This window comes from Vibrio sp. YT-17 (genome assembly GCF_033337375.1).
Classification (GTDB): domain Bacteria; phylum Pseudomonadota; class Gammaproteobacteria; order Enterobacterales; family Vibrionaceae; genus Vibrio; species Vibrio alginolyticus.
In genome coordinates this window covers 288,358-403,700 of the sequence record NZ_JAWOQP010000001.1, presented here as the reverse complement: position 1 = coordinate 403,700, position 115,343 = coordinate 288,358, and the positions used below count along the sequence as shown (strand labels likewise).

Here is a 115,343-nt window from a genome sequence, read left to right as displayed (position 1 = left end):
CCACGAAGATATTCGTGGCCTTTCTATTGCTAGAATTTTGTGCTCTAAATTTTACCGATAGGGCGCTTAATCTTTGCGTTGTAAAATCTCATTCCAAGGTAAATCCGCATCACCAAGAACAATAAAGTTCGGGTTTTCTAGTGTTTCCCGCTCGTTATATGACAGCGGTTCTAATTGCGTGCTGAGAATACGTCCGCCAGCTTCTTCAACAATGCATTGTGTCGCAGCGGTGTCCCACTCACCTGTTGGACCTAGTCGGAGATAGCAATCTACCGCCCCTTCCGCGACGAGGCATGCTTTCAATGCTGCAGAACCGAGCGGTATTAAGTCGTAATTCCAGGCGCTGCTCATACGGTTAGTAATACGATTGATGTCTTGGCGACGACTAATAGCAATTGCGATGCTTTGCTCTGGCTGTTCGTGTTTGTGTGTATGGATTTTGACGCTGTCCGACATGTCGGGAATTTTCCAGGCGCCTTTGCCATTATAAGCGTAGTAAGTCACGCCAGATACAGGGCCGTAAACGACGCCCATGGTTGGTCGATTGTTGTCGACCAACGCAATAATAGTGGCAAAGTCACCACTGCGAGCGATGAATTCTTGAGTACCATCAAGAGGGTCGACTAACCAATAACGTTCCCACTGAGCGCGTTGCTCTAAGCTTATGTCTGCGTCTTCTTCTGACAACACGGGAATGTCAGGCGTCAGATCACTCAAGCGTTCAGTGATGAACTTGTGAGCTGCAATATCTGCACTTGTTACGGGAGTTTCGTCACTTTTGGTGTAGGCCTCGTATTGCTTCTTTTCATATATTTCGAGGATCATTTGCCCAGCACTGCGGGCAATCTCGATGACTTGAGGAAGTAGGTGAGATAGATCTTTTGTCATTGGCATAAGTGATAGTCCTTACTCACAGTGTTATTCGGTTCTAATGACCGTTATTGGTTATGCTTGTGAGTGGTGTTTGGTAAGTGTTTCAGTGCCAACATTAGCGCTGTGATGCTTCGTGCTTCACAGAAATCCATGTGAGTTAATAACTCTTCGGCTTGCGCAAGTGGCCAACGCACAATTTCCAGTGGTTCAGGCTCATCGCCTTCTTGCTTCTCTGGATAAAGCGCCTGTCCTAAAAATAGAGTCATTTTGCTCGAAAAGTAAGATGGCGCGAGGATAACTTGTTTCAACGGGGTTAACTGATTACAGCCAAAGCCGATTTCTTCTTTTAACTCACGATCCGCAGCTTGGTGTGGTGTTTCTCCTGGGTCAATCAGCCCTTTTGGGAAACCTAGCTCGTAACGTTCAGTTCCAGCGGCGTATTCACGCACCAGTAATAAATCGCCTTGTTCTGTTACAGGAACCACCATTACAGCATCTCGTCCACTTGGCTTCATACGCTCATAAGTACGATGCTCACCATTGGAAAAACGAAGGTCGAGCGCTTCCACAGCAAACAGTTTGGATTTTGCAACCGTCTGGCATGAGAGTATCTCTGGTGGGGTTCGTTTCGGCATGACGCTGGCTCCTTGGTGTCGTTGGCGTTTACGAGATGCGTAAGATTCTTAATATATGAGAACTCCGCCTGAGTTTCTAGCGGATTTTACGAGTCGAGCTAAGCATCTCAGCATCACCTCAGTATCGATACAAAAATGGGAGACCGAAGCCTCCCATTTTCTGACAGTGTTTACTCTTAGTAGTAAGAGTGATCACCACGGTCATGTTCTGTAGCATCACGAACTGCGGTTAGTTCACCAATGAACTGGTTTAGCAGCTCTTTCTCGATGCCTTCTTTTAGTGTTACGTCAACCATAGAACAGCCATTACAACCGCCACCAAATGCAACAATCGCAACACCGTCTTCAGTGATCTCAACCAAGTTTACGTGACCACCGTGGCCAGCAAGTTGTGGGTTCACTTGAGTTTGGATAACGTACTCAACGCGCTCAACCAGTGGTGCGTCGTCCGCAACTTTACGCATTTTAGCGTTAGGTGCTTTTAGCGTTAACTGAGAGCCCATTTTATCGGTAACAAAATCGATTTCAGCGTCTTCAAGGAATGGCAGGCTTAGCTCATCCACGTAAGCTGAAAAACCGCTGTAAGAGAGTTCAGTGTCGGTCGATTCTACTGCTTCTGGTGGGCAGTAAGACACGCCACACTCAGCGTTTTGTGTACCTGGGTTCACAACGAAAATACGAATGTTAGTGCCTTCAGGTTGTTGACCTAAAAGGTTAGCGAAATGCGTTTGCGCAGTTTCTGTAATAGTAATATTTGACACGACGAATACCCGAGTAAATTTGTAGGTTACTGCTGCTATTCTACTCTTGTTGACGTATGGGTCTAGTCTTTTTGATGCTAAGGCATGGCGAAGCGATCTAGAGAGAACGAGGAGCAGGTGTTCTGCAGATGCAGTAAATATCGATGCTTTCTACGCCAACTTCAAGTAGTAAATGACATAATTGTCGGACGGTACTGCCTGTGGTGACTACATCATCGACGATGGCAACATGGGAAGAGTGAGGGCGCTTATTGAGAATAAACGCGCCTTTTAAGTTTTGTTCACGGCTTGTTTTGGTATTACCACGCTGTGATTGGGCGAGCTTTACTCGACGAAAGACCTTCGCATCAAAATTAGTCTGCAATTGCTTGGCGAGGTGTCGGGCTAAAACATCACTTTGATTAAAACCCCGGCGCAGGTAACGCTGCCAGTGCAATGGTACACTGGTAATGATTGGAGCTGGCGTGGTGATGCGCTGTGCCAGTTGCTCGGTTAATGCTTTTACATGCCAAGACTCTCCGTGATCTTTAAAGCGTTGTACTTCCCGTGAAAGGGGAAAGTCGTAATCGCCTAACGTGTATAGCCTTTGCCATGGCAGTGGCTTTGACAGACATTCACCACAAATACTATCCGTACTCATTTCTTCTTTCTGTAATGATAAACCGCAGCGTTGACATCGTTTTACCGGAGTTAGGTATTTTAAACAGTGCTCGCACCAGCGCAGAGTATTTGTGTGGCTTGGTGTTTGAATAGGGAACCGACACAGGCCGCATTGACTGCTCAATACGCGATGCATGATGTTTTGCCAGTGATGAGATAACATAGCGTTTATTCATGGTGATATTTTACTCAGCCTAACGTTTGGCTGAAGCCGTAGGGAATAAAATAAGTGGGAGAGATTGAGAGCATGAGCACGAAATTACACTGGCAGTCATTTGGTCAGGGACCAGATTTGGTGTTACTTCATGGTTGGGGCATGAATGGTGCGGTATGGCAGCAGACAGTCGAGTCTCTTCAACCTTATTTCCGAGTTCATGTGGTTGACCTTCCGGGGTACGGACATAGCGCCGAATCTCATGCTGAAGATTTAGACCATATTGCTAACTTGGTGGTGCAAGGTGCGCCAGAGAAAGCGATTTGGCTTGGTTGGTCCCTCGGAGGTTTAGTGGCGACGCATGTGGCATTAAATATGCCCGAGCGCGTGGCTAAGTTGATTACGGTTGCCAGCTCACCTAAATTTGCCGCAGAAAAACCGTGGCGTGGCATTCAACCGAATGTACTGAGTGCGTTCACCTCTCAGTTGCTAGAAGATTTCTCACTGACCATTGAGCGCTTTATGGCGTTGCAAGCGATGGGCAGCCCATCAGCGCGTAAAGACGTTAAACAGCTCAAGCAAGCGGTACTATCGCGCCCTCAGCCAAACCCTGAATTGCTGTTGGTTGGGCTAAACATCCTTGCTGATGTGGATCTGCGCGATGCGTTGACGTCTCTTTCTGTTCCAATGTTGCGTCTTTATGGCCGTTTAGATGGGTTGGTGCCAATTAAAGTAGCTAACGATTTAAGTGAACAGTTGCCTCATACCCAGCAGTTTGTTTTTAATCAGTCCTCTCATGCGCCTTTTATCACCGAACATGACGAATTTTGTGTTCAAATCCGAGAGTTTGCTCACGATTGAGCAAGTACGAGCGGAAATACCTCAAGTTGTTTAAAAAGTGGTCGATATAAAGGGTGGTGAGGTTTTATTAGCCAATAAAGCTAAGCCATATTGACGAGTTGGGCGACTCTGAGGAGGGTTCGCAATGATTGTGTCACCGACCAACGTAAGTGTGCCACTGATCGCCCCATCCGTGAATGTGCAGACGGAACAAGCAGCTCGCGACAATAAAGTCCGAGAGCCTGTAACGCCAACGGTCGCATTGGCCAAAACCAATGCAGAGCGAAAAGTAAAAGGTGACGACAAGCGCCGACGTCAGTCTTCTTGGGATCCTTCAGAGCATCCTGATTATGATATGGAAACGGAAGTCGACACGCGTTATCAAGAAGAGCCGGAAGATACACTAGAACGGCTTTTTAGTTTGCTTGCGCTCAAATCGTATAGTGAAGACCAGGGGAAAGGCTACGCGATCCGCTTTCGCTTACCAAAGCGCATTTTGGATGCTGCGATCAATGAAGGATTAATGGAAAAGCGCAGGAAGGTGATCAAGTTTCATTATGGTCATGCAGTCGCTCCCCATACCCCGTCAGAAGTGATAGCAGTATTATGACGACTCAATATCCTACTCAAACAAAAACGCTCCAAGCAGGTTGACTGATTGGAGCGTTTTCTTTTTAGTTATGAAAGCTCGTTAGCGGTGAAGCCTAGGTAAGATTACTTTTTCGCTTTAGCAAACGCTGCAGCAAATGCACCGCCCATCGCGCTGTTCGATGACGAATCATCACGGCGAGGCTGACGACGCTGCGGTTGGTCATTACGACGCGGCGCTGCTGATGAGCGTTGGCTACGGTTGTCTTGACCCGGTTCGTCGTTCATACGCATCGATAGACCAATACGCTTACGCTGCACGTCAACTTCCATCACTTTCACTTTGACGATGTCGCCCGCTTTCACCACTTCACGTGGGTCAGACACATAACGATCTGTCAGTGCAGAAATATGCACAAGACCATCTTGGTGAACGCCGATATCAACGAAGGCACCGAAGTTGGCTACGTTAGACACCACGCCTTCTAGAATCATGCCCGGTTCCAAGTCAGATACCGAGTTTACACCTTCTGCAAACGTCGCCGTTTTGAATTCTGGACGTGGGTCACGACCCGGCTTGTCTAACTCTTTGATGATGTCTGTAATGGTTGGAACGCCGAAGTTATCGTCGGTGTAATCGACGGCATGCAGACCTTTAAGGAAGCTTGAATCACCAATCAGTGCTTTGATATCTTTGTTGTTCTTCTCAGAAATCGCTTTGACCACTGGGTACGCTTCTGGGTGAACTGCAGACGCATCAAGAGGGTTCTTACCATCCATAATACGCAGGAAGCCCGCACACTGCTCGAACGCCTTAGGACCTAAACGAGGTACTTTCTTCAAGGTTGTACGTGCTTCGAAACGGCCGTTCTCATCGCGGAAGTCGACAATGTTCTGCGCGATGGTACTTGATAAGCCTGCTACGCGCGTCAGTAGCGCCGCAGAAGCGGTGTTCACATCAACACCAACCGCGTTTACACAGTCTTCCACAATCGCATCTAGGCGTTTTGCCAACATAGATTGGCTTACATCGTGCTGGTATTGACCCACACCAATAGATTTCGGATCAATTTTCACGAGTTCAGCCAATGGATCTTGCAAACGACGTGCAATCGACACTGCACCACGCAGTGATACGTCCATATTCGGGAACTCTTTTGCTGCAAGCTCAGACGCTGAGTAAACCGATGCACCCGCTTCACTTACGATGATCTTCTGAACTTTCAGGTTGCCACGTTTGATGACGTCTGCGACAAAGCTGTCGGTTTCACGTGAAGCCGTACCGTTACCAATCGCAATCAAATCCACGTTGTACTTACGCACCAACTGATCAACGATTTGTGCTGACTTGTCGTATTGTTTTTGTGGTGGGTGAGGGTAGATGGTTTCGGTTGCAAGCACTTTACCTGTTGAGTCGACAACCGCGATTTTTGAACCTGTACGCAGACCCGGATCTAGACCAAGTGTTGCACGAGGGCCAGCCGGTGCTGCCATCAACAAGTCTTTTAGGTTAGTGGCGAATACTTCAATCGCTTCGATTTCAGCGCGCTCTTTCATTGCGCCCATTAGCTCGGTTTCCATGTGCATCGATACTTTGATGCGCCATGCCCAGCTGATCACTTGCTTACGCCAGGTATCCGCCGGTGCGCTGCTTAGCGTCACGCCATAATGGTCGGCGATAATCGTTTCGCAGTAAGACTGACGAGCACCTTCTTCCTGTTCTGGATCGGCATTCATTGCCAATGTCAGGAAGCCTTCGTTACGGCCACGCAACATCGCCAGTGCGCGGTGCGATGGCACTTTGCTTAGGGGCTCGTTGTGGTTGAAGTAATCTTTAAACTTCTCGCCTTCTTGCTCTTTGCCTTCAACGACTCGTGAGACCAGTTCCGCATTGCGATTTAAGTGGTTGCGAATTTTTTCCAGTAAGTTTGCGTCTTCTGCGATGCGCTCCATGATGATCGCGCGAGCGCCATCCAATGCAGCTTTGGTGTCTGCGATGCCTTTGTCTGCATCAAGGTATTTGCTTGCTTCGCTTTCTGGCTCGGTTTGTGGATTATTCCAAAGTTGATCTGCGAGTGGCTCAAGACCAGCCTCAATCGCGATCTGACCTTTCGTACGACGCTTGGGTTTGTAAGGTAGGTATAAGTCTTCAAGACGAGTTTTGCTGTCTGCCTGCGCGATCTCTTGTTCTAGCTCTGGCGTCAGTTTGCCTTGCTCTTGGATTGATTTGAGGATGGTTTGACGGCGATCATCCATTTCACGAAGGTAAGACAGACGGCTGTCCAAAGTACGCAGCTGGGTATCATCAAGGCCCCCCGTTACCTCTTTGCGGTAACGTGCAATAAAAGGGACGGTGTTGCCATCATCAATTAGGGTGACAGCGGCGTTGACTTGCTCTGGGCGAACATTCAGTTCTTGAGCAATCATGCGACAGATAGCTTGGCTCATCCGTGTTTTCTCTTTTAATTCGGTTTTGGTTGTATAGAACATTGGGGTCGTTCGAAGAATTTGCAATGTTTTAAATTAACGAGGCAAAAATTTACCGGGCGCTGGTGGACATCAGTCAGATTTATGTCAAAACTGTAATTAAATTGAGAACTTATATCCGCAGTTATCGACTAACCTAATTCCACGGTTGTTGATATCACTAAATGTACCTCGGCTTATACGGATAATCATGATGAAAAAAATGTCTTTGGCGTTAGCGCTTACGAGTGCCTTACTTGCCGCCCCGCTTAGTTGGGCGCAATCTATCTCAGGAACCACACAAGCTCCCGTTTATCAGCTCGATAACAAATTGGTACTAGGGCGTGTGGAGAGCGTCTACTACAGTGACATTCCGGAACTAAAAGCGGTGCCATTTATTGGCAAGATTGATACTGGTGCAGATACGACATCGATGCATGCGGAGAATATCCATGTCAGTAGCTCACACCCAGATTACCAAGATTTGAAAGATAACGAGTTACTTTGGGCAATTGTCGATGACTTAGGTGGTACGAAGGCAAAGTGGGACGCCGACAGCTTTAAGCAATATCAAGTAAAGGTTAGCTTTACGGTTCCTCACCCTTATACAGGGAAGGAAATACAGATTACCGATGATCTGGAAAGAGTGAGCGCGATTCGCAGTCGAACAAGCAAAAAGCCCATCCTACGCCCGACAATAAAAATGCCGATGACAATCGCTGGTCACACCGTTGATACGGAAGTGAACCTGACCAAGCGTACGCAATTCTCTTCTCCTATCTTGATTGGTAAAACTTATCTCGATGATAACGCATGGGTCTTCGCTGGTTATGATTATCTTCAAGAACAGCCAAGCGCAAAAATGATTGGCAAAAAAGAGACGGTTGAAGTCGAAGGTGTGCCATATAAGATCAGCATCTCAACTTCTAGCCGTTATACCAACGTCCATGCACTGGACATCAAGGTAGACAAAAAGCATAACGAAGTATCTTTTATGTTAGAGGGCGAGAATGGCAAGCGTCATCCAATGACATTACCCTTGGTACGAATGCTGAAAACGACCAAAAGCGAGCGCCCTTTAGTCTATTTACCCGTCAAAGTCGGCGAAAATGAAACTCAACGTTGGTTGGTGTATCTGCGTGATCGCAGTAAGTTCAGTTCGCAAATTCGCTTAGGTCGGGACGTTGCGAGTCAGCACTTTGTTATTGATACGGACAAAGAAAATCTATTGGGTGGCGTAGAAAAAACGTTCAAAAGCGCACTCAAATCAAAACCTCTTGTCGTTTCACCAGAAGAACAGGTCACCATTGATGGTTATACCGTCCCTGCTTACCCCACTTTTACTGTGAAAACGCCATTACTGCGTGTAAATGGGTTTGAAGTAACAGAAAAAGGTAAGGATGAGTCCGTCACGTTTTATTTAATGAACGATGAGGGGAAAGAAGAAAAAATCACCAAACCAGTGTTGAAAAAGCTCAAGGTTGGCAGCGCGGTTCGCCCTGTTGTCGAAGGAGACTTTCTTCTCGGTAGAAAAGACACATCAATGAAGTTTGCGCTCGATGTGCTTGATGAGGGTGACACTCAACCCTTTTTCGTGTTTGGTCATGACATAGCCAAGGGTGGTGTGTTGCTGAACACTCGCGCAGACCATCTACTAGATGCAAGGCCACTTTTCAAAGCTGGCCATATCGAAGTGGCTGAAGTTGAGGGGATGTCTTTCCCTGTGAAGTTAGACACGGGTGCAGATGTAAGCTCAATCAATGCTAAGAACATCAAGCAGTTTAAGAAAGACGGCAAAGACATGGTGAGCTTTACCTATGAGAACGATCTTGGCATGAAACAGGCGTTTACCAAGCCTGTTGTTGATGTCATGCGTATTAAAGCTAAGAAAGGCGAGAAAGCGAACGTACGCCCTGTGGTTGAAATGCATGTTAAGCTTGGCGAATTAGAGAAGAAGATCCGAGTCAACTTACAGGACCGAGGTCGCTTCCATTACAGCATGATTTTAGGTAAAAACTTCCTAAAACATGGCGCGGTTGTTTCGAGTGATACGAATTACATCGTGACGCAAAAACCGGATTACGAAAAGTAACACTCTGGCCGCCTTATCACCTTGATACCCAAAGCCTGAACAACATTGGATCTTTGGGTATATCATCTCCTTAATGCTGCCAAAGAGCAGCATTTTTTAGTTGAGATAGGAGTTAATTTGAAAACTAAGCTGATTACACGAGAAGGTTACAACAAACTCAAACAAGAGCATGATTACCTTTGGAATGAAAAGCGCCCGGAAATCACCAAGATCGTCACTTGGGCGGCGAGCCTGGGCGATCGCTCAGAAAATGCGGATTACACCTTCAATAAACGTTTACTCCGTCAGATCGACCGTCGTGTCCGCTTCCTTCGTAAATTCCTGCCAGAAGTCACGATCGTTGACTATTCTCCGCAACAAGAAGGCAAAGTCTTTTTTGGTGCATGGGTGGAAATAGAAAATGAGGCAGGAGAAGTGAAAAAGTTTCGTATTGTCGGGCCTGAAGAGATTTATGGCGATGCGAAAGACTACATCTCTATCGATTCACCTATGGCGCGAGCGATGTTGAAAAAACAAGTGGATGAAGAGTTCACGGTACGCACCCCAGAAGGTGAAAAAGAGTGGTTCATCAACTCAATTGAATATATTCAACCGGCCTCGGAAGACTGAGGCTTTATCACCGATTCAAGTCTCATGAAGTTCACTAGGAGTGACTTGGGTCTCAACGTCAGAATATTTGGTATAAAGGCATGGTGCCTTTCTCGGAGAAGTAAAATGAACAAAGCAGTCATGTGTAGTGCTGCACTAACAATAGGTTTCTCACTTTCAGTTTTTGCTCAAGATGAAGTGAAAGGCTGTGACGCTAAAGAGTTAGCGGTAGAGCAGCAGCTCGAGTATGCAAAAGCGCAAGGTAATGAGCATCGCATTAAAGGCTTGGAGCAAGCACTTTCCGCTATCCAGAATGAATGCTCGGAAGGTGAGCTGCGCCAAGAGCTGCAAGCAGAAGTGGAAGAAAAGACTAAAGAAGTTGAGGAGCGAGAGGAAGAATTAGTCGAAGCTCAGCATTCAGGGAAAGCAGACAAAATTGAGAAAAAACGTCACAAGCTGGCTGAGGCACAGCAAGAGCTGCTTGAGGCCAAACGTGAACTGGAATGGAATTATGGTCAATAGTAGGTGCTGAAAATATCTGCTAGAGAGAGAATAAAGCGCTTAAGATAAAAAGAGTAACAATTTGCTTGAGCACGTTAGGAAAAACAGTGATACATTTTCGACAATAGACGCTTCTGAAAGGATGTTTCAATGCAAGAAAATCATAAAATTTTAGTGGTTGATGACGATGCTCGTTTACGTGCTCTATTGGAGCGTTACCTTTCTGAGCAAGGTTTTCAGGTACGAAGTGTCGCCAATGGCGAACAGATGGATCGCCTACTAACGCGCGAAAACTTTCACTTAATGGTGCTAGACCTAATGTTGCCAGGTGAAGACGGTTTGTCAATTTGTCGTCGTCTACGCCACGCGAACAATATGTTGCCAATCTTAATGCTCACCGCGAAAGGTGATGAAGTGGACCGCATCGTAGGTCTTGAGGTAGGGGCGGATGATTATTTGCCAAAACCGTTTAACCCACGCGAATTATTGGCTCGCATCAAGGCCGTATTACGCCGCCAAACCGTAGAGTTGCCGGGTGCACCAAGCACGGAAGAAAAAGTGGTGGAGTTCGGGGAGTTCCGACTCAATCTAGGCACTCGCGAGATGTTCCGCGGTGACGAGGCAATGCCACTCACCTCTGGAGAGTTTGCTGTTCTAAAGGCGCTCGTGATGAATGCACGTGAGCCAATGTCACGAGACAAATTGATGAACATGGCGCGTGGCCGTGAATATTCTGCAATGGAACGTTCTATTGACGTACAAATCTCACGTTTACGTCGCATGTTAGAAGACGATCCGAGCAAGCCGCGCTACATTCAAACCGTATGGGGCCTAGGTTATGTTTTCGTCCCAGACGGCAAAGAGGTGTAACCTCTTCACTCCATAGCCAGCACTTGGCTATAGCAACTTCAGCCTTCATTACCTTCCCTTTGAAGGCTGAAATTTCGCGATTAGGACCACTAGGAACGTTCCATGCGCATCCGAAGTTCACTGACACAATCTATTCTGCTGTTCATCTCTTTGCTTCTCGCGAGCCAAGTTTTCTCTTACTACGCCGTTTTTAACTACGCGTTGATGCCGAGTTTGCAGCAGTTCAATAAAATTCTCGCCCATGAGCTCAATTTGGTGCTTGATGATGAAGGACCTTTAAAGTCTGATGCACCGTTAAGGCGTCAATTATTAGAAAGATTAGGGGTGACGGTTCACAGCCTTGACAGCGATAAGGCGATTGAATTTCATCACGCAATGTCGATTGATTTGATGTCTGAAGAAATGAGCCAAGAGCTGGGTTCGCCTACAGAAGTACGCTTATTGCTTGGCGATGAAAGTTACATTTTGTGGATGCACATCGAAAAGTTGCCGAACTCCATCATTCGTATTCCGTTATCTGAGCTGCAAGAAGAAGATTTTGCACCGCTGTTTCGTAACAGTTTGATTATGGCGCTGCTGATCATTGCTGGTGGTTGGTTGTTTATTCGTTTGCAAAACCGTCCACTTTTGGCTTTAGAGAGAGCCGCGAAAGACGTCGGTCGAGGTGAGATCCCGCCCCCCTTAGCAGAGAAAGGCGCATCGGAGATTCGCTCTGTAACTCGAGCCTTTAATCAAATGTCGAAAGGTATTCAAGAGCTAGAAGAGGACCGAGCCTTATTAATGGCGGGGATTAGCCATGACTTACGAACACCTCTGACGCGTATTCGCCTAGCGACAGAAATGATGTCTCCTGAGGACAGCTATCTTGCGGAGGGGATCATTAGCGATACGGAAGAATGTAATGAGATCATCAGTCAGTTTATGGATTATCTCAAACCGTTGAACCAAGAATCGTTTGAAGCGGTTGATATCAGTACGATTGCCAGTGACGTTGCCAGTTCTGAAGGTGGCTATGAGGTTGAAATTGAAACAGATCTTAATCTTAACTTGCCACCAGCCAAAGGAAGCGCGATTGCGATTAAGCGGGCGATCAGTAATTTAGTTGTGAATGCGCTACGTTATGGTAATGGCTGGGTCAAAGTCAGCACTGGTGTGACAGCAGATAAGCAGCTAGTGTGGATTTCAGTAGAGGACAACGGACCGGGTATCGAGCATTCTCAAATCGCGAGGTTATTTGAACCCTTTACGCGTGGTGACACCGCTCGCGGTAGTGAAGGCACTGGGCTAGGGTTGGCGATTGTGAAGCGTATAATCAGCCAGCATTCAGGCTCTGTGGTGATACGTAATCGCAGTGAAGGCGGTTTAATCGCTCAAATCAGTTTTCCTACCAAGTAAGTCGATGGCCTGCACCCTTTAAAACAAAAAGCCCAACCTAAATAGGTTGGGCTTTTCTTATTCTCAATAATCTTAAGACTCTTTCGCTTCCTGAGGAAGTTCATCTTCGTCTTCCAGTTTCTCTGGCAGAAGTAGATTTAAAATGATCGCTGTGATGCCACCTGCTGCAACACCAGTTGAGAAAATACTCTTAATAAATTCTGGCATAAATTGCAGGATCTCTGGTTTTTGTGCGATACCAAGTCCCATTGAGAAGGATAAGGCCATGATCAGAATTGCGCGGCGATCGAGCTCAACACGAGAGATAATACGCACACCAGCGGCAGCAATCGTACCAAACATGACAATCGTTGCGCCGCCAAGTACTGGCTCAGGAATCAGCTGAACAAAGCTAGCGACGCCAGGAAACAAGCCAAGAATCACTAACATGCCAGAAATAAAGTAACCCACGTAGCGGCTCGCGACTCCTGTTAGCATGATGATGCCGTTATTCTGGCTAAACGTTGAGTTCGGGAAGCTGTTGAAAACGGCTGCGATTGCAGAGTTTAAGCCGTCTGCTAACACACCGCCCTTAATGCGTTTCATGTACACTGGGCCTTTTACTGGCTCACCAGACACTTCAGATGTTGCGGTAATATCACCGATGGCTTCTAGTGCGGTAATAAAGAAAATCAGTACCAGCGGAATGAACAGAGACCAGTCAAACGATAAGCCATATTGCATTGGTACGGGCAGTGCTACGATCTCGGTTGCGCCTAGCTGAGAAGTATCTACCATCCCCATAAAATACGCCATGATGTAGCCCACTAGCATCGCAATCACGATTGAAGCCACACGGATGTATGGGTTTTTCGAGCGGTTTAAAATCACAATTAATCCAAGTACCGTCCCAGCCAGAGCAAGTTTGTCTAAGCTGCCGAAGGTTCCTTCATTTAATGCTGCGTAGCCACCGCCCATTGATACTAAGCCGACTTGAATCAGTGTGAGACCGATAAGAGTGACGACGATGCCTGAAACAAGCGGAGTGATGATTCGGCGGGCATGCTCCAACACGCGAGATAGAAAAATTTCTGCAAATGATGCGACTAAAATCGTACCAAAAATGGCAGCCATCATGGTACTGATGTCTGCTCCACCGGCTTTCAGCGATAGGCCTGCACCAATAATAGGACCTAAAAAGTTAAAGCTGGTGCCTTGAACAGAGAGCAAACCAGAGCCAATTGGGCCAACGGTGCGAATTTGAATAAACGAAGACACGCCTGACGCAAACAAAGACATGCTGATGATGGTATTCGTTTGGTCTGCTGGTACACCCAAAGACTGACAGATGATCAGTGACGGAGTGATAACCGCGACGAACATAGCCAATAAGTGCTGAAGTGCGGCAAAAATGGTTTGAGGCAAAGGTGGTCGATCGTTGAGTTGATAGACCAGTTCCGAAGATCGGTTTGAAGTTGTCATTGTTTGTCTCGCTAGTCGCAATATTTCCCTAGTTCTCGCTGAATGGGAGAGCAGGGTGGAGTTGACGTCGTTACCTGTGATTGCTGTTAATCAGAGTCAACTCAGGTTGGTGGAGTGTGATCTAACACACTTAAAAATTTGTGCGCGATTATAGAGAGATTTACTCAAAAAGCAAACGTTTGCTTTGTTTTTGGCGTATTAAAAAACGAGCCATTTGGCTCGCTTCCAATCATTACGCTTTGGAGTAAATATCCCGCTCACCCAACCAGCGATCGATAATCGCTGTTGCGTTAGTCGGGTAATTGTCATGAATATGACGCGCAATACGCTGAACTTCGGGAATCAGGCGTTGATCTCGAACTAAGTCTGCGATTTTGAAATCAGCAATACCTGTCTGCTTTGTACCCAATAGTTCTCCAGGGCCACGAATTTCTAGGTCTTTCTGCGCAATGACGAAGCCATCGTTACTTTCACGTAGTACTCCGAGACGTTTTTGCGCGGTTTTTGACAGCGGAGAGTGGTACAGCAGCACACAATGGCTAGCAACGGAACCTCGGCCCACGCGACCTCTTAACTGGTGTAATTGTGCCAAACCAAGACGTTCAGGGTTTTCTATGATCATCAAGCTAGAGTTTGGCACATCCACACCAACTTCAATCACTGTCGTTGCGACCAGCAAATGCAGTTTATTGTCTTTGAAATCTTGCATCACCGCTTGTTTCTCTGCCGGCTTCATTCGTCCGTGTACTAGACCAATTTTTACGTCCGGTAGCTTACGTTGAAGCTCTTCTGCGGTATCTGCTGCGGCTTGCGCTTCTAATACTTCCGACTCATCAATCAGGGTACACACCCAATATGCCTGCTTGCCTTCGTTTAAGCAGGCATTTCGGACACGCTCGACGATGTCGTCACGTTTTGTATCTGGAATGGCAACGGTTTGAATCGGCGTTCGACCCGGTGGCAGTTCGTCAATCACGGAAGTTTCCAGATCGGCGTAAGCGGTCATCGCTAAGGTCCGAGGAATAGGCGTCGCCGTCATGATCAACTGATGTGGGTAGGCGCCTTGTTTTGCGCCTTTTTCACGCAATTCTAATCGCTGATGGACACCGAAGCGGTGCTGTTCATCAATGATGACCAAAGCAAGGTGATGAAATTCAACGTGCTCTTGAAATAGCGCGTGAGTACCCACTACCATTTTTGCTTCACCACTGGCAATACGAGCCAACTCGGCTTCCTTTGCCTTACCTTTGAGTTTGCCCGCTAACCAACCGACTTGAATGCCCATTGTTTCAAACCAGTTTGCGAAGTTGATAGCGTGTTGCTCGGCCAATAGTTCGGTTGGCGCCATGAGTGCCACCTGATGGCCATGCTCAATGGCTCTAACAGCGGCCAAAGCGGCAACCAACGTTTTCCCCGAACCAACATCGCCTTGCACTAATCGCATCATTGGGTGCGGTTTTTCTAGATCGGCTTCAATCTCTTGTACTACTCGGGTTTGAGCGTTTGTAGGAGAGAAAGGCAGTTGGGCTAAAAGCTGCGTTTTTAGTTTATTACAAGGACCGAGAGGTAGCGCTGAATCCTTCTGACCTTTGCTACGCACCGCTAGCATCGATAAGTTTTGTGCGAGCAATTCTTCCATGATCAAGCGGATTTGGGCAGGATGTTTGCCTTCGTCAAACTCATCTAAATTAATGGTTGGTGGTGGGCGATGAATGGTGTGCAGCGCTTGCGACATCGTGATTTGATGGTCATACAACCCCGCTGGAAGTAATTCCTGCACTGCGGTTTTATCAAGCAGGGCTAAAGCTTGTTCGGTAAGGTTGCGCAATGTGATTTGGCGTAAACCATCGGTGGTGGGATAAACAGGGGTTAAGCTCTGTTCTACATCGGGCTTTTGCTCGCTAACGTAAAACTTGTAGTCAGGATGAACAATTTCCAAACCCATGCCACCGCGCTTAATTTCACCGTAAGCATGTACTAACTTACCTTGCGTGAAATTGTTCTTCATGGCTGCGGTAAAGTTGAAAAAGCGCAGCGTGATAGTGCCATTACCGTCGCTGATTTTTACCGTTAGCATTTTGCGCTTACCGAAGATGGTGTCGACTGCCATGACCTTACCTTGCACGGCCGCCCAAAGGCCAGCATGCAGTTTGGCAATAGGGTAAATACGAGTACGATCTTCGTAGCGTAACGGAAGGTGAAACAGCAAATCTTGAACGCTATGTAAGCCAACTTTGGCGAGTTTTTCTGCGACTTTCGCGCCAACTCCAGAAAGGGAGGTTAATGGGACGCCAGATAACATTTGGGCGGACATAGAGGGCTCAAGAAAATGGTTAACATAGCAGTATGTTAACCATGGAGCTGTGTTTTTGTACAGGAAAAAATAGTCATGCTTTAGTTAGTGTCATGATTTGACTGATAACCTATCATTCCGAGGAGCTTTAGCGACATCACGATTCTATTTCCAACAAGTATGTCGCTGAAGTTAACACTATCAGCATCTGTATATTTGAGAATTAGATCCTGAACCACGCTCCTTCGCCGCCGTTCAGGATGACGAAAGTCTGTTACTTGCTTTGCATCTCTTGCCACCACGCGTCATCGGCGATGATTTGACCTTCTTCATCGAGTGGTGGGTAAACGAGCCCTTTTCGTTTCGCGACCTTTGCCAGCACTGGGTGACCACGTTCAAAGAGAATACGGTTGATTGTCTCTTTAGGCAGAGCGCTTTCTTCTCGGTCGTACATGCCTGCGGCTTCACGTTGACGTTGCGCTTCATACAAAATTACGGCACTGGCAACCGATACGTTTAGTGACTGCACCATGCCCACCATTGGGATAATAATGTCTTGATCGGCAAGCTGTTTGGCTTGCTCCGAAGCGCCAACTTTTTCACTGCCTAAAATGATTGCCGTTGGTCTGGTGTAGTCGATCTCGCGAAAATCGACGGCGGTGTCCGAAAGATTGGTCACCAAAACCTGCATACCTTGCGCTTTGAGTTCGGTAATCGCAGTTTCAATCGAATCGTGAGTATCCACTTCAACCCAGTTACGCGCGCCAGCTGAGGTATGGCTCAGCGTACGCATTTTGTCTGGCCAAATTGCGTGAACTTTGTGTAAGCCTGTCGCGTCAGCGGTGCGGATCACAGCAGAGACGTTGTTTGGCTTATGTACTTCTTCGAGACAAAGTGTCAGATCAGTTTGGCGAGTTTTTAGGACTTGGTGAATACGGTTGTAACGTTCTAGGTTCATATTTATTGAGGTATAAAAAATCGCCACCTAACAGAGTAGGTGGCGATAGAGGTTAGTTCTTTCTGCGTCTGACTCGGGTTGCTTGAGGCATTGCCTTAATCTTACGCATGATACCAGCAAGGTGGACACGATCTTTCGTCGTCAACAGCACAGTCACAGTGTATAGACGACCATCACGTTCTTCCGTTGAAAGGCCATGAATGTTTGATCCTGTTTTCGAGATCACGTTGGTAAGTTCTGCAAGAGCACCTTGGTTGTTAAGCATGTCGACTTTAAGTTCAGCAATGAACTCTTTATCGTAGTCTTCAGACCAAGCGACAGCCATATAACGGTCTGGCTCTTTCTGATAACCACGAACGTTCGGACATGTTTCTCGGTGAACAACCAAACCACGACCAGGCGATACGTGAGCAATAATGTGATCATCTGGGATAGGATGACAACAATTTGCAAACGTCAGCAATAAGCCTTCTGCGCCACGAATCGGAAGCTTCTTCTTCGAGTCCGTTGGGATTGAACTTGTTGTCGTGAGCTCTTCGGTGTCACCAAGGAGACGACGTGCGATCACAATGCTCATCAACTCACCCAATCCAATAGCAGCCAATAAATCATCGATGCTTTCTAGGCGAAGATCATTCAAGACTTCTTGGATATTTTCTGGATAAATTGAATCAATCGAGTGACGGCCAAGTGCGTGATTAAGTAGGCGACGACCTAAAGTAATCGACTCTTCACGACGCATCGTTTTCAGTACTTGTCGAATCTTAGTGCGGGCACGAGAAGTCACGACATAGTTCAGCCATGCCGCATTCGGACGCGCACCAGGGGCACTGATAATTTCCACTGTCTGACCGTTTTTCAATGCCTTACTCAATGGGTAAGGGTTACGATCAACACGAGCACCAACACAAGAGTTGCCTACATCGGTATGTACGGCATAGGCAAAGTCGACAGCCGTTGCGCCTAAAGGTAGTTCAACGATACGACCTTTTGGTGTGAAGACGTAAATCTCATCTGGGAAAAGATCGGATTTTACGTTTTCAATGAATTCGAATGAGTTACCCGCGCTTTGTTGTAGCTCTAACAGGCTTTGCATCCAACGCTGAGCTTTCACTTGCGCAGTGGTACCAGACTTGTCGCCTTTGTCTTTGTAAGACCAGTGTGCCGCGACACCTTTGTCCGCCATTTGATCCATATCTTCAGTGCGGATCTGAACTTCAACAGGTACGCCGTGTGGGCCAACCATGGAAGTGTGTAGCGATTGATAGCCGTTCGCCTTTGGTACCGCGATGTAATCTTTCATGCGACCAGGACGTGGCTTATACAAGCTGTGTACTTGGCCTAAAACGCGATAACAAGTATCAGCGGTATCAACAACGACTCGGAACGCATAGATATCCATGATGGTGTGAAAGCGCTGTTCTTTGGTTTTCATCTTGTTGTAGATAGAGAACAGGTTTTTCTCACGACCAACGACGCGAGCATTCAAGCCAAAATCTTGCAGACGGCCTTCTATTTCGCTGTGAATGCGTTGGATCATCTCTTTACGATTACCACGTGCGGCTTTAACCACTTCTTTTAGTACGCGGTAGCGGTTGGGATATAGCGCCTCAAAGCCCAACTCTTCGAGTTCGGTTTTGATATTGTGAATACCAAGACGATGAGCGAGGGGCGCGTAAATTTCTAACGTTTCACGAGCAATACGACGCTTTTTATCTGGTCGAAGCGCGCCAAGCGTACGCATGTTGTGCGTGCGGTCAGCCAGTTTGATCAGAATGACGCGGATATCTTGCACCATGGCCAGAACCATCTTACGAAAGTTTTCAGCCTGAGCCTCTTTCCTATCGCGGAATTTGAGTTTGTCCAGTTTAGATACACCATCAACCAATTCTGCGACAGTGTTGCCGAATTTCTCTTCGAGATCTTCTTTAGTTACATCACAGTCTTCAATGACGTCATGCAGCAAAGCAGCTTGGAGGGTTTCGATATCAAGGCGCATTTCGGCCAAGATACGAGCCACAGCGACAGGGTGGATGATGTATGGTTCACCGCTAGAGCGGGTTTGCCCTTCATGGGCATCTCTCGCTACCACATAAGATTGACGCAGAGCCTCAATCTGAGGCTCTGTTAGGTATTCTTGGGCAACGTCTTTGAGGCTATCGAATAGATACAAATTATAGGCCCGGGAGGTTGTTGAATTCTAAAGTCAGAATTAACGGTTGTGAGCGATGCTGCTTACTGCCGCTAGCTCTGCCGCTTCTTGCTCTTGCTGTTCTTGACGTTCACGAGCGTCTAGAACTTCTTTAGTAATTAAACCTTCTTCGATTTCGCGTAGAGCGATAACCGTTGGCTTATCGTTCTCTTCTGGCACTAGTGCATCTTTACCGCCAGTTTGCATTTGACGAGCGCGGCGAGCCGCAATCAGTACTAGGTCGAAACGGTTGCCAACTTTTTCAACAGCGTCTTGAACAGTTACGCGTGCCATGAGGACTCCAAATAGTTAACTAAAATTTTAGAATGACGAGAAAGTATACAACCTAACTACTTTATTTACTAGCAATTAGACAAGCCACCGTTTGTGGACTTTCTCAGGTAGTTTATTGTGTTTTTCGCACTGGGCAAAAAACGGGAAATTCTTTATGTTTTACAGCGTGACTTTTTTGAAGTTACTCTGCTAACAACGCGTCAAGCATACCTTTATATTTAGCAGCTTGCTTTTCTTCCTTCAATCTTTCAGCACGCAAGATAGCTTTAAAATCCATCAACGCGGTATCAAAATCGTCGTTTACGATCACGTAGTCGTACTCGTTGTAATGAGAGATTTCCGACTTGGCTTCAGCCATACGCTTTGCGATCACTTCATCGCTATCTTGACCACGAGTGTTCAAGCGACGCTCTAACTCACCGTTTGATGGTGGCAGGATGAAGATGCTTTTGGCTTCTGGCATTTGTTCACGGATTTGGCGTGCGCCTTGCCAGTCGATATCTAGAAAAACGTCGATACCTTTATTTAGTGTTTCTTCAATCCATACACGAGATGTGCCGTAATAATTACCAAACACTTCTGCGTATTCTAGGAAGTCACCTTTAGCGATCAGGGCTTCAAACTCATCTTTCGCTACAAAATGGTAGTGGACACCATTTTCTTCACCAGGTCGCATGTTGCGCGTGGTGTGAGACACAGACACTTTCATTGCGTAGGTTGGGTTGCGTTCCAACATCGCTGAGATCAAGCTAGATTTACCTGCGCCGCTAGGTGCAGATACGATATAGAGAGTACCTTTGCCCATTGTACTGTTCCACTTTTGATTGGATTGATTGAGTGCCGAAGGAAAGTTCGACATTCTTATAACGATAGCACTGGCATTGAGAAATCAACCACCAAAGGGGTGGATATTGGTGATAATCCCGCCAGAAAAATGGAGGCGAAGAGTATCATGATCTCTATTTTGTTACCAGTTGATCTTTCTGTCTGTGATCGTCCCAGATGAAATAGTTACTTACGCCAGAGTGTTCCTAAACAGCGAAGAAGGAGCGTGGTACAGGACTTACCATCCGCGCACTCTGTTATTAAAACCATTTCTACAACCGTTTAGTGTGCTGATTTTAGGTTTAGAGTCCCGATTTGGCTTGCGTGAGTGACTCTGGTTAAAAATAGGGGTTAATAAAGATAAAACGGAAAAAAGGGGAAGCTTTCACTTCCCCAGGCGTGCGACTGACTCACACTTAATCTTCGAATTATCCTTGAGACTCTAGGAAATTTATCCAAGGGCTAACGGTTGACCTGAATTTTGGCGATTGAGCAGCGCCTTTCATCGCCTGCAAGGCCTTTTGTGGTTGCTTAAGCTCGAAATAGGCCATCCCGCGAATGTATTCAAGTTCTGCCTTTTGCTCTTTAGAGGCACTGGATGCCGCGCTTTCTACAAAACGAGTTGCTTCAGAATACTGCTTGTCTTGTATCATTAAGCGAGCAATCTGAATTTGCGTTTTAGCAGAAGGAGCGAGGTTATATGACTTTTTATAAGCGAGAATTGATTTATCTAGCTCTTTAGCTTGCTGCCAGAAACTGGCTAGGCGGTCATAGTTTTCCTTCGTCTTTTCAATGTTTCCAGCTGCCATTTCCTTTTCAAGAGTTTTGGCTGCTTTATATGGAATACCTTGATAAGCCAAGAAGTTTACAAAGCGTAAATATTCCTTCTCTCCTTCTAGTTTCCCCATTTTGTAAACCATTTCTAGGGTGGCTAGAGAGTTGCGTTCTTGACCTAGCTCCATGTAGACACCAGAAAGTTGCATCCAGTAACGCTTTTTCTGAGGGTACTTTGAAGTCAGAGTTTTGAGTACACTGGCAACGCTTTTCAGCTGGCCTAACTCGTAGTGAGATGCAACGAGAATTAAGTACCAAGACTCACTTGGGCTCTTGCTCATCGCGATGGCTTTTTTGGTTGGCGGGATTGCATTTTTGTAATCTTCCAACTGAACATAAGCGCTCGCTAACGTGATATAAGCATGAGCTTGAGGCTTCTCTTTGGTTGTTTCTGCAACCTTGAACCATTCCTTCATCGTTTTTACAGACAACGTATACTTTTCTTCAGCTAGGTAAAGCTGAGCCAAGCTGTAGCGAACTTGTTGAGCAACAGGAACGGGAAGTGCGTCGAGCTGTAATGCTTCGGCAAAGTATTTTGCTGCTTGCACATAATTGTCTTGTAGCGAATACAAAAAGCCAGTCTGCTGAAGTAAAACTGCTCGGTCGTATTTTTTCGAACTTGTGCTTTCTAAAGCGCTTGCTAGTTTTTCTTTTGCTGCTGAATATTTTTCAGTTGCGATCAACTCTTGCACTTTGTTAACGGTTCGAAATGTCCGATCTGATAACTGAGGAGCTTCTTTTGCCATCGTAGGAGCGGCCATTGCCACTCCTGCGAAGAGAATTAAAGAAGCCACTTTGCTTTTCCATAAACTTTTCATCGTGACTCCTTAATTGGTTGAGAACTCTATTTCTTGCGATAGGCGCGAGCTAACAGGTTTCCCGTCAACCAATTTTGGTTTAAATGTCCATTTAGAGACTGTTTTTCTTGCCGCTCGACCGAGACCTAAGCGTCGTGGTTGCTCTTTAAGAACTTTGATGTCCTCTACGGCACCACGTGCGTTTACAGTAAACTCTAATAAGACGACCCCTTTTTCTATTCCTGCTTTCGCAGCCTTCCTAGGCATTTGAGGTTGGAATGTCGCTAGAGGTGTTGGACCTCCGCTACCCGCGAGTTGCGCACCTCCACCCTGGCTATAATGTCCAAGCACCGAACCACCTGTAACATTTACGGGTAGGTCAAGCTTTGGCATATCCATTGGGGTCTGCTCCATCACCGGTTTTACTGTCGCTGTCACTTTCATTTCTGGCGGCGGCGGCGGACGCTTAGGCGGTGGTGGCTTTGGAAGTTCGCGTTTTTTCTCCTGTATTTTTTCGTCTGGTTTAATGCGAATAAACTCGACCATACGCAGGTCATCATTCGACACTAACTCGTGGCGCTCTTTGTTTACTAGCTTGTCCATCCCCCAGAACAACCCGAGGGAGACAATGAGCGCCAGTGCAATTGAGGCCAGATACCGCATAAGCTTAATCCTTATTGGTTGCGGCAATGGAGATGCTTTCTACACCTGCCATTTTGATCTGGTCCATAACCTTCACGACTACGCCAGCATTTGCTTCTGTGTCGGCTTGGATAACAACTGCGCCATCAGGGCTTTCTGCACGAAGACGTTCAATATTCGCGCGAACCGCGTCCACTTCGATGCGGCGTTTATCAACCCAAACATCACCCGCCGCACCAACTGCGACCATGATGTTACCTTTTTTCACGGTTTGCGCAGAGCTTGCTGTCGGGCGGTTTACTTCTAGACCAGCTTCTTTTACGAACGATGTTGTTACGATAAAGAAGATCAACATGATGAATACGATGTCGAGCATCGGTGTCATATCGATAGCGGTTTCATCACTGCTATCACTGCTATAGCGTCTTTTCATGACCTATACCTCTAATTCCATTTACTCAGGCAATATGCTTTAGCTTATCTTCCAGCTTTTGCGTTGTGACTTTGGCTAAATGATCAAGACGTGAACTAAAGAACAGTCCTGATAGAGAAGCCACCATCCCGGCTAAAGTTGGGATTGTTGCCTTTGAGATCCCCGAGGCCATTGCTCGAGGGCTTCCTGTTCCTGTTACCGCTAAGATGTCGAATACTTGGATCATGCCAACAACGGTGCCGAGCAAACCCAGTAAGGGACAAAGCGCAATCAACACTTTCACGATTGGCAGGCCCTTTTTATTCTCAATGTCCTGACGAGAAACAATTTCTTGTCGGATCATCTTAGCGTTCCAGCTCTGGTGCTCTGATCGCCCCTGCCATGAGCCAACGGCTTTTTTCATGGCTTTTGGAGCGACGGCAGCAAAATAGAACCAACGTTCTAACAATACTGCCCACAGCATAAAGCTGAGGATGAAGATGGCGACGAGTACATCGCCACCCATTCCCAAGAAGCGCCTAATTGATTCAAGTTCTCCAACTAACCACCACATAACGCCTCCTTAGCTTTCGGCTTTATGTAGTTTTTCCTGATAGCGAGCGATGAAGCCTGCACTCTGTTCTTCAAGAGTTTGAACCAAACGACGACCTTTACTGTGTACGATGGTGTAAAGGAACAGTAATGGAATTGCGACAACCAGACCTAACATGGTTGTAACAAGAGCTTCAGAAATACCGCCAGCCATCAGTTTAGGATCGCCGGTACCGAACAGAGTAATGGCTTGGAATGTGCCGATCATGCCCATTACCGTACCCAGTAGACCAAGTAGAGGTGCTACAGAAGCGAACAGTTTGATTGAGCTGATAAAGCGTTCAATGCTCGGTGCGTTACGTAGGATGATTTCGTCCAGTTTCGCTTCCAGATCTTCAAGGTTGTCACCTTTGTGCTCTTGGTAAGCCTGGATAACTTCACCCAGAGGGTTACCAGGAATCACGGTTTCTGATTTCGCTTGCTTACGCATTTTACCGCCAATCACTTGAAGGCGTAGGAAGCAAACTAGAGCAATGATAGCGCCAACTGCACCCATACCAAGGATGACGTAACCTACAATGCCACCTTGATCAATACGTTCTTGAACGGTAGGGCTTTGTACAAGTAGAGACAGAATTACACCACGGGATGGGTCAATAAACAGTGGCTCATAGCTGTTTGACGCTGACTCAAAGCCCGCAACATGACGTGTAATATTGGTGCGAGGCTGTCGAGAGAGTTCTTCGAACTTACCTGTTTGAGGTACATAAGTAACGTACTTACCATCGGCAATCGCGTTAAATTCACCGACAAGAGTAACATCGCGAACCGCTTCTTTACCTTCGCCATAAACAACCGTTGCTTGGGTTGTTGCTGTCTTGCCTGAGGCAACCACTTGTTGAAGAATGGTATGCCAGAATGCTTCTAGCTCTTGTGTTGATGGCAGTTCTTTACTTTCAGCCAGTTTCGTTAATAGAGCGTCACGCTCTGGGAACTGAACTGCGTTTTGAGAGGCTGCAAATAAGCCTTTAAACTCGCCCGCATATTGGCGGACCACACCAAACATTTCGCCCAAAGTACCAGAGCGAACACGTAAGGTTTCTGTTAGTTCAGTCAGCTGCTTATCGTTTTCATCAAATGTCGCTTTAAGTTGATCGCCCAGTGCTTGCTGTGAAGCTAGCTCTTCACGAGCCTGTTGCAATAATGCTGCTTGCTTATCTCGGTTGTTCTTGAACTCAGCTTCACGGGCTTTGTTCTCTTTTGACTCAACGATGCTTTCTGATTTTACGTTTTTGAGTAGTTCAGATAGGTTTTTAGGCGTTTCTGCTTGTACGCCTGAAGCCATAAATAAGCTCGCTAGTAGACCAGCGGCTAGAGTTTTGAATCCTTTCATCTCTTATTCCTCCCCAGCATATACAGGCAATTTGATTAGCGCTGGTGGCGCTTGCTTCTTCGCGATTCGAAGGCCTTGCTGTACCGCTATGCGGTAGCTTTCCGGTAATGTTTCCCATTGACGTGTTTGTTGGTTCCACATACCTGTCTCACCACCGTCTGGAGATTGGAATAAAAGCGCCGTGCGACCAATACGTAGGAAATCGTAAGTCACGGTTTCCCCATTTCTATCTAGGCTAGCTTTGTAAGATTCAATTGAGCGAGAGAAGCCTTCTTCAATTTGGTAGGCTTCCATCACTTTACGGAATTTCTCAGAAGTCGTTACGTCGGCGCGATCCATGAGACGACGCAGTTCTTGGACACGTTTATTACGTTCTTTTTTCTGGAAAGGCAGATCGAGAGTCACAAACTCATCGAGTGCATCGATCATTTTAAGTGTTAGTGGCACTACTTCTGTTGCCGTTTGATCGATCTGAGCAATTTGGTTATTTAATGAGTCCAATTCACCTTGCTGTGATTGAACCATACGATTAATTTGCTCGTTGTAGACTTTCATGCTGTCGATTTGACGTAGTAAGCCTTTGTATTCTGCCAACATGCCTTCAGTACTTTCGGCATAATTGTCGATTTTTTGTTGCGAAGCTTCTGAAGATTGATTTGCTTTTGCTTGTGTGGAAACGACAGCACCAGAGTTGGCCGCTATAGAGCTACTACTGATAGTAAGCAATGCTGCAGCTATGGCACTGAGACCAAATTCCTTGAATTTCATGGTTGCATCCTTGTCAGTGTTTTAGTCAGTCGAAAAGGGCGCGGAAAACCCGCGCCAAATATTTTTTAGAAGTCGTATGATGCCTCGACGTATAGCTGACGTCCGATTGGATCGTCATACCCAGTTGCATAGAATGGAGAGGTATCGCTTAGAGGATCTGCAGGCGGTACTTTGTCAAACATGTTGATAGCACCAAGAGTTACACGACCACTCTCGTTGAATTGGTAAGAAGCCGTTAGGTTCCACGTTGTCATACTAGCGATTTCTGCTTTGTAACCCGCTTTTTTAGCAGAATCACAGTCATCAAAGTAGTAACGGTTTGCGTAGCTTGAACACATACGGTCGCGGTATTTACCAAATAGGTTGATAGCGACATCTTCATATGCCCAGCCAAGATTTAACGTTGCGGTGTATTCAGGCATGAAATCTCTTTCATCCGTTACAGGCTCGCTGTCGTTTTCTTGATATTCAGCAATCAAGATCTTCGTTACAGCAACACGCGTGTTAAATGAACCGAACTCATTAGTGTCGTATGCGTATTTGATCGCTAGGTCAATACCAGAACGCTCTTCATACGACTGGTTCACTGGACCATAGGATACCGACTTGATGGTGCCATCTGGGTTACGAACGACTTCAGTACCTGGGTATTTACCTGGATCGTTAATTACGTCTTGGTAAGTTGGTGCTGTTACGACGTCTTCCATCTTGATGTGGTACCAGTCAACGGTTACACCAAGATCATCCACAGGCTCCCACGCTAGGCCCAAGTTAATGTTTGTACTTGTTTCTTCTTTCAGCTCTGAGTTAGGTCCATTAAGCGTATCGAAGTACTGAGTATCACACTCTGGGTACTTGTCTTTATCTTGTGGGCCGCTACCACCAGCGTTGGCACAAAGCACAGGGTCAAAACCAGAACCAAAGCCTCGAGTTTGATCACCAAATAGTCGCTTCAAGTCTGGAGCTCGGAAGCCTAGACCGTAGCTACCACGTAGCAATAGGGTGTCAGTAGGACGGTATGCTAGGGCTACTTTAGGAGTGAATGCGCCGCCAGTTGCCGAGTCGTCGAAGTAGTGGTCGTAACGACCAGCGACAGTCATTTCTAAATCTTCAATGATAGGAATAAGAGCTTCAACACCAAGACCAATCTGATCACGGTCACCGCCGCCTGATGTTCCACCTAGGCCAGAGAAACCACCAGCTGCTGTTGTAGCATCAATCGTCTCATTGTAGTCAGTACGGTTCCATTCACCATAAACAGCAAAGCCAGACATACCTGCAGGAAGTTCAACCAAATCACCAGCCAGTGAGCCGTTAACAGAGTAAAGCTTTGAGTAGGCTTCTTTGCTTGAAGTGCCGCTGTATTTGTCTACAACGTCTTGAGAGATAGGCCCTAGAAGATCGACATCACCATTTTGTACAGCTTGGTCGAGAGTTAGGAAGATTGCTGGGTTGCTTGTTTCAACGCTTTGCTCAGAGTAACCAGCGGATAGGTCCCAATCATACGTATCAGCAAGCAGGCCGTTCAAGCCTAAGGTTAAGCCAAAAGAATCGGCTTCAGTGTTACTTTCGCGTGGTCCAAATTCGACCATACGGCGAGTGTATTCGCCTTCGCCGCGGAAGTGAGTGGCATCAACTTCAACGCTGTAAGGGTTAGGTTCGAATTCAGATTCTGTAGACTTGTAGCCAAAACGGGCTTCTGCCATGGCAGTGACATTGTCGTTAATGTCCATTTCACCACGTAAAAGTAGGTCTACTTGTTTGTTTTCTGGTTTTAATGTTCGGTATGCAGAGCGGTTAACACCACACTTTCCATCCGCTCGTTCAATCGCGGCATCACCAACGACTTCTTTACATGAAGAACCAGCATCAGCTGGTGTTAGAAGTGTTCCGTTGGCGCCTTCAAAGTTTGCACCGTAGCTAGAGTAGCCACTTAGCTGAGAACGGCTAGAACCGTCATCGCCAGCCCAATCATCTCGGTCAGATTGCTTTAGCATTTCGTTGCCCGCAAATTGGCCAACGAAGAGAATACGTTTGTCGTCAAAGTTTTTGCCAGCTACAACGTCTAAACGACCATTTTGGTAACCACCATCCGTCGCGTCACCCGCGCGTACTTTTACAGAAACGCCATCAAAGTCTTTCTTTAAAATGAAGTTTACGACACCACCGATTGCGTCGGAGCCGTAGATAGCAGAACCTGAGTCGGTCATTACTTCAACACGCTCAATAGCGGCGACAGGGATTTGGCCGATATCTTGGAAGTTAGATGTACCATCTTGTGCTAGCGGGTATTGAGGAAGACGACGGCCATCAATAAGAATCAATGTGCGTGACGCGCCAAGGCCACGTAAGTTGACTGACTGCGCTGCTGGTGTAAACGAGAAAGAGTCTGTTTGAGCCATTACACCACCTGTGTTTTGGGTCAAACTGTTCAATACGTCTTGCGCGCTGTTAAAGCCTTTAGACTCAATGTCTTTACTATTAATAACAGTAACTGGTGATGGACCTTCCATATCCGTCGTGGAGATACGCGAACCAGTAACTTTCATCTTTTGAAGTTTTTCAACTTGCTGCTCTTCTGCCAGTGCTGTTGCTGGGGCTGCAACTGCTGCTGTCCCCAAAGCAAGGCTTATCGCAACAGATAAAGCGGTTGTGTTTTTATACATCCTTGTTGCTCCGATTATTATTATTTCCTATGTCTGGCCGCATAGCGGCCAAATGTGACGTTAATATTTCGTTAACGTTCGGCCAATGTATAACCGAGATGAAAAAAGGAAGTCAAACCAGTGGTAAACGGGGATGCTTAAATGTAAAAAAGATGTAAATAACCAGGCTTTGTTTAAAAGGCGGAATAAAAAACCGAATAAGGTTTATGCATCGAGATTAAATTTCAATAAAACACCGTATTTTGTGTTTCTTATAAACTTTAATGACTTATCTTGCCTATGGTTTTTTAGTGGGTAATTGAATCTGGAAAAAGATATTTTTCCAGTGAATTGTTCTGAGATGAGTTTTATATCGAATCCATACTTTGTTAGCTCGAACTTATTAGGTGGTATCAAAATATGATACCCATTGCTGTTAAAGGGCTCACTCGTATTTTTAGGTCAAATATAACCTTGGATTATGTGTCTATTTATGTGTGTAGGGTGCATTTTTATGTAGGGTTTTGGCTCTAAACAGCCTAGATTGATATTCTGTATGAATTATTTTTGTGGTTTTTTATAATTTTTTACAAAAACATTTCTGTTTTTCGACATCGAAGGAAGTTTGTCATGTTTTGGTTTCAAACACTTGAAGCTGATGTGGATTCAAGATAAATATGACGCTGAAATTATTGCAGTAGTAGAAAAGTCTAGCTCTTGAGGCGCAGGGAGTGTGCTTCAACAGTTTTAGTTACTACGAGATAAATATGCACCATTTTGGGCGGAAAATATCCTCTTTCACTCCGTTTGAACTGGACAGTAGACAAGGAGCAAGTTGTATATGCTGTCGTACTTTTTACGCCGTTTGGCGTTGGTTATCCCAACGTTTCTCGGGATAACTATTCTCATCTTTGCTATCACTCGTTTCGTGCCTGGCGGACCTGTTGAACGCATGTTGTCACAAATGCAGTCTCAGGGAGATGGCGCCGCATCAATGACGTCTGCGGGTGGTAATACGGCCCTTTCTGACGATCAAATCGCGGAGCTGAATGCGTTTTATGGCCTGGATAAACCTGTAACGGAAGCGTACGTCGAGTGGTTAAGTCGTTTGGTAATGCTAGATCTTGGCGAGTCGACGCGTTACTACGAGCCTGTCTCGGATATGATCGCAGAGCGTTTGCCAGTGTCGTTGTTTTATGGCGGCATGACCTTCTTTATTAGTTATTTTATCTCGATTCCTCTTGGTTACTATAAGGCGCTCAAGCACGGTTCTGTGTTTGATTCCGCCTCTTCAGTACTCATTTTCGTAGGCTACGCGCTACCAGGTTATGTGGTGGGTGTATTGCTGATCACGTTATTTAGTTATCACTTGGAATGGTTTCCGATGGGAGGCTTTGTCGGCGATGACTTCGACGATTACGAAACCTTCTTTGAACGCGCTAAAGACATTATGTGGCATGCGGTGTTGCCTTTGATCTGTTACCTCATTGGTGATTTTGCCACGCTGACGATGACAATGAAAAATAACCTGATGGAAAACCTTTCCTCAGATTACATCCGCACCGCAATTGCGAAAGGATTACCTTTCAAAAAAGCAGTTCGTAAGCACGCGTTGCGTAACAGCTTAATTCCGATCGCGAGTCACTTTGGTAACTCTTTGTTGTTCTTCATGACCGGTGCCTTCCTGATTGAAGTTATCTTCAATATTGATGGCATTGGCTTATTGGGTTACGAATCAATCATGGAGCGTGATTACCCTGTTGTTATGGGTATTGTCGCCATTAATGCGTTGTTACTGCTCATTGGTAACATCATTTCAGATATTTGTGTTGCTTTAGTCGACCCACGTGTGAAGTTTGGAGCGTAACATGATTAAAGTTAGTCCATTAACTCAAAAGAAAATTCGTCACTTTAAAGAGATCAAACGAGGCTATTGGTCGTTTGTTGCTCTTTCTATCATGTTGATCCTTTCTCTATTCGCCGAACTTTTGATCAACAGTAAAGCGCTAGTCGTCAAGTACGATGGTAGCTACTATTTTCCTGTTGTCAGTGACGTACGTTTAGGTAGCGAATTCGGCCAAGAGTCATCCAGTGAAGCCGATTATCGTGTACTGCAAAAAGCGTTTGAGGCTGAAGGGGGCGACAACTTTGTTATTTTGCCGCTTGTGCCGTGGAACCCATACGAACAAGATTTTAGTGGTGATTTCCCGCCAACAGCGCCTAGTGCCGAAAATAAGCATTATTTAGGTACAGATGTGATAGGTCGCGATATTTTGGCGCGACTCGTCTACGGATTCAGAACGGCGATGGGATTTGCGTTGCTTACGATGGCCATTTCCTACGCGATCGGTACTGCAGTCGGTTGTGCTATGGGTTTTTGGGGCGGTAAATTTGACTTGTTTGTACAGCGACTTATCGAAATCTGGTCAATGGTCCCGTTTTTGTACGTCATTATGATTCTTGTCTCAATCGTTCAGCCGACGTTCGCTCTCTTTGTCGCTATTAACGTGCTTTTCACTTGGATGGGGATGACATGGTACATGCGGACCATGACCTATAAAGAAGCGGCACGAGAATATGTAATGGCGGCTCGTGCTTTAGGGGCATCGACCGGACGTATCTTGTTTAATCACATCTTGCCAAATACGATGGTGATGATTGTAACCCTAGCGCCTTTCACTATTGCAGCTAACATCACAGCACTGACTGCTCTCGATTACCTAGGATTAGGCTTGATGCCACCAACGCCAAGTTGGGGTGAACTACTGCAACAAGGTAAGTCAAACTTAGATTCGCCATGGATTGTTGCGTCAGTAGTGACTTCTATTGTTCTGGTTCTGGTAATGGTGACCTTTATTGGTGAAGCCATTCGAGCGGCTTTCGACCCGAAAAAATTCACACGCTATGTTTAAGCGAGCATTGTGAGCAAAACATAAAAAGGGAAGTTTTATGAAGAAATTATTTTTAGCGTCCACGCTGAGCGCCCTGAGTTTTGGTGCAATGTCAGCAACGCTTCCGACTGACTTAAACTGGCAAACAAACTGGGATGAGCCTCAATATGGTTCGCCAGAAGCGAAACGTGGAGGGACTTATCGCACCTTTATGTCAAGTTTCCCGCAGACGTTACGTAGTGTTGGCCCAGACGCTAATGCAGGGCTACGTTCTTTTATCTTAGATGAAACACCAGGCTTGGTGGTCCGCCACCCAGATACTTTAGAGTTTATCCCTGAGCTTGCTAACGAGTGGGCGTTAGCAGGTGACAACAAAACGGTCTATTTCAAACTCAACCCTGAAGCCAAATGGTCGGACGGCAAACCTGTGACTGCCGACGATTTCGTGTTCATGCTGAAGTTTTATCGTTCCAAGGACATCTTGGAGCCTTGGTACAACGATTACTACAACAAAACGATTGCGGATGTTATCAAGTACGACACTCACACGTTTGCTGTTAAGGCGGCGAAAGAGTTTAATCCGGAAGAGTTGCTGTTACGAATGGGGGCCCTGCGCCCACGTCCCGCACATTTTTATGCTAACCCTTCAAAAGATGAAAATGGTGACGGTATACATGACAACTTTGTCCGCTACTACAATTTTAAAAGTGAACCAACGACCAGTGCATACTACCTAGATGACATTAAAAAAGGTAAAAGTGTTACCTTCAAACATGTCGGTGAAGACTGGTGGGGTTACAGCAATAAGTATTATCAACATCGTTATAATGTCGACAAAATCCGCATCACAGTGATTCGCGACAGTGATATCGCGATGAAGCACTTTGAGAAAGGGAAGCTGGACGCATTTGGTCTTGTTTTACCAAGCTTATGGCATGATAAATCGAATACGGAACCTTACCAAAAGGGATACATTCAAAAGTTCTGGGGTTACAACCAATTCCCAGTTGGGGCTGGTGGTGTATGGATGAACACCGCGATGCCTTTGCTGGATGATTTAAACATTCGCAAGGGCATTACTTACGCGATTGACTTTGATGGCATGATAGAGAATGTCATGCGTGGCGACTACTCCCGTAAACCGAACCCGACCGGTTATGGTCATGGTAAATACACCCTACCAGATGCTAAGGCACCGAAGTTCGATCCCGCAAAAGCGGCCGAGGCATTCGAAGCCGCAGGCTTTAACAAAATTGGTTCTGATGGTATTCGTGTTAATGATAAAGGTGAGCGCTTAAGCTTCGAGCTGACCTACGGAACACCTGTTCATACTCCTCGTATTGCATTTTTGCGTGAGCAAGCCAAGCTAGCAGGGCTGGATATTGAGCTCAAGTTAGTTGATGGCTCATCCATGTTCAAATACGTACGTGAGAAAAAGCACGATTTGGCTTTCTTAGATATGGGTACGTCTGAGATCCCAACGTATTGGGAGTACTTCCATTCAGTCAATGCGAACAAGCCGCAAACTAACTCTTTCACAAACTACAGCACGCCTGAACTGGATGAAAAGATCATCGAGTATCGTTTTGGCATGGATATGGATAAAAAGATCCAGCTAGGTCATGAGATTCAGCGTGACATCATTGATGCTCACGTTATCGTCCCAGGCTACATGGTTCCTTATGTCCGCTATGGTCACTGGCGCTGGTTAAAGTTTCCAGATAAGCCAATGAATCGCATGACAGAGGCGCTGTTCAGTGGTGCAATCATAGGCGATGGCACTTACTGGATTGATAGTGATATCAAAAAAGAAACGAAACAAGCGATGAAGTCAGGCAAAGCTTTTGAACCTGTTGTTGTCGTAGATGACACTTATAAGCTGTAAGGATTGGTTATGGAAAACGATGTAATCCTAAGTGTTAAAGATCTCGAAGTTGAATTTACCACCGATGATGGGCCAGTGAAGGTTCTGCATGGTGTGAACTTTGATGTGAGAGCCGGACGTACACTCGGTCTGGTAGGAGAGTCAGGTAGTGGTAAGAGCGTAACCTCAATGTCGATCATGGGGCTATTACCTAAGCCATATGGCAACATTATCAAAGGTGAAGTGAATTATCGCGGCACCAACCTAGTTGATTTGCCTGCGGAAGAGATGTACGCCATGCGTGGCGATCGCATTTCGATCATCTTCCAAGACCCGATGACGGCGCTCAACCCAGTGCACACCATTGGTCGTCAAATATGTGAAGTGCTTGAGCTCCATCGACCTGAGCTCGACAAAAAGGAGCGGGAGGCGTACTCGATTGAAATGCTGGCAAAAGTAAAAATTCCAATGCCAGAGAAGCGATTGAATGAGTATCCCCATAACCTATCTGGTGGTATGCGCCAGCGTGTCATGATCGCGATGGCATTGGCCTGTAAGCCGGATATTCTGATTTGTGATGAACCGACTACAGCGTTGGATGTTACGGTTCAGGCGTCTATCCTTGAACTGATGAACGAGCTTCAGGAAGAAACGGGCATGGCGATGATCTTCATCACTCACGATCTCGGGGTTGTGGCAGAAGTGTGTGATGATGTTGCCGTGATGTATGGCGGACGTATTGTCGAAAAAGCAGAAATTTTTGAGTTGTTTGATAACCCGCAGCACCCATACACAGAGCGTTTAATGGGATTGATGCCGAGCTTAGATAATGAGCCGAAGCAGATGATCGATATCAAGCCTATTGATGCCAGTATGTTTGCCAGTTAACTGGGCAAAGTGAACCAGTCATAAAAGAGGATGTTATGGCAAAAGAAGTATTAAGAATTGAAAATCTTAAGCAGCACTTTGTTTCTGGTAAAGGGCTGTTCAAGAAAGGCTACACCATCAAAGCGGTAGACGGGGTTTCACTGTCTGTTTCTGAAGGTGAAACACTGGGGCTAGTTGGTGAGTCAGGTTGTGGTAAAAGCACCCTTGGTCGCACGATCTTAAAGTTATACGAGCCAACAGAAGGTAAGATTTTCTTTGAAGGTAAAGACATCACTAAATTGTCTGTGAAAGAGATGCGATCGCTGCGTAAAGACATGCAAATCGTCTTTCAAGACCCAATGGAGTCACTCAATCAGCGTCATACCATCGGTATGATTCTGGAAGAACCGTTTGTTATTCATAAAATTGGCACGCCAACAGAGCGTAAACAATGGGTAAAAGAGCTTTTAATCAAAGTGGGATTACCAGAAACGGCAGTAAACCGTTATCCACATGAATTTTCAGGCGGGCAACGGCAGCGTATCGGTATCGCTCGCGCGATTGCATTGAAGCCTAAACTGCTGATTTGTGATGAATCGGTATCTGCGTTAGATGTGTCGGTACAGGCGCAAATCTTGAACCTATTGCTACAACTGCAACAAGAAATGAACTTGGCGATCATATTTATCTCTCACGATCTCTCGGTGGTGAAACATGTTTCTGACAAAGTTGCCGTGATGTATTTTGGTAAAGTGGTAGAAGCAGGCAGTGCTAAAGAAATTTATGCAAACCCGCAAAACGAATACACCAAAAAACTCCTATCTGCGATTCCGATCACTCACCCTAAATATCGGAAGAAAAAGCGCGTAGCTGAAAAAAAGCAGCAAGTGGCGTAAGTGATGCCACAGGTCCTATAACACAAAAGCGCTCCGCCAAATAAGCGGAGCGTTTTTATAAGCAAATGCCAGGACTTGGAGTCGATTTGCACTGATGTTTATTCTGATTGATTGAAGATCGTTGCATGCTAAACTCAAGGCCTATTTTCTTTGTTTGGATAATGGACCATGCCGTCGAATTTACCGAAATCCTTTAGTCGACCTTTCCTGAAAATCTTCCATATTTTGGAGGCGGTGTTATTAGTCTCTATTACCTTGGCGACGTTGTACGCCATGATGCAAGAGTTTGTGCACGTATTTGTAGAGAAGCGTGTCTTACTCACGGATATTCTGTTGATGTTTATCTATCTGGAAGTGCTCGCTATGGTGCAGCAGTTCGTGATGAACGGTAAAATTCCGGTACGCTATCCTATCTACATCGCGATGATGGCCATCGCCCGCTACATCACACTCGGAATGAAAGAGCTGGATGCAGTTTTGGTTGTGTGGTTATCTCTGGCTGCGTTTATTTTGGCTGCGGCTACTTTGCTGATCAGAATTGGGCACCATTATTGGCCCTACGTTGATAACAGTACCTTGGAAAAAGACGAATAAAAGAAAACCCCGTATTAGCGGGGCTTTTTTGTTTCAATACTCGATGACTTTTAGATCATTCAATGTTTTGGATCTGCTCACGCATCTGTTCAATTAGAACTTTCAGTTCAACGCCCGATGCGGTGATGTCGGTGCTGATGGATTTCGACGCTAGCGTGTTCGATTCACGGTTGAACTCTTGCATCATGAAATCTAGACGACGACCCACTGCGCCGCCTTTTTTCAGAATGTTCGTGGTTTCTTTTACGTGAGAATCAAGACGGTCTAGCTCTTCTGCTACGTCTGATTTCTGTGCCAGAAGGATAAGCTCTTGCTCAACGCGAGATGGGTCTAGCTCTACTTTTGCATCTTCAAATTTAGAGAACAGACGCTCACGTTGCCACTCTAGTATTTCTGGCATGCGTGCGCGCACTTTCACAACTTCTGATGTGATCGCTTCGAGGCGTTGCTCAATCAGCGCCTTCATGTTCTCGCCTTCACGAGCGCGCGCTTCAATAAATTCATCCATTGCGCCATCAAACGCTTCTAGTAGCACTTTATTTACCGCATCCATGTCTTGCTCTGGCGTTTCCATTACCCCCGGCCATTGCATAACTTGAAATGGATTGATTCGGCTCAGTTCACCAGTCATGTGCATGACTTGTTCAGCGGCTTTAATTACCTGGCTAGCAAGCGCTTCATTGATGCTAAGCTCACCTTTTGCGGCAGGGTTTGCTTCAAAACGTAGATTACATTCTACTTTGCCTCGCGCTAAGCGCTTACGAAAACGCTCACGTAAAACGGGCTCTAACCCGCGAAATTGCTCTGGCATGCGGAAGTATGTTTCTAAATAACGCTGGTTCACGCTGCGGATTTCCCATACCGCAGAACCCCAATCGCCTTTTACTTCTTTGCGTGCATACGCTGTCATACTGTAAATCATCGAATTTTCCTGTCTTCATTTTTTGAAAATTACTTCAAGAGTGTATCACGCTGCGTCGATAGGTGCGCGGGATGTATGGATTGTTTATGTTGTGCCAGATGCGTAACCTATGAATCCGGAATCGATTCCGTTATAATCTTCGCCCAACCAAATCGTCTTCTCCTCATATTTAAGGTAGATGCCCATGCGTCCAAACGATCGCAAGGCGGATCAAGTTCGCCCTATCAAAATTACTCGTAACTACACAGCTTACGCTGAAGGGTCAGTGCTAGTTGAGTTCGGTAACACCAAAGTGTTGTGTAATGCGACCGTCGAAGAATCTGTGCCACGTTGGCTAAAAGGTCAAGGTAAAGGCTGGGTTACAGCTGAATACGGCATGCTACCTCGAGCAACACATTCGCGTACTCGTCGTGAAGCGGCAAGTGGAAAGCAAGGCGGCCGTACGATGGAAATTCAGCGTCTTATCGCGCGAAGCCTACGTGCAGTTGTCGATCTAAAAGCCATGGGTGAGTTCATGATCACCGTTGACTGTGACGTTATCCAAGCTGACGGTGGTACGCGTACTGCATCCATCAGCGGCGCAAGTGTTGCAATGGCCGATGCATTCCAACACCTAGTAGATAGCGGCAAGCTAAAAGCAAACCCAATGAAAGGCCACGTAGCGGCAGTTTCAGTTGGTTTGCTAGGTGATGATGTTCTGTGTGACCTTGAGTACGTTGAAGATTCAGCGGCAGACACAGACATGAACGTGGTAATGACAGAAGAAGGCAAGATGATTGAAATTCAGGGCACCGCAGAAGGTGAACCGTTCAGTCACGAGCAGCTGATGGCTCTGCTCGAGTCGGCGAAAGTCGGCATTACGGAAATTGTCGCAGCGCAGAAGGCGGCGTTAGCCAATTGATTTAAATAGCTCCCATTATGGGGGCTATTTTTTTATCTCGACAATAGAGAAATGAATGATTGTCGAGAAGAGACACAAGAAACCAAGGACATAGAGAGAAAATAATGAAAGCATACCAGCGTGAATTTATTGAGTTTGCACTTGAGAAAGAAGTTCTTAAGTTTGGTGAGTTTACTTTGAAATCTGGCCGTAAAAGCCCGTACTTCTTTAACGCTGGTCTTTTCAATACTGGTCGTGACCTAGCGCGTCTTGGTCGTTTTTACGCAGCAGCGCTTGCTGATTCTGGCATTGAGTTTGATGTGCTGTTTGGCCCGGCGTACAAAGGTATCCCAATCGCGACGACAACAGCAGTCGCGCTGGCGGATCATCATGACGTCGACACGCCTTACTGCTTCAACCGTAAAGAAGCGAAAGATCACGGCGAAGGCGGTAACCTTGTAGGCTCTGCGCTTGAAGGTCGTATCATGCTAGTGGATGACGTAATCACAGCAGGTACTGCGATTCGTGAATCGATGGAAATCATTCAAGCAAATGGCGCAGACCTTGCTGGTGTGTTGGTTGCGATTGACCGCCAAGAAAAAGGCAAAGGTGAGTTGTCTGCGATTCAAGAAGTGGAGCGTGACTTTGGTTGTGCAATCATCTCGATCGTTAGCTTGACTGACCTTGTGACTTTCCTTGAAGAGAAAGGCACAGACAAAGAGCATCTAGAAGCAGTCAAAGCATACCGCGCAGAATACGGCATTTAATTGGTTACTTTTTCTGAAAAAGTAAAAAGGGCAGATGGATATTCATCTGCCCTTTTTTGTTTTTGGATTCATCGCCTTGACCACTTACTTATAGCGAATGCCTTTCTCGACATGCTCATCTTGCATGGTTTTATAGCGTTTATGGAGCCACATCCATTGCTCTGGAGCGCGTAGAATGACTTCTTCCACATACTTGTTCATATAAGCGGCAGCGGCGACTTCGTCTTTTTGTGGATAGTCGGCTTCAATGCACTTATCGGCGATGATGTCGTATTTTCCTTCGTCATTGCGAAACCCTGAGCCTGGGATGATCGCACATTTTGAGGTATACGCCAGAATGCTCGTGCCTGTTGTTGTACACGCATCGTCTACGGCAAAGAAGGGCACAAATACTGATTTTTTGCGACCGTAATCGTGATCCGGTAAATAGAACAGACGCTCACCGCTGCGTAAAACACGAATCATCTTTTTTACATCTTTACGATCAATCAGTTTATTGCCGTTATGTGTCCGTCCCCAATACTGGATAAAGTTATAAGCAGGATTATTATGCGGACGAAACGCGCCGTACCCGGCCACGCCTAACACGGCGAAAGCACGCGCAGTGATCTCTAGATTAAGAGCATGGACACAACAAAGTAGGACGCCTTTACCTTCTTTGGCTTTTTCACGCAGTGCGCCGAGATCTTTCTCGACGATCAGGTTTTTAAAGCGCCAAGTCGGCCAGAACCAAGTGATTCCGGTTTCTATCAGTGCCATACCGGTATTTTTGAAGTTCTCTTCAACAATATGTTGAATCTCTTCAGGTATTTTGTCTGGAAAGGCCAATTCTAAGTTACGCTGAGCAACGTGGACACGCTTTTTACCGTAGCGCATGCCAAGTTTGCCGAGTGAACGACCTAATGAAAGCAGCAGCCGATAAGGAAGAATATTGACGAGGATGGCCAACAGACCAAAACCAAGCCATACGCCCCAGTTACGAGGGTGAAGAAGTGAAAGAGAAAACTCGGGCTGCGTGTATTTGTCTTTACTCATAGTCTTTTACTTTATTTGTGCACTCAAAAGCGCCCAGTACTCGTCAAAGTTTGCAGTCGGCTGGTATTTAAAGTCGCTACGCACAAAGCGGTTTAGGCTCCCCTCAACTTGTCCCAGAATTTGCGCGGCTAGGATGCGCTCTTCGACAGGGAAAGACTTCCCTTCACGAATCTTACGTTCACGCAGGATTTGGCGCAATTGTGTTTCTATACGCTCAAAGAGTTGATTGATGCGTTCACGTAGACGTTCATTTTCAAACATTAGAGCATGACCCGACAAAATGCGTGTTAGACCTGGGTTACGTTCAGAGAACGCCAAAATAAGGTGCATCACCATACGAATACGCTCTAGTGTATCTTTTTCGTCGTCTAGAATACGGTTGATACGTGTCATCAAGGCTTCTTCAATGAACTCAATCAACCCTTCGAACATGCGCGCTTTACTTGGGAAATGACGATACAGCGCGGCTTCTGAAACGCCGACTTGCTTGGCCAGTTTTGCCGTAGTAATGCGTGAAGCGCCATCTGTTGATTCAAGCATTTCTGCCAATGCTTGTAAGATTTCTTCACGACGGTTGGATTTTTTACTGCCGGCCATTAGTTACTTCCTTTCAAAATACAAAGTTGAGCGGAGGGGATTATAAGACGCTATTTCGCCTCAAACTAGACCACTAAGGGTGGAATGGGAGATTTAACACCCTTAGTTGTCATTTTTGTACCAAATTTATGCCAGCTTTTGTAAAAAATTGGCAGGGTTTTCAAACGTTAGTTACATCAATTGATGCATTTTTTCGAGAATTTTAACGCTCAATGCTTCTTTTGATTCCAAAGCGAGCGCAAGTTCACCTTCAGGCCAGTAAAGGGTAATTGCGTTGTCGTTGCTGTTAAATCCTTGCCCTGCAACCGAAACGTCGTTTGCACAGATCATATCGAGGTTTTTCTTTGTTAACTTGCCTCGAGCATAGGTCTCTACATCATTGGTTTCAGCCGCAAAACCGACGGTAAACGGACGCTTCTCCGTCATTGCTGCCACAGATGCAACAATATCAGGATTTTTAACCATATTAATGACCATTTCGTCGTTGTCTTCTGTCTTTTTCAACTTTTGAGCCGCGATCGTTTGTGGGCGGTAGTCGGCAACGGCAGCGCAGCTAATAAAGGCATCATGCTGGTTTGCATGTGTCATAACGGCTTCGTGCATCTCTTGGGCACTGGAAACATTTATGCGCTCAACACCTACGGGCGTATTTAAACTGACAGGACCGCTCACGAGGGTGACTTTTGCTCCCATCTGCGCTGCGGCGCTCGCCAATGCATAGCCCATTTTCCCGGAGCTATGGTTCGTAATGTAACGCACTGGATCAATCGCTTCGCGAGTTGGTCCGGCGGTAATGAGTATCGACCTACCTTCTAGCAATTTTGGTTGAAAGAACTGTTCACATAGCTGTACTAGCTGCATTGGTTCCAGCATTCGACCTGGTCCTACATCACCACAGGCTTGCTCTCCTGCCGCAGGGCCCCAGATGTGCATACCACGACGCGCTAACGTAGCGATGTTCTCTTGGGTTGCGATATTGCGATACATCTGTTGATTCATCGCCGGAGAAACAGCAACAGGGGAATCCGTCGCGAGCACGAGCGTAGTAAGTAAATCGTTCCCCATGCCTGCGGACATGCGCGCGATTAAGTCCGCGGTCGCGGGCGCTAATAGCACTAAATCTGCCCATTTGGCCAATTCAATATGGCCCATAGAGGCTTCCGCTGCTGGGTCTAGTAAACTGTCCGAGACAGGACGGCCCGAAACGGCTTGCATGGTTAAAGGGGTAATGAACTCTTTTGCGGCTTTCGTCATTACAACTTGAACTTGCGCTCCTCTCTCTATGAGGCGACGGGTTAGCTCCGCACATTTATACGCGGCAATACCGCCACTGATGCCGAGTAGAATTTTCTTTCCTGCTAGTGTTTGCATGTGAGATCTCCAATTTGATGACCGGATTTTAACACAATTCAAAGTCTGACCGCCCGAGCATATATAACGAGAAGATAATTCACATCAAACTCCAGAGTATTAATCTGACCGAGGAAGGGAAAATTCTCGCCTACCTCACAGACAAGTTGCGCGGAGTTTGCAAGTCTGAAAAGAAAAAGAGGTAGTGGAAACCATGGTGTTGAAAAGTCGAAACAAATTGCTGCTGATAACCCTAATTCCGCTGCTGTTGATCACTACGTTGATCTCAGTGGTGTATTACATCAACAGCAGTAAAAGTTTGGAAGCGGAGTTAGCAAGAGACAGGCAAGAGCTCATCGAAACGAAAAAGAAAGAGTTACAAGCCTATATGATGATGGGCGTGACGGCGATAAAACCGTTATACGACGCGGATGTAAATGGAAGTAATAAAGAGGCAGCAAAAGAAATTCTGAAAGCCATGCGCTTTGAAAGCGATGGTTACTTTTTTGCCTACGACTCTCAAGGTGTGAATACGTTGCACGCCATCAAACCTGCATTAGAGGGTAAAAACCTTTACGACTTAAAAGATGAAAATGGGGTCGCAGTTATTGCGGGCTTGATTGACGCTTCTCAAAAAGGGGATGGGTTCCTCTATTTCTCGTGGCACAAACCGACCATTGACGCACAAGCGCCTAAGTTGGGCTATGCAGAATATCTATCGAAATGGGACTGGGTTTTAGGTACTGGCGTTTATATTGATGACATCGACCAGCAAGTTGCGATGCACAGAGAGTTAAAGACTCAAGAGCTAAAAGAGCATACGTTATCTGCCGTGTTGATTTCCGCTATTGGATTGATCATTACCAGTGTTCTCACCAGTATCGTGGTGTCTAAAGGTATTCAGCCATTACAACATGTCGCGGCTTCATTAAAAGATGTTGCCGCAGGCGGCGGTGACTTAACGGCTCGTTTAAAAGTCGAAAGTCAGGATGAAGTCGGTGAAGTGGCGGCCGCGTTTAATGATTTTATGGATAAGCTGCACCCACTGATGCAGGACATTCATCGCTCTGCGACGACAGTACAGACCGTTTCCCAAAGCCTGAACACTCAGACCAGCCAAGCGAGCGGTCAAATGCAGGATCACTGTTTAGAGACGGACAAAGTCGTGACGGCAGTGACGCAAATGAGCATGACTGCCAAAGAAGTAGCCAGCAATACTAATGCGACCGCGCAGGCAATTGACGATGCCAACAGTCAAGTCACCGCTGCTCAGCATGAGGTCGAGCAAGCAATAGAAGGCATTACCGAACTCGTGACGGAGATAGACAGCACGTCAGATGCAATTTCTGAGTTGAGTTTACAGACTGAAAAAATAACCAAAGTGCTGGATGTGATTGGCGAGATAGCCGAGCAAACGAATTTGTTGGCCCTAAATGCGGCGATTGAAGCGGCTAGAGCCGGTGAGCAAGGTCGAGGGTTTGCCGTCGTTGCGGATGAAGTGCGCTCGTTAGCCAGTCGTACACAAAATAGTACTCATGAAATTGGTGACATGCTTAAGCAGCTACAAAATGGTGTATCAAGAGCGGTCAGTACGATGTCGGTGAGCCAAAAAAGAGGTGTCAAAACGGCGGAAGAATCGGCGCTCATTCAGCAATCTCTTTCTGGTGTTCATAATTCTATCGGTACGATTCGAGATATGGGGATTCAAACCGCGTCTGCCGCCGAAGAACAAAGTGCGGTTGCAGAAGACATCAACCAAAACTTAGTGGCTATTCAACAGATCGTGAACAAAATTAATGAGACGTTGCAGCATGCCGAGTCAATCAGCACGCAGCTATCACAGTCTGGAACGGAAATTCACGGCTTGGTTGGCAACTTTAAACTCTGATGAACTGTTAAGTTGCATGGAAAGCACTGATGGTACGAAGAAAGCGAAAGTCATACTCGACTTTCGCTTTTTGTTTTGTGGAATAGGGACACTTTCCATATAAAGAGACATCAGATGATACTGAAAGCTTTGCCAAATGAGTCCATGCCCAGAGAGAAGCTACTGCAACGAGGGCCGCAAGCTTTGACCGATGCTGAGCTACTGGCCATCTTCTTGCGCACAGGCACCCGCGGAATGAACGTGATTGAGCTTGCAGATTTCCTTATTCAAGACTTTGGTTCGCTAAGACAACTATTTTCAGCATCAGAAGAAGAGTTTTGTCGTCACAAAGGATTGGGGCAAGCCAAGTATGTTCAATTGCAAGCGGTACTAGAAATGACACAACGTTACTTGGCGGAGACGCTAAAGCGTGGTGATGCCTTAACCAGTCCCGACCAAACTAAGTTATATCTGTCTTCTATTTTAAGGGATCGGCAAAGAGAGGCTTTTTATATTCTTTTTCTCGATAACCAGCACCGAGTGATAAAAGATGAAATTTTATTTGAAGGAACGTTGGATGCAGCGTCGGTGTATCCGAGAGAAGTCGTCAAGCGTGCTCTGCATCATAACGCGGCGGCTTTGATTTTGGCGCACAATCATCCTTCAGGCGTCGCTGAGCCGAGCCAAGCTGACAGAAGGATTACAAGGCGTCTCATCGACGCATTAGCATTGGTGGATATTCGTATTTTGGACCATTTCGTCATCGGAGATGGGGAAAGTGTCTCTTTTGCTGAAAGAGGCTGGATATAACTGTGCGTTTTTTAGGTTGTTAGTTGCTAAAAATCTGCTATCATCCACGCCACTAAATTTTTAACTGAATTCAGCTTGGACTGCTAAAAAAATCTGCTGTCTAAAAAAAGATCACGAAAACCTGTAAAAAGGATCTGTTCGGGTCTTGAGCAATGCATATCAAGTTAGTATAATGCGCGACCTTTGATAGCCTTGTATGGATTTTCCATAGCGGTTCTTAACCTCTAACTTCTTTTCGAGAGATAGAGAGGTTCGGCCACCAAGGTTGATATCGAGCTGAAACGATTTTGGAGAAGACATTCATGTCACGAGTATGCCAAGTAACTGGTAAGCGTCCAGTAACGGGTAACAACCGTTCACACGCACGAAATGCTACTAAGCGTCGTTTTCTGCCGAACCTACAAACTCATCGTTTCTGGGTAGAGAGCGAAAAACGTTTTGTTAAACTACGTCTATCTGCTAAAGGTATGCGCATCATCGACAAGAAAGGTATTGATACTGTTCTTGCAGACATGCGTGCACGTGGCGAAAACGTTTAAGAGGAAATAAGCAATGGCAAAGAAAGGCGTTCGTGAGAAAATCCGTCTAGTATCTTCTGCAGGTACAGGCCACTTCTACACAACTGATAAGAACAAGCGTAACATGCCAGGCAAATTTGAGATCAAAAAGTTTGATCCAGTAGTTCGCCAGCACGTTATGTACAAAGAAGCAAAAATCAAATAATTGGTTTCAGTCTCTTTGATGAATTGAAAAACCCAACTTTCGAGTTGGGTTTTTTATTACCTGAATAAAAGTGCTGAAGATAAAGTGTTCAGTACGTCATCGGATTATAAAGTACTGCTGAAGTTATTTTACTGGTCCGACTCTATACTCGAATTTTTGATTGATCGCTCTCTGCCGCTTCGTTACCACTTCCCTACACACTTGCACACCGTTGTTCTAGTCAAGCTCAATACTCTTTGGTAGTTTACTCATAACGATAAGAGAGTAGAGATGGTTATGCGTGTGAGTCCGGCTCGTCGCCGCCGATGGAACAATATTCTTATTCTGGGCATTATCGCGTTTATAGTGATCTTAAATGCGCCGATGTGGATCAAAACTTACCTATTAACAGACCAAGCAGACCCTTACCCAAATGTACTTCGCTCCGACTATACGGTGGAGTCTTTGTACTATAGTGGCTGGGAGTTTGAACTGCATGATGGACGATGGCAATCCAACATCAAAGTTGATGCACCGATCAGTGAACTTGTATCACGCTGGCAATCATTGGAAGGGACCGAGCTCACCTCAGAACAGTACGATCATTTAAAACCTAACCTGACGGTACCTGAAACGGTAGAAGTTTGGTATCAGGATCTCGAAGAGCCGCAGCGGGTGACTTTCTTTCGTTTACCTGATTTTTGGCTATTTAAAACCTGGCAAGACAAATGGGTCGCTATCTCCGTCGATGAAAACTACCTTATGCCAGAGTAGAGCCTTTTTGCGCCTATACCCCTAATAAGCTTCCCTATTTATCGTTTTTCTTTTCGATTATGCTAGCAGCGAGAACTATTAGCCGGTGAATTGGAGAATCTAATGCCTGAGTTGCCAGAAGTTGAAGTCAGCCGTATGGGGATTAGCCCCCACATGGTTGGACAAACGATCCAGTCGTTTACTTTTCGAACGCCTAAATTGCGCTGGGATATTCCTACAGAGCTTAAAAAATTGGAAGGGCAGGTGATCCATGCGATTAGCCGTCGTGCGAAATACTTACTGATCGAGACAAACACAGGTACAGCCATTGTTCACTTGGGCATGTCTGGGTCTTTACGTGTCCTAGATGCTGACTTTCCGCCAGCAAAGCACGATCATGTGGATCTCAAACTAAGCAGTGGAAAAATACTGCGTTATAACGATCCGCGTCGTTTTGGGGCATGGCTGTGGTGTGCTCCTGGCGAGTCACATGCTGTGCTAGCAAACATGGGGCCTGAGCCTTTAACTGAAGAGTTCAATGCGGAATATGTAGCGGAGAAAGCTAAAAATAAGCGTGTCGCCGTCAAGCAGTTCATCATGGACAACAAAGTCGTGGTTGGTGTCGGAAATATCTACGCGAATGAGTCGTTGTTTAAATCTCGAATTCACCCTTCAAGGCCCGCAGGTAAGTTGACTTCTCAAGAGTGGGGGTTACTTGTTGAAAATATCAAAATGACACTTGAGATTGCCATTACGCAAGGTGGGACTACGCTGAAAGATTTTGCGCAAGCCGATGGAAAGCCGGGTTACTTTGCACAAGAGTTATTGGTTTACGGAAAAGCCGGAGAGCCATGCCCAGAGTGCGGCGAACGACTTCAAGAGCTAAAGATTGGCCAACGTAATACCTTCTTTTGTAGTGAGTGTCAGAAGTAAGTCGAGCTATTATCGAGCTTAAGTTGTTGTAATCTTGCGTTCGAGCCTCAATAATTCAATCAGTTTCGAATAACTTAGTAAATTATATGAAAGTCATTTATCCGGGCACTTTTGATCCAGTGACTAATGGTCACCTCAATCTAATAGAACGTACTCACGAAATGTTTGATGAGGTTGTGATTGGCGTAGCCGCAAGCCCATCGAAGAACACTATGTTTTCATTGGAAGAGCGCGTTGCACTGATGCAGGACGTTGTAGCGCATTTACCTGGTGTGACGGTAAAGGGGTTCTCCGGGTTATTAGTGGATTTCGCGAGAAATGAGAAAGCTAAGGTTCTTATTCGTGGTTTACGAACAACGGTAGACTTTGAATACGAGTTTGGACTGACCAACATGTACCGAAAGCTATTACCAGGAATCGAGAGCGTATTTTTAACTCCTGAAGAAGAGTTTGCGTTTTTATCGTCGACTATCGTGAGAGAAGTAGCGATTCATGGCGGAAGTATCGAACAATTCGTTCCCAAGCCAGTAGCCATCGCGATTGGGGAAAAACTGAATGAAAGACAGTAAGTTCCCTTATTATTTCTCAAACGCTCTCTCGATACTTATCCCTCGCTTTGTATATCGAGCACAAGCCAAGCGTTTACTTTCGAATCTGACCGAGGCAGAGCTGCAACGCTGTCTTGAGCGGGTGAACTATTACAATAAGTGTGAAACGCCGTTTTCAGTCGATAGCCGAGAACAAAGTTACTCGACCATCGATACATTCAAAAAAACGAAAGGCTGGACGTATTTTTTCGATCTTCGCCAAGTTGTACGCTATTTCCCTTCCAGTTTTGCGTTTAACTACATCAACGGCGATGTTACACACATCCCCAATGTACCGAGCTTTATAAAAAGCCGCCCTATTTTTGGTAACAACCAAAATTCAGTGGTGTTGAAACTTAATCAAGTTCGTCATTTTAAATTTATTGACGATCCTGTTCGCTATCAAGATAAAAAGGACATGGTAGCGTGGCGCGGCGTGGGTTTTCAGCCGCATCGTAAAAAGGTGATTCATGCGTTTTACAACCATCCGCAATGCAATATTGGCCAGACCCGCCCGGTAGAAGGGAAACCATGGGAAAAGGGCTTTATGAGTATTGAAGAGCAACTGCAGTATAAGTTTTTGCTCTGTATAGAAGGCAATGATGTGGCCACCAACCTTAAGTGGGCTATGTCGTCTAACTCCTTGGTTATTATGTCAAAGCCAAAATATGAGACTTGGTTTATGGAAGGTAAGTTAGAGGCAGGCGTCCACTATGTTGAAGTGAAGGATGACTATTCGGATTTGCCCGAAAAGATGGATTATTACCTAGCGAATGAGCAAGAAGCATTAGCGATCATTGAAAATGCGCACCAGTGGGTTGAGCAGTTCAAAGATAAACGTAAAGAGCGTTTGATCTCATTGATGGTTGCCGATAAGTACTTCGCTTTATCTCAGCAACAATAAAAAAGGGGCGAAACGCCCCTTTTTTATAATCTTAAGCTTCTAGAAATTGATCAACACCATTCTCACAGCGTTTAAGCTTGTTTTTAATGGTGTTTTCTAAAATCTCGTCATTTTGTCCGAGTGACGCGCGAGAGTTTTCTACGTGGTACAAGTGGTAGCCTACACCTGCGAATTTTAGGTAAAGACGTGACTTACCCGCATTCAACATGCGATGAACAAACTCGCTGTCTTCGCGTCCCCATCCAACAAAATCTTGGTTGAAGCCATTCACCTCGATGACATCTTGTCGCCAAAACGCCATGTTGCAACCGCGAGTGGCTTTATCGTTATTGCGCTCGTAAGAGAACCATTTCGATAGCAAAGCGTTGGTGATGCAGTTTTTACGATTGCGAATGCCTTTGCTGAAGGTAGAAGGCACTAAGCCGTTTTCCATGATGGCCTTGCTGCAGCTTTCATCCGTTAACACACGTCCGCCCTGCACAAACCAATTTGGTTTTGCGACTTGCTTATGTGATTCAATAAACGTTTGGGACAGCACCATGTCGCCATCAATCATGATGAGGTAGTCACCTGATGCTTTGGCGATCGCGCGGTTGCGGCTCATTGAAAGTTGAAAGCCATTATCTTCGTGCCAGCTATGAATAAGTGGTACTGGAAAGCCGTCACGCAGTTGGTCAACCATTGCTTTGGTGTCTTCTCGAGAGCCATCATCTGCAACAATTACTTCGTCAGGCAAAACGGTTTGACGTTTCACGCTTTCTAACACCGCTTTTAATGCTTCTTTCCAGTTGTAAGTGGTGATAATTAAAGTCGTTTTCATGATTTTTTTGCCTGTTCACGTAAGTAGAGATCGATATATTTTACAAAAGTAGAGTGCATGCTTAGCCAAGCTAGAATGAAGCCATGCTTGCCATCAAGGAAGCCTCGTTTGAGAACATACATCTTCAAAAAGCTAGCAAGAGCGTGAACGATAGCGGTCGTTAAACCCGCTTTCTTTTTACCTTCACGTTCATCCGTCCAGGCCTTGAGGTAGCCAGTGGTTTTATTGATGTAATGATGAAGGTGCTCGTAAGTGTAGTGATGCAGTCGACCATCCAGTTTTTCAGTTTGATAGTTTTTCTCATCAACTTTTTCATGAACGAGCGAATCATTATATTGTGTATATTCGGTGCGATATAAGCGCACAATCCAGTCTGGAGACCAACCAGAATGGTAGATGAACTTACCAAACGCTGAGCTTAGTCGATTAAGTTTGTATAAAACGTTCGGCTTATTGGCTGATACCGCGTGTAAGATACTTTCTTTTAGCTCTGGAGTGACTTGTTCGTCCGCATCAAGCCACAAAACGTAGTCTGCCGTAACGTATTGCTGCGCCAGTTGGCGCTGTTTACCGAATCCTGGCCAATCTAGGTTGGTGTAAAACTTATCTGTGTATTGTCGGGCGATTTCTTCAGTGCGATCAGTGCTGCCCGAGTCTAGAAGGACAATCTCATCGACCCAATCTTTTACTGTGTCTAGACAAGCTTGTAAGTGCTTCTCTTCATTTTTTACAATTAAGGCAACGGCTAAGGTTGGTTTGGACAAGGTCATTTCCTTCTTAACAAATCAAGACAGTAAGTTTACTGGTATTGAGGATACAAATCTTCTAAGACTTGATCGAACATGCTCATTACTTGAGTGCTGGTAATGCGGTTCATTGCCGTTTCATCTTTAGCGCGAGTTCGCCAGCTTAACTCGTGACTGTTTTTACCTGTTTCCGCAAAGATCGTTTCTTCATACACTGAGACAACGTATTTTAGATAACGGTAAGGTCCCACTCGCAGCGGATTATGGTGTGCATAGAGCCCGATGATTGGTGTTTTCATTGCATTCGCCATGTGTGCTGGTCCGGTATCGGGGGCGATGACCATTTCAACCTTATCTATTAACGCAAGCATTTGCAGAATTGAACTTTGTCCAACTAAATTTAGACACGGTTCTTCCAAGCGAGATTGAATGGCCTCTGCCAGATCCAATTCTACCTGAGCAGGGCTGCCTGCCAGAATCACGTTCCAGCCTTTTGCTCTGGCGTGATGAATCACATCCACATAACCTTCCGCGTTCCAGTTTTTATAAGCTTTGCTCGCACCAGGCACAATCAGCAGGTTAGGTTTACTACGAGAAATATGAGACTCTGCCCAAGCTTGATCGTGGTCTGAATAAGAAAGTACCCAGTCTAGTCCTGCCTTTGGTACCCCAATTTGATGGGCAAAGGCCATTAAGCCATCTGCGACATGCAGAGATTGCGGGGAAGGCACTTTGACATTGGTAAATAGTGTTTGAAAGTCCTGGCTTCTATCAGAAGAGAAACCAAGTTTGTATTTTGCTTTAATGCCCAACGTTGCGACACTCGCTCGAATCGCGTACTGCATATGCAATAGCGCATCAAACTCTCTGCCTTTCAGCTGTCGCCAAAGTGATTTGTAGCCATCAAGTCCCGCTTTTTTATCAAAAACAATCACTTCTACACCATCGATGGCGGCTAATAACTGGGCTTCAAGTTTACCCGTTATCCAAGTAATCTGGGTCGAAGGCCAGTGTTTCTGAATAGCTTGAATGCTGGCGATAGTATTGCAAACGTCTCCGATAGCGGACAAACGCAAGACGCATAGTGACGATGGGGCAGAAGTGAACATAATTATTGTCTGATTCGATGAATAGAGGCAGGTAAATTATGCAGACATCCCCAATAAATGTAAAATACACGGCTCGAATATAGCTAAGTACTGATAAGTGTTCTGCAATGTCAAAGACAACACCACATCAATCGCAAGAATCTGGCAAGCCGGGTAACACCGGGCTAAAGCGTATCGTTAAAGCGACGGGTTATTCGATCCAAGGATTAAAAGCGGCTTTTAAGCATGAAGCTGCAATTCGACAAGAGTTGGCTCTTTTGAGTATTGCTGTGATTTTGGCTTGGCTAGTGGATGTCGGCATGGTTGAGCGTATCTTAATGATCGGGGTCGTGGTATTAGTCTTGATTGTAGAGCTTGTAAACTCAGCGATTGAGGCGGTAGTGGATCGTATCGGTATTGAACGGCATGAACTCAGTGGTCGAGCTAAAGATATAGGCTCTGCTGCCGTTATGGTTGCTTTGGCGTTTGCTGCATTTACTTGGTTGTATATATTAGCCAGCCGGTATTTAGGCTAGAGGGTGAGCGTATGACTCAACAGTATAAAAACAACAACCAAGTGATCTGGTTTGATGACGAGACCATTACAGACCCTAGCCAACCGATATTTGATGCGGAATACTGGCAGTCCTCCGACAAGGTGGTTGGCAGTGCGACGGGGCGAGGCACGACATGGTTTATCCAACTAGAGAACATGCAAGCGGCACTACGTCATTACCGTCGTGGCGGTTTGTTTGGGAAGTTAATTAACGATCATTATTGGTTCTCTGGCTGGGATAACACCCGTTGTGCGCAAGAGTTTCAGCTTTTGTTGGCGCTAATTGAGGCTGGGGTGCACGTTCCTCGTCCTATTGCAGCAAGAGCCGTAAAGTCAGGACTCTTCTATCAAGCTGATTTATTAAGTGAGCGAATCCCAAACGCCAGAGATCTGGTTAGTATCTTGCAAGAACAGTCTTTATCGGTAGAAATGTATCAGAAAATAGGGCAAGAAATTGCCAAGATGCATCAGGTTGGCGTTAACCATACTGATTTGAATATCCACAATATCTTGATCGACGACAAAGATAAGGTATGGATTATCGATTTTGATAAGTGTCGTTTTGAAACTTCTGGTGACTGGAAGCATCAAAATCTAAATAGACTTCTGCGTTCATTTAATAAAGAGCGTTTAAAGCGACAGATTATTTGGCAAGAATCCGATTTTGAACATTTTCAGGACGGTTATGCTTCTCAATCTTAATTGAGTTTTTTATCATTTTATGTTGATTGCTCTAAGTAAGCCTTCTTGAGTCTAACGATGCTCGAGTGAGTCTATAAACTACAATAATCATAAAGTATTCATGTGTATCTGATGGCACAAAAATTAACGTAGGTAACATTTGTAATGAAAATATTAGTAACCGGTGGAGCAGGCTTTATTGGGTCAGCTGTTGTCCGACATATCATTCGTGACACCCAAGATACCGTCATCAATTTAGATAAACTGACCTACGCAGGGAATCTAGAATCACTGGTTGATGTCTCAGAGAGTGAACGTTACTACTTTGAGCAAGTAGATATCTGTGACCGAGCTGAACTAGATCGCGTGTTTTCAGAGCATCAACCCGATAGGGTGATGCATTTGGCGGCTGAGTCTCATGTCGATCGCTCTATTGATGGTCCTGCTGCTTTTATTGAGACCAACGTGATGGGCACTTACCATTTGCTTGAAGCGGCTCGTCAATATTGGTCGGGCTTAGATGAAGCGCGCCAATCGGCATTCCGTTTTCATCATATTTCTACGGATGAAGTGTATGGTGATTTAGAGGGAACGGATGATTTGTTCACCGAAACCACTTCATACGCGCCGAGCAGCCCATATTCTGCATCTAAAGCTTCGAGCGATCACCTGGTTCGCGCTTGGCAACGTACTTATGGCTTACCAACACTTATCACTAATTGCTCCAACAACTATGGCCCGTACCACTTCCCAGAGAAGTTGATCCCTCTGATGATTTTAAATGCCCTCGATGGCAAGCCGTTGCCTGTGTATGGTGATGGTATGCAGATCCGAGATTGGCTGTTTGTGGAAGACCATGCTCGCGCGCTGTACAAAGTGGTCAACGAAGGTGAAGTCGGTGAAACCTACAACATTGGTGGCCATAACGAAAAAGCCAACATCGAAGTGGTGAAAACCATTTGTGCTTTGCTTGAAGAGCTGCAACCAAACAAACCTGCAGGTGTTGAGTCTTATGAATCTTTGATCACGTATGTGAAAGATCGCCCCGGTCATGATGTGCGTTACGCAATTGATGCCACCAAGATTGCTCAAGAGCTTAACTGGACGCCAGAAGAAACGTTTGAAAGCGGTATTCGCAAAACCGTGGAATGGTACCTCAATAATCCGCAATGGTGGCAACGCGTGCTTGATGGTTCATACAGTTTAGAGCGATTAGGAGCGGGCGAATAATGAAAGGCATTATTTTAGCAGGTGGCTCGGGCACTCGCCTTTACCCTATTACACGCGGTGTTTCTAAGCAGTTACTGCCGGTTTATGACAAACCAATGATTTACTACCCGTTGTCAGTACTCATGCTTGCGGGCATTCGTGAAATCTTGATCATCACCACGCCAGAGGACCAGGAGGGTTTTCAGCGTCTATTAGGTGATGGCTCAGAGTTTGGCATTGAGTTGCAATACGCGATTCAACCAAGCCCAGACGGCTTAGCTCAAGCGTTCATCATTGGCGAAGAATTCATTGGCGATGATTCAGTATGTTTAGTGCTGGGTGACAACATCTTTTATGGACAAGGGTTCACTCCGAAGTTGCAGCAAGCTGCTGCTTTGACGGAAGGTGCGACGGTCTTTGGCTATAAAGTGAAAGATCCTGAGCGCTTTGGTGTGGTGGAATTTGATGAAGAGATGAGAGCGCTATCGATTGAAGAGAAGCCATTCAAGCCAAAATCCAATTACGCCGTTACCGGACTGTATTTCTACGATAACCGCGTCGTGGACATTGCCAAAACTATTCAACCGTCTCATCGTGGCGAGTTAGAAATTACGAGTATTAACCAAGCTTACTTAGAGCAAGGGAAATTGACGGTTGACGTGCTAGGGCGCGGCTTTGCGTGGTTAGACACGGGGACACATGGCAGCTTGCTTGAAGCTGCTCACTTTGTCGAAACGATCGAGAAACGACAAGGTTATAAAGTGGCTTGCTTAGAAGAGATTGCTTATCGCCGAGGGTGGTTAACACGAGATCATATTCAAGCTGCAGGAAAAGCCTTATCTAAAAACGATTATGGCCGCTATCTTCTAGAGTTATTGGAAGAATAAATGTCAAATATACCGCTAATATCTTTTCAGAAAATGGGTGATGAGCGAGGTTCACTAATCTCGTTAGAGCAACACAAAAACATTCCGTTTGATATCAAACGTATTTACTACATTTTTGATACACAAAGCGGTTTAGCTAGGGGCTTTCATGCACACTACGACTTAGAGCAAGTCGCTATCTGTATGAAAGGTAGCGTGACTTTCGTCATTGATGATGGCACCACGAAAGAGAAAGTGACGCTTTCATCTCCCGATGTAGGACTGCATATCAAAGGCTTAAAATGGCGTGAGATGCACGACTTTTCTGAAGATTGTGTGCTAATGGTTGTCGCTAGTGAATTGTATGATGAAGCCGATTACATACGCGATTATGCTGAATTTTTGAATGTGGTAAACAAACATGCTGAAAAGTAAGACAATACAACTTCGCCTTGTTCAAGAAGATGATGCAGAGTTTATAACTCAGCTTCGAGGTGATGAAAAATACAATACACACTTGTCCAAATGCGATACGAGTGTTGAAGCACAAAGATTATGGATAAGAGCGTATAAAGAGGACGAGCAACAAAAGAAGCAGTTTTACTTCATTATAGAGAGGCTAGATGGAACCAAATGCGGAACAGTTAGACTTTACGACTTTAAAGGTGTTTCTTTTTGTTGGGGAAGTTGGATCCTGAATCATGAAAAAACACGTTACGCTGCCCTCGAAAGTGCTCTTTTAGTTTATCAATTTGGCTTTGATGTGTTGGGTTTTAAAAAATGCCACTTCGATGTTCGCAAAGATAACCATGCGGTAAACAAATTCCATGAAAAGTTCGGTGCTCGACTCGTTGGCGATACAGACTTGGATTATCTTTATGAAATATACCCGTCAGATATTGAGCCAATGAAATTGAAGTGTGAAAAAATCCTAGGTAGATAATGAACGTTAATTTTTTAGAGCTAAAGCGCTTAAATGCCGAGTACGAAGACGAATTGAAACAAGCCTGTGCACGCGTGATTGAATCTGGCTGGTATATCCTTGGCAAGGAAACGGAACAGTTTGAACAAGCATTTGCTGACTACTGTGGTGTTAAACACTGTATAGGCGTTGCGAATGGCTTAGATGCTTTAACACTGACGTTAAAGGCTTGGCGAGAGCTAGGAAAAATCAACAAAGGTGATGAAGTTATCGTACCGGGTAATACCTATATCGCATCGGTATTGGCGGTCACCGAAGCGGACTTGGTTCCGGTGTTTGTGGAGCCGGATGAGCAGACGCACAATATCAGTCCTGAAGCGATTGAAGCGGCGATTACAGAAAAGACGAAAGTCATTTTGCCGGTGCACCTGTACGGCCAGTTGGCCGATATGCCAGCGATTATGGCGTTGGCAACAAAACACAATCTTCTCGTGTTGGAAGACAGCGCCCAGTCTCATGGTGCGACACTTGATGGTAAGAAGTCTGGAGCATGGGGTGACGCCTCAGGCTTTAGCTTCTATCCGGGTAAAAACCTAGGTGCATTGGGTGATGGTGGCGCTATTACGACCAACGATGAAGAGCTTGCCGAAACCTTGCGTGCCCTTCGAAACTACGGTTCACATGTTAAATACCAGAATCTTTATCAAGGATTGAACAGTCGTTTGGATGAAATTCAGTCGGCGATGTTGTCAGTGAAACTGAACTACCTTCCAGCGCAGACGAAAGCGCGTCAGGAGCTGGCGGCATTTTACTTACGCGAAATCAACAACCCGAATATTATCTTGCCGGAAGTGACAGAGCCTGAGGCACATGTATGGCATTTGTTTGTGGTGCGAACTTCACACCGAGATGCATTGGTTAAGCATTTATCAGAGCATGGTATTCAAACACAAGTACATTACCCGATAGCGCCGCATAAACAGCAGGCTTATAAAGAGTTTGGTCATCTGTCATTAGCGTTGACTGAGCAGTTACAAAATGAGGTGCTTTCATTGCCAATGTCGTCCTACTTGAGTGAAGACGAGAGTCAAGAAGTAGTCGATGCAATCAACTCTTTTAAGGTTGAGTAATGACACAAGAGCATGTGCAAGTATTAGAAGACGTGGTTTATGTCTTCTTTTGTTATAAACAATCTCGTTATCTTGAGAAAACATTGCCAGCGGCATTGAACCAGACCGTGTGGCCAAGCCAATTATTGATCTTGGATGACTGTTCACCTGATGATAGTCATAAAATAATTCTATCGCTTTTAGAGTTTGCGCCTAAAGGATTAAATATTGAATATCGCCACAATAAGCAAAATGTTGGTTTAGTTAGCCAAATCAACTCCTTGCGGGGGCAATACCAAAATAAGCTTATTATTGTACAAGCTGGCGATGATATAGCGATGCCGAGCCGAGTTGAGGAAACTTATGAAGCCTGGTTGAAAAATGGCAAACCAAGCTTAATTATTGGTGGTTACGACAAAATTTCTGAGCAAGGCGATGTTATTGAGTCATTTGAATCGATTAAGCAAAATAAAAAGCCGTACACACTCGAAAATATTATTAATAGAAAGTGTGCAGTAGATGGTTGTTGCGCCGCTTTTACCTCTGATGTACTGAACGAGTTTGCTCCTTACAACAAAGACATCATCAATGAAGATCGCATCAATGTCCTTCGAGCCTTTTTGTTAAATGGTATTCATCATGAAAACAAAAAATGGATCCAATATCGATTGGGTGGCATATCAACGTTCGCAAAAGAAACACGTGAAGAAAGGTATGACAACACAGTAATTAATGCTCAGCGTGAACTGCAAGATCTTAAAATGAACTTGCGAGATGCAGAGAGTAAAAACGCCACTAAAGTTGTGAGTGCGATTAAAAAGCGTATGTGTACCGCTGAGTTTATGGCATCACTTTCACAATCAAAGTCTGCTTTGTACAGCGAAGCGATTTGTTATTTTGTTAAAACGCTGGATTATCGAACGGTTTTAAAAGTTTTGCGTAGGTTAAGATGAATAAAATTAAAAATATAAAGCAATCGATAAGTATGAAGAGGCATTTTTCTTCAACTTTCCGTTCATTCAAAAAGCGAAGCGATAAAAGCACTGATTCACCTAAAGACTTTTATCGTACACATGAGAAATGTACGGTTTTAGGTAATGGACCATCCTTAAAGTCAGATATTAATAGTATTGGTACAGATAGTGATGTGATTGCTGTTAATCATTTCTCAGAGTCTGAGCATTTTACGGCGTTGAAACCTAATAAATATATTTTAATTGATAGCTATTTCTGGGATGAAACCACCCATAGCTCTCTGGTGGAAAAAAGAGATAAATTGTTTAAAGATCTAAATGAACTTGTGTCTTGGGAAATGCAATTGATTATTCCTGACTTTGCTGACAGAGAGTTCATTCAAGGCAATATCAAAAACAGCAACATAGCGATAAAAGTGCTGCGAGCAATTCCTAGTAATGTAACTAATATTAAATATGGCCCAATGGCACTATCTTCTGGTATAGTCGCACCTCCAGCTGTCAATGTGCTTATCTTTGCTGTGTATGTAGCAATTCTATGTGAATATGATTCAGTGGAAATATTTGGAGCGGATATGAGCTTCCATAATGATGTCCATGTTGATCAAGAGAGCAACCAGCTTTATATGGTCTACAAGCATTTCTATGGAAAAGAAGAGAAGTTGCCGCTCCTAGAAAATCCTCAAAAGGTCAAACCTTTTAATATGACGGACTTGATGCGATTAACTTTCTTGACGTTTTATGCACATCAACTGTTAAATAAATGGGCCGATCTCAAAGGGGTAAAAATCGTGAATAGGTCTAGTTTCTCTATGATCGATGCTTATCCTAGACGATGAAATGACAGGTAAATAGACGCTACAATTGTAATGTCTATTTACCGATGATCATATATTTTTCTGTAACCACATAGATTCAGCGAAAGTAAAGTCCTCTGGCCAATCTATATCAATTGAGCTCTCTGCATCCTGTATGTACATCGAAGGCTTTAGTCCAATTCGATCATTTAGCTTTTTGTAGTTTTCTACACTATTTAAAAAGACTGAGCTATCGATTTCATAAAGAGGTTCAATTGTCTGAGTTCTAGGCCATTTTTCTATATTACGATCGTAGCTAATTGGCTTATCTTTATTCCAAATAAACCCACGTAGTTCTTTGACCGTCATTAATGAATCATAACCTTCCGTGAGTGCTTGATTATACTGTTTGATAATAGCGCTATAACCTGACTCGTCTAAGAATGGTGAGGTTACATGAGTCCAAAGTACGTGACCCGTAGTAATAATCGAAGGAACATATCTAATAAGATCATCAGTGCTTGTTGAACTTGCCCCTAGGTGCTCTGGGCGTTCATCTATTCGTATGCGAGAATCTTTATATGTTGAAGCAAAATCCAGTACAAAGTCATCGTTTGAAGATACGACTATCGAATCTAGGTCAGTTATATTGATTAACTGATCCAGTTTGATTTTTAGTAACCCACCTTTTACACCTGCAAAGTCTTTGGTATTTTTGTTTGGGATACGTTCACTGCCTTTCCGGCATGGTAGAAAAACATGGACACTCATGCTTACCAACTCCTTAGAATATTGAAACCTTCACTTTTTGATAAGCTTTCAAGCTCTTCTTTTACATTTGAAAAAGGAAGATAGCCAAGAAAATCAATATTATTCTCTTTGGCTGCGTGAAAGTCTGATAATGCGTCACCGATCATTAGAGCCGCGCCTGAAGACTCCTTTAGGATGGTTGCAACGTTATCTGCTTTCGCGGTAGGTGATCCTAGAATTAACGTAAAATATTGCGCCAGCTCTCTTTTAACAAATACTTCTCGTAATTCGTCTTGAGCAGATCCACTCGCTACATAGAGTTTGGCTGGGCAATCTGTAATTGCTGCAATAAAATTAGGCGTCAGTTGAGCTTCCATGTATAGCTCTTCACACTGCTTTGAGTAGCAGTTTAGTATACGTTCGTACAATGCTTCATCTGCATTTGTGATGAAATGTTCAACAAAGTAACTCACATGATGAAAACGCGATTTGCCAAAATTAGCTTTAAAATAAGTGCAACACTTATCTATTTCGAGCTCTGATACTTGAGCCATGCGTAAAGCATTACGCATGGCATCAATTTTGAGGTTATTTGAGTCTAGGATCACGCCATCGCAGTCAAAAATAACAGTATCATAGCCATTAAATAGCGGGTGCATAAATAGACCCTGCTTTTACTGGATAAGTGGTTGGGGTTAACGCTTGAATTGATGTACTTCCAAACTGCTGACTAACCATGCTAAAGATCTCATTCATTTCCATTTGGCGTCGGTCAGTCACATCATAACCATCAAAACCAACGAGAGATATCTTCTGCGCTTGACCTATAAAAGCGATACATAACGCATATGCAGCGGTATTATCATACGGTAGTGTACAGTAATTTTTATGGGCGGTGAGAGTATCCTTCTCTATGGTGCTACTGTAATCAATCATAGAAATATTACTAAATTTACTTAGCTCGTCTTCGTCAAAGCGGTTCTTTGGCAAAAATACGGGTTTGGCTACCTCTGAGTAATGGCTGCTTTCTGACAAGTATTTAGAGTTATGAGATACAGCAAAGTAATCGAAAAGCTCAGTGTCAATCTCATGCTTTGTATTGATGCCAATTACGATAGGCTTTCGAGTTTTAATGTATGTTTCGATCGCGACTCTATGTGTTGCCGTATTGGGCGTATTAGTGACCAGTAAGACTTCTTTTCCTGAAAAGATACCTGATAGATCTGATTGGCTTTCAGTCGGTTGGCTTATTTTCCCTACAGTAAGCGCTTCTTCTAAGACATCACCATTATAGCTTGTTGTACCTTCTAGCTTTTTTAAATGCTCGATAGCACCAACAATTTCTTCTGTTCCGTAATTAGGATTTGAAAGCATATTCTGGATGTAAGTTGGGTGAATATCGTTTTTGGCCCCCAAGTAATATAGAAGGCTTGAGCCCCAACCGTATCTTCTTTGCATTGGCTCAAAATGGCGAATAACTAGTTCATATATTGCTGTTGGCAAGTATTTATCTAGTCCATCAAGTTCGGCGAGCAGGTTTTCGGTCTGGGCATTCCCAGCGCCTCGTCCCATTCCGGTAACGGTCACATCCAACCATGTAACACCATTCGAACGAGCAGTCATCGTATTGGACATTGCTTGACCCATGTTGTTATGGGTGTGGATACCAATGTCGCCATCCCAGTTTTGCTTTACAATTTCGGCAATGCGAGTGACTTCTGCACCATCCATATTTCCGAGAGAGTCAGCAAAATAGATAACATCAGGGGTTGCTTTTGCTACCGCCTGTACCTTTTCCGCAATAACTTGGGATGGTTTTCCGCCCGCTTGCATCAGATTTAGGCCAACGATATACCCCATTTCTTTGAAAGCTTTAATCATGCTTTCACACTGCTCTGCTTCATTGAAATGTGCCGCGATACGAACGAGATCAACTTTACTTTCTTGTGCTGGTACAAAAAGATCATTGATGGCAGCTTCAACAGGCTTACCCGCATCTAGCAAAGTTTTTGCATCAACCATTACGCCATATGTCGGACCTTTCGGTAGGTGTAGCGTGTTTAGAAACTCTTCAGTCGTATAAGCAAATGGACCACTGTAAACAGATTTAGGATAATTACGAAGCCCTAATTCAACATAATCAATTTTAGCTTTTGCAACTGCAGTGAGGTAAGCGTCAACGACTTCTGGTGAAAAGTCCCAGTGATTATAGTAGCCACCATCGCGAAGAGTACAGTCTAAAATTTTTTGCATAATGGATATTCTTTTTAAGTTAAACAGGTAATGTGCTTAGTACAGTAAAACATACAAGCTTAATAGTAAAAGTGAGGTATTTATCAAACTAATTATTAAGTTATTACTTATCACTTTGTGGGAGTAAGCTCATTGTTCGGTTTAGAGCGCCTTGATTGGATGAGGCCCATTTATTAGCATGCAAAGCTCGGAGTAAATATTTATCTTGTTGAGAAATGATCTCTGTAGTCCTTAGGGCAAGGGTCGTTGAGTCTGGCACAATTAAGATACCATCCACAGCTAGTAAGTTTTCAACAATCTCCTTAAAGTTGAAATAGCTAGGGCCAGTGATTATGACTTTTTCTAACATGGCAGGCTCTAGCACATTGTGCCCACCAACCTTATCTCCAATTAGGCTACCGCCCATAAAGCAGATATCCGCTGCACCCATCAACGTTAGCATCTCACCCATAGTATCGCCGAGATATACTTGAGTATTCGTCTCTACTGCATGAGTTGAAGTGCGACGCACAGTGTTAAAGCCTTGCTGTTGGCAAAGCGCAAACACATCATCAAATCGTTCCGGATGGCGAGGAACCAAAATAAGTAATGCATTTGGATGAGATTTTAAAACTTGTCTATGTGCATCTAATACCTGTTCGTCCTCGCCTTTGTGGGTGCTAGCTGCAATCCAAATCGGACGATCGTTTCCAAGTTGGGCTCGAAGCTGCTGTCCTTGCTGTTTCACTTGCTCTGATATTTGAATATCGAACTTAATCGAGCCAGTAACGGATAGTTTCTTTTTCTCAACGCCTAAGCGTTCGAAGCGCTCTGCATCTGAATCCGTTTGGCAGAGTACTTGAGTTAGGCATGGATGAAGCTGGTTAAAAAGCCGCTGTATTTTGGCGTAGTTCTGACACGATTTTTCAGATAGGCGCGCATTTACGACAGTTATAGGGACACCCGCTTTGTGAACATTGTGAAGCGTGTTTGGCCACAGCTCAGTCTCAATGATCAACATCTGTTTTGGTTGCACTGCTTTAAGAAAACCTTTGATAGCAAACCCAAAGTCAATTGGCATATAGCGGTGTTCAATTAAATCACCCAACTTAGCAATCTGTTCAGCTCCGGTACGTGTTGTTGTTGTAACTAGAATAGATTGTTCGGGGTTTTGTTCCTTAAGGGCTTTGATTAAAGGTGTTGCTGCTATGCTTTCACCAACAGATACGGCATGTATCCAAATAGGTTTGTCGTTGCTTTTTAGCTTGGGGGTTATGCCAAAGTGCTCTTTCCAGCGAGAGCCGAACTTAGGCTTATTTGGTTTGCTCTTGTACAAACCAAATAAAAGCAGCGGTGACGCTAGGGCGAGTAGTAAGGTATAAACAATACGAACTAACATGAGCTTATCGTAATGGCGTCAAGTTTTTGGATGCTATCTAGCACTTGCTTAGGCGAAAGTTCTGTCAAGCACTTAAGGTGTTTGTATTGACATTCACGCTGGAAACAAGGGCGACAATCAATATCGGTATGAACAATCTCCACTTTTTCTGCGAGTGGGGGGGTGTACTTCGGTGAAGTTGAGCCATACACGGCAACAACATTACAACCAACCGCAGCTGCCACATGCATTAAGCCTGAGTCATTCGCGACAACAGTCTTACATGCAGCAAGGAGATCGACTGCTTCAATTAAGCTGGTTTGGCCTGCCAGAACATGAATGTGCTCATGGAATTGCGTCGGAACAAGTGCGCGAATATTGTTACAAGTCTCTAAGTCCTTTTGAGAACCAAACAACCAGATTTGGTGCCCAGAACGAGCCATTTGCGTCGCAACTTCAGCGTAGTGTGTTTCGGGCCACTTTTTGGCAGGACCAAACTCTGCTCCCGGGCACAGTCCAATAATTGGTTGGTCTTGCGTTAAGTTGAACTTTTTGAGCGTGGCTTGTTGCTCTGCCGCGTTGATTGCAAGGCGTGGGCGAGGCAAGGTTTTAAGCCCGCCGAGAGAGTTAGAATCCACCATTTCTGCTTTTGGATAAGCTAACGCTACATAGCGCTCTACCATGTACTGAAAAGACTTCATGTTAGGGCGTAAGTCGTTCAATAAACCATAGCGCATTTCTCCCTTCCAGCCAGTACGAAGGGGAATGTTGGCAAACCATGGGATCAGTGCTGATTTCGCTGACTTAGGCAAGATATAGGCGTGGTCATATTGCTTTTCACGTAATGATTTGCCAATTTCCCTGCGGCCTAATAAGTTAAACTCACCATGACCGATAGGCATTTCAATCGCTTGATGGATTTCTGGCATACGCTCAAGAATCGGTTTACACCATCCTGGAGCGATAACGTCAATTTGGCTATCTGGATGGCGTTGCTTTAATACGATATATAACGATTGCGACATTACCATATCGCCGACCCATGCAGGGCCAATGACTAAAATCTTCATGCTTTGTTTTTCCAGTATAGGAATTTCAAAATTGACTCATAAGTTCTAAAAAGTTCAGCGTATATTTTATTCGCAAGAGTCATTTTGGATTTATCTTTTCTTTTACCACCAATCGTCGAAGCAATCTCTGCTCTAGTAAAGAGATCTGGAGACACGCTGTAGACTTGAACACCATGTCTCCATGGTTTTTCCATGTAGTCATCGACTGGTTCAATAAACTCTTGAGCATGCATAACAAACTTTGAGGCTGCTTTAGGTGTAACGATATAAGCGGTGGTACCACAAGTGCCTGCTGAGTATCCCCCTAGCATATGATTATCATCAATCGGTACGATTGGGGTGAATACACGCTTCTGAGTGGCAGACAACTTGATGTAGTCATAATTAGAAGTCAATGGAAGGGTATGTTCGAGTACTTGCTTCAGCCCTTCTACGGGGTCGACGTTGTCTTCTAAGATGACGATCGGTTCATCAAGCTCAACACAGCGAACCCACAACTCGTAATGGCTTGCAAAACAGGCGACTTCACTGGTTTTTAATTGATACCCTTTGCGGCGTAGAGTAATGGTAGGACGACTTTTTTCTGAATGAAGAAAACGGTCAACAGAGCCATCTACTGCATCAAAAAATTCAAACGTAATGTCTTGTTGTTTTAACTTTTCTTCAATACGTTCTCGGCGATCTAGCGATCGAGCCAAGCTTACGACAAATACTTTCACTGCACTTTCCAGTCGCTGTTATATCTTGGTTTAAACAAATTGTAATAGTTATTGCCGTCTTCTTGAGAGTGCAGCAACTGTAGTACCCACATATATTGTTCGGGTTTATCACCGACAAAATATTCAATGGCTTCATTACAGGTACGAGCGTCTTGCTCTTCGCCTTTATCCAGCTCAAACGCTGGTAAAATCTCAATATCAAACGTACCATCTTCAGTGTTCATCGACGCAAATAGAGGCAGTACTTTTGAGCGTGATAGTTTCGCAATTTTGCCTAAACCAGGTAGCGTTGCTTTACGTGTTGCAAAAAAATCCACAAACACACTATGCTCTGGGCCGTGATCTTGATCAGGTAGATAATACCCTACATAGCCATCTCGAATGGATTTCAGAAAAGGCTTAATGCCACCTGAGCGTTCATAAACACGACCACCGTATTGGACCCTTTGCTTGTGCATCAGCCAGTCAGCAACATCATTCTTTTGCTTCTTCGCCATTGCAGAAACTGGCATTCCCATTGAAGCGAGCAAGATAGCAGGCACATCAATAGCCCAAGAGTGGGGAACCATTAAAATTACATTTTCGTTGCTATCAATGTGCTGTCGTAAAATGTCTAGGCCGCGAATTTGGCAACGGTTCTGAAGCCATTTTGGTGAGCGTAAACTTAGTAACCCGAAGCGAAAAAAGAACATGGCCGCTGTGTAGAGTGTTTTTTCTATCAAAGCTTCACGTTCTTGGAACGATTTTTCCGGAAAACACAGCTCAAAGTTAACCCTCGCTCGATGAGCTGGACCTTTGTGGGATTTAGACAGTTTTTTGGCTATGGTTTTCGCCAACCACTTTTGTAAACCCAGTGGCATTAATGATAACGGTAAAAATAAGATAACACCTAACCACGTGCCCCAGTACTTAGGCGACAGAAAGTGGCGCTTAAACTCAGGGTTATATGCTTTGGGGTCGAAGTCATCACGTTTTATTGTCATGGCGTGTCTAGTTACCTATTCGTGTACGGGCGAAGTGGTTTAAATGAGAAAAAGATAGTTAGGAATGATACAGGCTATTGCACTTGAGTAAAGGTGGCAGGTTATGGTTCTACCACCTTGTGGTGCTTAACTGTTTTGGATAGTTAAGTATTCGGCAACGCCTTCTGCAACTGTCTTGAATTCAACATCACAACCTGCGGTGCGCAGTTTGGTCAGATCCGCTTGTGTGAATTCTTGGTAAGCGCCTTTTAGGTGCTCAGGGAATGGGATGGTTTCAATTTGGCCTTTGCCATGATGCTTGATAACTGCTTTTGCTACCTCTTCAAAAGATTCAGCACGGCCAGTACCACAGTTAAAAATGCCTGATACGCCGTTTTCTAAGAACCACAGGTTTACTTTACATACATCACCAACGTAAACGAAGTCGCGTTTGAATGATTCGCTGCCCGCGAACAATTTAGGATTTTCACCTGCGTTAAGTTGGTTGTTTAGGTGGAACGCAACTGATGCCATGCTACCTTTGTGGTCTTCACGTGGGCCATATACGTTGAAGTAGCGGAAGCCGGTGATTTGAGAAAGGGTCTCACCATGTTCTTCAGCGTCTTGCCATAGGCGACGAACGTAGTTATCAAACTGCTGTTTCGAGTAACCGTATACATTCAGTGCGCCTTCGTATTCGCGTTCTTCAACGAAAGTATCTGTATCGCCGTAAGTGGCTGCTGAAGAAGCGTATAGGAATGGAATCTCGCGATCTAAACAGTAATGAAGCAGCTCTTTAGAGTACTCATAGTTGTTTAGCATCATGTACTTGCCGTCCCACTCAGTCGTTGCAGAACAAGCACCTTCATGGAAAATTGCCTCAATCGGACCAAAATCATCGCCCGCCATAATTTGGGTCAGAAAGTCGTCACGATCCATGTAATCTGTGATGTCCAGATCAACTAAGTTCTTAAACTTTTTGCCATTTTTTAGGTTGTCGACAACCAGGATATCGTTAATACCAGCTTCGTTTAGTGCTTTAACAATGTTGCTGCCGATCATGCCAGCGCCACCAGTTACGATGATCATAGAACTTCCACCATAGATTAAAATTTTCTCAGGAATTCTAGCAAGAAACGAAAAGTAGCGCTATTGGAAGCAGGAAGATAGGTTTTAGTCTTCTATGACTCAGTATCTGGATATGAAAAGGGAGCCGCAGCTCCCTTGATTACTTTATTATTCCACATCCGAACGGTTAGGTCTTTGGTACCAAGGATTTCGTTCGTCGGTTAACTCAATTAAGCTGTATTTGCGGCCGAGCTTCTGCCCTCCGTCACGAGTAAGAGGCTGCCAACTAAAGTTCGCACGATTGTTACTTGGCTTAACGGTCATGATGTCAAACGGAATCGACAAGTAGAAACCTTTAGTAAAGCTACCTTCACCAAATTCGTCCGCAGACAAGTCTGTAAATGAGGCAAAGGCACCAGCAATTACGCCACTCTTGAACTGCTTAGAAACATTGATTTGTGTACCAACATCACCAGCTAGGAACTGACCAACATCGACTTGGATCATCAAATCTTGTAGGAATTCCCATTGAGGGTAGTAGTACCCAGATACAAAACCAGTGAAGCCTTTATCAATAACTTGGAACGGACGTCCATATTCTGGCACGTTTTGCCATTTCTCATCGTAAACACCGAAGTAACTTTGTGGATCACGTTGAGAAATTACGTTGACGTCTGCGCCAATCGCCCAGTTAGCTCCTTGTGGACGGTAAAGAAACTCAGTACCGACTCCAGCAAACATGCTCTCCAGATAACCCGCGTAGAATTGTTGATCCATGGTATCGGAATACTCTTGGAACCAAGTCAACTGTAGGTTTGACATGGTCACAGCGTGTTCATTTTGGTAAGCACGGAACATGGTGCGAACCCGGGGAACGGTAGTACCATCGGGTGGAGTGACATAATTAAACTTATCGTAGTTGTTATACCAATCCCAGTATAGCGAACCACCAATTTCTAGGTTATCTGTCAGCCAGTAAGAGGCGCTGCCACTTAAACCGACACTGAACAGATAGAACTCTTCTGGGTTGCCTAAGGTCTGAGCCAGTTTTGGTGAGAAGCCCCAATCAAAGCGCTCAAAACCATCGTAAGCAGGTTTACCTTGCGGTTTATCGCTCGAGGTTGATGTTGCATCTTCGATATTTGGATTGATGTAGTTAACTTCTGCAAAGTCATGGTATTTCTCTTTTGAGATAACCGTTTGATCGCCGATCAGACCACGACTGCGTTCATTGATCGTAAAGGTATCAATGTTGTCTGGCATTTCGTTATAAAGGACTGCCGCCGCTTTTTCATGAGCTTCATTGCGATCACGATACTTTTTCTGCTCGCCGACAACCGAAATGGTATTGTCTTTAACATAGAGTTGGGTATTTTGGTAGCCAGCAATTTTATCCAGCTCCTCGGTAACACGTTCCCAATCTACATCAGACAGTTGCTCTGGTTGCTTGTCTTCAACTTCTGGTGTTGGTGTATCACGCCAAAAAGATGGCATATCATTGAAGTTAGTGTAAAGACTCACGCCAGCAACTAACGTATCTCCGCGCTCGTAGCTCAAGCGCAAATCTGCCATATGTCCTAAACGATATAGAACACCAACGTTCCAAGGCGTATGAGGTGTCATGTCTACACCACCACGTACCACAGGGAAATCTTCGCTGTAATCGTTGCTGTCGTATTCAAGCTTAAATCGCAGTGGCGCGTGCAAAGTTTGATACTCGACACCACCAAAGAGTGCAGCAGGACCTTTAAACCAACGTTCAAAATCCACACTACCGCCATTACCTTTAAAGTCTGAAGGGCGTTCACAGAAACTATCGGACAGCTTACAAGCTGGGTTGCTGATGTTGTCGCGCGTACCTAAGTAACCCCAGCCCATACCTAAAGTGAAATCAAAGGTACCAAGGTTTGGGTTAGAGTAACGTTTTGTTGCAGCAACAAACTCACCATCAAAAAGACCGGTACCTGCAAAATCACGCACACCCACAGAAAGCTCTGGCAGGTACTCGGATTCTTCTAACAAGCGAACTTTAAAGTCGATTCCCTTGTCGGTGTACTTGGTATCACCCGAAAAGCTCGGATCGTTACTGTAAAAAAGATCGTTCACCATGGTGTAACGAATGGTCGTTTCTAGCCATGGCATCACTTGCAAAGTCACATTGTAAAATAGGTACTCGTCGCTACCGGTAACAGCAAAGTTAAACTCGCCTTCAGGTGCCATACGACCTGTAGGCATCTGCATTAAGCCGACACCACCAAAGTCCATTTGTGATGGTTGCAATGGCGGTGCTTCGAAAGGCATGTCTTGAGCCCACACCAACGCTGGACCCATTAAAGAAAGGGATAAACTGGTTCTGATCAGGTTCATGTCTAGTTCTTCGATGAGGTTGGTTTACGTTGTGCAAGCAGAGCGACAATGTCTTTATCCATTTGTGATTTTTCGAACTCATCAAATGGGATATACACAATGGTAAGTGGCGGCAAGTAATATTGAGTGGTTAACCAACTGCCATGGTGAGGATGAATAACCTTGCCATCCGGGTAAATTAGAATTGGCGGATAGGCGAGCTCACCAATATCACCTGAACGTAGATTATCGACCTGTTCATGCAGAGCGATACCCGCTTGGTTTTCTACTGCGTAGACTTTTTCTAAGTTACCCACATACAACACTTTCTCTTTGCGTTTTGGTGCACTTAACGCCAGTTGACCTTGTAAAAGAGGGTTATCAAATTTATCCAGACGGATGCGATCAACATCAATGGCCGACAGCACGCGAGGTGCAAACTGGCTTCGTTGGATAAACTTGTAAAATGGGTGCGCAACTAAATTATGTTGAATCATTTGGTTTAACACCGAATTCTTTAAGGCAGTACTTCTTTGCACTGCTGATTCGGAATTATCAAATAGAGTCACAGCTAAAGGGTATTGCAGGGCGATTTGTTGTTCTTGTGCATGCTTAAGTACGCTCTCTAAACGTGCCGCTTGTTGGAACTGCAATGTTTTGTCCGTTCCGACAAGTTCTATATTGAGCGGTGGTAAGGTGTGATTTTGAGCTTGAACGGTAGTCGGTGTCGCCAGAATCGTTGCCGTTAAACTTAGGCTTAATAAAGATAGCAGTCGCTTATTCATGATTTGCTGTACCCTTTCAGAATCGTCAATTCAACAGGCACCATGTTTGGACCTAAGTGTTGACGTGTTTTCACTACTTCACCTTTACCGTTTACCCAGTATTGGTTCTCTACACTTTTTTCTAAGCTGGTAAACGTTACAACCTCGGTATAAACATCAGTAGAGGTAGATGAAATAGGGGTTATGACGGTTTCTTTACCTTGACGAGAACGTTGGACTTTAGCCGGGAACCCATAACGGTATTTGTCAGCCCAATCGTAAGAAAGAAAATATTGCATAGAGGGCGCTGAGTAGGCAGGAACGTTGCCATAAATACCCGCTAGATTGGTCGTTTGTAAACCAATGGTTTTAACAATATGTCCGTTCTCTGTTACTACCATTGCTTTGTCTGCACTGACCCACTTTAGTTGGGTATTACCGGTTAATGGATTTGGCTCGGCGAAGGCTAACACTACAAAAACCTGTTTTTGGTTGCCTATTTTTAAGTAAGCACTGGCATAAGGAACTGCTTCAATTTCTTCTGGTGTTAGTTCAACATCGATGTAGTTACCATAGGCTTCTTGGACGGTAGCGGATACGTCATTGAATTTTTGTGTACAGCCAAAGATTGAGCTCAGTAATGGTAGGGCAATAAGTAAGCGCATCCATTTTTGCGATAGAAGAGTGTTCATCATTCCCTCATTACAAATAAAATCGCCCTGAATAGATCAGGGCGATTGTTTCAATATCTACAAAACTAAAAAATTATTTAGTTACTGAAGTAGAGGTAGAAGTAGAAGTAGACGTTGAATCGCTGTCTGACGCTGCAACCGCTACTACAGTTACTGCTGCTGCTGCACCTACCGCTACTGCAGTTGTACCAGTTGCAGACGCAGATGCTGCACCTGCAGAACCTGCTTCTTCAGCTGCAAATGCAGTTGATGCGCTTAGAGCCATAAGAATAGCTAGAGCTGTGTTCTTCATTATTAATCCTTGTATTTCAGATTTTAAAACATCGATGTTTGGTCTGTTTAGAACATACCATCGTTCATTTTAGTTAAAAAACAATCAGCATGTAAACAGTTTCCTATGTGAATTTGCCTAACGTTAAAGAAAAATTGTTGCAAGACTGAGAACTGAGAATAGAGAATTGCTTAGGTTTGATAGTTGTATTTAATCAAAATGCTTATTTTTACTGCGTTACTTCAAGCCACCTCTGAGTTTACGCAAACGTTCACATTTTTGTTCAATGCATCCGTAACGGTGTTCTGTTTTAAGCGGCTGACAGCCAGTGTTTTTCTCATTTGTGAGAATTTACGAACCATAAACGGAAATCTGAGACGTTTTTGCCCCCTTGCCGTTTTGCGCTAATACATGCATAATTTGCCAGCTTTTGTGTTGCGTTTATAAAAGATTGTTTTTTTGAACGGTTAGTCGCAAAAGTGAGGCTTAAAAAGAATATTTATATCAATAAACCGAATGAATCGGGAATCAGCGAACAGTGGCTAACGCGTAATGCCGCCGGGCGGTAGCGTGTAAACGCACAAGCGAAATTGACAAAAGTTAACAGACATTCACTGCGCGCGTCGTTCATAATGTGCAGCGGTCAGTCGACACCCAAGGAACACTTACGTGATTAAGAAACGACCATGGCTAGGGGCGTTGAGTGCAATCAGCTTAGGCTTGTGCTCATTTTCTGCCTCAGCAGATTTTTATGCTGGTGCGTTAGTAAGTTACTCTAACGCTGAATTTCATCATTCCTCTTCTCCAGTAACCGAGGGAAACCCTTTCCTTCTTCAAGCGCAAGCTGGTTACTTCTTCAATGATTACCTCGCTTTTGAAGCACGTTACGGAACTTCTGTACAACGAGATAGCGGACTTGCACTAGATAGTCTTGTGAGTGGTTTTATTAAGTTGAATATGCCTGTCTCCGAGCGTGTAGCACTTTACGGACTTGCCGGTTATTCTAGTGTCCAGATTGACCAACAAAATGTAGGCTCTAATAAAGATCAAGGTTTTAGCTTTGGCTTGGGTATGCATTATGCTTTGGACAAGCAGAATGCGGTTGTCTTTGAGTTCGTAGATAGCACATCTGAAGATCAGGTTCGCTTGAACGCAATTACTCTTGGCTTTCAACACCGATTTTAATTAAAGACCTAGTGCCTAGTTTTGTGGCTAGGATTTTTAACTCCTGACTTTAAATAGCGAATTATCATGCTCAAAGGATATTTCTCGATAGGAGCTTGCATTCTGGCAAGCCTATTTGCGCCGCTTACTATTGCGCAGACTCCAACCCCAGAACAAATTCAGATGTTTCAGAACTTACCAGCTGATCAGCAACAAGCACTGGCGAGTAAGTATGGCATCTCTATTCCATCCGGCGCATCTTCTCAGCCAAGTAATTACCAAAACCCTCAAGTGATTGAGCAACGTCCGCCTGTTAGCAGCGCGACTGAAGCAAAAGTAAACGATTCAGAAAAAGACGAACAAGGTCTAAAGCGTTTTGGTTTAGATTTATTTGCGGGTTCACCGACGACATTTGCACCAATTAGTGACGTGCCTGTTCCGGCTGACTACACGGTAGGAGCTGGTGATGAAATCGTTATCCAACTGTTTGGTAAAGAGAACACGACGCATCGCCTTCGCGTTAATCGCGCTGGTATCATTAATTTTCCTTCTCTTGGTCCTGTTCAAGTAGCCGGCATGACATTCCCTGACGTGCGCGATTCTCTAAATCAGCGTGTAAAAGAGCAAATGATCGGGGTTCGCAGTGATATTTCGTTAGGTGAAATGCGTACCATGCAAGTTTTTGTTATGGGTGATGCCTTCAAGCCAGGTGCTTACACGGTTAGTGCACTAACCACAATCTCTCAAGCGATTTACTATAGTGGTGGCTTTAGTGAGAGTGGTGCCCTGCGTGACGTGCAACTTAAGCGTAATGGTCAGGTAATTCGTAAACTGGATATGTACGACCTGTTACTTAAAGGTGATGCGCGTAACGATATCCGCTTGCTACCAGGAGACGTGGTCTTCATCGGTGCACTGGGTAACACGATTTCGATTGATGGCGAAGTAAACCGTCCGGCAATCTATGAAATCAAACCAGGTGAAACCTATAAGCAAGCGATTCAAATGGCTGGCGGTTTTACGGCTAACGCTTATAGCGATCAAATCGAAGTGAAGCGCTACGCCGCTAAAGGTGCTCGCGATGCATTAACACTGAACTTTAGCCAGTCACATGCCCAACAAAAAAAGGTTAAAAATGGCGATGCGGTTATTGTGCTTAAGAAAAATGAAGAACTGACCCGTTACGTACAAATTGAAGGTGATGTTCGTCATCCGGGCTTTATTGAGTGGAAGAGCGGTCTGCGAATTGCAGATTTATTCCAATCTGTTGATACCTCATTCAATTCTACTGCAGATGTAAACTATGCTGTCGTTGTTCGTGAGATTAACCCACAACGTGACATCGAGGTTTATCAAATTAACCTTGCTAACGCAATTTTTTCGCCGAGCAGCAAAGACAACCTAAAGTTAAACTCACGTGACCGAGTGCTGGTATTTAACCGTTTCAATAATGAAGATTTAGATACCCTTGCAAATCAAGATACGGTTACGAAAGCGAAAACGCTTGAGCAAGCACAATTTAAAGCCGAGCTGGATCAACAAAAAGAGCAAGAAGTTATGAGCTCTTCTGTTGCAATATCTTCAGCGACAGACAATATGTCGAAGGGGCAATCTTCAACTGAAGAATCAGAACAGCCGAAAATCATATTCCGTGGTAAAGAAATTGCCAAAGAAGATTTTGAAGCATTAAAACAAAATACGCGCCGCACGTTACTTGCTCCTGTTTTGCTACAGCTTCAACAGCAATCGCGTTTGGGTTTGGCTCCGCAGATTGCAGAAGTCTTCGGTGAGGTAAAACACCCAGGGCGTTACCCAATTACCCCACGTATGACGATTTCTACCTTGATTGAAGCTGCTGGTGGTCTAACTTATAACGCATTCACCATTAACGCCGAGTTAGCTCGTACAGTAATAAACAGTAGAGATGAGCGCGCTTCTATTGATGTTGAGCGTATTGATTTACGCCAAGCTATCAAGGGTAGTTCCGCTGACGATGTCGTTATTGCTGGTCGTGATCGCCTAAACATTCTTGAGAAGCCCAATGTCAAACTGCAAAGCACAGTAACGTTGCAAGGCGAAGTTCGCTTCCCAGGTACTTATACTGTCCGTCAAGGTGAGACCTTAGGCGAGTTACTTGAACGTGCTGGTGGTTTAACCGAATTTGCACACCCGCAAGGGGCTATCTTTACTCGTGAGGCTTTACGTCTTAAAGAGCAAAAGCTATTAAACCAATATGCCGCAGATATGCGAGCAGAAACCGCGAAGAAAACCTTCCGTGCAGACAGCAATATGGGTTCGGTGATCTCAGACCCAGACAAAACATTAAAGTTTGTTGAAGAAGCAAGTCGCAGCAAAGCTCTGGGACGTATGGTCGTACAGCTTAATCGCATCCTAAAAGAGGAGCGTTCTGCGGACTTTATGTTAGAAGATGGTGACTTCCTATTTGTGCCAACCTTCCGCAATACGGTTTCGATCATGGGCGAAGTTCAAGTTCCAATTACGTACTTGTTGGATAATAAGCTAGACGTAGATGATTACCTAAACAAAGCCGGCGGCGCTAAAAAACAAGCAGACGAAGACCGTATCTTCGTTGTACGCGCAGATGGCTCAGTTTATAAACCTACATCAGGATACTGGTTTGGCAATAACCATGAAGAGCTAAAAGCGGGTGACACCATTGTAGTGCCTATTGATACTGACTATCGCGATGCACTAAGTACTTGGACTGCTGCCACGCAGATCCTTTACCAAACAGGTGTAGCGATCAACGCGTTGAAGTAAGAAACGACAAGGTTATTCCGACCAGCTTGCACAAGATTAGAAATACAATAATAGTAAGAGCCTATGTAACGATTGAAGTTACATAAGCTCAATTTTATTAATCAAAATGGCAAATACTATTCTTAACACCAATAGTGGCATTATTAAGCCGCAGCCCGTCATTCCAGCGAGCCGAAGCGAGACTAAGAATCTTGTCACTGCGCGGTTGTGTTTTGAAAGTCGGAGAATAATCTATCAAATTTCACCAATCTCTGAGTCTAATATAACGAACCTCAGAGCTTAGGATTAAAGACCAATGGAACCACAAAAAGACCCCAATCCAAACTACCTAACATATCCACCATATCCCAAGTCTATAGGCGATGAGATCGATCTACGTGAGCTTTTCGGCGCATTGTGGAAAGGCAAGTGGATAGTCATCGTAACCACATTTGTCTTTGCCGTCGGGGCTGTACTCTACGCAATAAGTTTGCCTAATATCTATAAATCAGATGCGTTGCTTGCCCCTGCAGAAAACTCAAATGGTGGTGGTCTTTCTAAAATGGCAGGTCAGTTAGGTGGTTTAGCTGCATTAGCTGGAGTTAACCTTGGTGCAGGAGAATCTTCTCAAACGGACCTCGCCGTGCAAGTAATAAAATCACGTCAGTTTGTAGAAGCATTCATTAACAAACATGATTTACTAGTGCCTCTCATGGCTGCAAAGGATTGGGACCTGGCAAGTAACAAACTTATTTTAGATGAAGCTCTCTATAATCCGACGACAGGTGAATGGTTACGCGAGCCTAATGGCATGCGTGGCGCAACACCAACCGCGCAAGAAGCGTTCGAAATGTTTAGTAAAGAAGTCTTGAGTGTTAGTCAGGATAAAGAGAGCGGATTATACACGGTGTCAGTTAAAAACTACTCTCCTTATTTGGCTCAGCAATGGGTGAACTGGTTGATTGAAGACATCAACAAAGTAATGCGTGAACGTACGATTGCGGAAACCTCACAAAACTTAGCATATCTAAACACTCAGCTACAAAAAACTGCTGTAGCGGATATGCAAAGCACCTTTTACAAACTGATTGAAGAGCAAACCAAAAGCTTAATGCTTGCAGAAGTTCAAGAAGAGTTCATCTTCAAGGTTGTTGACCCAGCTGTAATCCCAGAGTTAAAAGACGGGCCAAAACGCGGACTGATTTGTGTACTAGGTACATTCTTTGGTGGAATGTTAGGTGTAGTGATTGTGCTTATACGTTTTGCGTTTCGAAAAGAAGATACAGAGAATCTAGAATCTAGAACCTAGGCATTTTTTCTCGTTACCTGTTGGTGTCGGTTTGGCAAGATAGGTGAAATCAAACTATTAAAGATATAGCGAAATGAGGTGGTCTCATTTTGAATTACAAGTGTCTCAGCGGTTGAAGGTCACTGAGATAAAAAATTAACAAATCAACACATGTTGGAATTTCAATGCTTAATAATAAGACAGTTTTAATCACTGGTGGCACAGGCTCCTTTGGTAAACAATTTGTAAAAACAATCTTGACGAGATACCCAGAAGTCAAAACGATCCGTATCTATTCTCGTGATGAACTCAAGCAATTTGAATTAAAGCAGGAATACGCAGGCAATCAGAAGTTACGATTTTTTATCGGTGATGTTCGTGACCAAAATCGAATGATTCAAGCATGTGAAGGTGTTGATGTCATTATTCATGCCGCCGCTATCAAGCAAGTAGATACCGCCGAATATAACCCTACAGAGTGTATCCGAACCAATGTTGACGGTGCTGAGAATGTCATTCATGCTGCATTGCAGTGTGGTGTTAAGGATGTTGTCGCTCTTTCAACGGATAAAGCCTGTGCACCTATTAACCTATATGGTGCGACTAAGCTAGCTTCAGATAAATTGTTCGCTGCAGCTAACAATATCAAAGGTTCTAAAGACATTCGCTTTAGTGTTGTACGTTACGGCAACGTAATGGGTTCGCGAGGTTCAGTGATTCCATTCTTCATGAAGAAAAAAGAAGAAGGCGTATTGCCTATCACTCATGAAGAGATGACTCGTTTCAATATCTCTTTGCAAGATGGCGTGAACATGGTGATGTACGCGCTTGAAAATCACTTGGGTGGAGAGATCTTCGTACCTAAAATTCCGTCTTATAAGATCCTTGATATTGCAGAAGCTGTTGCACCTGGTATCGAAACTAAAGTGGTTGGTATTCGCCCCGGTGAGAAACTGCATGAAGAGATGATCACCGACACCGATTCTTTGAATACGATTGATCTAGGTCGCTATTATGCCATCTTACCTTCAGTGTCGTTTACGTACACTGAAGCTGAGTATCTAGAGCACCACAAAGCAGAAAAAGTACCGTTCGGTTTTAAATATAACTCAGGTACGAACACTGAGTGGGAAACCGTTGAAGGTCTACGTGAGCTTATTAAAGAGCACGTTGATCCAAACTTTATGGTGTGAGGTGTAAAGTGATTCCTTACGGTAAGCAAGATATCAACCAGCAAGACATTGACAGTGTATTGGACGTTTTAAAGTCAGACTTTCTGACACAAGGACCTCAAGTTCCTGCGTTCGAGAACGCGCTGGTTGAACATACTGGCACAAGCTATGCCTTGGCAGTAAACAGTGCCACTTCGGCATTGCACATGGCTTGTCTCGCGCTAGGTTTGGGACAAGGTGACTGGTTATGGACATCTCCGGTTACTTTTGTAGCATCAGCAAACTGTGGTTTGTACTGTGGTGCAAAAGTCGACTTCGTCGACATTGACCCTGACACATACAACATGTGTCCCATACGGCTTGAAGAGAAGCTAATTAAAGCAAAAATTGAAGGAAAATTGCCAAAAGTTGTAGTGCCAGTACATTTATGTGGACAGCCGTGTGATATGGCTGCAATTGGTAAGTTAGCCAAAGAGTATGGTTTTAAAGTTATTGAAGATGCTTCGCATGCGATTGGTGGCCGATATCAAGACCAGCCGATAGGGAATTGCGAACACTCTGACATCACAGTATTTAGCTTCCACCCAGTTAAAATCGTTACAACTGCCGAGGGCGGTGCCGCTCTTACTAATAGTAAAGAACTGGCTGATAAAATGGCGCTGCTGCGTAGTCACGGTATTACGCGTGATCCAGAGTTGATGCGTGGTGAGTCTCATGGTGGTTGGTATTACCAACAAATAGACCTTGGATTTAATTATCGTATGACAGAGCTGCAAGCTGCACTGGGCGTGAGCCAAATGAAGCGCTTGAATGAGTTTGTCTCTTCTCGTCACGAGTTAGCACAGGGCTATTATACTAAGTTAGAAAATCTACCGGTTACCTTGCCTTATCAGCTTCCTGACACCTACTCAGGGTTACATTTGTTCGTGATTCGTTTGAAATTAGATGTTATTTCACTCACTCATCAACAGGTTTTTGATGCGCTACGTGAGCGTGGTATCGGTGTGAATTTGCATTATATTCCAGTACATACCCAGCCGTATTATCAAGACTTAGGTTTCACTGAAGGGGAGTTCCCTGAATCCGAACAGTACTACCGCGAAGCGATTTCTCTGCCGATGTTCCATGGTATGACGGAAGCTCAACAGAATACGGTTGTCGACGTGTTGACTGATATTCTAAAAGGTGCGTAATGAAAATAGCGATTATTCCAGCTCGCGGGGGGAGTAAACGCATCCCGCGAAAAAATATTAAAGATTTTAACGGAAAGCCGATCATTGCCTACTCTATAGAAGCCGCATTGGCATCTGGATGCTTTGATAAGGTCATCGTATCAACGGATGACGCTGAAATTGCTGAAGTCGCAGAGCAGTATGGCGCAGAAGTACCGTTTATGCGTCCAGCAGACGTTTCGGATGATTTTGCCACAACGGCAGACGTTCTGTTACATGCTATTGATTGGTACGAAGAACAGTCGCAGTCGATTGAGTATCTGTGTTGTATATACGCAACCGCACCCTTTATCGATGTCAACGACATATGCAATACCTATAAGTTGCTGCTAGAGTCACCTTCTGCTGATTATTGCTTCCCTGTTTGTGAGTTTCCATTCCCAATACAAAGAGGCGTAAAATTGACTCAGGGACAACGTGTTGAGATGTTCCAACCAGAACATTTCAACACCCGCTCTCAGGATCTTGAGGTCGGGTATCATGATGTAGGGCAATTTTATTGGGGTAAACCAAACGCTTACCGCCAAAAGATCCCTATGTTTTCAGATAAGGCAATTGCATATCCTGTCTCTAGGAAGCGAGTTGTTGATCTTGATACCCCTGAGGATTGGGATTTCGCTCTATTACTTTCTCAAGCATTAAAAGGTTAGATAGGTGCTTATTGGTATTCGCGTTGATGCGTCGTTCAAGATGGGGACGGGGCATGCATTCAGAATGCTCACACTTGCACGTAAGTTAGAGAGCAATGGACATCAAGTCGTTTTCATATGTCGAAAATTGGAAGGAAACTTAATTAATTTCATTGAAGAGAGTTTCAATGTTATTAGTTTACCTGAGCCGGACGGGACGGAGACTCACAACACGCATTGTGCTCACGGTAATTGGTTGGAAGTCCCTTATCAAACTGAGATTGTACAAGTACAAGATGTCGTATCTCATTATCTATCTGGTCTAACTCGAACAAAGTTAGACTGGTTGGTAATCGATCACTATGCGTTAGATGAGCGCTTTCAGGTGGCTTTGAGGCCACTATCTTGCGGTATTCTTCAAATCGACGATTTGGCTGATAGAGTTCATGATGTAAACATGTTACTTGATCAGAATTATTACTCTTTAGGTAAAAGTCGTTATGATGCTTACCTTCCTAGTTATACCAAGCGCCTTTGTGGCCCTAAATATGCGTTGTTGAGAGATGAGTTTCGTGAAAGCAGAAAGCATATTCCAAACTATACACAGCGTTTATCTAAGAGAAAAGTTGTGCTCTTTTTTGGGGGCATTGATTGGGCTAATGAAACATACAAAGCGTTACTTGGATTATTGAGTGTCGATAGTGGTGATCATTTCGATGTGATTATTGGGATGAACAACCCTCATAAGCAACAGTTGGAAGCGTTGTGCGCTGAACATAAGGCTAGGGTGACCCTTCATGTGCAAGTGAAAAACATGATGGATTATTTTTCAGATGCCTACCTGTATGTTGGAGCGGTCGGTGCTACAACGTGGGAAAGGTGCGTGCTTGCCCTTCCTGGTATTGTGTGTTCGGTCGCCGACAATCAAACTCAGCTCGCTAAAGATTTGCATGACATAGACGGCCATTGCTATTTGGGCTTGAATTCCGAACTATCATCACAAGATTATGCGCTTGCATATCAGCGTTTTATTTCTCAAAAAGAACTCCTCTTGAATCAATCTTCCATTTGCGGTGACCTCGTTGATGGTAAAGGGTGTGAAAGAGTTGTTGAATACCTAGAAGAGATTTCAAAAAATGACAACATTTAGTCTCCGCCCTGCACAAGAAGGCGATAAGTGGGCAGTGTTAGAGTGGCGCAACCACGCTGATGTGCGTGCTGTGATGTTAACTGACCATATCATCTCTAAAACGGAACATTCTGCATGGTGGGATAAAACCATGCTAATGGACCAAAGACAGATTTTAATATTCTGTCGCGATGAGAAACCAGTTGGTGTAGTGACCATTTATTCATGGGAGCAAGATAACGCGACAGCATGGTGGGGGTTTTACCTCAACAACAGTGCACTTGAGCAAGCTGAAAAAACAGCTATTTGGCTTGAGCTTGAACAAGCTGTTATTCACTATGCAGGTAAAACGTTAAAGGTACATGAGTTGTATTGTGAATCACTAAGACAGAATCAGCTCGCGTGGAAACTACATCAAAAAAGTGGTTTTGTAGAGTGCGAGGCTCCTATAGATGCGACTGATACTGCAAAAAATGTTGTTTACATGAAATATGTTTACCCAGAAAACAAGCTAGATAAACGTCAGCGGTTGTACCTATTCGCATCTCATAATACCGATTTTTTGTCGGATACCTTAACGAAGCATATTAAGACATATACGCAGTTTCCTTATAAAATTGCGACAGCTGAATTCGGTCGGTATCAGTTAGATCTTCTGGATTCTGAGAATACTGATATTAATGATGCATCTTCTTGCTACGCTTTTATCGAGCGAATTGAAGACTTCTTTGCTGATATCTATACCTTGCCAACAGAAGAGTCCTTGCTACAAACAGAGCAACGCGTGTTGCAATATCTTGCATTCATCAAAAGTATTGCTCAGCGAGGTAATCGGGTTTTTGTTGCAGATTTTGCTATTCAGAAGGGCTTTCCTTTCTCGATTTCTGAACAATTGTCAGACTCAAAAATTCAGAGGCTCATCCAGGAATGGAATAACACGCTTTATACGATGAAAACTGAGAATTTGGTTGAAGTTATTCCTTACTCTCAAATCATCAAGCGTGCTGGCCAAAGTTTCTCCAATAAATATTGGTATATGGCAAGAGTACCGTTTTCCATTCAATTTCTGGAAGCGTACAGCCAGTCACTAATTGGTACTATTTTCGCGGCAAGTGCGCTTTCTGCTCGAGTCTTAGTGCTTGATCTTGATAATACCTTATGGAAAGGGATCATTGGTGACGATGGAAAAGACGGTATTAGCTTAGGGGGAGACTACCCAGGCAATATTTACAAAGACCTTCAGTCGCTCTTCCTCACACTAAAATCCAGAGGTGTTTTGTTGACTATATGCAGCAAAAATACTGAGGAAGTGGCGTTAGATGCTATTGAAACCCATCCGGAGATGCGTCTTAGAGCGAAAGATTTTGTCAGCCATCGAATTAATTGGGAACCCAAATCACAGAATATTCATGCATTAAGTAAAGAATTAAACCTTGGTTTATCCTCTTTTTGTTTCATCGATGATAACCCTGTAGAGCGTGCAGAAGTGCGCCGAAATGCCCCAGAGGTTTTTGTTCCAGAGCTACCGGAAGATCCTGCTGAATGGTACCAGTACCTGTGTAATCTTCCTGAACTGTGTGTCGCGCAAGTGAGTGACTCTGATAAACGACGTTCGGAGCTCTACAAGCAAAGAGTAGATATTCAGAATGCACAAACTGAATTTGTTGACCGAGCGTCATTTATTAAAAGTTTGGGAATGGAAGTATGTGTAGAAGAGTTGAACTCAGATAACTTCGACCGGACATATCAACTCTTTAATAAAACGAATCAATTCAACACAACGACAACACGCTATAGCAAAGAGCAATTGAGCGAATGGATGAAGGCCTCTGACTATCAAGTTCTTCATGTCCGCTCTAAAGACAAATACTCTAAAGAGTATGAAGGCGTCGCGGCGCTGGTTATTGTGAAACAGGATCGTCATTGGGTCATTGATAACTTCGTGATGTCGTGCCGTGTTATGGGGAGAGATATCGAGCATGCCATATTGAGCAAGTTGATTCTTTTGGCGAGTGAGTCCTCCCAAGATTCTGTGGTTGGTCGCTTTATTGCGAGCTCTAAAAATATGCCAGTTCGAGAACTCTATAAGAATAATCACTTTATTTTACATGATAACGAGCAATGGGTATTCGAGTTTGCTCAGCAGTCGTTGCCGTCAGAGTCCAACCTAATGACTCTAAATTGGAAGGCGTAGGAGAAATTTATATGAATGCAATGTTTTCGGCTTTAGGTGTACTTCATGTTGATCACTATGCTGTGACGACGAAAGACTTGATAGCTACATTGAAAGATTTTTTATCTGTTCCAGGAGCTAAGTTGCTTCGTGGCCCTGGAGAAAACCCGGCACAGCAAGTGTACTATGCATTTGTGGAGCTCAATGGTATGGGTGTTGTAGAGATACTTTCACCACTAGATGATCATTCTCCGATTCTTGGGCATCTAGGCTCAGGTGGTGGTGCTTATCATCTTTGTTATGCCGTGCAGGACATTGATAAAGCGATCAAAGTTGCAGAGCAGGATTTTGGTGCAAAACTTGTAGTTGCTCCTCGTGCCGACGGCGCATTTGATGGCCGTAGAGTCGCTTTTCTTGTTCATCCAAATCATGGTTTGTTTGAGTTACTTGAAGCTTATCCTGTAGACTCAATACCTGTATCTCATCAGTCTATTAAGCTTGAGGTTGTAGATTCAAAACAAGGCAAGCTTATGGAGATCTATCGTTCGGTTATTGATAGTGGCCGTCTTGACTACGATGGAACGGATATGGCAAGTTGCCCTGAATGGGATTCGTTTAAGCATTTGATGTTAATAATGGAAATCGAAAAGCAATTCGAAATATCGATACCTGCGTCTGATATGTCGACGTTGGATTCGTTGAAAAAGATTGATAGTTACCTGGCGAATAAGTAGGAAATAATGAAGATAGCAAATAGAGATATTGGTAAGGGACATAAACCTTACATCATAGCGGAGATGTCAGGTAACCATAATGGTGATATCACTCGCGCAATTGAATTGATTAAAGCTGCGAAAGATGCGGGGGCCGATGCTGTTAAATTGCAGACTTACACGGCTGATACCATCACAATTAATCACGATAGTGAAGAATTTATGATCCGCGGTGGCCTATGGGATGGCTCAAAACTTTATGACCTGTACGAGCAAGCACATACCCCTTGGGATTGGCATAAGACATTGTTTGATGAGGCTGAAAAGCTTGGTATTACCATCTTTAGTTCTCCATTTGACCATACCGCTGTCGATTTCCTAGAAAGTTTGAACGCACCGGCATATAAAATCGCGTCATTTGAGTTGATCGATTTACCATTGATTCGAAAAGTGGCGGCAACCGGTAAGCCGATGATCATGTCGACGGGTAACGCGAATTTGGCTGAAATTGAAGAAGCGGTTGCGGCAGCAAAAGCGGCGGGCGCGACAGATATCGTACTTCTTCATTGTACAAGTGGTTATCCGACCCCTGCATCGCAGGCGAACATATCAACGATGGCGGTAATGCGCGATGCATTTGCTGTAGAAGTGGGCCTTTCAGACCACACTATGGACATTGGTGTATCGGTAGCAGCAGTTGCATTGGGCGCATGTGTGATTGAAAAACACTTTACACTTGCGCGTGCTGACGGTGGTCCGGACTCGGCTTTCTCATTAGAAAAAGAAGAGCTTAAGTCACTAGTAACTAATTGTAATATGGCTTTTGAAGCTATTGGCAAGCCAAACTTCATTAGTACAGAGGTTGAACTGCAAACCAAAGTCCATCGTCGTTCACTTTATGTAGTGAAAGATATTAAGAAAGGTGAAGTGTTTACGGAGGAGCACGTGCGTTCAATTAGACCTGGTAACGGTATATTACCAAAGTATCTTGATGATGTTTTAGGGTCTAAAGCCACAGGAGACTTCAGCTTTGGAACTCCGATGAATTTTAAGATGTATGAATGATGTGTTATGAAAGTAAGCGTAGTAATACCAGTTTATAATAATACAGACAGTATAGTTGATTCTATAGACAGCGTCTTAAATCAAAGCTTTGGTAATATCGAAATTATTGTTGTTGATGATTGTTCGCTGGATGATACTTATTCATTTCTTGACAATAAGTATGCAGGCTCAATTGTCCTTATAAGAAGCGATGAAAATAGAGGACCAGGTGGTGCTAGGAATATAGGACTTAGAAAAGCAAAAGGCGACTATATTCTCTTTTTAGACTCTGATGACGTTATTCTTTACAATTGTATTGAGGTAATGGTTACTTCTGCAATAAAAAGTTGCTCCGATTTATTACTATGTGATTATGGAAAATTTTCTGAGAGTTTCGATTTTAAGTACGATACTTTTAAAAGTGATAGCACTGTAGATATAGTTCGCATAAGTAGTTTTGATTACTTAAGAATTCATGGTTATGCGCCTTGGGGGGTATTGATTAGAAGGGATATTTTGAAGGGAGATATCTTTCCAGAAAACATGATTGCAGAAGATATATATTCAACGCCGACTTTATTAAATATAGCTAACTCTATCTATTATATTAAAAGTGAGCTGTTTAAGTATAGGGTAAATCGAGACGGCTCTGTAACTAGTAATGTAGAACGACATAATCAGGCAATTATAAATGCTCTAAATCTATTAAATAGTAGTGGTAATGTATCAGATAGCATCCTGTTATATGTTAACTTACTTATTATTAGATATTTGTATCTTCAAGGGGTAGAGGTTGATACAATAAAGTATTTAGATAAAACTGCAAAAGTAAAATATAACAGCCAAGGTGGTAATATAATATTGAGACTAGAGTTATTTTTAGTCTACAAATATATAACTAGCCGTAAGTATATTTATCTGAACTTAATGAAGAAAGTTAGAGGTTTTTTTTCATATATTTCGTTACGGTTGAAAAAGTTGAATGATAAGTAACTATAGAAAACTTTGGAAAGTTAATTATAAAGGTTGTAGCGTTTTTGGCTATATAATTGCTAATATTGAAGGGAAACGTGTCACCAAGTTTTCACCCAAAATCAGGCTTTCAATAAAGGATATTAAAGGCTTTATTAGGTTTCTAAGCGTACCATTTCTAAATGATGACACTGTGGTCGTTTGTATCCCTGATAGAAAAGATCTACATGATTTTGTCGAACAGTACTTTCAAGGGAAGAAATTAATTAAGTTTGTTAGAGCGGAAGTAGGTTATGGAAATTCTTTTCTAATCGAGGCATTGCGAAAACTGTCAAGATTATTCTTTAAATTTTTCTTAATACTTCATAGAAATAGGCTCATAAGAGAGTTGGGCTTAGAGGAAAGCAAAGTTATAAAAAATGATATTGAGAGTTTTTTAGGAGACTACTATTTTAACAAAATAGTAGCTTTCTTCTTTAAAAATAAAAAGGTCTATTACTCAAACTGTGTCGTTCCAAAAGTTGAGAAGTACATGGGTTTAATGAACTCGACAGAACTCCAACATGGTGTTATCTATAAAGAACATTTTGACTATGCCAATATGGATAGAAATTATTTGTACGGAGGCTTTTTGGCGTGGAATAAGTATTGGGCTGATATTCTTAGAAATGAGTGCAATTATCCTTTGCCTATAAATCATGGTTCTTTTTCCGGGGAGTTAATAGATTTAGAAAGAAGGGAGAAAGGGGTTTTGATACTGACTACTGTAAGTGAAGAATTCTCTATTAACATCATTAAAAATTTCAACTTTAAAGATGTGACTCTGAGAAAACATCCAAGAGACTATTTTCCTTACAAGCAGAGAGGGTTTGTTGGAAAAGTCGAAAACTATACACCTTTAGTTGCATACGACAAGATTGTCTGCAATGATACAACAATAATTAAATCACTTGTAGATGCAGGATGCTATTTCTTTTATCTTGGATTAAGCTCAGAAAGTCACGTTGAAATTTATATGAAACTAAGAGAGAAGTACCAAGCAGAAATAAAACTTAATTATGAGATAATATGAGATGGTACTTAATACAATATGAATGGAGTATTTAAAAACAGCTTTATACTGGTTGTTATTAGAGCGGTCCAATATGGATTTCCTCTTCTTATATATCCTTACTTTCTTTCACTGTTTGGTTTAGAGAAATTTGGTGAACTCTCATTTTGGTTAAGTGTAACATACTTTATTGGTACTTTAGTAAGCTTAAACATGGAGTCCCACGCTTCTCAAATGTTGTTTAAGAACTCCGGAGTTGAACTCGAGAGAAAAAAAACAATTGCAATACCTCTTATTATAAGACTTTTGGTGTTTTGTTTATCGGTTGTAGGTTGGTTGAGCTTTACGCTATTCTACGCTAGTAGTTATGAGCATATGTTGTTAATCATGTTCTCATGCTACCCTCTTCTAAGTATCGGGTTGCAACCAAATTTCTATTTTATGGCTTTGGGAGACTATTGGCTATCTCTTAAAACTTTAGTGATAGAAAAAGTCATTTTTTTACTACTAGTATTTTCTATAATAACAAGTGATGAGTTATATTATTTGGTGCCTATGTGTTACTTTATGGGTTACCTAGTTTCATTTCTATTTCTTTATCGATATATAGTGCGTAGTAATGAAATAAAACTTTTTGATTATATTAAACCTGGTTATTTCGATATATTTAGAAGCTATACTAAAATTTCATTTAAATTACTTTTAGGAAAAATGACACAGGTTCATACAAGTCTATCCAAATTTCTTGTCGGGATAATCTTTAACTATGAATTAGTAGCGATATATGATGTGATAGAGAAAGTCGTCAATGCTCTTAAAGTTCCATTGGTAATATTATTTCAAGCTACTTACTCAAGACTAAAAATGAATAAAAGAGAGACTGGAACGCTTTTTATTAGTCTGGTTATATGTTCAATTTTCACTTACTCTATCGCTCTTTATATGGACGAGTTTATTCTTACCTATTTCCTGAAGAGTAACGTAGAAAGCGCGCTTTATGCATATAAAATCATGCTGTTAGTAGTTTTGAGTGTGCCATTTATGCAGGCCTATGGGGCAGGGTATATTGTAAAAGTTAAAGGGGCAGATATTTATGCTAACGTAATGATTGTATCCAATCTAATTTCCATCGCTGTTCTTGTATTACTTTATCTTAATGGTATTGATTTCAATAAATATGTTATGTGGGTAGTATTCGCGGAATTCATATTCGCGATGTTATGTTTAAGTCTATTTATAATATATAATTTCAAGAGTAAAAAAATTGTTAGCTAGAGTGTTTAATTTTTTCAAAAAAATTAGTAAATCTGAAATTTACGTAATGTATGTTGGAGATTATTCGAGTCAAATAGGCCCACCGAATTCAATGATATATTTATCACATTTGCTAGAAAAAAAATATACAGTTTCTATGACGAGTAACCTTTTAAAAGGTGATGCTAGTGGCGACAGCAAGACTAATAGAAAGCAGAATAACATCAGTAGAAAAAAAAATAATTTTTCAATCCCTTTTCGTAAGCATCTTGCTTCTATTAGATTTATTGCATTGGTCATTAGCTTTAATATAAAAGTTCTTGCTGCAAGATTGATGAAACCTAATATTAAATTCGTAATCACTCAACCATTACTTATGCCCTGGTACTCGTTTGAAAATGTCTATTTTATAAAAAGAGCAAATCTTGAAATTTCTAACATTGGAAAGGAAAATAAAGTTTTCCACTATTTTGAAAGTAGGTTTATCAAATCTAAGAGCTTTAAACTTATTTATCTTGTGAAACAAGACTATGATAGTGGTCACCCTTATAGCGTTATTCCAAACCATTTCTCTAATGAACGTTTTAAAGTTCGAGTTGCTAACGAATCCAGAATCCAAATGCATTCGGTAGGTACATGGAATAAAAGAAAGGGAGCAGATCTATTACATGAATTAAGCGACCTTTTAATCGAGTATTCTAAAGAGAAAATAAATATATATGGCGGGTTAGGTAGCGATGAACGATTAAACAAGTTACTAAAGTCAGAAAAAATTGAATATCATGGCGTTATCAGTAGTCCTTATAATAACTTTAACGCAGGCGACATATTTCTTTCATTTTCAAAAGTAGAAGGGTTGCAGCGTTCATTGGTCGAAGCATTATTCATGGGATGTATAATAATAGCGTTTCCAAGACCCGATTCTTTATCATTAAGAGATTATCCAGGAGTATTTATTATTGATCCTAATAATAAATACGACAGCTTAAAAACTACGTTACAACAGATCTACTCACTTAATTGTTTCGAGTTGTCTGAATTGGGGTTGAAAAATAGAAGCCTAGCTATGAACGACTTTTCTGAAAAAGGTGTTCTAGAATCTTGGGTTAAACTACTTTCTAGATAATGTTTGGTGTGAAATGAAAAAGGTTATTGATGTTAAGAACTTTATATTGGTAAGTTATATAATCCTCCCATCTATATTTTATTTTATACCGTATGTCGTTTCATATGAAAGCGGCTTTTTGAGAATGTATTTCTTTAATACATTCGATATTCCACATAATGTATTTGCTCGTTTTTTTTGGGGTTACCTTATCCTTGGTTTTTTGGTTTATAAAACTTTAAAGGTTACTGATTTTAAAATAATTTGTGAAGAACAGACAAGTGTATCACTTAATGTTTTTATAATTGTTTTTTACTTGGCATTTATGTATACGTCAATCAGCTATTTGAAATTGCTGTTAACTCCATTGTTTTATGTTTTTATTTCTTCTTACCGACCCAAGGCTTTAACTTTTCTCGTTCTTCTTTGTCTTTCTTCTATTAATATGGTCGTTTTTTATGATCGCTATCCGGTTATTCTGATTTTGATGATTTGGATGTTACCTTTCTTATCTAGACTGAGTGTGTTCAAGTTGCTGTTATCAGCGGTTATCGGTGTTTTTATTTTAGTTTTCTTATTACAGCCATTAAGAGCGGGATTGATGCCATTTTCATCCGGATTTGGTGAATTGTCTTATTTGATAAAACACTTGTTTCCTATCTATATCGGAGCATATTTACTATTAATTGAAGATTTTTCTTTTTCCCAGCTGTTGTCCGAAGCAGTACCTTTTATGAAGGGAGCTCTCGGATATGAAAGTGTAATTGAGATAATAGCACGAGAAGGCCTGCCTAAAGACATAATAGACATGGGTATTAGGCATGGCTCTAATAGTTCGATGTATTTTGATGGCTGGGGACCTTTAGTTCTTATTGGTCTACTTGTTACTCTTAATTTGTCTTTGAGATTCTTACGTCTTCAAAAATTAAGAAATGCAATCCTGTTAATGTTTGTTTTACAAGGCCCTTACTTTATAAGAAGAACTTTTGGTTCACTTTATATAGATATATTGGTAGTAATTTTTGTCAGTGTGATATTGCTATTGTATATTCAAGTCTTTAACTCTAATTCTAGTAGGAGAAATTACTTTTGAACCGTGTCGCCGTAATAATGTCGGTATATAAAAATGACAAGCTTGAGTTTCTTAAACAAGCAGTAGAGAGTGTCTTAGAGCAGACGTACAAATGTGATCTTTTCATTTATATAGATGGTCCGCTACCAGATGATACGTCTAACTATCTGAATTCTATGAGTTCACATCAAAGAATACATTTGGATGGGAATGAAAAAAACAAAGGACTTGCATATGCACTAAATTTTTTGATCGATAAGACAAAAGGCTATGAGTACATAGCCAGAATGGATAGTGATGATGTCTGTCGTATTGATAGAATTTATCATCAAGTTAAGTACATGGAACAATACAAGAGTATAGATGTTTTGGGGGGAGCGTGTAGAGAGTTTGGTGCTGAATTTGCATTAGAATACAAAGCTCTTCCTAATCATCATAACGAGTTGGTTAACTTCAGTATTTCAAGGTGTCCATTTATTCATCCAACGGTTATGTTTCGAGGAAAAATCTTTTCTGACAAAAATATGAGGTATCCTGAGAATACGGTTTTCACTGAAGATATGGCATTCTGGTTTTTATTAATTAAACATGGATACATATTTGCTAATATCGATAATATACTTTTAGACTATAGGATAAATGCCAATACAATAAATCGAAGAAAGGGCTTTTCTAAGGCTATTAGTGAAGTAAGGTTAAGGTTCCACTATATGAATGAATTAGATAGAGTTTCAGTGAAGAACTTTATTATGTTGTCTAGTAGACTTGTTTTTCATATTTTGCCATTAAAAGTCATGAAGGTGATTTATAATTATTGTCGCTAGAAATATAAATTTTTCTTTGTGTTCATTGTTTTTGGTTTATTTTTAATAAGCTCTTATGAGCTTTTCTAAAAATATAGCGTTTCATCGAGGTTATTTATTTTCATATGCCATGTGTTACTTAACTTTGTTAAAAAATAGACGTTGTAGCTATGAGCTTTCGAGATTTGAATAGGTTTTGTTCCCCAAAACATCATTACTCCGCGATATGAACAACTAACTTCACTTGAATACTGAGCTTAGCTGCCAAGCTTCACTACAAAACAGGCAATTAAAAACACTGTAGTCAAGCGTTAATCAATCGTAGTGCACTTACGTTTCGGATTGATGAAGAGAAGATATCGTGCAGTTATGGAAGAAAATCAAATAAGGAAACCGTAGAGGACTTTGTTCGTTTAGTGACTTAGCGATTACGAAGACTCTTATGATTAAGTGTGTATTTTCATTACTGTGAGAGGTCTTTGAGGGGGCATTTATTCTATTTTAAACTCGCTCAACTATTGTTGTCATGGCCTCATTATTAATGCATTAACACACGAACTAAAACGGTCAACGTCGTGCGTGAGGCAAAAACTAAAGTAGGAATCCAGTATTTACCCTTTGATACGCAGAGTTAAAAGCCTTCGGTGAGGGCGAATGGAAGGTAAAAAGAACTACTGACAGGTAATTCCTGTCTGGATAAAGTTACATTTAGTGTTCGTGCTGACGCACAGGAGATCATTGCCGCTTAGTTAACTTTATCGAACGGGAGTGACGGTTAAGCGTTCCCTATTTACTCAAAAACTCACCAAATAGTCGTAGCAACTACAAGCATTCGTTCTCAGAGATGGCGATGTTCAGTGTAAAGATAATTGTTGATGGCGGGTTAAGCTAAAGGAATTACGCTACCGAAGTTGGCTAGGCTTACTCCATGATAAAAGCGTTCAACAACCACACAGAGCTAGGTATGCTTGTAAGGATGCTGAACGCCTTGTAATTAGTTGTGTTGGGCGCCTTTTTAATCGAACTTGAATTAGGAAACAAAGACTAAAATATTATTAAACCACCACAGTTATGTGTTGGTGGTTACATAGGTTGTATTTCAATGTGCTGCTATCGAACGCTTAAAATTTCCTTGACTTTTTTATCGAGTAATATCCGAGTTTTCCGTTTGTGCGTTTTTTCCTAGTTTGTTACGTACGTAACGTGTGACTCGCCACACGTAAGCGAGAGTTATTGCATAGCCTACGAAACATCCAACAAATAAACCAAACATTACCACTTCAGGTAAATTCGCATTTTCACCATAGATACCGAAAGAAGCAAACGCCAAAGCAATAGTGCAGATGGCCACTAGGGTTTGGCGTGGGCCTAACCCCAATCTTTGAAAGATATGGTGTAAGTGTTCACGATCAGGTTTAAATGGTGAGTCCCCTCTTCGTATACGTCGGATCATTATTGCTGCCATATCCATAAGTGGTAATGCGATAAGCCAGAGTGCGGTAACTGGTCGCATTAGTGGTTCCGTTTGTTCAGTTTGGCTTACGCCAAGCAATAACCAAATCACGGTGAAACCAATCATCATACTTCCTGCATCGCCCATGAAAACCTTTCGTTCTCGACCTAATATGCCTAAGTTCATAAAAATGTAGGGTAGCATTGCGATGATAATTACGATGCACAGATATGCTGCGCCGTGTTGGCTATCTACTTGCAACAAATAGGCAAGTGCACCGAGGGTGACAATCGAAAGGCCACCGAGCAAACCATCAATGCCATCTACCATATTGAAAGCATTGATCGCACCAAGTACAGCTAAAATGGTAATAATGGTACCGAGCCAGCCAAGTGATATCCGTCCTAAACCGAACATATCACCAAGGCTATGTAGTTCAATGCCTGCAACTTTCATCATGACAATAGAAAGCAGCGCCTGAATACCCATACGGATTTTGAAGCTAAGATCGATCTTATCGTCAATCGCGCCAATTATCGTCAAGATACAAATGCACAATAGGTATAGCCAACTGTGTTCAATCGTATCAGGCTTAAATGTGAGGTATTGTGCAAGTACTAAACAGATTGAAATGCCACCAACTAAGGGAACTGCACCATCATGGAGTTTTCTTGCATTCGGTTTGTCTACCAAGCCAATTCTTTTGGCCACTTTACGCATCAAGAAAAGTGTAGCAAAGGAAAAAAAGAAGATAAAACTAAGCTCTAGAAACATATACTGCCAACAAATGATTTTTAATTATAACGCGATGATTTTAGCCTAAATGCAATCATTCCAAAAGAACCGATTTGTAACAACTGCGGGTCGTTACATCATTCTCGCGATATGACTGAAAAATTATCTTATTCAAACTGTATTTCTCTATGTTTGAGTTCACTCCAATGAAAACATGACATTTACTTCCGCTGAGGGATTTTACACAGAAATGTGAAAACGAATTACTTCCCTTTATCTTTGGCCTTGAAAATAAACGCTAATCCCGATTGTTGGAGGCCGCTCTTACAAAATTAAAACAAAGCGCAACAAAGGCTCGAAAGTGTATATGTTCGCAGAGGGGTGTAAGAGGGTTTAGAGTTGTCGTCCCTACCATTTGAAGTGGCTTTCTAGTTAAGCGCAATTATATAGAGTGAACTATGTTCTCACGTCGAAAAGCCTGAAACAAAACGGAAACAACACAAATAGCGGTCAGCAGACTTCAAGTTCATTCGTTACCCAAAGTTAAAGCAATAGCTTACCACTGTGTGGCTATTAGATTCATCGTCAGTTGAACGAATTCTATTTAGGATCATAAGACCTAACAAGCCTATGACCTTTATCCTTAGTTCTGATATTCTTTAGCAAAAATAAAATGAGGATTAACCCATGAAAATCGCAGTTGCGGGTACAGGCTATGTAGGTCTTTCCAATGCGATGCTGTTGGCTCAAAACCATGATGTGGTAGCGGTTGACATTATCCATGAAAAAGTTGATATGCTTAATAACAAGCAATCACCGATTTGTGACATAGAAATTGAGAGCTTTCTAGCAACGAAAACGTTGAACTTTGTCGCAACATTAGACAAACAGAAAGCGTATAAAGATGCGGAGTTTGTTGTGATTGCAACTCCTACTGACTATGACCCGCAAACTAACTACTTTAATACATCTTCTGTTGAAGCGGTGATTAAAGATGTCATGTCAATTAACCCTGAAGCAGTGATGGTGATTAAGTCAACTGTTCCTGTTGGCTATACAGCTCGAATCAAAGAAGAGTTGGGTTGTGAGAACGTAATTTTTTCTCCAGAGTTTCTTCGAGAAGGCAAAGCGCTTTACGATAACCTTCACCCTTCACGTATCATTGTGGGTGAACGAAGTGAACGTGCCGAAGTATTTGCTAGCTTACTAGTGGAAGGGGCCGTAAAAGACGATATTCAAGTTCTTTTTACTGACTCTACAGAAGCTGAAGCAGTTAAATTGTTTTCAAACACCTACCTTGCTATGCGTGTTGCGTACTTTAATGAGCTGGATTCTTACGCGGAAGCACACGGGCTTGACGCTCGACAAATCATCGAGGGCGTTGGTTTAGATCCTCGCATTGGTAGTCATTACAACAACCCATCTTTCGGTTACGGCGGCTACTGCTTACCAAAAGATACCAAACAGCTTTTAGCAAACTATCAAGAAGTTCCGAACAATATTATTGGTGCTATCGTTGATGCTAACCGTACGCGAAAAGACTTTATCGCAGATTCAATCATTAAACGTCAGCCAAAAGTAGTAGGTGTATATCGTTTGATCATGAAAGCTGGCTCAGACAACTTCCGTGCGTCTTCAATTCAAGGCATTATGAAGCGTATTAAAGCAAAGGGTATAGAAGTTGTCGTTTATGAACCTGTGCTTCAAGATACTGAGTTTTTCCATTCACGTGTTGTGAAAGATCTGAATGAATTCAAAAAATGTTCGGATGTGATTGTCTCGAACCGCATGGTCGAAGAGTTAGCGGATGTAGCTGAAAAAGTTTATACACGCGATCTATTTGGTAGTGACTAACCTCACACTTGATTAAGTTAAGCCAGTCTTAATTGACTGGTTTTTGTTTGTTTAGGAATCGGTTAATTATGAAATACTTAGTAACTGGTGCTGCTGGTTTTATTGGTAGTGCAACAGCGGAGAAACTTAATGCTGCAGGGCATGAAGTTGTGGGTATCGATAATCTAAATGATTACTACGATGTGAATTTGAAACATGCTCGACTCGCTCGTATTGAAAATCCACTGTTTAAATTTGTAAGTGTAGATATCGCGGATCGCGAAGCGATGGAGAGGCTGTTTGCAACTGAGAGGTTTGATCGCGTTATCCACTTGGCTGCCCAAGCTGGGGTACGTTATTCACTAGAAAACCCACATGCTTATGCGGACTCAAACTTAGTTGGGCATCTCAATATTCTTGAGGGATGCCGTCAAAACAAAGTAAGCCATCTGGTATATGCATCTTCGAGCTCTGTGTATGGGCTTAATGCAAAAGTTCCGTTTGCCACTTCAGATAGTGTTGACCATCCGGTATCACTTTATGCAGCAACGAAAAAGTCTAACGAGTTAATGGCCCATAGCTATTCTCATTTGTATGGCATCCCGACAACAGGTTTGCGCTTTTTCACTGTGTATGGTTCTTGGGGGCGTCCGGACATGGCCCCTTTTATTTTCACTAAGAAAATTTATGATGGCGATACTATCGATATCAACAATAATGGTGATATGTGGAGAGACTTTACCCATGTAGATGATATTGTTGAAGGTGTAGTCCGTATTGCAGACGTCTTACCAACTCGAAATGAAAGCTGGACTGTAGAATCTGGAACTCCAGCAAGCAGTTCTGCTCCATATTCGGTTTATAACATTGGTCATGGCTCTCCTATCAACTTGATGGACTTCGTTAAAGCAATTGAAGATGAACTGGGTATTGAAGCTAAGAAAAACTTCCGAGAGATGCAACCTGGTGATGTCTATCAAACCTATGCGGAGACAGAAGACTTATTTTCTGCGACTGGTTACAAACCAAGAGTGACAGTTAAAGAAGGGGTTGCTGAGTTTGTCTCTTGGTACAAAAAGTTTTACAACAAATAATAAATAGTGAGTTGAGTGCTCGCTATTAGTTGAGTTAGGTTTAAAAAATGATTAAAAAATGTTTATTCCCTGCAGCGGGCTACGGCACACGTTTCCTTCCTGCAACTAAGTCGATGCCGAAAGAAATGATGCCAGTGGTGAACAAGCCATTGATTGAATACGGTGTTGAAGAAGCGATTGAAGCCGGTATGGATGGTATGTGCATCGTCACTGGTCGTGGTAAGCACTCGTTAATGGATCACTTTGATAAAAACTACGAGCTAGAGCATCAAATTAGCGGTACAAGTAAAGAAGCGCTGCTTGATGATATTCGTTCTTTGATTGATTCTGCGAGTTACACTTACATCCGTCAGCGTGAAATGAAAGGCTTAGGTCACGCTATTCTTACGGGACGTGAATTGGTCGGTGATGAACCGTTTGCTGTTGTGCTCGCGGATGACCTTTGTGTGAATGAGGACCAAGGCGTTCTAGCTCAAATGGTTGAGCTGTACAAACAGTTCCGCTGTTCAATCGTTGCGGTACAAGAAGTTCCAGAAACTGAGACCCATAAGTATGGTGTGATTGCTGGAGAGATGATCAAAGATGATATCTTCCGCATTGATAACATGGTTGAAAAGCCAGAACCAGGCACTGCACCAAGCAACTTAGCAATTATTGGTCGCTACATCTTAACTCCAGATATTTTCGAGCTTATCGAAAATACAGAGCCAGGCAAAGGTGGAGAGATCCAAATCACTGATGCATTGATGCAACAAGCGCAATCTGGATGTGTTATCGCATACAAATTTAAAGGTCAGCGTTTTGACTGCGGTAGTGTAGAAGGTTACATCGAGGCGACAAACTACTGCTACGAGAACCTATACAAAAAAGCGTCTAGTGCTGAGCTTGCTAAAACACCAACTGTAAAGGTTGCTGAACCTGCATAGTTGTTCAGTCTCGTTACTAACGTGCTTTATCATGGCTTTCTCACGTATAAAGCTTAGTTAAAGCACGTTGATATTCAAATTCTTATGCTGTTTTAACTCATTAACAATAAGTAAGAACTAGGTTGTATCGTTCTAATGTCTGATGATATTAGTTTAATAAACCACCTCAATTCCTTCTGCTTCCAATTTCTCTCCTAACTCTTTTTTCGCTTCTTTCTCTCCATGTATCAAATGCACGGCTTTTGGTTGTGCTGGAATACCAGTAACAAACTTCAATAAATCGCTTTGGTCTGCATGTGCAGAATATCCAGAGATGGTATGGATCTGTGCGTTGGCTTCGATTGGTTGATTATCGATATCCACCGTGTGGCTGCCTGATTGGATTTCTCGACCTAAGGTTCCTTGCGCTTGATAGCCCGCAAACAACACATCATTTCTTTCGTATGGTAAGAGTGCTTTTAAGTAATTGACGATTCTTCCTCCTTCGCACATACCGGATGCCGCGACGACAATCGCAGGCTCATCGGTGGAGGCTAGTCGATTCACTAATGCTTGATGTTCTCGATGGTTTTCTACAGTAATGCATTGTTCAAAAGCGAGGGGATGACGATGATTGTTGAGCTTTTGCTTTGCTTCTTTTCCCCACAGTTTTTTGAAACGGCGGTAGGTCTTCGTGACTCTTTTCGCAAGTGGTGAGTCTAGGATAATTGGCAAAGAAGACGACAAGTCGCGTTGGTGAATCAGCTGTTCAATATCGAATAACAGTTCCTGTGTACGTCCTACGCTGAAAGCTGGGATCAGAATTACACCACCGTCTTGCAGTGCGTGATCGATAATGGCGTTCAAGCGCTTAGTTCGAGTGGCAATGTCTTCATGCTCTTTGTTGCCGTATGTGGACTCGATGAACAAATAGTCGGCACGCTTTGGCGGCATAGGATCGGGTAAGAGCGGGGTATTGGACGGACCTAGATCGCCGGAAAATACGATGATTTCATGATTGGGAAGTTTGAATTCCACGTAAGCGGAACCAAGAATGTGCCCCGCAGGCTGAAAGCGTAGGTAACATTGTTTGCCAAGTGGCAGCCATTGTTGGTAGTCATGGGGTCTTAGCTGTTTTTTAATAACATTGAGGACTTGTTGACGCTGGTGGAAGTTCAAACCCAGTTGCAGCTTTAATCCATCTTCTAGCATGAGCGGTACCAGTTCGGCTGTTGCTTTAGTGCAGTAAATGGGACCTTTAAATCCAGCAGCCAGTAACCAAGGTAGGCGTCCAATATGGTCGATATGAGAATGAGTCAGGACTAATGCTTTGATGTGTTTAACCGGAAATTCAATATCCAGTGATGCCTTGCGGTTGCCAAAATGGATGTCTTGGCCTTGAAAGAGTCCGCAATCGATCAAGATGCTGCCGTGTGGCAGTTTCAATTCATGACAAGAGCCAGTGACGGTATGTTTCCCACCATGGTGAATCACACTGGCGATGTCTGATATTGGTGTTGTCATGTCGATTGCTCCTCCTTGAACAAGCATAGGTCAATACTAAATCTTGAGGGTAGGGTAAGTGAATAGAGTTCGTTAGTTGGATGGAATTGAGTGGGAATAATCGGAAGTGCGATTAGGTTCTTTGTTTTGATGTAAGGCGTTTTTCGTTACTTAACTTTGGCTTTGACACATACGGTTAGTAGATTCCTGATGTCGTTGAGCTCCTTGGAGTGACAAAACTCATTAGATCGTAAGCAAACAAAAAGGGATGCATGATGTATCCCTTTGTTATTTCTACTCTCAGTAAAAACGAGATTACGCTTTTGCTTTAGCCGCTGCTTTAGCGATTGCTGCGAAGCTTTTCGCGTCTAGAGAAGCACCGCCAACTAGAGCACCGTCGATGTCTGGTTGTGAGAAGTAAGCTTCAGCGTTTTCTGGCTTAACAGAACCACCGTATTGGATGATTACTTGTGCTGCAACTGCTTCGTCTTTCGCTGCGATTAGTGCGCGGATAGAAGCGTGGATGCGTTGTGCATCTTCAGCTGTTGCTGCTTTACCAGTACCGATAGCCCAGATTGGTTCGTAAGCGATGATTGCGCCGTTTAGAGCTTCAACACCGTAAGTGTCGATAACTGCGTTGATTTGACGTGCACATACTGCTTCAGTTTCGCCAGCTTCGTTTTGCGCTTCAGATTCACCGATACAGAAAACTGGAGTTAGACCGTTTTCTTTTAGGAAATTGAATTTCTTAGCGATGAACTCGTCAGATTCGTTGTGGTATTCACGACGCTCTGAGTGACCGATGATGATGTGAGTAGCACCGAAATCTTTCAGCATTTCTGGAGACATATCGCCAGTGAACGCACCGCTGTTGTTTAGGTCAGTGTTTTGAGCACCTAGGATGATCTTGTTACCGCCTTCAGCGATTACGCGCTCTGCTAGGTCGATGTAAAGTGCTGGTGGAGCGACTGCTACGTCAACACCTTCAACGCCTTCAAGTTCAGCGTTAAGACCAGTTAGCAGCTCAGTTACCATTGCTTTGCTGCCGTTTAGTTTCCAGTTACCCATCACTACAGGACGACGCATAGGAATATCTCCCTTATCTTTAATGTAAATAGTCAATTAATGTAAAAAATCTACGTAGGAATATAACAGAATAATGTGAACAGATCATGATTGGCGTCATGTCTTGTCCGGCTTTCTTTGTTGATTCGACCAAGCATCGATCCTGTTATTTTTGTCAAAAGCAACCGATTGGTGATCGCGTAGACAGAATGATAGTTCATTCCTCGGAAATTGCTGCTGAGATTGGTATTACTACGCGCTGGAATTAATTGTTGTAGAAAGGAATCAAAATGCCAAATCTCGTTTTAGAGTATTCAAACTCGGTGGAAGAACGCGTCAATGTTCAGGGGTTGCTGGAGGATTTACATAAAACGGCGTTAGAAAGTGGCCTTTTTGAACTCGCGTCAGTGAAATCTAGAACGCTCCGGTGCCACAATTGGTTAATAGGAGAGGAGGGAGATAGCCTCGATTTTATCCATATCAACTTTGATTTGTTATCTGGTCGCTCCCAAGAACAAAAGCGAGAACTGTCACGAGCCTTGATGGCGACTCTTCAAGAGCAAGCTAGTCACGTGCACAGTTTAACGGTCAATATCCGAGACATGGATATAGATAGCTTCCAAAAGGTAGTGAACTAGGTGGTGCTGGATTGCCCGAGAATAGCGAGGGGTTATTGTTACGAATTCTCAGCCCGGCTCTGCTTGTTGTAAGGTCGTTGTGGGCACCCAAGCTATCGGTGTCCTTTCCAAACTATATCGACTCGGCTAATCTATAACCTTTCTACTTTGGGGTAAAATTTGATGTCGACTAAAGAGTTACTGTTTTCTTTTCAAGGACGTATAAACCGTAAAACCTACTGGATTTGGAACGTCATTTACTATGTGTCCATTCTAGGCTTTGGTGCCGGTATCAGCCAACTGCTTCCTACTCTCTCCTATGTGCTTCTTCCTATTTTCTTGGTGGTTCTGTTGCTCCCTGATTTGGCGATAACTACCAAGCGTTGGCACGACCGCAACAAATCGATCTATTGGCTAGCACTGAATATTCCGTTGATTATCGGACGAATTGCCACGCCAATGACCAGCCCAGCCGCGCAAGAGCCGTCGACCCCACAGATGTTCGTCGCTTCCATTTCTCTGATTTGTGGTTTATGGATTCTAATTGAATGTGGTCTCTTAAAGGGGACATCAGGACCAAACCAATATGGCCCTGAGCCGGAGTAATTGCTTCAAGTATCGTGCGTGCTGAAAGTAGATTCTTAGTCTCGCTAAGGCTCGCTAGAATGACGCTCCTTTTTGGTTTAGAGGCTGATAAAGTCATCGTTATTCTGAACAGAGAGGTGCGAGTGTGGTTCAGAATCTATCATCCGATTGTACGGTGGTTTAGGTGAACGGGAAAGAATAGGAGCTTGCTGTTACGAGATTTTTAGTCTCGCTAAGGCTCGCTAGAATGACGATCCTTTTTGGTTTGGAGGCTGTTAAAGTCATCATCATTCTGAACAGCGAGGAACGAGGTGATTCAGAATCTATCATCCGACTGTGCGGTGGTTTAGGTGAACGGGAAAGAATAGGAGCTTGCTGTTACCAGATTCTTAGTTTCGCTAAAGCTCGATTGAGTGACGAGCTCCTTTGATTTAGAGTCTGTGAAAGCCATCGTCATTCTGAACAACGAGGCACGAGTGTGATTCAGAATCTACGCATAGAGCGCTCCGAGTTTGAAATAAACTGACTGAGCTTGCGAATTACAATGGAAAAGTAACAGCGAATAATGAAGGAGAATGAATCATCGATAAGACACCTTGCGTTTATATCCTAACGTCGAATAACAACGCCGTTCTCTACATAGGTGTTACCAGTCAGCTGCCCCAAAGAATATGGCAACATAAAAATGGAGTGGTGGAAGGGTTTACTAAGAAATACAACGTTCATAAGTTCGTTTACTTTGAGTTATTCGACGATATGGCTAATGCTATAAACCGAGAAAAGCAGCTCAAGCAGTGGAAGCGTGAGTGGAAGTTAGCCTTGGTAAGAGAAACGAACCCTAACTTTCTCAATCTATCTACTGAGTATCAGTAAAAATCATCCCTATCTTTAAACGCGTTTAAGCTAACCACATCCGCTTTTTGTGTCGGTGCCGCTTCCCCTTCTAGCGCTGCTTTGAACTTTACGACCTGTTTTCGCAACTCGTTCATCAATACCACATTGGTGTGATGAGGGTTTTTACACGTGCTGATGACTCTATCAATGTGGCTTTGTTGAGCCCACAATCTTTCTTTCATATCTTCTGATGCGCTTTCGATCATCTCTTTCGCCATCTCATGACGAAATTGCTCAAAAGCTTCTGGATCTCGCTCTGCCATTCGAACCATTTCATCGAATGGAGGAAGCGTTTGGGATGGGATATGACGTAGATTAGACATCGATGCTCTCCAAATCCTTATGGAAATTGCCTTTAGTTACTAAAAGCCTATACCACTAGAAAGAGGAGAGAGGATGAATTCTTCAGCCGTCTCACTTATAAGAGAAGCTTTCAAGCTTGAGATTGAATAAGTGCGGCATGTCGATGTTTGGTTGTGGTGGTTACTGCAGTTGTTGGATGCGGTAAACGCAGCGTCTTTGGCCACTAATGATGTGTTCGGTACGCTCTACTTTGGTGTCACGTCCAAGTAAAGACTGAAAGACACTTAATTCTGATTGGCACAAGCTTGGGCAGCGAGTTGCGGCTTTACAAATCGGACAGTGATTTTCGATCAAGATAAATCCATTCTCATCTTTCTCGAGCTCGGCCATATAGCCTTCTTGCTCTCTTAATGTGACGAGTATTTCTAGTTTGCTTTGCAGAGAGTCGCATTGCTCAAGATGCTGACGATAACTTTGTAATGTGAGTTTTTCCCTTTCTGATGTGACTTTTTCCAGTCCATCTTTGCCAAAGATATGTTCGACAGCTTCTATAAACTGAATGGTCAACTCACCGTGACGGTCAGTAAATTGCTCATGACCTTTTTGAGTGAGAGACCAATGACGAGCAGGGCGACCAACTTTTACTTTTACGTCATGGATAGAAAGAATGCCATCATCTTCTAAACTTTGCAGGTGCTGACGAGCCCCCATAGTTGTCATCCCTAGCTCAGAAGAGAGTTGTTTTGCAGTGACGGAGCCATCACGCTTAACGATTTGCAATATCCTATCTACGGTCTTCATATACCCACCATTTATACGTCAGTACATATTATGCGCGATAGGGTTAGTAAAGAAAAGTGTTGACTTAATTTGAGTGTGGATTTGTAGGCGCTATGTTCATATGAGTCAATAAATGTCGTCATTCTGAACAGCGAGGAACGAGGTGATTCAGAATCTATCTTTTGGTTGAGTAGTGGTTAAGGTGACCAGGAAAGAATAGGAGTCTGCTGTTACCAGATTCTTAGTCTCGCTGGATCTCGCTAGAATGACGAGTTCTTTTGATTTAGAGCTTATTAAAGTCTCCGTCATTCTGAACGGCGAGGGACGAGGTGATTCAGAATCTACTGTCCGGCTGTGCGGAAAGAAAGGCTCAAGCTCAGACTGAGCGAGAGCCTCGAGAAATGCTTAAAGAATAATATCGCGTACTTCTGGATCTTTACGATCTAGGTAGTGAGTCGACTTAATGCGACGAATAGTACGGCATCGACCACGCACGAGCAGCGTTTCTGTGGTTGCAATATTGTCTTGACGAGAGATACCTTCCAGCAAGTCACCTTTAGTGATGCCTGTAGCTGAAAATACCACATTGTCGCTACGAGCCATGTCTTCCATTTTGAGTACAACATTTGCTTTTACGCCCATTTCATCGCAGCGTTTTAGTTCATCTGCACCGTAAATGCGGTTTTCTTCAGTATCGCCTTTTACTTCGTGACGAGGAAGCAGGCGACCGTGCATGTCACCGTCTAGCGCTCGAATTACCGCTGCTGATACAACCCCTTCTGGCGCACCGCCAATACAGTACATCATGTCCACTTCACTGTCTGGCATACAAGTTAGAATAGAGGCAGCGACGTCACCATCAGGCACCGCAAAAACACGTACGCCCATTGCTTGCATTTCTGCAATAACGTCATCGTGGCGAGGTTTCGCAAGGGTAATAACGACTAGGGTATCAAGTGGCTTGTTCAGGGCTTTTGCTACGTTCTCTAGGTTTTCTTTTAACGGCTTTTCTAAGTCAATTACGCCTTTTGCACCAGGGCCAACAACCAGTTTTTCCATGTACATATCTGGCGCTTTAAGAAAGCTGCCTTTCTCACCTGCGGCAAGTACGGCTAGTGCGTTCGATTGTCCCATTGCCGTCATACGCGTTCCTTCAATCGGGTCGACTGCAATATCTACTTCATCACCACCAATACCCACTTGCTCACCAATGTACAGCATTGGCGCATCATCGATTTCACCCTCACCAATGACAATTTCACCACTGATATCTGTTTTGTTCAGTAGCGTGCGCATAACTTCAACAGCTGCGCCATCGGCTGCGTTTTTATCGCCACGGCCAAGCCATTTGTAACCAGCCAGAGCTGCACCTTCAGTCACACGGGAAAATGCCATTGCTAAATCGCGTTTCATGATGTCTCCAAGTAAGCAAGAGGGAAGAAGAATTTGCGCGGCGATTCTATCACAAGGTCGAGTAAACGTTTGCCTTTTTGCGAGGCTTTTACTTTATCTAACTTGAATTTGATCAATACTTAGGGCGATTTTCAGCGTAGCGAGACGCAAAATCCTTGCTCAAAAATGCTTCGGCGACAAGAAAAGTCAGCGTTTAGTGAGATTGCGCTGATTTTTTGACCGAATGATGCAAAATATCGAATATAGTGAGTGTTTCTCATCGCGACGCTGAGTAGAATGAACCTTATATAGGTTAGGTGTGCATCAATCTCGCACATCGTCCCAACGGAATAACATAGGTAGGCCAAGATGTCTTTTGAAGTACTAGAACAACTAGAATCTAAAATTCAAACTGCAGTTGACACAATCACTCTTCTTCAGATGGAAGTCGAAGAGCTGAAAGAAGATAAAGCTAAACTTGCGGAAGAAGCGAACGAGCTTCGCTCTCAACGTGAAGAGCTAGAGCAAAAAGCACAACAAGCACAGCAAGAGCACGCACAATGGCAAGAGCGCATTCGTGCACTACTTGGCAAAATGGACGAAGTGGAATAATTCGGCTTCTTCATTCCAAATTAAAAACACCCGCGTTAAGCGGGTGTTTGTGTTTTAGGGAAGTAGATAATGTTGAGACAAGGCTAGGCGCTAAGAGCTAGGAGAAGGCCCTATAACTTAGGCGTCTAAGACTCGCTATGCTTCTTCATCCAACTCTAAATCAATATTCAATGGTTCAGGCGACAGGATAATTCCGGTGCTATCGGCATAAATATAATCTTCAGGTAAGAAGCTGACGCCGCCAAAGTTGACTGGTACATCCAATTCGCCAATACCCTGGCTGGTCGCGCCAACAGGAATCGATGCCAAAGCTTGAATGCCGAGGTTCATGTCTTCAAGTTCATCTACTTCACGGACACAACCGTAAACGACAATGCCTTCCCACTCGTTTTCTTCCGCAATGGTTGCGATTTCTGCATCGATAAGGGCTTTACGTAGGGAACCGCCACCGTCAATTAACAAAACGCGACCAAGTCCATCTTGCTCTAATGTCTCGCGGATCAACGAATTATCTTCAAAACACTTGATGGTGGTGATTTGCCCGGCAAATGAAGCGCGACCTCCAAAGTTACTGAACATTGGTTCAACCACATCTACCTGATCGAGGTAGATATCACAGAGTGCTGAGGTATTGTATTCCATAGCGTGCCTTTCTAAACAGAAATTGGTTGTCTTTGAGTATATCTAGGCATTAAGTCAATGCAATGACAATCCTTTTTTAACTTACTAGAGTTTGAGCTACCACAATTGTTGCAAACAAAACGTTGGTGACTAGAGAACATTTCACAATGACTGGCATCATTGGTGCTATCTGAGCGGGCTTTTGTGTATGCCAAACCGCTTTACCATGATCGGCCACGAAATAAATACTAAGTAAGAATGGCAAGCTAATCCAAACGGGTTTGTCTTGAATTAACAAGTAAGCCGCAAAGGCAAGGATAGCTCCGCCAAGTAAAATAAAGTGGTACTGTTTGGCTTTACGTTGACCTAAGCGTACCGCCACCGTACGTTTACCACACTCTCGGTCGTTCTCTATATCACGCATATTGTTGATGTTGAGGACTGCAACGGCGAGTAAACCGCAGCCTAAAGCAGGTAAGAATAGCGTGGTGTCTACGTGACCGGTATGCAAGAAGTAGGTACCGGATACGCCGAGTAAACCAAAAAACAAGAACACTGATATATCGCCAAGCCCCACGTAACCGTATGGTTTGCTACCCATGGTATAAGCAATGGCGGCGAGAATGGCCAAAATTCCCAGCCCGATAAAAGTGACAATGCTTTCCAGTGAACTTAGTGAATAGAAAACTAACACCAAGCCTGAAATGGCGGTCAGAACGATGTTAAAGATAATCGCCTGTTTCATCTGTTTGGCACTTACCGCGCCAGACTGCATCGCTCGTAATGGGCCGAGGCGTTTGTCGTTATCTGTACCTTGAACGGCATCGCCATAGTCGTTTGCCAGGTTGGACAGAATTTGCAGCAATGTCGCGGTTACGAAAGCCATGATGGCAATCGTCAGTGAGAAATGACCCGCCGAGTAGGCGAGCACGCTACCTGTTAAGATAGAGACCAATGCCAGAGGTAATGTTTTTGGACGAGCGGCTTCAAGCCAGATCTGTAGAGATTGTTTCATGGAAATTTCGTGCTAGTAACCAATGTGCCCAGTATAAGCACAAAGAGGCAGATACGCTATTGACCTAAAACAACTCAACTAGAAGTCAAAGGGCGATTCAGAATCTATCGTCAGGTTGTGCAGTGGTGAAGGTGAGTGGGAAAGAATAGGAGCTTGCTGTTAGCTGAGTCTTAGTCTCGCTTGAGCTCGCTAGAATGACGAGACCTTTTGATTTAGATGTCGTCTAAGTGACCGTCATTCTGAACAGCGAGGAACGAGTGTGATTCAGAATCTATCGCCCGGTTGTGAAGTGGTTAAGGTGAGTTGGAAAGAATAGGCGTCTGCTGTTAGCAGATTCTTAGTCTCGCTTGAGCTCGCTAGAATGACGAGATCTTTTTGATTTAGATGTTGTCTAAGTCACCGTCATTCTGAACAGCGAGGAACGAGTGTGATTCAGAATCTATCGTCCGATTGTGCGGTGGTGAAGGCGAGTGGGAAAGAATAGGCGTGTGCTGTTAGCAGATTCTTAGTCTCGCTTGAGTTCGCTAGAATGACGAGATCTTTTTAATTTAGGTGTTGTCTAAGTCACCGTCATTCTGAACAGCCAGGAACGAGGTGATTCAGAATCGATCATCCGATTGTGCGGTGGTGAAGGCGAGTGGGGAAAGAAAGGCGTTTGCTGTTAGCAGATTCTTAGTCTCGCTTGAGCTCTTAGAATGACGAGAACCTTGATTTGGGTGTTGTCTAAGTCACCGTCATTCTGAACAGCGAGGAACGAATGTGATTCAGAATCGATCATCCGATTGTGCGGTGATTAAGGTGAGCGAGGAAGAATAGGCGTCTGTTGTTACCAGATTCTTAGTCTCGTTTGAGCTCGCTAGAATGACGAGAACTTTTGATTTAGGTGTTGTCACAGTGGCCGTCATTCTATACAAAAAGCCCAGAAACAAGGTTCTGGGCTTTGGTAAAATAGATTGCGATTAAAGAATAAAGCGGCTTAGATCTTCATCTTCAATCGTGTCGCCTAAGCGTGCTTTCACATAAGCGGAATCAATAACGAATTTAGCGCCAGATTGCTCCGCTGCGTCGTAAGAGATTTCATCCATTAAGCGTTCCATTACGGTGTGTAAGCGACGAGCACCGATGTTTTCTGTGCTTTCGTTGACCGTCCATGCCGCTTCCGCGATTTGCGTGATGCCGTCTTCTGTGAATTCGATGTCTACATCTTCCGTTTTCATCAACGCAACGTACTGCTCTGTTAGAGAGGCTTTTGGTTCTGTCAGAATGCGTTTGAAGTCGTTGCTGCTTAGTGCTTCTAGCTCAACACGAATTGGTAGACGACCTTGCAATTCTGGGATCAAGTCAGATGGTTTTGCCACTTGGAATGCACCAGATGCAACAAACAGAATGTGGTCTGTTTTTACCATGCCGTGCTTGGTTGATACCGTGCTGCCTTCAATCAATGGAAGTAGGTCGCGCTGAACACCTTCGCGTGAAACGTCTGGGCCTGAGCTCTCGCCGCGTTTACAGATCTTGTCGATCTCATCGATAAATACGATGCCGTTGTTTTCAACGTTGAAAATCGCTGCTTCTTTTAGCTCTTCTTGGTTTACCAGTTTCGCCGCTTCTTCTTCCGCTAACGCTTTCATTGCGTCTTTGATTTTCAGCTTACGTTTTTTCTTAGTGTCGCCTGCCAGGTTTTGGAACATGCCTTGCAGCTGGTTAGTCATCTCTTCCATACCAGGAGGCGCCATGATCTCTACGCCCATCTGCGGTGCGGCTACGTCGATTTCAATTTCTTTATCGTCTAGTTGGCCTTCACGCAGTTTCTTACGGAAGATCTGGCGAGTGTGAGAAGACTCTTCCGTTTGCTCTGATTGACCCCAACTATCACGTGCTGGTGGCAGTAGCGCATCAAGAATGCGTTCTTCCGCTTGTTCTTCTGCGCGGAATTTCACTTTTTCCATCGCTTGTTGATGCGTCATTTTCACAGCGACATCTGTTAGGTCACGGATGATGGTTTCAACTTCTTTACCAACGTAACCCACTTCGGTGAATTTTGTCGCTTCAACTTTGATGAAAGGGGCATTTGCCAGTTTTGCGAGGCGTCGTGCGATTTCAGTCTTACCAACACCAGTAGGACCAATCATCAAGATGTTTTTTGGCGTCACTTCGGCACGCAAGCTTTCTTCAAGCTGCATGCGGCGCCAGCGGTTACGAAGTGCAATCGCAACCGAACGCTTGGCTTTTTCTTGACCGATAATGTGGCGGTTCAATTCATGAACGATTTCGCGAGGCGTCATTTCAGACATATTCTTTCCTTACTTCGTTACGATTACGCGGTTGGTTTTTCAGGCTCTACTGTTGAGTCTAGCTCTTCTACCGTGTGGTGATGGTTAGTGAAGACACAAATATCACCCGCGATATTGAGAGCTTTTTCCGCGATCTCACGAGCATCTAGATCTGTGTTTTCTAGTAGGGCGGTTGCGGCAGCTTGTGCGTAAGCACCACCAGAGCCAATCGCAATCAGGTCGTGTTCTGGCTGTACGACATCACCATTACCGGTAATGATTAACGATGCGGTTTCGTCGGCAACGGCAAGTAAGGCTTCGAGCTTGCGCAAAGCACGATCGCTACGCCAGTCTTTGGCTAGCTCAACTGCCGCTTTGGTTAGGTGACCTTGGTGCATTTGCAGTTTGCTTTCGAAGCGCTCAAAAAGGGTGAAGGCATCCGCAGTACCGCCGGCAAAGCCCGCTAGTACTTGGTTGTTGTATAGGCGGCGAACTTTGCGCGCATTACCTTTCATTACGGTATTGCCTAGAGATACTTGGCCATCACCCGCGATGACGACTTTATTATTTCGACGTACAGATACAATGGTAGTCACAGTCGACCTCTTGATTATTTCTCTTTGGATTTAATTCAGTATATGGGGGAGGAGAAATGGGGATTCAAGGGGCAAAAAGAAAGGCCCTAGGATCTTAGCTCCTAGGGCCTGAGTTTAAAGATTTTCTTTCCAAATAGCACACGGCTCGATTTTCGCGCGTTGCAGTTTATGACGGTCACGTTCTGCATCACGTTTGAACTTATACGGACCTAGCACTACGCGATACCATGAACTGCCTTCTTTCTTACGAATCTTGCTCGACATCCCTTGGAACGCGATTGCAAGCTTACGCTCTTCGGCTTGTGCCTGGGTTTTGTACGCGCCACACTGCATGATGTAAGGAATTTTAGAAACTTCAATTTCTTTGGCCACAACTTCAACTTCACGTTTCGGTAGTGACTCAACATATTCCCATTTTTCTTCTGGTGGTGGCGGCAAGTCTTTTTTCGGCTTTGGTTTGCTTACAGTGGTTGTTGGCTGCTTCACGACTGGTTGTTTAGGTTCTGGGTCGCTACTCAAAAGGTAAAGACCATAGCCAAAACCGCCCACGAGCAAGATAGCGAGCAGGCCACTGCGCCAAGGTTTTTTTCTTCTCGGCGGCTGTTTTTTTGTCGACTTTTTTGGGGCGCCTCGCCCCCGTCTTACATAATCTCTATTTGCCACGGTTATTTCTGGTCATCAAGGATTCTTGCAAATATGTTAATCCAGAACGAGTTGAGAAAACACCCTATTGATAGAATCTTGATAGCTAAAGCGCGACAACGCCCGAGCGTAGGAGTGTATTTCCGTTCTCGCTTACATTTATTCAGGGATATACAAAAAGCAGGAGGGGTAAATAAAAAAGCGGCGCCTTAGCACCGCTTTGGGGATGAATATCTAATATTTAGGTTAAGGGCGCTGTGGTGGCGCTGCACTTCCACGAATGACGAGATTAGTTTCAAGCAGACGCGAGCCTGAATGCACGTCGTGGCCTTTTAACATCTCGAGCATCATTAGCATCGCTTGTCGACCAATCTCATAGCGAGGTTGAGAGATGGTGGTCAACGGTGGATCGCAGTACTGAGCGAAGTTAATGTCATCAAAGCCCACAACAGAGAGATCTTGCGGTACTCGTAAGCCAAGCTTTTTCGCTTCTTGAATTGCGCCGATGGCCATTGTGTCACAGTGACAGAAAATAGCCGTTGGTGGTTCTGGCAATTCGAGCAGTTTACGAACGGCTTTTGCTCCGCCATCAAAAGAGAACTCAGTAATGACACTATATTGTGGATCTTTATTGATGCCGGCACGGCGCAGGGCTTGTTGGTAGCCTTGCTGGCGGAACTGACACAATATTGCTGTATCTGGTCCAGAGATTTGAGCAATGCGTTTATGACCTAATTGAGTCAGGTAATTCACCGCTTCAAATGCTGAGGTCAGGTTATCAATATGTACTGTCGGAAGCTCGAGCTCTGGCGCAAATTCACACGCCATTACCATCGGAGGTAAGTTCTTTTGCTCTGGCTTACTGACATCGAATGGTAGATCTGTACCAAGCAGTAGCATTCCATCTGCCTGCTTAGTAAATACGAGGTTAACGAAAGAGCTTTCGCGTTTCTTCTGTTGTCCGCTATCGCCCAGCAGGACTAGATAGCCATGTTCCATGGCTGCATCTTCAATACCGCGAATAATTTCAGAAAAATAAGGATCACAGATGTCGGGAACGATAGTAACAATGGTTTTTGATTCGTTTCTACGTAAGTTACGCGCTAATGAGTTTGGAGAATAACCCGCTTCAAGTACGGCATCTTCTACTCTCTTTCTTGTAGAAGAAGAGACTTTCTCTGGATTCATTAAGGCTCGAGATACCGTAGCCGTAGACACTCCCGCAAGCTGGGCAACATCCTTCATTGTCGCCATAGTTTTTAACCTCTCATTTATTTTTTGCCAAGATGACGTTATTCCGGTTTGAAATCAGAGTAATCAAACCGAGTTAGAGCTGTATTTGCTCTTCGCTCAGTTCGTGTTAACGAGTGGGAAAATGGATTCTTCACCGCGATATCAATTTGTGGGAATAGTCATTGTTTTAATCTAAGCCTGTGCAAACAAGTCACTTTAGACTTTTCTAATTTGGATAGTCTATTCATTTCTAAAGTGAAAGTTACGGTCTGTTTAACAAAAATTGTAATCTTGGTGTGATTCTGGTCACATTAAATGGTAATTCATTACATAGTTAAACGTTTGCTAGCTGAGATCTTGTGGTTCTATGTCTAAATTCCAGCGTACTTTCTTAGCGTTTGGCAACAACTCAATAGCAGGTTTGGCACTGGTTAATAACTTTTGCATCAATGAACGATGCTGAGTTTGCAGTAATAGTTGCCAACGGTATTTACCAGCCCGCTTGGCCAAAGGTGAAGGAGTAGGGCCTAACACCATGCAGGAATCATCGAACAGAGGGTGTGACTCTAACGTAAAGCGAACCTGACGCAGGAAGTCTTCAACTATCTCACTTTGGTTCGCCTCTGCTTTAAACAGAGTCAAGAAACTATAAGGCGGAAGCTGAGCCAGTTTGCGTTCTTCCAGAGCTGTCATAGCAAAGTGGCGATAGTCTTTTTGAAGCAGGGCCTGCAGCAAGCTGTGCTCAGGATGGTGGGTTTGTAGGATAACCTCGCCAGGTTTACTTGCGCGGCCGGCACGACCTGCGACTTGAATAAACAACTGCGCTAGTCGCTCGGAAGCGCGGAAGTCACTACTATAAAGAGAGCCATCAACATCCAAAAGAGCAACGAGCGTTACATTTGGAAAATGGTGCCCCTTAGCCAGCATTTGGGTGCCAATCAGAATTTGATGTTCACCTTTACGAATCGATTCAAGGGCATCTTTCAAACTACCTTTGCGACGTGTGCTGTCTCTGTCGATGCGAATGGCTTTGTATTCTGGAAATAACTGAGCCAATTGTTGTTCGAGTTGTTCCGTTCCTACGCCGACGGTAACCAATTGAGTTGAACCACACCCCTGACATTGATGAATCACCGGTTGTTGTGAGCCGCAGTGATGGCAGCGTATTTCGTTGCTGTAATGGTGGAACGTATAGTACGCATCACAGCGTTTACATTCTGCAATCCAACCGCATTCATGGCACATCAAAGCGGGCGAAAAGCCTCGACGGTTAAGAAACAACATTACTTGATTGCCAGCTTTTAAATGCTTGCGCATTTCGACAATCAGTTGGGCAGATAAACCACTTTCTAAATACTGACCTTTTACATCTAACACTTTATTGGTGGTTGGTACGGCAGAGCCAGCTCGTTGGGTTAGTGTTAAATGGTGATATTTACCAGACAGCGCATTATGCAAGGTTTCTAATGCTGGTGTCGCTGAGCCGAGGATAATCGGTACTTGCTCTTTATGGGCGCGCATGACAGCAACATCGCGTGCATGATAACGCAAGCTATCTTGCTGTTTGTAAGAGGTGTCATGTTCCTCGTCCACAATGATAATCCCGAGATCAGCAAAAGGCGCGAGTAGGGCAGAGCGTGTGCCGATAATGATTCCGGCCGCTTTGTCGCGTGCAGAAAGCCACGCATTCAGACGCTCCGTCTCGTTTAACCCAGAGTGGATGACGTCAACTGGCACATTAAAACGGCGTTTAAAGCGGTTGATGGTTTGTGGTGTTAAGCCAATCTCTGGTACTAAAACCAAGGCTTGTTTACCTTTCTCTAAGACCGGCTTGATCAGGTTGAGGTACACTTCTGTCTTACCTGAGCCCGTGACGCCTTCTAACAAATAGGAGGCAAAACCTGTTTGGCTATTTACACTCGCAATAGCCAGCGCTTGTTCGTGGTTGAGCTTTGGCTTTTCGACGTCGCATTCAACGTGCTGTCCCCACTGGGTGATTACAGGCTTCTTCTCGATACGTTCAATCCAGCCTTTCTCTTCTAAAGACTTTAGTACTGTTGAGGCTATCTCTTGGTCGACAAATTCCTGGTGAGGCAAAGCGCCGTTAACCAACATTTGCAAGACCTTCTGTTGTTTGACCGCTCGACGATCAAGCCCTTGCATCAGCTTGTCTTTACCGGATTCGGTAATTTGCCACTCTTGTAGCGTCGCAAAATCTGCAGGCTTTCCTTTACGTAGAGCTGCTGGCATCGCATTGTGTAGCGTATCTCCAAGTGGGTATTGGTAGAACTGGCTGCACCAAGTCAGCAACGAATAAAGCTTTTCAGACCATATCGGCTGAGAATCAAGAACTGCTTTGATTGGCTTGAGTTGATCTTTGGGAAAGTCCGAGTGATTAACCATCGCGGTGACGATGCCAACTAAGGTTTGGCGTCCAAAAGGTACGGAAACGCGTCCACCAATGATCGGAAACAGGTGCCCCGGAATGGCGTAATCAAATTGTTTGTCGAGCGGAACGGGTAATGCCACTCTAGCAATGGTTGGACGCATAAATTTTTAGCTATTAAAAAAGAGGGAAAGGAAATGAGAGTCTATTAAAATCGGTATGGAAATTCGAGTAAAGCAATGCGATTCAGCATGAATCGTGCCTCTATGATTAGTCTGGCTAAAAAAGTGGCGAAAAAGTTGCCAAATGTGTTGATCCGATCAATGTGATTCTTTACTATATCGCGCCTTGAGATATGGCTTCGGCAATTAGTTGATGCGGTATCCCATTTTATTATTAATTGCGTGTGGTGTGCGGCTTAGATTCGTATAGCGACACGGCCTACTATTGAGGTTATCCCATGAAAGCTGGTATCCACCCAGAATACAAAGCAGTAAAAGCGACTTGTTCTTGCGGCAACTCTTTTGAGTTCAACTCTACTCTAGGTAAAGAGTCTATCCACCTAGACGTATGTGACAAGTGTCACCCATTCTACACTGGTAAGCAACGTATCGTTGATACAGGCGGCCGTGTTGATCGCTTCAACAAGCGTTTCGGTGCACTATCAAGCGGTAAGAAATAATAGCAGCCGCTATTACGATTACAGTTTAGAAAAGGACGCTTCGGCGTCCTTTTTGTTTTAATGGCTACCAAGCGAAGAGGAATGTATGGGGTTTGGAATATTCCCGATTATTTTTCACTCAGCGCTTGCAACCTAAAGTGTGATCTGTATAATGCAGCGCACTGGTTAAGCCAGTTGTGAACCAATGAGCAGTGAGGAGCGAGCAAATCTAAGGATTTGCGAGGTAATGTATACTCAGCTTATGTTCGCGGTTAATACAATTAGCTATCTTTTCTTCGGAAAAACTATCCTCAAAGGTGACTTTGGCATATAGGGATAGTTAATCGAAAATTAACTGACAATGCGTCCTAATCTTGGATGCTACGGTTTCACATAAATCAATCGGCATTCTCTCGTCTTGACGAGTTTGAGTGGCGATATTGTTTGTGTAATTTATTAAATTTGGAGCTCTGTCTCATGCAGAACCAACGTATCCGTATCCGCCTAAAAGCTTTCGATTACAAACTAATCGATGCTTCTACAGCGGAAATCGTTGAAACAGCTAAGCGCACTGGCGCACAGGTTCGTGGTCCAATCCCACTGCCAACTCGTAAAGAGCGTTTCACAGTTCTTATCTCTCCACACGTTAACAAGAAAGCACGTGACCAGTACGAAATCCGTACTCACAAGCGTCTAATCGACATCGTTGAGCCAACAGACAAGACTGTTGATGCTCTAATGCGTCTAGACCTTGCTGCGGGCGTTGACGTTCAAATTAGCCTAGGTTAAGGGAGATTAGAAGTATGATTGGTCTAATCGGTCGTAAAGTGGGCATGACCCGCGTATTTACTGAAGAAGGCGTTTCTATCCCAGTAACAGTTGTTGAGGTTGAAGCTAACCGTGTTTCTCAAGTGAAAACTCTTGAAACTGACGGCTACGCAGCAATCCAGGTTACAGCTGGTTCTAAGAAAGCTAACCGTGTAAACAAAGCTGAAGCAGGTCACTTTGCTAAAGCTGGCGTTGAAGCTGGTCGCGGTCTTTGGGAATTCCGTTTAGAAAACGGCGAAGAGTTCGAAGTTGGTTCAGAACTAACTGTTGAACTATTCAACGAAACTAAGAAAGTAGACGTTACTGGTACATCTAAGGGTAAAGGTTTCCAAGGCGCTGTTAAGCGTTGGAACTTCCGTACTCAAGATATGACTCACGGTAACTCATTGTCTCACCGTGCTCCTGGTTCTATCGGTCAATGTCAGACTCCAGGTCGCGTATTTAAAGGCAAGAAAATGGCAGGTCACATGGGTGCTGAGCGTGTAACGACTCAAAACCTAGAGATCGTACGTGTTGACGCTGAGCGCAACCTGCTTCTTATTAAAGGTGCAGTCCCAGGCGCAACTGGCGGCAACGTGATCGTTAAACCAGCTGTTAAAGCATAACGTCTCAGGAGTAAGTAATGGAACTAATGGTTAAAGGTGCCGATGCACTAACTGTTTCCGAAACTACTTTCGGACGTGAGTTTAACGAAGCTCTTGTACACCAAGTAGTTGTTGCGTACGCAGCAGGTGCTCGTCAAGGTACTCGTGCTCAAAAAACACGTTCAGAAGTTTCTGGCGGTGGCGCTAAGCCATGGCGTCAAAAAGGTACTGGCCGTGCGCGTGCTGGTACAATCCGTAGCCCAATCTGGCGTACAGGTGGTGTTACTTTTGCTGCGAAACCACAAGATCACAGCCAAAAAGTAAACAAAAAAATGTACCGTGGTGCTATGAAGAGCATTCTTTCTGAGCTTGTTCGTCAAGAGCGTCTAATCGTTGTTGATAACTTCTCAGTTGAAGCACCAAAGACTAAAGAGCTAGTTGCTAAGCTTAAAGAGCTTGAGCTAACTGACGCTCTAATCGTGACTAGCGAAGTAGATGAGAATCTATTCCTAGCTGCTCGTAACCTATACAAAGTTGACGCACGTGATGTTGCTGGTATCGATCCAGTATCTCTAATCGCGTTTGACAAAGTTGTAATGACTGCAGAAGCAGTTAAGCAAGTAGAGGAAATGCTAGCATGATCACTGAAGAGCGTATCCTAAAAGTTCTACGTGCACCGCACATCTCTGAAAAAGCAACTATGGCAGCTGAGAAAGCGAACACTATCGTTTTCAAAGTAGCTAAAGATGCGACTAAAAAAGAGATCAAAGCAGCTGTAGAAAAGCTATTTGAAGTTGAAGTTAAGTCTGTAAATACTCTTATCACTAAGGGTAAGACCAAACGTCAAGGTCTACGCCAAGGTCGCCGCAGCGACGTTAAGAAAGCGTACGTTACTTTGAAAGAAGGTCAAGATCTTGACTTCGTTGGCGGCGCGGAATAACAGGAGTAGTTAAAAATGGCTATTGTTAAATGTAAGCCGACTTCCCCTGGTCGTCGTCACGTTGTTAAAGTTGTTAACGCTGACCTACACAAGGGCAAGCCATACGCACCTCTTCTAGAGAAAAACTCTAAGAACGGTGGTCGTAACAACAAGGGTCGTATCACAGTACGTCACATCGGCGGTGGTCACAAGCATCACTACCGTGTAGTTGACTTCAAACGTACTAAAGATGGTATTCCAGCGACAGTTGAGCGTCTTGAATACGATCCAAACCGTAGCGCAAACATTGCTCTAGTTCTTTACAAAGACGGTGAGCGTCGCTACATCCTAGCACCTAAAGGTGTTGTAGCTGGTGATGTTATTCAGTCTGGTGTTGATGCACCAATCAAAGCTGGTAACACTCTACCAATGCGTAATATCCCAGTAGGTTCAACAGTACATAACGTTGAACTTAAGCCTGGTAAAGGTGGTCAGCTAGCTCGTTCGGCTGGTGCTTACGCTCAAATCG

General features: G+C 43.8%; 111 protein-coding genes (1 of these 111 running past the window's edge). 61 read left to right on the top strand and 50 right to left on the bottom strand.

Annotated elements, in window-relative coordinates; all coding sequences use genetic code 11:
- Positions 1-66: 66 nt before the first annotated feature.
- The 4 genes from cysQ to R7F67_RS01840 form a co-directional block, all read right to left on the bottom strand.
- On the bottom strand, positions 67-894 hold the full coding sequence (cysQ, locus tag R7F67_RS01855) for a 3'(2'),5'-bisphosphate nucleotidase CysQ (protein ID WP_005379308.1): 828 nt from the start codon (positions 892-894) through the stop codon (positions 67-69).
- 44 nt (positions 895-938) lie between these two features.
- Entirely contained in the window at positions 939-1,508 is a 570-nt protein-coding gene (gene nudE / locus R7F67_RS01850; RefSeq protein WP_005379309.1) for an ADP compounds hydrolase NudE, read from the bottom strand.
- Between the two features lie 176 nt (positions 1,509-1,684).
- Positions 1,685-2,269 (bottom strand): Fe-S biogenesis protein NfuA, encoded by a 585-nt coding sequence (gene nfuA, locus R7F67_RS01845; RefSeq protein ID WP_005379313.1) that lies wholly within the window; start codon positions 2,267-2,269, stop codon positions 1,685-1,687.
- Positions 2,270-2,366: 97 nt separating this feature from the next.
- Positions 2,367-3,092 (bottom strand): ComF family protein, encoded by a 726-nt coding sequence (locus tag R7F67_RS01840; RefSeq protein ID WP_262636794.1) that lies wholly within the window; start codon positions 3,090-3,092, stop codon positions 2,367-2,369.
- A gap of 84 nt (positions 3,093-3,176) precedes the next feature.
- Here R7F67_RS01840 and bioH point away from each other — a divergent pair, with 84 nt between their 5' ends.
- Complete coding sequence (gene bioH / locus R7F67_RS01835) at positions 3,177-3,944, top strand: pimeloyl-ACP methyl ester esterase BioH (protein ID WP_318056816.1); 768 nt, start codon at positions 3,177-3,179, stop codon at positions 3,942-3,944.
- Positions 3,945-4,068: 124 nt separating this feature from the next.
- Positions 4,069-4,533, top strand: a complete 465-nt coding sequence (locus tag R7F67_RS01830) for a hypothetical protein (RefSeq protein WP_005379316.1) — start codon at positions 4,069-4,071, stop codon at positions 4,531-4,533.
- 104 nt (positions 4,534-4,637) lie between these two features.
- Here the strand turns inward: R7F67_RS01830 and R7F67_RS01825 are convergent, their stop codons facing one another.
- Complete coding sequence (locus tag R7F67_RS01825; RefSeq protein ID WP_262582540.1) at positions 4,638-6,959, bottom strand: Tex family protein; 2,322 nt, start codon at positions 6,957-6,959, stop codon at positions 4,638-4,640.
- 229 nt (positions 6,960-7,188) lie between these two features.
- Between R7F67_RS01825 and R7F67_RS01820 the strand changes: the two genes are divergently transcribed.
- The 5 genes from R7F67_RS01820 to envZ all read left to right on the top strand — a co-directional run bounded on the left by R7F67_RS01820 (position 7,189) and on the right by envZ (position 12,423).
- Positions 7,189-9,069 (top strand): ATP-dependent zinc protease, encoded by a 1,881-nt coding sequence (locus R7F67_RS01820; protein WP_139832030.1) that lies wholly within the window; start codon positions 7,189-7,191, stop codon positions 9,067-9,069.
- 117 nt (positions 9,070-9,186) lie between these two features.
- Positions 9,187-9,678: a transcription elongation factor GreB gene (gene greB / locus R7F67_RS01815; protein ID WP_053307281.1), complete on the top strand. Its 492-nt coding sequence runs from the start codon at positions 9,187-9,189 to the stop codon at positions 9,676-9,678.
- Positions 9,679-9,783: 105 nt separating this feature from the next.
- Positions 9,784-10,179, top strand: a complete 396-nt coding sequence (locus tag R7F67_RS01810; RefSeq protein ID WP_017635004.1) for a DUF1090 domain-containing protein — start codon at positions 9,784-9,786, stop codon at positions 10,177-10,179.
- Positions 10,180-10,308: 129 nt separating this feature from the next.
- Entirely contained in the window at positions 10,309-11,028 is a 720-nt protein-coding gene (ompR, locus tag R7F67_RS01805; protein ID WP_005379333.1) for a two-component system response regulator OmpR, read from the top strand.
- A 102-nt stretch (positions 11,029-11,130) separates the two neighbouring features.
- Positions 11,131-12,423 (top strand): two-component system sensor histidine kinase EnvZ, encoded by a 1,293-nt coding sequence (envZ, locus tag R7F67_RS01800; RefSeq protein ID WP_318056815.1) that lies wholly within the window; start codon positions 11,131-11,133, stop codon positions 12,421-12,423.
- A 72-nt stretch (positions 12,424-12,495) separates the two neighbouring features.
- On the opposite strand, the gene R7F67_RS01795 is transcribed toward envZ, so the two are convergent.
- The 13 genes from R7F67_RS01795 to R7F67_RS01735 all read right to left on the bottom strand — a co-directional run bounded on the left by R7F67_RS01795 (position 12,496) and on the right by R7F67_RS01735 (position 28,509).
- The gene (locus R7F67_RS01795; protein WP_025768313.1) at positions 12,496-13,884 is read right to left on the bottom strand and encodes a uracil-xanthine permease family protein; all 1,389 of its coding nucleotides are present in this window, start codon (positions 13,882-13,884) and stop codon (positions 12,496-12,498) included.
- Between the two features lie 232 nt (positions 13,885-14,116).
- Positions 14,117-16,198, bottom strand: a complete 2,082-nt coding sequence (gene recG / locus R7F67_RS01790) for an ATP-dependent DNA helicase RecG (RefSeq protein WP_005384733.1) — start codon at positions 16,196-16,198, stop codon at positions 14,117-14,119.
- A gap of 253 nt (positions 16,199-16,451) precedes the next feature.
- Entirely contained in the window at positions 16,452-17,135 is a 684-nt protein-coding gene (trmH, locus tag R7F67_RS01785; RefSeq protein ID WP_017635001.1) for a tRNA (guanosine(18)-2'-O)-methyltransferase TrmH, read from the bottom strand.
- Between the two features lie 52 nt (positions 17,136-17,187).
- Positions 17,188-19,308, bottom strand: coding sequence for a bifunctional GTP diphosphokinase/guanosine-3',5'-bis pyrophosphate 3'-pyrophosphohydrolase (gene spoT / locus R7F67_RS01780; RefSeq protein ID WP_005379340.1), 2,121 nt, complete (start codon positions 19,306-19,308; stop codon positions 17,188-17,190).
- Positions 19,309-19,347: 39 nt separating this feature from the next.
- Positions 19,348-19,620 carry a DNA-directed RNA polymerase subunit omega gene (rpoZ, locus tag R7F67_RS01775; RefSeq protein ID WP_005379346.1) on the bottom strand — a complete coding sequence of 91 codons (273 nt, stop codon included), beginning with the start codon at positions 19,618-19,620 and terminating at the stop codon, positions 19,348-19,350.
- Positions 19,621-19,801: 181 nt separating this feature from the next.
- Positions 19,802-20,425, bottom strand: coding sequence for a guanylate kinase (gene gmk, locus R7F67_RS01770; protein WP_005379347.1), 624 nt, complete (start codon positions 20,423-20,425; stop codon positions 19,802-19,804).
- Positions 20,426-20,873: 448 nt separating this feature from the next.
- Complete coding sequence (locus R7F67_RS01765) at positions 20,874-22,097, bottom strand: tetratricopeptide repeat protein (protein WP_005379348.1); 1,224 nt, start codon at positions 22,095-22,097, stop codon at positions 20,874-20,876.
- A 9-nt stretch (positions 22,098-22,106) separates the two neighbouring features.
- Positions 22,107-22,739, bottom strand: coding sequence for an energy transducer TonB (locus R7F67_RS01760; protein WP_005379353.1), 633 nt, complete (start codon positions 22,737-22,739; stop codon positions 22,107-22,109).
- 4 nt (positions 22,740-22,743) lie between these two features.
- Entirely contained in the window at positions 22,744-23,151 is a 408-nt protein-coding gene (locus tag R7F67_RS01755) for an ExbD/TolR family protein (protein ID WP_005379359.1), read from the bottom strand.
- Positions 23,152-23,176: 25 nt separating this feature from the next.
- On the bottom strand, positions 23,177-23,704 hold the full coding sequence (locus R7F67_RS01750) for a MotA/TolQ/ExbB proton channel family protein (RefSeq protein ID WP_005379363.1): 528 nt from the start codon (positions 23,702-23,704) through the stop codon (positions 23,177-23,179).
- 9 nt (positions 23,705-23,713) lie between these two features.
- Complete coding sequence (locus tag R7F67_RS01745; protein WP_318056814.1) at positions 23,714-25,075, bottom strand: MotA/TolQ/ExbB proton channel family protein; 1,362 nt, start codon at positions 25,073-25,075, stop codon at positions 23,714-23,716.
- A 3-nt stretch (positions 25,076-25,078) separates the two neighbouring features.
- On the bottom strand, positions 25,079-25,843 hold the full coding sequence (locus tag R7F67_RS01740; protein ID WP_005379365.1) for a DUF3450 domain-containing protein: 765 nt from the start codon (positions 25,841-25,843) through the stop codon (positions 25,079-25,081).
- A gap of 65 nt (positions 25,844-25,908) precedes the next feature.
- The gene (locus R7F67_RS01735) at positions 25,909-28,509 is read right to left on the bottom strand and encodes a TonB-dependent receptor plug domain-containing protein (protein WP_017634998.1); all 2,601 of its coding nucleotides are present in this window, start codon (positions 28,507-28,509) and stop codon (positions 25,909-25,911) included.
- A gap of 820 nt (positions 28,510-29,329) precedes the next feature.
- On the opposite strand from R7F67_RS01735, the gene R7F67_RS01730 reads away from it, so the two are divergent.
- From R7F67_RS01730 to R7F67_RS01705, 6 genes are all read left to right on the top strand, one after another.
- Positions 29,330-30,355 (top strand): ABC transporter permease subunit, encoded by a 1,026-nt coding sequence (locus R7F67_RS01730; RefSeq protein WP_005384771.1) that lies wholly within the window; start codon positions 29,330-29,332, stop codon positions 30,353-30,355.
- Position 30,356: 1 nt separating this feature from the next.
- On the top strand, positions 30,357-31,400 hold the full coding sequence (locus R7F67_RS01725) for an ABC transporter permease (RefSeq protein ID WP_005379369.1): 1,044 nt from the start codon (positions 30,357-30,359) through the stop codon (positions 31,398-31,400).
- A 37-nt stretch (positions 31,401-31,437) separates the two neighbouring features.
- Complete coding sequence (locus R7F67_RS01720; RefSeq protein ID WP_017634997.1) at positions 31,438-33,264, top strand: extracellular solute-binding protein; 1,827 nt, start codon at positions 31,438-31,440, stop codon at positions 33,262-33,264.
- 9 nt (positions 33,265-33,273) lie between these two features.
- Positions 33,274-34,131, top strand: coding sequence for an ABC transporter ATP-binding protein (locus R7F67_RS01715; RefSeq protein WP_005379371.1), 858 nt, complete (start codon positions 33,274-33,276; stop codon positions 34,129-34,131).
- A gap of 35 nt (positions 34,132-34,166) precedes the next feature.
- Positions 34,167-35,006 (top strand): ABC transporter ATP-binding protein, encoded by an 840-nt coding sequence (locus R7F67_RS01710; RefSeq protein WP_005379372.1) that lies wholly within the window; start codon positions 34,167-34,169, stop codon positions 35,004-35,006.
- A 168-nt stretch (positions 35,007-35,174) separates the two neighbouring features.
- Complete coding sequence (locus R7F67_RS01705) at positions 35,175-35,600, top strand: phosphate-starvation-inducible protein PsiE (protein WP_025768316.1); 426 nt, start codon at positions 35,175-35,177, stop codon at positions 35,598-35,600.
- A gap of 55 nt (positions 35,601-35,655) precedes the next feature.
- On the opposite strand, the gene R7F67_RS01700 is transcribed toward R7F67_RS01705, so the two are convergent.
- Positions 35,656-36,522: a YicC/YloC family endoribonuclease gene (locus tag R7F67_RS01700; protein ID WP_005384776.1), complete on the bottom strand. Its 867-nt coding sequence runs from the start codon at positions 36,520-36,522 to the stop codon at positions 35,656-35,658.
- A 184-nt stretch (positions 36,523-36,706) separates the two neighbouring features.
- Here R7F67_RS01700 and rph point away from each other — a divergent pair, with 184 nt between their 5' ends.
- The gene (rph, locus tag R7F67_RS01695; protein ID WP_017634994.1) at positions 36,707-37,423 is read left to right on the top strand and encodes a ribonuclease PH; all 717 of its coding nucleotides are present in this window, start codon (positions 36,707-36,709) and stop codon (positions 37,421-37,423) included.
- 104 nt (positions 37,424-37,527) lie between these two features.
- The gene (gene pyrE / locus R7F67_RS01690; protein ID WP_026000307.1) at positions 37,528-38,169 is read left to right on the top strand and encodes an orotate phosphoribosyltransferase; all 642 of its coding nucleotides are present in this window, start codon (positions 37,528-37,530) and stop codon (positions 38,167-38,169) included.
- Positions 38,170-38,253: 84 nt separating this feature from the next.
- Here pyrE and R7F67_RS01685 read toward each other — a convergent pair whose 3' ends face one another.
- The 3 genes from R7F67_RS01685 to coaBC form a co-directional block, all read right to left on the bottom strand.
- Positions 38,254-39,204, bottom strand: coding sequence for a Kdo(2)-lipid IV(A) acyltransferase (locus R7F67_RS01685; RefSeq protein WP_054576836.1), 951 nt, complete (start codon positions 39,202-39,204; stop codon positions 38,254-38,256).
- 6 nt (positions 39,205-39,210) lie between these two features.
- On the bottom strand, positions 39,211-39,801 hold the full coding sequence (gene slmA / locus R7F67_RS01680) for a nucleoid occlusion factor SlmA (protein WP_005379386.1): 591 nt from the start codon (positions 39,799-39,801) through the stop codon (positions 39,211-39,213).
- 171 nt (positions 39,802-39,972) lie between these two features.
- On the bottom strand, positions 39,973-41,172 hold the full coding sequence (gene coaBC, locus R7F67_RS01675; RefSeq protein ID WP_262600422.1) for a bifunctional phosphopantothenoylcysteine decarboxylase/phosphopantothenate--cysteine ligase CoaBC: 1,200 nt from the start codon (positions 41,170-41,172) through the stop codon (positions 39,973-39,975).
- Positions 41,173-41,365: 193 nt separating this feature from the next.
- On the opposite strand from coaBC, the gene R7F67_RS01670 reads away from it, so the two are divergent.
- From R7F67_RS01670 to R7F67_RS01635, 8 genes are all read left to right on the top strand, one after another.
- Positions 41,366-43,039, top strand: coding sequence for a methyl-accepting chemotaxis protein (locus R7F67_RS01670; RefSeq protein ID WP_025768319.1), 1,674 nt, complete (start codon positions 41,366-41,368; stop codon positions 43,037-43,039).
- Between the two features lie 114 nt (positions 43,040-43,153).
- On the top strand, positions 43,154-43,828 hold the full coding sequence (gene radC / locus R7F67_RS01665; protein WP_017820707.1) for a RadC family protein: 675 nt from the start codon (positions 43,154-43,156) through the stop codon (positions 43,826-43,828).
- 302 nt (positions 43,829-44,130) lie between these two features.
- On the top strand, positions 44,131-44,367 hold the full coding sequence (gene rpmB, locus R7F67_RS01660) for a 50S ribosomal protein L28 (protein ID WP_005384783.1): 237 nt from the start codon (positions 44,131-44,133) through the stop codon (positions 44,365-44,367).
- 13 nt (positions 44,368-44,380) lie between these two features.
- Positions 44,381-44,551, top strand: coding sequence for a 50S ribosomal protein L33 (gene rpmG, locus R7F67_RS01655; protein ID WP_004410866.1), 171 nt, complete (start codon positions 44,381-44,383; stop codon positions 44,549-44,551).
- Between the two features lie 276 nt (positions 44,552-44,827).
- The gene (locus tag R7F67_RS01650) at positions 44,828-45,304 is read left to right on the top strand and encodes a hypothetical protein (RefSeq protein WP_031777180.1); all 477 of its coding nucleotides are present in this window, start codon (positions 44,828-44,830) and stop codon (positions 45,302-45,304) included.
- A gap of 102 nt (positions 45,305-45,406) precedes the next feature.
- Positions 45,407-46,216, top strand: coding sequence for a bifunctional DNA-formamidopyrimidine glycosylase/DNA-(apurinic or apyrimidinic site) lyase (gene mutM / locus R7F67_RS01645; protein ID WP_054576839.1), 810 nt, complete (start codon positions 45,407-45,409; stop codon positions 46,214-46,216).
- 86 nt (positions 46,217-46,302) lie between these two features.
- Complete coding sequence (coaD, locus tag R7F67_RS01640) at positions 46,303-46,785, top strand: pantetheine-phosphate adenylyltransferase (RefSeq protein WP_017820709.1); 483 nt, start codon at positions 46,303-46,305, stop codon at positions 46,783-46,785.
- Positions 46,772-47,707 (top strand): glycosyl transferase family 90, encoded by a 936-nt coding sequence (locus tag R7F67_RS01635; RefSeq protein WP_017820710.1) that lies wholly within the window; start codon positions 46,772-46,774, stop codon positions 47,705-47,707. The genes coaD and R7F67_RS01635 overlap by 14 nt, the downstream gene beginning before the upstream one ends.
- 31 nt (positions 47,708-47,738) lie before the next feature.
- Here the strand turns inward: R7F67_RS01635 and R7F67_RS01630 are convergent, their stop codons facing one another.
- Genes R7F67_RS01630 through R7F67_RS01620 form a run of 3 tightly spaced genes read right to left on the bottom strand, consistent with a single transcriptional unit; the run spans position 47,739 to position 50,382 of the window.
- Complete coding sequence (locus tag R7F67_RS01630; protein ID WP_262640064.1) at positions 47,739-48,527, bottom strand: glycosyltransferase family 2 protein; 789 nt, start codon at positions 48,525-48,527, stop codon at positions 47,739-47,741.
- Complete coding sequence (locus R7F67_RS01625) at positions 48,524-49,291, bottom strand: glycosyltransferase family 2 protein (RefSeq protein WP_005395793.1); 768 nt, start codon at positions 49,289-49,291, stop codon at positions 48,524-48,526. Before R7F67_RS01625 ends, R7F67_RS01630 begins: the two co-directional genes overlap by 4 nt.
- A gap of 35 nt (positions 49,292-49,326) precedes the next feature.
- Positions 49,327-50,382 (bottom strand): glycosyltransferase family 9 protein, encoded by a 1,056-nt coding sequence (locus R7F67_RS01620; protein WP_017820712.1) that lies wholly within the window; start codon positions 50,380-50,382, stop codon positions 49,327-49,329.
- A gap of 107 nt (positions 50,383-50,489) precedes the next feature.
- Here R7F67_RS01620 and R7F67_RS01615 point away from each other — a divergent pair, with 107 nt between their 5' ends.
- The 9 genes from R7F67_RS01615 to R7F67_RS01575 all read left to right on the top strand — a co-directional run bounded on the left by R7F67_RS01615 (position 50,490) and on the right by R7F67_RS01575 (position 57,517).
- Positions 50,490-50,897 carry a diacylglycerol kinase gene (locus R7F67_RS01615; RefSeq protein WP_005395798.1) on the top strand — a complete coding sequence of 136 codons (408 nt, stop codon included), beginning with the start codon at positions 50,490-50,492 and terminating at the stop codon, positions 50,895-50,897.
- An 11-nt stretch (positions 50,898-50,908) separates the two neighbouring features.
- Entirely contained in the window at positions 50,909-51,619 is a 711-nt protein-coding gene (locus R7F67_RS01610) for a 3-deoxy-D-manno-octulosonic acid kinase (protein WP_017820713.1), read from the top strand.
- A 144-nt stretch (positions 51,620-51,763) separates the two neighbouring features.
- Complete coding sequence (gene rfbB / locus R7F67_RS01605) at positions 51,764-52,828, top strand: dTDP-glucose 4,6-dehydratase (protein ID WP_017820714.1); 1,065 nt, start codon at positions 51,764-51,766, stop codon at positions 52,826-52,828.
- The gene (gene rfbA / locus R7F67_RS01600; protein WP_025520720.1) at positions 52,828-53,694 is read left to right on the top strand and encodes a glucose-1-phosphate thymidylyltransferase RfbA; all 867 of its coding nucleotides are present in this window, start codon (positions 52,828-52,830) and stop codon (positions 53,692-53,694) included. Before rfbB ends, rfbA begins: the two co-directional genes overlap by 1 nt.
- A complete protein-coding gene (locus R7F67_RS01595) occupies positions 53,695-54,108 on the top strand; it encodes a sugar 3,4-ketoisomerase (protein WP_005489486.1) in 414 nt (137 codons plus the stop codon).
- Complete coding sequence (locus R7F67_RS01590; protein WP_017634982.1) at positions 54,095-54,616, top strand: GNAT family N-acetyltransferase; 522 nt, start codon at positions 54,095-54,097, stop codon at positions 54,614-54,616. The genes R7F67_RS01595 and R7F67_RS01590 overlap by 14 nt, the downstream gene beginning before the upstream one ends.
- Positions 54,616-55,725 carry a DegT/DnrJ/EryC1/StrS family aminotransferase gene (locus R7F67_RS01585; protein WP_017634981.1) on the top strand — a complete coding sequence of 370 codons (1,110 nt, stop codon included), beginning with the start codon at positions 54,616-54,618 and terminating at the stop codon, positions 55,723-55,725. The genes R7F67_RS01590 and R7F67_RS01585 overlap by 1 nt, the downstream gene beginning before the upstream one ends.
- Entirely contained in the window at positions 55,725-56,657 is a 933-nt protein-coding gene (locus R7F67_RS01580) for a glycosyltransferase family 2 protein (RefSeq protein ID WP_017820715.1), read from the top strand. The genes R7F67_RS01585 and R7F67_RS01580 overlap by 1 nt, the downstream gene beginning before the upstream one ends.
- On the top strand, positions 56,654-57,517 hold the full coding sequence (locus R7F67_RS01575) for a hypothetical protein (protein WP_017820716.1): 864 nt from the start codon (positions 56,654-56,656) through the stop codon (positions 57,515-57,517). Before R7F67_RS01580 ends, R7F67_RS01575 begins: the two co-directional genes overlap by 4 nt.
- A gap of 48 nt (positions 57,518-57,565) precedes the next feature.
- Here the strand turns inward: R7F67_RS01575 and R7F67_RS01570 are convergent, their stop codons facing one another.
- The 12 genes from R7F67_RS01570 to R7F67_RS01515 all read right to left on the bottom strand — a co-directional run bounded on the left by R7F67_RS01570 (position 57,566) and on the right by R7F67_RS01515 (position 69,748).
- The gene (locus R7F67_RS01570) at positions 57,566-58,246 is read right to left on the bottom strand and encodes a cytidylyltransferase domain-containing protein (RefSeq protein ID WP_258461175.1); all 681 of its coding nucleotides are present in this window, start codon (positions 58,244-58,246) and stop codon (positions 57,566-57,568) included.
- Positions 58,247-58,248: 2 nt separating this feature from the next.
- Entirely contained in the window at positions 58,249-58,884 is a 636-nt protein-coding gene (locus R7F67_RS01565; RefSeq protein WP_054701124.1) for an HAD family hydrolase, read from the bottom strand.
- Complete coding sequence (locus R7F67_RS01560; protein WP_053303379.1) at positions 58,868-60,478, bottom strand: aldolase catalytic domain-containing protein; 1,611 nt, start codon at positions 60,476-60,478, stop codon at positions 58,868-58,870. The genes R7F67_RS01565 and R7F67_RS01560 overlap by 17 nt, the downstream gene beginning before the upstream one ends.
- A 103-nt stretch (positions 60,479-60,581) precedes the next feature.
- Entirely contained in the window at positions 60,582-61,856 is a 1,275-nt protein-coding gene (gene waaA, locus R7F67_RS01555) for a lipid IV(A) 3-deoxy-D-manno-octulosonic acid transferase (protein WP_318056807.1), read from the bottom strand.
- Positions 61,850-62,905 (bottom strand): lipopolysaccharide heptosyltransferase II, encoded by a 1,056-nt coding sequence (gene waaF / locus R7F67_RS01550; RefSeq protein ID WP_318056805.1) that lies wholly within the window; start codon positions 62,903-62,905, stop codon positions 61,850-61,852. Before waaF ends, waaA begins: the two co-directional genes overlap by 7 nt.
- Positions 62,902-63,624: a glycosyltransferase family 25 protein gene (locus tag R7F67_RS01545; RefSeq protein ID WP_005379459.1), complete on the bottom strand. Its 723-nt coding sequence runs from the start codon at positions 63,622-63,624 to the stop codon at positions 62,902-62,904. Before R7F67_RS01545 ends, waaF begins: the two co-directional genes overlap by 4 nt.
- Entirely contained in the window at positions 63,621-64,607 is a 987-nt protein-coding gene (gene lpxM, locus R7F67_RS01540) for a lauroyl-Kdo(2)-lipid IV(A) myristoyltransferase (RefSeq protein WP_005379461.1), read from the bottom strand. Before lpxM ends, R7F67_RS01545 begins: the two co-directional genes overlap by 4 nt.
- A gap of 126 nt (positions 64,608-64,733) precedes the next feature.
- Positions 64,734-65,675: an ADP-glyceromanno-heptose 6-epimerase gene (rfaD, locus tag R7F67_RS01535; RefSeq protein WP_017634969.1), complete on the bottom strand. Its 942-nt coding sequence runs from the start codon at positions 65,673-65,675 to the stop codon at positions 64,734-64,736.
- Between the two features lie 147 nt (positions 65,676-65,822).
- Positions 65,823-68,021, bottom strand: coding sequence for a YjbH domain-containing protein (locus R7F67_RS01530; RefSeq protein ID WP_318056801.1), 2,199 nt, complete (start codon positions 68,019-68,021; stop codon positions 65,823-65,825).
- A gap of 2 nt (positions 68,022-68,023) precedes the next feature.
- Positions 68,024-68,785, bottom strand: a complete 762-nt coding sequence (locus R7F67_RS01525) for a capsule biosynthesis GfcC family protein (RefSeq protein ID WP_151514485.1) — start codon at positions 68,783-68,785, stop codon at positions 68,024-68,026.
- Positions 68,782-69,456 (bottom strand): YjbF family lipoprotein, encoded by a 675-nt coding sequence (locus tag R7F67_RS01520; RefSeq protein WP_172563651.1) that lies wholly within the window; start codon positions 69,454-69,456, stop codon positions 68,782-68,784. Before R7F67_RS01520 ends, R7F67_RS01525 begins: the two co-directional genes overlap by 4 nt.
- 73 nt (positions 69,457-69,529) lie before the next feature.
- A complete protein-coding gene (locus R7F67_RS01515) occupies positions 69,530-69,748 on the bottom strand; it encodes a hypothetical protein (RefSeq protein WP_053349728.1) in 219 nt (72 codons plus the stop codon).
- Positions 69,749-70,396: 648 nt separating this feature from the next.
- Here R7F67_RS01515 and R7F67_RS01510 point away from each other — a divergent pair.
- The 16 genes from R7F67_RS01510 to R7F67_RS01435 all read left to right on the top strand — a co-directional run bounded on the left by R7F67_RS01510 (position 70,397) and on the right by R7F67_RS01435 (position 89,309).
- Entirely contained in the window at positions 70,397-70,912 is a 516-nt protein-coding gene (locus R7F67_RS01510) for a porin family protein (protein ID WP_248524637.1), read from the top strand.
- A gap of 66 nt (positions 70,913-70,978) precedes the next feature.
- Positions 70,979-73,672, top strand: a complete 2,694-nt coding sequence (locus R7F67_RS01505; protein ID WP_318056799.1) for an SLBB domain-containing protein — start codon at positions 70,979-70,981, stop codon at positions 73,670-73,672.
- A 295-nt stretch (positions 73,673-73,967) separates the two neighbouring features.
- Positions 73,968-74,960, top strand: coding sequence for a Wzz/FepE/Etk N-terminal domain-containing protein (locus R7F67_RS01500; protein WP_318056798.1), 993 nt, complete (start codon positions 73,968-73,970; stop codon positions 74,958-74,960).
- A 164-nt stretch (positions 74,961-75,124) separates the two neighbouring features.
- Positions 75,125-76,132: a UDP-N-acetylglucosamine 4,6-dehydratase (inverting) gene (gene pseB / locus R7F67_RS01495; protein WP_258455693.1), complete on the top strand. Its 1,008-nt coding sequence runs from the start codon at positions 75,125-75,127 to the stop codon at positions 76,130-76,132.
- Between the two features lie 8 nt (positions 76,133-76,140).
- The gene (gene pseC / locus R7F67_RS01490) at positions 76,141-77,304 is read left to right on the top strand and encodes a UDP-4-amino-4,6-dideoxy-N-acetyl-beta-L-altrosamine transaminase (RefSeq protein WP_411913736.1); all 1,164 of its coding nucleotides are present in this window, start codon (positions 76,141-76,143) and stop codon (positions 77,302-77,304) included.
- Complete coding sequence (gene pseF, locus R7F67_RS01485) at positions 77,304-77,993, top strand: pseudaminic acid cytidylyltransferase (protein ID WP_258626483.1); 690 nt, start codon at positions 77,304-77,306, stop codon at positions 77,991-77,993. The genes pseC and pseF overlap by 1 nt, the downstream gene beginning before the upstream one ends.
- Before the next feature lie 4 nt (positions 77,994-77,997).
- Positions 77,998-79,122 (top strand): UDP-2,4-diacetamido-2,4,6-trideoxy-beta-L-altropyranose hydrolase, encoded by a 1,125-nt coding sequence (pseG, locus tag R7F67_RS01480; protein WP_258626487.1) that lies wholly within the window; start codon positions 77,998-78,000, stop codon positions 79,120-79,122.
- Positions 79,109-81,295 carry a UDP-4-amino-4,6-dideoxy-N-acetyl-beta-L-altrosamine N-acetyltransferase gene (gene pseH, locus R7F67_RS01475; RefSeq protein WP_258626493.1) on the top strand — a complete coding sequence of 729 codons (2,187 nt, stop codon included), beginning with the start codon at positions 79,109-79,111 and terminating at the stop codon, positions 81,293-81,295. The genes pseG and pseH overlap by 14 nt, the downstream gene beginning before the upstream one ends.
- 11 nt (positions 81,296-81,306) lie before the next feature.
- Positions 81,307-82,008 carry a VOC family protein gene (locus tag R7F67_RS01470; protein ID WP_258626496.1) on the top strand — a complete coding sequence of 234 codons (702 nt, stop codon included), beginning with the start codon at positions 81,307-81,309 and terminating at the stop codon, positions 82,006-82,008.
- A 6-nt stretch (positions 82,009-82,014) separates the two neighbouring features.
- A complete protein-coding gene (gene pseI / locus R7F67_RS01465; RefSeq protein WP_258626499.1) occupies positions 82,015-83,052 on the top strand; it encodes a pseudaminic acid synthase in 1,038 nt (345 codons plus the stop codon).
- Positions 83,053-83,058: 6 nt separating this feature from the next.
- Entirely contained in the window at positions 83,059-84,024 is a 966-nt protein-coding gene (locus tag R7F67_RS01460; RefSeq protein WP_258626501.1) for a glycosyltransferase family 2 protein, read from the top strand.
- Positions 84,014-85,075 carry a hypothetical protein gene (locus R7F67_RS01455; RefSeq protein ID WP_258626503.1) on the top strand — a complete coding sequence of 354 codons (1,062 nt, stop codon included), beginning with the start codon at positions 84,014-84,016 and terminating at the stop codon, positions 85,073-85,075. Before R7F67_RS01460 ends, R7F67_RS01455 begins: the two co-directional genes overlap by 11 nt.
- Before the next feature lie 18 nt (positions 85,076-85,093).
- Positions 85,094-86,329 carry an oligosaccharide flippase family protein gene (locus tag R7F67_RS01450; RefSeq protein ID WP_258626509.1) on the top strand — a complete coding sequence of 412 codons (1,236 nt, stop codon included), beginning with the start codon at positions 85,094-85,096 and terminating at the stop codon, positions 86,327-86,329.
- Positions 86,319-87,434 carry a glycosyltransferase gene (locus tag R7F67_RS01445; protein WP_258626510.1) on the top strand — a complete coding sequence of 372 codons (1,116 nt, stop codon included), beginning with the start codon at positions 86,319-86,321 and terminating at the stop codon, positions 87,432-87,434. The genes R7F67_RS01450 and R7F67_RS01445 overlap by 11 nt, the downstream gene beginning before the upstream one ends.
- Positions 87,435-87,447: 13 nt before the next feature.
- Positions 87,448-88,506, top strand: a complete 1,059-nt coding sequence (locus R7F67_RS01440) for a hypothetical protein (protein WP_258626513.1) — start codon at positions 87,448-87,450, stop codon at positions 88,504-88,506.
- Positions 88,503-89,309, top strand: a complete 807-nt coding sequence (locus R7F67_RS01435; protein ID WP_258626516.1) for a glycosyltransferase — start codon at positions 88,503-88,505, stop codon at positions 89,307-89,309. The genes R7F67_RS01440 and R7F67_RS01435 overlap by 4 nt, the downstream gene beginning before the upstream one ends.
- Before the next feature lie 1,120 nt (positions 89,310-90,429).
- On the opposite strand, the gene wecA is transcribed toward R7F67_RS01435, so the two are convergent.
- On the bottom strand, positions 90,430-91,515 hold the full coding sequence (gene wecA, locus R7F67_RS01430; protein WP_258626519.1) for a UDP-N-acetylglucosamine--undecaprenyl-phosphate N-acetylglucosaminephosphotransferase: 1,086 nt from the start codon (positions 91,513-91,515) through the stop codon (positions 90,430-90,432).
- Positions 91,516-92,163: 648 nt separating this feature from the next.
- On the opposite strand from wecA, the gene R7F67_RS01425 reads away from it, so the two are divergent.
- From R7F67_RS01425 to galU, 3 genes are all read left to right on the top strand, one after another.
- The gene (locus R7F67_RS01425; RefSeq protein ID WP_258626522.1) at positions 92,164-93,330 is read left to right on the top strand and encodes a nucleotide sugar dehydrogenase; all 1,167 of its coding nucleotides are present in this window, start codon (positions 92,164-92,166) and stop codon (positions 93,328-93,330) included.
- A gap of 68 nt (positions 93,331-93,398) precedes the next feature.
- Positions 93,399-94,403, top strand: coding sequence for an NAD-dependent epimerase (locus tag R7F67_RS01420; protein WP_258626528.1), 1,005 nt, complete (start codon positions 93,399-93,401; stop codon positions 94,401-94,403).
- A gap of 47 nt (positions 94,404-94,450) precedes the next feature.
- Positions 94,451-95,329 carry a UTP--glucose-1-phosphate uridylyltransferase GalU gene (gene galU, locus R7F67_RS01415; RefSeq protein WP_213896309.1) on the top strand — a complete coding sequence of 293 codons (879 nt, stop codon included), beginning with the start codon at positions 94,451-94,453 and terminating at the stop codon, positions 95,327-95,329.
- A 153-nt stretch (positions 95,330-95,482) separates the two neighbouring features.
- Here the strand turns inward: galU and R7F67_RS01410 are convergent, their stop codons facing one another.
- Positions 95,483-96,832 (bottom strand): MBL fold metallo-hydrolase, encoded by a 1,350-nt coding sequence (locus tag R7F67_RS01410; protein ID WP_318056793.1) that lies wholly within the window; start codon positions 96,830-96,832, stop codon positions 95,483-95,485.
- 294 nt (positions 96,833-97,126) lie between these two features.
- Entirely contained in the window at positions 97,127-97,897 is a 771-nt protein-coding gene (gene tpiA, locus R7F67_RS01405) for a triose-phosphate isomerase (protein ID WP_005384863.1), read from the bottom strand.
- 269 nt (positions 97,898-98,166) lie between these two features.
- Here tpiA and R7F67_RS01400 point away from each other — a divergent pair, with 269 nt between their 5' ends.
- From R7F67_RS01400 to R7F67_RS01390, 3 genes are all read left to right on the top strand, one after another.
- Positions 98,167-98,514, top strand: a complete 348-nt coding sequence (locus R7F67_RS01400; RefSeq protein ID WP_017820736.1) for a 5-carboxymethyl-2-hydroxymuconate Delta-isomerase — start codon at positions 98,167-98,169, stop codon at positions 98,512-98,514.
- A 162-nt stretch (positions 98,515-98,676) separates the two neighbouring features.
- Positions 98,677-99,099 carry a DUF805 domain-containing protein gene (locus R7F67_RS01395; protein WP_053303353.1) on the top strand — a complete coding sequence of 141 codons (423 nt, stop codon included), beginning with the start codon at positions 98,677-98,679 and terminating at the stop codon, positions 99,097-99,099.
- Positions 99,100-99,657: 558 nt separating this feature from the next.
- Positions 99,658-99,951, top strand: a complete 294-nt coding sequence (locus R7F67_RS01390) for a GIY-YIG nuclease family protein (protein WP_054576873.1) — start codon at positions 99,658-99,660, stop codon at positions 99,949-99,951.
- On the opposite strand, the gene R7F67_RS01385 is transcribed toward R7F67_RS01390, so the two are convergent.
- The 3 genes from R7F67_RS01385 to glpX form a co-directional block, all read right to left on the bottom strand.
- Positions 99,945-100,295: a DUF3135 domain-containing protein gene (locus R7F67_RS01385; protein WP_054576874.1), complete on the bottom strand. Its 351-nt coding sequence runs from the start codon at positions 100,293-100,295 to the stop codon at positions 99,945-99,947. The genes R7F67_RS01390 and R7F67_RS01385 overlap by 7 nt on opposite strands.
- A gap of 160 nt (positions 100,296-100,455) precedes the next feature.
- On the bottom strand, positions 100,456-101,076 hold the full coding sequence (locus tag R7F67_RS01380; protein WP_054576875.1) for a helix-turn-helix transcriptional regulator: 621 nt from the start codon (positions 101,074-101,076) through the stop codon (positions 100,456-100,458).
- 384 nt (positions 101,077-101,460) lie between these two features.
- Entirely contained in the window at positions 101,461-102,468 is a 1,008-nt protein-coding gene (gene glpX, locus R7F67_RS01375) for a class II fructose-bisphosphatase (protein WP_318056780.1), read from the bottom strand.
- A 348-nt stretch (positions 102,469-102,816) separates the two neighbouring features.
- Here glpX and zapB point away from each other — a divergent pair, with 348 nt between their 5' ends.
- Complete coding sequence (gene zapB / locus R7F67_RS01370; protein ID WP_005379536.1) at positions 102,817-103,059, top strand: cell division protein ZapB; 243 nt, start codon at positions 102,817-102,819, stop codon at positions 103,057-103,059.
- 135 nt (positions 103,060-103,194) lie between these two features.
- Here the strand turns inward: zapB and rraA are convergent, their stop codons facing one another.
- From rraA to priA, 7 genes are all read right to left on the bottom strand, one after another.
- Positions 103,195-103,701: a ribonuclease E activity regulator RraA gene (rraA, locus tag R7F67_RS01365; RefSeq protein WP_005379537.1), complete on the bottom strand. Its 507-nt coding sequence runs from the start codon at positions 103,699-103,701 to the stop codon at positions 103,195-103,197.
- Between the two features lie 76 nt (positions 103,702-103,777).
- The gene (locus R7F67_RS01360; protein WP_005383178.1) at positions 103,778-104,695 is read right to left on the bottom strand and encodes a 1,4-dihydroxy-2-naphthoate polyprenyltransferase; all 918 of its coding nucleotides are present in this window, start codon (positions 104,693-104,695) and stop codon (positions 103,778-103,780) included.
- 959 nt (positions 104,696-105,654) lie between these two features.
- Positions 105,655-106,986 (bottom strand): HslU--HslV peptidase ATPase subunit, encoded by a 1,332-nt coding sequence (gene hslU / locus R7F67_RS01355; protein ID WP_053303349.1) that lies wholly within the window; start codon positions 106,984-106,986, stop codon positions 105,655-105,657.
- A 23-nt stretch (positions 106,987-107,009) separates the two neighbouring features.
- Entirely contained in the window at positions 107,010-107,561 is a 552-nt protein-coding gene (gene hslV / locus R7F67_RS01350; RefSeq protein ID WP_005383176.1) for an ATP-dependent protease subunit HslV, read from the bottom strand.
- 114 nt (positions 107,562-107,675) lie between these two features.
- Positions 107,676-108,224, bottom strand: coding sequence for a cell division protein FtsN (gene ftsN / locus R7F67_RS01345; protein WP_017820300.1), 549 nt, complete (start codon positions 108,222-108,224; stop codon positions 107,676-107,678).
- A gap of 225 nt (positions 108,225-108,449) precedes the next feature.
- Positions 108,450-109,478: a DNA-binding transcriptional regulator CytR gene (gene cytR, locus R7F67_RS01340; protein WP_254901949.1), complete on the bottom strand. Its 1,029-nt coding sequence runs from the start codon at positions 109,476-109,478 to the stop codon at positions 108,450-108,452.
- 303 nt (positions 109,479-109,781) lie between these two features.
- Positions 109,782-111,986: a primosomal protein N' gene (gene priA / locus R7F67_RS01335; protein WP_054576627.1), complete on the bottom strand. Its 2,205-nt coding sequence runs from the start codon at positions 111,984-111,986 to the stop codon at positions 109,782-109,784.
- 296 nt (positions 111,987-112,282) lie between these two features.
- Here priA and rpmE point away from each other — a divergent pair, with 296 nt between their 5' ends.
- From rpmE to rplB, 6 genes are all read left to right on the top strand, one after another.
- Complete coding sequence (gene rpmE, locus R7F67_RS01330) at positions 112,283-112,504, top strand: 50S ribosomal protein L31 (RefSeq protein ID WP_005379546.1); 222 nt, start codon at positions 112,283-112,285, stop codon at positions 112,502-112,504.
- Positions 112,505-112,960: 456 nt separating this feature from the next.
- The gene (gene rpsJ / locus R7F67_RS01325; RefSeq protein WP_004410492.1) at positions 112,961-113,272 is read left to right on the top strand and encodes a 30S ribosomal protein S10; all 312 of its coding nucleotides are present in this window, start codon (positions 112,961-112,963) and stop codon (positions 113,270-113,272) included.
- 14 nt (positions 113,273-113,286) lie between these two features.
- Positions 113,287-113,916 (top strand): 50S ribosomal protein L3, encoded by a 630-nt coding sequence (gene rplC, locus R7F67_RS01320; RefSeq protein WP_005379555.1) that lies wholly within the window; start codon positions 113,287-113,289, stop codon positions 113,914-113,916.
- 17 nt (positions 113,917-113,933) lie between these two features.
- Positions 113,934-114,536 (top strand): 50S ribosomal protein L4, encoded by a 603-nt coding sequence (gene rplD / locus R7F67_RS01315; protein ID WP_005379556.1) that lies wholly within the window; start codon positions 113,934-113,936, stop codon positions 114,534-114,536.
- A complete protein-coding gene (gene rplW, locus R7F67_RS01310) occupies positions 114,533-114,835 on the top strand; it encodes a 50S ribosomal protein L23 (RefSeq protein WP_004398471.1) in 303 nt (100 codons plus the stop codon). The genes rplD and rplW overlap by 4 nt, the downstream gene beginning before the upstream one ends.
- 15 nt (positions 114,836-114,850) lie before the next feature.
- Positions 114,851-115,343, top strand: the 5' portion of a protein-coding gene (rplB, locus tag R7F67_RS01305; protein ID WP_005383168.1) for a 50S ribosomal protein L2. 332 nt of this gene lie beyond the right edge of the window; the window shows 493 of its 825 coding nt (coding positions 1-493); its start codon is at positions 114,851-114,853; its stop codon lies off the right edge, out of view.

What these genes read in the sequence shown, in the direction of transcription:
- coaBC (WP_262600422.1), bottom strand. Translation starts at nt 41,172, where the DNA reads ATGCAAACACTAGCAGGAAAGAAAATTCTACTCGGCATCAGTGGCGGT.
- R7F67_RS01705 (WP_025768316.1), top strand. Translation starts at nt 35,175, where the DNA reads ATGCCGTCGAATTTACCGAAATCCTTTAGTCGACCTTTCCTGAAAATC.
- R7F67_RS01580 (WP_017820715.1), top strand. Translation starts at nt 55,725, where the DNA reads ATGACACAAGAGCATGTGCAAGTATTAGAAGACGTGGTTTATGTCTTC.
- R7F67_RS01610 (WP_017820713.1), top strand. Translation starts at nt 50,909, where the DNA reads ATGACTCAACAGTATAAAAACAACAACCAAGTGATCTGGTTTGATGAC.
- gmk (WP_005379347.1), bottom strand. Translation starts at nt 20,425, where the DNA reads ATGGGCAAAGGTACTCTCTATATCGTATCTGCACCTAGCGGCGCAGGT.
- R7F67_RS01615 (WP_005395798.1), top strand. Translation starts at nt 50,490, where the DNA reads ATGTCAAAGACAACACCACATCAATCGCAAGAATCTGGCAAGCCGGGT.
- envZ (WP_318056815.1), top strand. Translation starts at nt 11,131, where the DNA reads ATGCGCATCCGAAGTTCACTGACACAATCTATTCTGCTGTTCATCTCT.
- pseF (WP_258626483.1), top strand. Translation starts at nt 77,304, where the DNA reads ATGAAAATAGCGATTATTCCAGCTCGCGGGGGGAGTAAACGCATCCCG.
- R7F67_RS01515 (WP_053349728.1), bottom strand. Translation starts at nt 69,748, where the DNA reads ATGAAGAACACAGCTCTAGCTATTCTTATGGCTCTAAGCGCATCAACT.
- waaA (WP_318056807.1), bottom strand. Translation starts at nt 61,856, where the DNA reads ATGTTAGTTCGTATTGTTTATACCTTACTACTCGCCCTAGCGTCACCG.
- R7F67_RS01760 (WP_005379353.1), bottom strand. Translation starts at nt 22,739, where the DNA reads ATGCGGTATCTGGCCTCAATTGCACTGGCGCTCATTGTCTCCCTCGGG.
- trmH (WP_017635001.1), bottom strand. Translation starts at nt 17,135, where the DNA reads ATGAACCTAGAACGTTACAACCGTATTCACCAAGTCCTAAAAACTCGC.
- R7F67_RS01560 (WP_053303379.1), bottom strand. Translation starts at nt 60,478, where the DNA reads ATGCAAAAAATTTTAGACTGTACTCTTCGCGATGGTGGCTACTATAAT.
- R7F67_RS01710 (WP_005379372.1), top strand. Translation starts at nt 34,167, where the DNA reads ATGGCAAAAGAAGTATTAAGAATTGAAAATCTTAAGCAGCACTTTGTT.
- R7F67_RS01525 (WP_151514485.1), bottom strand. Translation starts at nt 68,785, where the DNA reads ATGAATAAGCGACTGCTATCTTTATTAAGCCTAAGTTTAACGGCAACG.
- R7F67_RS01795 (WP_025768313.1), bottom strand. Translation starts at nt 13,884, where the DNA reads ATGACAACTTCAAACCGATCTTCGGAACTGGTCTATCAACTCAACGAT.
- mutM (WP_054576839.1), top strand. Translation starts at nt 45,407, where the DNA reads ATGCCTGAGTTGCCAGAAGTTGAAGTCAGCCGTATGGGGATTAGCCCC.
- R7F67_RS01670 (WP_025768319.1), top strand. Translation starts at nt 41,366, where the DNA reads ATGGTGTTGAAAAGTCGAAACAAATTGCTGCTGATAACCCTAATTCCG.
- pseH (WP_258626493.1), top strand. Translation starts at nt 79,109, where the DNA reads ATGACAACATTTAGTCTCCGCCCTGCACAAGAAGGCGATAAGTGGGCA.
- rpmB (WP_005384783.1), top strand. Translation starts at nt 44,131, where the DNA reads ATGTCACGAGTATGCCAAGTAACTGGTAAGCGTCCAGTAACGGGTAAC.
- R7F67_RS01400 (WP_017820736.1), top strand. Translation starts at nt 98,167, where the DNA reads ATGCCAAATCTCGTTTTAGAGTATTCAAACTCGGTGGAAGAACGCGTC.
- coaD (WP_017820709.1), top strand. Translation starts at nt 46,303, where the DNA reads ATGAAAGTCATTTATCCGGGCACTTTTGATCCAGTGACTAATGGTCAC.
- zapB (WP_005379536.1), top strand. Translation starts at nt 102,817, where the DNA reads ATGTCTTTTGAAGTACTAGAACAACTAGAATCTAAAATTCAAACTGCA.
- pseB (WP_258455693.1), top strand. Translation starts at nt 75,125, where the DNA reads ATGCTTAATAATAAGACAGTTTTAATCACTGGTGGCACAGGCTCCTTT.
- R7F67_RS01385 (WP_054576874.1), bottom strand. Translation starts at nt 100,295, where the DNA reads ATGTCTAATCTACGTCATATCCCATCCCAAACGCTTCCTCCATTCGAT.
- R7F67_RS01700 (WP_005384776.1), bottom strand. Translation starts at nt 36,522, where the DNA reads ATGATTTACAGTATGACAGCGTATGCACGCAAAGAAGTAAAAGGCGAT.
- R7F67_RS01500 (WP_318056798.1), top strand. Translation starts at nt 73,968, where the DNA reads ATGGAACCACAAAAAGACCCCAATCCAAACTACCTAACATATCCACCA.
- R7F67_RS01395 (WP_053303353.1), top strand. Translation starts at nt 98,677, where the DNA reads ATGTCGACTAAAGAGTTACTGTTTTCTTTTCAAGGACGTATAAACCGT.
- R7F67_RS01620 (WP_017820712.1), bottom strand. Translation starts at nt 50,382, where the DNA reads ATGTTCACTTCTGCCCCATCGTCACTATGCGTCTTGCGTTTGTCCGCT.
- rpoZ (WP_005379346.1), bottom strand. Translation starts at nt 19,620, where the DNA reads ATGGCACGCGTAACTGTTCAAGACGCTGTTGAAAAAGTTGGCAACCGT.
- R7F67_RS01715 (WP_005379371.1), top strand. Translation starts at nt 33,274, where the DNA reads ATGGAAAACGATGTAATCCTAAGTGTTAAAGATCTCGAAGTTGAATTT.
- R7F67_RS01750 (WP_005379363.1), bottom strand. Translation starts at nt 23,704, where the DNA reads ATGTGGTGGTTAGTTGGAGAACTTGAATCAATTAGGCGCTTCTTGGGA.
- rfbB (WP_017820714.1), top strand. Translation starts at nt 51,764, where the DNA reads ATGAAAATATTAGTAACCGGTGGAGCAGGCTTTATTGGGTCAGCTGTT.
- R7F67_RS01755 (WP_005379359.1), bottom strand. Translation starts at nt 23,151, where the DNA reads ATGAAAAGACGCTATAGCAGTGATAGCAGTGATGAAACCGCTATCGAT.
- ompR (WP_005379333.1), top strand. Translation starts at nt 10,309, where the DNA reads ATGCAAGAAAATCATAAAATTTTAGTGGTTGATGACGATGCTCGTTTA.
- slmA (WP_005379386.1), bottom strand. Translation starts at nt 39,801, where the DNA reads ATGGCCGGCAGTAAAAAATCCAACCGTCGTGAAGAAATCTTACAAGCA.
- tpiA (WP_005384863.1), bottom strand. Translation starts at nt 97,897, where the DNA reads ATGCGTCGTCCTGTAGTGATGGGTAACTGGAAACTAAACGGCAGCAAA.
- glpX (WP_318056780.1), bottom strand. Translation starts at nt 102,468, where the DNA reads ATGAAACGCGATTTAGCAATGGCATTTTCCCGTGTGACTGAAGGTGCA.
- recG (WP_005384733.1), bottom strand. Translation starts at nt 16,198, where the DNA reads ATGTCCGCCCAAATGTTATCTGGCGTCCCATTAACCTCCCTTTCTGGA.
- R7F67_RS01830 (WP_005379316.1), top strand. Translation starts at nt 4,069, where the DNA reads ATGATTGTGTCACCGACCAACGTAAGTGTGCCACTGATCGCCCCATCC.
- R7F67_RS01840 (WP_262636794.1), bottom strand. Translation starts at nt 3,092, where the DNA reads ATGTTATCTCATCACTGGCAAAACATCATGCATCGCGTATTGAGCAGT.
- rfbA (WP_025520720.1), top strand. Translation starts at nt 52,828, where the DNA reads ATGAAAGGCATTATTTTAGCAGGTGGCTCGGGCACTCGCCTTTACCCT.
- R7F67_RS01725 (WP_005379369.1), top strand. Translation starts at nt 30,357, where the DNA reads ATGATTAAAGTTAGTCCATTAACTCAAAAGAAAATTCGTCACTTTAAA.
- R7F67_RS01825 (WP_262582540.1), bottom strand. Translation starts at nt 6,959, where the DNA reads ATGAGCCAAGCTATCTGTCGCATGATTGCTCAAGAACTGAATGTTCGC.
- R7F67_RS01570 (WP_258461175.1), bottom strand. Translation starts at nt 58,246, where the DNA reads ATGAGTGTCCATGTTTTTCTACCATGCCGGAAAGGCAGTGAACGTATC.
- radC (WP_017820707.1), top strand. Translation starts at nt 43,154, where the DNA reads ATGATACTGAAAGCTTTGCCAAATGAGTCCATGCCCAGAGAGAAGCTA.
- R7F67_RS01520 (WP_172563651.1), bottom strand. Translation starts at nt 69,456, where the DNA reads ATGAACACTCTTCTATCGCAAAAATGGATGCGCTTACTTATTGCCCTA.
- rpmE (WP_005379546.1), top strand. Translation starts at nt 112,283, where the DNA reads ATGAAAGCTGGTATCCACCCAGAATACAAAGCAGTAAAAGCGACTTGT.
- R7F67_RS01740 (WP_005379365.1), bottom strand. Translation starts at nt 25,843, where the DNA reads ATGAAATTCAAGGAATTTGGTCTCAGTGCCATAGCTGCAGCATTGCTT.
- R7F67_RS01440 (WP_258626513.1), top strand. Translation starts at nt 87,448, where the DNA reads ATGAAAAAGGTTATTGATGTTAAGAACTTTATATTGGTAAGTTATATA.
- wecA (WP_258626519.1), bottom strand. Translation starts at nt 91,515, where the DNA reads ATGTTTCTAGAGCTTAGTTTTATCTTCTTTTTTTCCTTTGCTACACTT.
- R7F67_RS01685 (WP_054576836.1), bottom strand. Translation starts at nt 39,204, where the DNA reads ATGAGTAAAGACAAATACACGCAGCCCGAGTTTTCTCTTTCACTTCTT.
- R7F67_RS01470 (WP_258626496.1), top strand. Translation starts at nt 81,307, where the DNA reads ATGAATGCAATGTTTTCGGCTTTAGGTGTACTTCATGTTGATCACTAT.
- R7F67_RS01565 (WP_054701124.1), bottom strand. Translation starts at nt 58,884, where the DNA reads ATGCACCCGCTATTTAATGGCTATGATACTGTTATTTTTGACTGCGAT.
- R7F67_RS01720 (WP_017634997.1), top strand. Translation starts at nt 31,438, where the DNA reads ATGAAGAAATTATTTTTAGCGTCCACGCTGAGCGCCCTGAGTTTTGGT.
- R7F67_RS01585 (WP_017634981.1), top strand. Translation starts at nt 54,616, where the DNA reads ATGAACGTTAATTTTTTAGAGCTAAAGCGCTTAAATGCCGAGTACGAA.
- rfaD (WP_017634969.1), bottom strand. Translation starts at nt 65,675, where the DNA reads ATGATCATCGTAACTGGTGGCGCTGGCATGATCGGCAGCAACATTGTT.
- R7F67_RS01530 (WP_318056801.1), bottom strand. Translation starts at nt 68,021, where the DNA reads ATGAACCTGATCAGAACCAGTTTATCCCTTTCTTTAATGGGTCCAGCG.
- R7F67_RS01420 (WP_258626528.1), top strand. Translation starts at nt 93,399, where the DNA reads ATGAAATACTTAGTAACTGGTGCTGCTGGTTTTATTGGTAGTGCAACA.
- rplW (WP_004398471.1), top strand. Translation starts at nt 114,533, where the DNA reads ATGATCACTGAAGAGCGTATCCTAAAAGTTCTACGTGCACCGCACATC.
- R7F67_RS01590 (WP_017634982.1), top strand. Translation starts at nt 54,095, where the DNA reads ATGCTGAAAAGTAAGACAATACAACTTCGCCTTGTTCAAGAAGATGAT.
- nudE (WP_005379309.1), bottom strand. Translation starts at nt 1,508, where the DNA reads ATGCCGAAACGAACCCCACCAGAGATACTCTCATGCCAGACGGTTGCA.
- R7F67_RS01635 (WP_017820710.1), top strand. Translation starts at nt 46,772, where the DNA reads ATGAAAGACAGTAAGTTCCCTTATTATTTCTCAAACGCTCTCTCGATA.
- bioH (WP_318056816.1), top strand. Translation starts at nt 3,177, where the DNA reads ATGAGCACGAAATTACACTGGCAGTCATTTGGTCAGGGACCAGATTTG.
- R7F67_RS01380 (WP_054576875.1), bottom strand. Translation starts at nt 101,076, where the DNA reads ATGAAGACCGTAGATAGGATATTGCAAATCGTTAAGCGTGATGGCTCC.
- R7F67_RS01410 (WP_318056793.1), bottom strand. Translation starts at nt 96,832, where the DNA reads ATGACAACACCAATATCAGACATCGCCAGTGTGATTCACCATGGTGGG.
- R7F67_RS01810 (WP_017635004.1), top strand. Translation starts at nt 9,784, where the DNA reads ATGAACAAAGCAGTCATGTGTAGTGCTGCACTAACAATAGGTTTCTCA.
- rpmG (WP_004410866.1), top strand. Translation starts at nt 44,381, where the DNA reads ATGGCAAAGAAAGGCGTTCGTGAGAAAATCCGTCTAGTATCTTCTGCA.
- R7F67_RS01460 (WP_258626501.1), top strand. Translation starts at nt 83,059, where the DNA reads ATGAAAGTAAGCGTAGTAATACCAGTTTATAATAATACAGACAGTATA.
- rpsJ (WP_004410492.1), top strand. Translation starts at nt 112,961, where the DNA reads ATGCAGAACCAACGTATCCGTATCCGCCTAAAAGCTTTCGATTACAAA.
- R7F67_RS01455 (WP_258626503.1), top strand. Translation starts at nt 84,014, where the DNA reads ATGATAAGTAACTATAGAAAACTTTGGAAAGTTAATTATAAAGGTTGT.
- R7F67_RS01630 (WP_262640064.1), bottom strand. Translation starts at nt 48,527, where the DNA reads ATGAAAACGACTTTAATTATCACCACTTACAACTGGAAAGAAGCATTA.
- pseI (WP_258626499.1), top strand. Translation starts at nt 82,015, where the DNA reads ATGAAGATAGCAAATAGAGATATTGGTAAGGGACATAAACCTTACATC.
- R7F67_RS01650 (WP_031777180.1), top strand. Translation starts at nt 44,828, where the DNA reads ATGCGTGTGAGTCCGGCTCGTCGCCGCCGATGGAACAATATTCTTATT.
- R7F67_RS01575 (WP_017820716.1), top strand. Translation starts at nt 56,654, where the DNA reads ATGAATAAAATTAAAAATATAAAGCAATCGATAAGTATGAAGAGGCAT.
- lpxM (WP_005379461.1), bottom strand. Translation starts at nt 64,607, where the DNA reads ATGACAATAAAACGTGATGACTTCGACCCCAAAGCATATAACCCTGAG.
- R7F67_RS01425 (WP_258626522.1), top strand. Translation starts at nt 92,164, where the DNA reads ATGAAAATCGCAGTTGCGGGTACAGGCTATGTAGGTCTTTCCAATGCG.
- priA (WP_054576627.1), bottom strand. Translation starts at nt 111,986, where the DNA reads ATGCGTCCAACCATTGCTAGAGTGGCATTACCCGTTCCGCTCGACAAA.
- R7F67_RS01765 (WP_005379348.1), bottom strand. Translation starts at nt 22,097, where the DNA reads ATGAAAAGTTTATGGAAAAGCAAAGTGGCTTCTTTAATTCTCTTCGCA.
- pyrE (WP_026000307.1), top strand. Translation starts at nt 37,528, where the DNA reads ATGAAAGCATACCAGCGTGAATTTATTGAGTTTGCACTTGAGAAAGAA.
- R7F67_RS01595 (WP_005489486.1), top strand. Translation starts at nt 53,695, where the DNA reads ATGTCAAATATACCGCTAATATCTTTTCAGAAAATGGGTGATGAGCGA.
- galU (WP_213896309.1), top strand. Translation starts at nt 94,451, where the DNA reads ATGATTAAAAAATGTTTATTCCCTGCAGCGGGCTACGGCACACGTTTC.
- R7F67_RS01820 (WP_139832030.1), top strand. Translation starts at nt 7,189, where the DNA reads ATGATGAAAAAAATGTCTTTGGCGTTAGCGCTTACGAGTGCCTTACTT.
- rph (WP_017634994.1), top strand. Translation starts at nt 36,707, where the DNA reads ATGCGTCCAAACGATCGCAAGGCGGATCAAGTTCGCCCTATCAAAATT.
- rplD (WP_005379556.1), top strand. Translation starts at nt 113,934, where the DNA reads ATGGAACTAATGGTTAAAGGTGCCGATGCACTAACTGTTTCCGAAACT.
- R7F67_RS01450 (WP_258626509.1), top strand. Translation starts at nt 85,094, where the DNA reads ATGAATGGAGTATTTAAAAACAGCTTTATACTGGTTGTTATTAGAGCG.
- R7F67_RS01505 (WP_318056799.1), top strand. Translation starts at nt 70,979, where the DNA reads ATGCTCAAAGGATATTTCTCGATAGGAGCTTGCATTCTGGCAAGCCTA.
- R7F67_RS01730 (WP_005384771.1), top strand. Translation starts at nt 29,330, where the DNA reads ATGCTGTCGTACTTTTTACGCCGTTTGGCGTTGGTTATCCCAACGTTT.
- cysQ (WP_005379308.1), bottom strand. Translation starts at nt 894, where the DNA reads ATGCCAATGACAAAAGATCTATCTCACCTACTTCCTCAAGTCATCGAG.
- R7F67_RS01360 (WP_005383178.1), bottom strand. Translation starts at nt 104,695, where the DNA reads ATGAAACAATCTCTACAGATCTGGCTTGAAGCCGCTCGTCCAAAAACA.
- R7F67_RS01735 (WP_017634998.1), bottom strand. Translation starts at nt 28,509, where the DNA reads ATGTATAAAAACACAACCGCTTTATCTGTTGCGATAAGCCTTGCTTTG.
- rplC (WP_005379555.1), top strand. Translation starts at nt 113,287, where the DNA reads ATGATTGGTCTAATCGGTCGTAAAGTGGGCATGACCCGCGTATTTACT.
- rraA (WP_005379537.1), bottom strand. Translation starts at nt 103,701, where the DNA reads ATGGAATACAATACCTCAGCACTCTGTGATATCTACCTCGATCAGGTA.
- hslU (WP_053303349.1), bottom strand. Translation starts at nt 106,986, where the DNA reads ATGTCTGAAATGACGCCTCGCGAAATCGTTCATGAATTGAACCGCCAC.
- R7F67_RS01745 (WP_318056814.1), bottom strand. Translation starts at nt 25,075, where the DNA reads ATGAAAGGATTCAAAACTCTAGCCGCTGGTCTACTAGCGAGCTTATTT.
- waaF (WP_318056805.1), bottom strand. Translation starts at nt 62,905, where the DNA reads ATGAAGATTTTAGTCATTGGCCCTGCATGGGTCGGCGATATGGTAATG.